Origin of the sequence: Paludibacillus litoralis (genome assembly GCF_037646705.1) — a bacterium.
GTDB classification, from domain to species: domain Bacteria; phylum Pseudomonadota; class Alphaproteobacteria; order Rhodobacterales; family Rhodobacteraceae; genus Pikeienuella; species Pikeienuella litoralis.
In genome coordinates this window covers 230,687-346,029 of record NZ_JBBHER010000002.1, presented here as the reverse complement: position 1 = coordinate 346,029, position 115,343 = coordinate 230,687, and the positions used below count along the sequence as shown (strand labels likewise).

General features: G+C 65.9%; 97 protein-coding genes, 2 tRNA genes and 1 pseudogene (2 of these 100 running past the window's edge). 44 read left to right on the top strand and 56 right to left on the bottom strand.

All coding sequences use genetic code 11. The features are described 5' to 3' along the window. The 4 genes in view from WG921_RS02620 to WG921_RS02605 are tightly spaced (at most 56 nt apart) and all read left to right on the top strand, a layout consistent with a single transcriptional unit that may run on beyond the window. Positions 1-1,106, top strand: the 3' portion of a protein-coding gene (locus WG921_RS02620; RefSeq protein WP_340107645.1) for a TRAP transporter large permease. Its footprint begins 181 nt before the window's first position; 1,106 of the gene's 1,287 nt are visible here — the last part of the coding sequence; the start codon falls outside the window, past its left edge; its stop codon occupies positions 1,104-1,106. 10 nt (positions 1,107-1,116) lie between these two features. Then, positions 1,117-1,638 carry a TRAP transporter small permease gene (locus tag WG921_RS02615; RefSeq protein ID WP_340107644.1) on the top strand — a complete coding sequence of 174 codons (522 nt, stop codon included), beginning with the start codon at positions 1,117-1,119 and terminating at the stop codon, positions 1,636-1,638. 2 nt (positions 1,639-1,640) lie between these two features. Continuing rightward, complete coding sequence (locus WG921_RS02610; protein WP_340107643.1) at positions 1,641-2,675, top strand: TRAP transporter substrate-binding protein; 1,035 nt, start codon at positions 1,641-1,643, stop codon at positions 2,673-2,675. A gap of 56 nt (positions 2,676-2,731) precedes the next feature. Further along, positions 2,732-3,628: an amidohydrolase family protein gene (locus WG921_RS02605; protein ID WP_340107642.1), complete on the top strand. Its 897-nt coding sequence runs from the start codon at positions 2,732-2,734 to the stop codon at positions 3,626-3,628. On the opposite strand, the gene WG921_RS02600 is transcribed toward WG921_RS02605, so the two are convergent. After that, on the bottom strand, positions 3,625-5,538 hold the full coding sequence (locus WG921_RS02600; RefSeq protein WP_340107641.1) for a TRAP transporter permease: 1,914 nt from the start codon (positions 5,536-5,538) through the stop codon (positions 3,625-3,627). The two genes, WG921_RS02605 and WG921_RS02600, sit on opposite strands and share 4 nt — an antisense overlap. A gap of 61 nt (positions 5,539-5,599) precedes the next feature. Then, entirely contained in the window at positions 5,600-6,613 is a 1,014-nt protein-coding gene (locus tag WG921_RS02595) for a TAXI family TRAP transporter solute-binding subunit (RefSeq protein ID WP_340107640.1), read from the bottom strand. Positions 6,614-6,766: 153 nt separating this feature from the next. Between WG921_RS02595 and WG921_RS02590 the strand changes: the two genes are divergently transcribed. Genes WG921_RS02590 through WG921_RS02580 form a run of 3 tightly spaced genes read left to right on the top strand, consistent with a single transcriptional unit; the run spans position 6,767 to position 9,631 of the window. Then, positions 6,767-7,657, top strand: coding sequence for an SMP-30/gluconolactonase/LRE family protein (locus tag WG921_RS02590; protein WP_340107639.1), 891 nt, complete (start codon positions 6,767-6,769; stop codon positions 7,655-7,657). Next, positions 7,657-8,886: an MFS transporter gene (locus WG921_RS02585; protein WP_340107638.1), complete on the top strand. Its 1,230-nt coding sequence runs from the start codon at positions 7,657-7,659 to the stop codon at positions 8,884-8,886. The genes WG921_RS02590 and WG921_RS02585 overlap by 1 nt, the downstream gene beginning before the upstream one ends. Beyond that, positions 8,876-9,631: an SDR family oxidoreductase gene (locus tag WG921_RS02580; RefSeq protein ID WP_340107637.1), complete on the top strand. Its 756-nt coding sequence runs from the start codon at positions 8,876-8,878 to the stop codon at positions 9,629-9,631. Before WG921_RS02585 ends, WG921_RS02580 begins: the two co-directional genes overlap by 11 nt. A 4-nt stretch (positions 9,632-9,635) precedes the next feature. Here WG921_RS02580 and WG921_RS02575 read toward each other — a convergent pair whose 3' ends face one another. After that, complete coding sequence (locus tag WG921_RS02575) at positions 9,636-10,403, bottom strand: SDR family NAD(P)-dependent oxidoreductase (protein ID WP_340107636.1); 768 nt, start codon at positions 10,401-10,403, stop codon at positions 9,636-9,638. A gap of 143 nt (positions 10,404-10,546) precedes the next feature. On the opposite strand from WG921_RS02575, the gene WG921_RS02570 reads away from it, so the two are divergent. The 5 genes from WG921_RS02570 to WG921_RS02550 all read left to right on the top strand — a co-directional run bounded on the left by WG921_RS02570 (position 10,547) and on the right by WG921_RS02550 (position 16,475). Further along, positions 10,547-11,584: a TRAP transporter substrate-binding protein gene (locus tag WG921_RS02570; RefSeq protein WP_340107635.1), complete on the top strand. Its 1,038-nt coding sequence runs from the start codon at positions 10,547-10,549 to the stop codon at positions 11,582-11,584. Between the two features lie 71 nt (positions 11,585-11,655). Next, positions 11,656-12,198 carry a TRAP transporter small permease gene (locus tag WG921_RS02565; protein ID WP_340107634.1) on the top strand — a complete coding sequence of 181 codons (543 nt, stop codon included), beginning with the start codon at positions 11,656-11,658 and terminating at the stop codon, positions 12,196-12,198. 10 nt (positions 12,199-12,208) lie between these two features. Next, a complete protein-coding gene (locus tag WG921_RS02560) occupies positions 12,209-13,474 on the top strand; it encodes a TRAP transporter large permease (RefSeq protein ID WP_340107633.1) in 1,266 nt (421 codons plus the stop codon). After that, complete coding sequence (locus WG921_RS02555; RefSeq protein ID WP_340107632.1) at positions 13,471-14,259, top strand: enoyl-CoA hydratase/isomerase family protein; 789 nt, start codon at positions 13,471-13,473, stop codon at positions 14,257-14,259. Before WG921_RS02560 ends, WG921_RS02555 begins: the two co-directional genes overlap by 4 nt. Next, positions 14,256-16,475, top strand: a complete 2,220-nt coding sequence (locus tag WG921_RS02550) for an acetate--CoA ligase family protein (protein WP_340107631.1) — start codon at positions 14,256-14,258, stop codon at positions 16,473-16,475. The genes WG921_RS02555 and WG921_RS02550 overlap by 4 nt, the downstream gene beginning before the upstream one ends. Positions 16,476-16,490: 15 nt before the next feature. On the opposite strand, the gene WG921_RS02545 is transcribed toward WG921_RS02550, so the two are convergent. From WG921_RS02545 to WG921_RS02535, 3 genes are all read right to left on the bottom strand, one after another. Next, entirely contained in the window at positions 16,491-17,216 is a 726-nt protein-coding gene (locus WG921_RS02545) for a GntR family transcriptional regulator (protein WP_340107630.1), read from the bottom strand. Positions 17,217-17,309: 93 nt separating this feature from the next. Then, positions 17,310-17,531 carry an acyl-CoA carboxylase biotin carboxyl carrier protein subunit gene (locus WG921_RS02540; protein WP_340107629.1) on the bottom strand — a complete coding sequence of 74 codons (222 nt, stop codon included), beginning with the start codon at positions 17,529-17,531 and terminating at the stop codon, positions 17,310-17,312. A gap of 33 nt (positions 17,532-17,564) precedes the next feature. Further along, complete coding sequence (locus WG921_RS02535) at positions 17,565-19,106, bottom strand: acyl-CoA carboxylase subunit beta (protein WP_340107628.1); 1,542 nt, start codon at positions 19,104-19,106, stop codon at positions 17,565-17,567. Positions 19,107-19,246: 140 nt separating this feature from the next. Here WG921_RS02535 and WG921_RS02530 point away from each other — a divergent pair, with 140 nt between their 5' ends. The 8 genes from WG921_RS02530 to WG921_RS02495 all read left to right on the top strand — a co-directional run bounded on the left by WG921_RS02530 (position 19,247) and on the right by WG921_RS02495 (position 28,595). After that, complete coding sequence (locus WG921_RS02530; RefSeq protein WP_340107627.1) at positions 19,247-20,803, top strand: acyl-CoA carboxylase subunit beta; 1,557 nt, start codon at positions 19,247-19,249, stop codon at positions 20,801-20,803. Positions 20,804-20,817: 14 nt separating this feature from the next. Next, the gene (locus WG921_RS02525; protein WP_340107626.1) at positions 20,818-22,176 is read left to right on the top strand and encodes an acetyl-CoA carboxylase biotin carboxylase subunit; all 1,359 of its coding nucleotides are present in this window, start codon (positions 20,818-20,820) and stop codon (positions 22,174-22,176) included. 45 nt (positions 22,177-22,221) lie between these two features. Then, positions 22,222-23,406: an ATP-grasp domain-containing protein gene (locus tag WG921_RS02520; RefSeq protein ID WP_340107625.1), complete on the top strand. Its 1,185-nt coding sequence runs from the start codon at positions 22,222-22,224 to the stop codon at positions 23,404-23,406. Next, on the top strand, positions 23,403-24,293 hold the full coding sequence (locus WG921_RS02515; protein WP_340107624.1) for a succinate--CoA ligase subunit alpha: 891 nt from the start codon (positions 23,403-23,405) through the stop codon (positions 24,291-24,293). Before WG921_RS02520 ends, WG921_RS02515 begins: the two co-directional genes overlap by 4 nt. Positions 24,294-24,747: 454 nt before the next feature. Continuing rightward, positions 24,748-25,878 carry an MraY family glycosyltransferase gene (locus WG921_RS02510; RefSeq protein WP_340107623.1) on the top strand — a complete coding sequence of 377 codons (1,131 nt, stop codon included), beginning with the start codon at positions 24,748-24,750 and terminating at the stop codon, positions 25,876-25,878. After that, entirely contained in the window at positions 25,875-26,708 is an 834-nt protein-coding gene (locus WG921_RS02505; RefSeq protein ID WP_340107622.1) for a glycosyltransferase family 2 protein, read from the top strand. The genes WG921_RS02510 and WG921_RS02505 overlap by 4 nt, the downstream gene beginning before the upstream one ends. A gap of 16 nt (positions 26,709-26,724) precedes the next feature. Continuing rightward, the gene (locus tag WG921_RS02500) at positions 26,725-28,020 is read left to right on the top strand and encodes a hypothetical protein (RefSeq protein WP_340107621.1); all 1,296 of its coding nucleotides are present in this window, start codon (positions 26,725-26,727) and stop codon (positions 28,018-28,020) included. After that, positions 28,020-28,595 (top strand): LbetaH domain-containing protein, encoded by a 576-nt coding sequence (locus tag WG921_RS02495; RefSeq protein ID WP_340107620.1) that lies wholly within the window; start codon positions 28,020-28,022, stop codon positions 28,593-28,595. Before WG921_RS02500 ends, WG921_RS02495 begins: the two co-directional genes overlap by 1 nt. Here the strand turns inward: WG921_RS02495 and WG921_RS02490 are convergent, their stop codons facing one another. Genes WG921_RS02490 through WG921_RS02480 form a run of 3 tightly spaced genes read right to left on the bottom strand, consistent with a single transcriptional unit; the run spans position 28,596 to position 32,298 of the window. After that, on the bottom strand, positions 28,596-29,789 hold the full coding sequence (locus tag WG921_RS02490; RefSeq protein ID WP_340107619.1) for a glycosyltransferase: 1,194 nt from the start codon (positions 29,787-29,789) through the stop codon (positions 28,596-28,598). Next, the gene (locus WG921_RS02485) at positions 29,786-31,051 is read right to left on the bottom strand and encodes a glycosyltransferase family 4 protein (protein ID WP_340107618.1); all 1,266 of its coding nucleotides are present in this window, start codon (positions 31,049-31,051) and stop codon (positions 29,786-29,788) included. The genes WG921_RS02490 and WG921_RS02485 overlap by 4 nt, the downstream gene beginning before the upstream one ends. Beyond that, a complete protein-coding gene (locus WG921_RS02480) occupies positions 31,048-32,298 on the bottom strand; it encodes a glycosyltransferase family 4 protein (RefSeq protein ID WP_340107617.1) in 1,251 nt (416 codons plus the stop codon). The genes WG921_RS02485 and WG921_RS02480 overlap by 4 nt, the downstream gene beginning before the upstream one ends. 261 nt (positions 32,299-32,559) lie before the next feature. Here WG921_RS02480 and gmd point away from each other — a divergent pair, with 261 nt between their 5' ends. Then, positions 32,560-33,633, top strand: coding sequence for a GDP-mannose 4,6-dehydratase (gene gmd / locus WG921_RS02475; RefSeq protein WP_340107616.1), 1,074 nt, complete (start codon positions 32,560-32,562; stop codon positions 33,631-33,633). After that, the gene (locus WG921_RS02470; RefSeq protein WP_340107615.1) at positions 33,620-34,624 is read left to right on the top strand and encodes a GDP-L-fucose synthase family protein; all 1,005 of its coding nucleotides are present in this window, start codon (positions 33,620-33,622) and stop codon (positions 34,622-34,624) included. Before gmd ends, WG921_RS02470 begins: the two co-directional genes overlap by 14 nt. Here the strand turns inward: WG921_RS02470 and WG921_RS02465 are convergent. The 7 genes from WG921_RS02465 to WG921_RS02435 form a co-directional block, all read right to left on the bottom strand. Next, on the bottom strand, positions 34,605-35,867 hold the full coding sequence (locus tag WG921_RS02465) for a polysaccharide biosynthesis/export family protein (protein ID WP_340107614.1): 1,263 nt from the start codon (positions 35,865-35,867) through the stop codon (positions 34,605-34,607). The genes WG921_RS02470 and WG921_RS02465 overlap by 20 nt on opposite strands. A gap of 4 nt (positions 35,868-35,871) precedes the next feature. Continuing rightward, positions 35,872-37,953, bottom strand: coding sequence for a GumC family protein (locus tag WG921_RS02460; RefSeq protein WP_340107613.1), 2,082 nt, complete (start codon positions 37,951-37,953; stop codon positions 35,872-35,874). Between the two features lie 131 nt (positions 37,954-38,084). Next, positions 38,085-38,840, bottom strand: a complete 756-nt coding sequence (locus WG921_RS02455; RefSeq protein WP_340107612.1) for a response regulator transcription factor — start codon at positions 38,838-38,840, stop codon at positions 38,085-38,087. Between the two features lie 475 nt (positions 38,841-39,315). Beyond that, complete coding sequence (locus WG921_RS02450; RefSeq protein WP_340107611.1) at positions 39,316-40,026, bottom strand: Crp/Fnr family transcriptional regulator; 711 nt, start codon at positions 40,024-40,026, stop codon at positions 39,316-39,318. A gap of 287 nt (positions 40,027-40,313) precedes the next feature. Further along, positions 40,314-41,672, bottom strand: coding sequence for an apiosidase-like domain-containing protein (locus tag WG921_RS02445; RefSeq protein ID WP_340107610.1), 1,359 nt, complete (start codon positions 41,670-41,672; stop codon positions 40,314-40,316). Next, complete coding sequence (locus tag WG921_RS02440) at positions 41,669-43,060, bottom strand: glutamate-1-semialdehyde 2,1-aminomutase (RefSeq protein WP_340107609.1); 1,392 nt, start codon at positions 43,058-43,060, stop codon at positions 41,669-41,671. The genes WG921_RS02445 and WG921_RS02440 overlap by 4 nt, the downstream gene beginning before the upstream one ends. Before the next feature lie 12 nt (positions 43,061-43,072). Further along, the gene (locus tag WG921_RS02435; RefSeq protein ID WP_340107608.1) at positions 43,073-44,290 is read right to left on the bottom strand and encodes a glycosyltransferase family 4 protein; all 1,218 of its coding nucleotides are present in this window, start codon (positions 44,288-44,290) and stop codon (positions 43,073-43,075) included. 265 nt (positions 44,291-44,555) lie between these two features. Here WG921_RS02435 and WG921_RS02430 point away from each other — a divergent pair, with 265 nt between their 5' ends. After that, positions 44,556-45,755, top strand: a complete 1,200-nt coding sequence (locus WG921_RS02430) for a polysaccharide pyruvyl transferase family protein (protein WP_340107607.1) — start codon at positions 44,556-44,558, stop codon at positions 45,753-45,755. On the opposite strand, the gene WG921_RS02425 is transcribed toward WG921_RS02430, so the two are convergent. Both WG921_RS02425 and WG921_RS02420 read right to left on the bottom strand, forming a co-directional pair. Continuing rightward, on the bottom strand, positions 45,736-46,716 hold the full coding sequence (locus WG921_RS02425; protein WP_340107606.1) for a glycosyltransferase family A protein: 981 nt from the start codon (positions 46,714-46,716) through the stop codon (positions 45,736-45,738). The genes WG921_RS02430 and WG921_RS02425 overlap by 20 nt on opposite strands. Next, on the bottom strand, positions 46,713-48,203 hold the full coding sequence (locus WG921_RS02420; RefSeq protein WP_340107605.1) for an oligosaccharide flippase family protein: 1,491 nt from the start codon (positions 48,201-48,203) through the stop codon (positions 46,713-46,715). The genes WG921_RS02425 and WG921_RS02420 overlap by 4 nt, the downstream gene beginning before the upstream one ends. Positions 48,204-48,576: 373 nt before the next feature. On the opposite strand from WG921_RS02420, the gene WG921_RS02415 reads away from it, so the two are divergent. Continuing rightward, positions 48,577-49,629: an NAD-dependent epimerase/dehydratase family protein gene (locus WG921_RS02415; protein WP_340107604.1), complete on the top strand. Its 1,053-nt coding sequence runs from the start codon at positions 48,577-48,579 to the stop codon at positions 49,627-49,629. Position 49,630: 1 nt separating this feature from the next. Next, positions 49,631-51,025, top strand: coding sequence for a DUF4910 domain-containing protein (locus WG921_RS02410; RefSeq protein ID WP_340107603.1), 1,395 nt, complete (start codon positions 49,631-49,633; stop codon positions 51,023-51,025). On the opposite strand, the gene rfbC is transcribed toward WG921_RS02410, so the two are convergent. Next, on the bottom strand, positions 50,964-51,515 hold the full coding sequence (rfbC, locus tag WG921_RS02405; RefSeq protein ID WP_340107602.1) for a dTDP-4-dehydrorhamnose 3,5-epimerase: 552 nt from the start codon (positions 51,513-51,515) through the stop codon (positions 50,964-50,966). The genes WG921_RS02410 and rfbC overlap by 62 nt on opposite strands. Positions 51,516-51,771: 256 nt before the next feature. Between rfbC and WG921_RS02400 the strand changes: the two genes are divergently transcribed. From WG921_RS02400 to WG921_RS02390, 3 genes are read left to right on the top strand one after another with little or no spacing between them, the layout of a single operon-like run. Further along, positions 51,772-53,061: a class I SAM-dependent methyltransferase gene (locus WG921_RS02400; protein ID WP_340107601.1), complete on the top strand. Its 1,290-nt coding sequence runs from the start codon at positions 51,772-51,774 to the stop codon at positions 53,059-53,061. Next, positions 53,058-53,873: a sugar phosphate nucleotidyltransferase gene (locus tag WG921_RS02395; protein ID WP_340107600.1), complete on the top strand. Its 816-nt coding sequence runs from the start codon at positions 53,058-53,060 to the stop codon at positions 53,871-53,873. Before WG921_RS02400 ends, WG921_RS02395 begins: the two co-directional genes overlap by 4 nt. Next, positions 53,870-54,523: a PIG-L deacetylase family protein gene (locus tag WG921_RS02390; protein WP_340107599.1), complete on the top strand. Its 654-nt coding sequence runs from the start codon at positions 53,870-53,872 to the stop codon at positions 54,521-54,523. The genes WG921_RS02395 and WG921_RS02390 overlap by 4 nt, the downstream gene beginning before the upstream one ends. 103 nt (positions 54,524-54,626) lie before the next feature. On the opposite strand, the gene WG921_RS02385 is transcribed toward WG921_RS02390, so the two are convergent. The 3 genes from WG921_RS02385 to WG921_RS02375 form a co-directional block, all read right to left on the bottom strand. Next, complete coding sequence (locus WG921_RS02385; RefSeq protein WP_340107598.1) at positions 54,627-56,021, bottom strand: bifunctional enoyl-CoA hydratase/phosphate acetyltransferase; 1,395 nt, start codon at positions 56,019-56,021, stop codon at positions 54,627-54,629. A 215-nt stretch (positions 56,022-56,236) separates the two neighbouring features. Further along, the gene (gene fabI / locus WG921_RS02380; protein ID WP_413788554.1) at positions 56,237-56,995 is read right to left on the bottom strand and encodes an enoyl-ACP reductase FabI; all 759 of its coding nucleotides are present in this window, start codon (positions 56,993-56,995) and stop codon (positions 56,237-56,239) included. A gap of 35 nt (positions 56,996-57,030) precedes the next feature. Beyond that, positions 57,031-58,863, bottom strand: a complete 1,833-nt coding sequence (locus WG921_RS02375) for a PHA/PHB synthase family protein (RefSeq protein WP_340107596.1) — start codon at positions 58,861-58,863, stop codon at positions 57,031-57,033. 268 nt (positions 58,864-59,131) lie between these two features. Between WG921_RS02375 and WG921_RS02370 the strand changes: the two genes are divergently transcribed. Genes WG921_RS02370 through WG921_RS02360 form a run of 3 tightly spaced genes read left to right on the top strand, consistent with a single transcriptional unit; the run spans position 59,132 to position 63,967 of the window. Continuing rightward, positions 59,132-60,115, top strand: a complete 984-nt coding sequence (locus tag WG921_RS02370) for an HlyD family secretion protein (protein ID WP_340107595.1) — start codon at positions 59,132-59,134, stop codon at positions 60,113-60,115. Next, complete coding sequence (gene rbbA, locus WG921_RS02365; protein ID WP_340107594.1) at positions 60,112-62,838, top strand: ribosome-associated ATPase/putative transporter RbbA; 2,727 nt, start codon at positions 60,112-60,114, stop codon at positions 62,836-62,838. The genes WG921_RS02370 and rbbA overlap by 4 nt, the downstream gene beginning before the upstream one ends. A 1-nt stretch (position 62,839) precedes the next feature. Then, complete coding sequence (locus tag WG921_RS02360; protein ID WP_340107593.1) at positions 62,840-63,967, top strand: ABC transporter permease; 1,128 nt, start codon at positions 62,840-62,842, stop codon at positions 63,965-63,967. Between the two features lie 58 nt (positions 63,968-64,025). Here the strand turns inward: WG921_RS02360 and WG921_RS02355 are convergent, their stop codons facing one another. Then, positions 64,026-64,706 carry a spermidine synthase gene (locus WG921_RS02355; RefSeq protein ID WP_340107592.1) on the bottom strand — a complete coding sequence of 227 codons (681 nt, stop codon included), beginning with the start codon at positions 64,704-64,706 and terminating at the stop codon, positions 64,026-64,028. 300 nt (positions 64,707-65,006) lie between these two features. Between WG921_RS02355 and WG921_RS02350 the strand changes: the two genes are divergently transcribed. After that, a complete protein-coding gene (locus WG921_RS02350; protein ID WP_340107591.1) occupies positions 65,007-66,050 on the top strand; it encodes a glycoside hydrolase family 88 protein in 1,044 nt (347 codons plus the stop codon). A 136-nt stretch (positions 66,051-66,186) separates the two neighbouring features. Here the strand turns inward: WG921_RS02350 and WG921_RS02345 are convergent, their stop codons facing one another. The 11 genes from WG921_RS02345 to WG921_RS02295 all read right to left on the bottom strand — a co-directional run bounded on the left by WG921_RS02345 (position 66,187) and on the right by WG921_RS02295 (position 78,894). Beyond that, on the bottom strand, positions 66,187-66,918 hold the full coding sequence (locus WG921_RS02345) for a TetR/AcrR family transcriptional regulator (protein WP_340107590.1): 732 nt from the start codon (positions 66,916-66,918) through the stop codon (positions 66,187-66,189). Positions 66,919-67,182: 264 nt separating this feature from the next. Then, positions 67,183-68,853 carry an AMP-binding protein gene (locus tag WG921_RS02340; protein WP_340107589.1) on the bottom strand — a complete coding sequence of 557 codons (1,671 nt, stop codon included), beginning with the start codon at positions 68,851-68,853 and terminating at the stop codon, positions 67,183-67,185. A gap of 35 nt (positions 68,854-68,888) precedes the next feature. Next, positions 68,889-70,049 carry an ABC transporter substrate-binding protein gene (locus WG921_RS02335; RefSeq protein WP_340107588.1) on the bottom strand — a complete coding sequence of 387 codons (1,161 nt, stop codon included), beginning with the start codon at positions 70,047-70,049 and terminating at the stop codon, positions 68,889-68,891. A gap of 4 nt (positions 70,050-70,053) precedes the next feature. Continuing rightward, positions 70,054-71,301 carry a CaiB/BaiF CoA transferase family protein gene (locus WG921_RS02330; RefSeq protein ID WP_340107587.1) on the bottom strand — a complete coding sequence of 416 codons (1,248 nt, stop codon included), beginning with the start codon at positions 71,299-71,301 and terminating at the stop codon, positions 70,054-70,056. Beyond that, a complete protein-coding gene (locus WG921_RS02325; RefSeq protein WP_340107586.1) occupies positions 71,291-72,412 on the bottom strand; it encodes an acyl-CoA dehydrogenase family protein in 1,122 nt (373 codons plus the stop codon). Before WG921_RS02325 ends, WG921_RS02330 begins: the two co-directional genes overlap by 11 nt. 14 nt (positions 72,413-72,426) lie before the next feature. Further along, on the bottom strand, positions 72,427-73,608 hold the full coding sequence (locus WG921_RS02320) for a CaiB/BaiF CoA transferase family protein (protein ID WP_340107585.1): 1,182 nt from the start codon (positions 73,606-73,608) through the stop codon (positions 72,427-72,429). A 4-nt stretch (positions 73,609-73,612) separates the two neighbouring features. Then, on the bottom strand, positions 73,613-74,428 hold the full coding sequence (locus WG921_RS02315) for an ABC transporter ATP-binding protein (protein ID WP_340107584.1): 816 nt from the start codon (positions 74,426-74,428) through the stop codon (positions 73,613-73,615). Positions 74,429-74,439: 11 nt separating this feature from the next. Beyond that, entirely contained in the window at positions 74,440-75,201 is a 762-nt protein-coding gene (locus tag WG921_RS02310) for an ABC transporter ATP-binding protein (protein ID WP_340107583.1), read from the bottom strand. Then, positions 75,198-76,187, bottom strand: coding sequence for a branched-chain amino acid ABC transporter permease (locus WG921_RS02305; protein WP_340108000.1), 990 nt, complete (start codon positions 76,185-76,187; stop codon positions 75,198-75,200). Before WG921_RS02305 ends, WG921_RS02310 begins: the two co-directional genes overlap by 4 nt. A gap of 2 nt (positions 76,188-76,189) precedes the next feature. Beyond that, positions 76,190-77,056: a branched-chain amino acid ABC transporter permease gene (locus WG921_RS02300; protein ID WP_340107582.1), complete on the bottom strand. Its 867-nt coding sequence runs from the start codon at positions 77,054-77,056 to the stop codon at positions 76,190-76,192. Positions 77,057-77,436: 380 nt separating this feature from the next. Continuing rightward, on the bottom strand, positions 77,437-78,894 hold the full coding sequence (locus WG921_RS02295) for an FAD-dependent oxidoreductase (protein WP_340107581.1): 1,458 nt from the start codon (positions 78,892-78,894) through the stop codon (positions 77,437-77,439). 150 nt (positions 78,895-79,044) lie between these two features. Here WG921_RS02295 and WG921_RS02290 point away from each other — a divergent pair, with 150 nt between their 5' ends. Continuing rightward, positions 79,045-79,995 carry a LysR family transcriptional regulator gene (locus WG921_RS02290; RefSeq protein ID WP_340107580.1) on the top strand — a complete coding sequence of 317 codons (951 nt, stop codon included), beginning with the start codon at positions 79,045-79,047 and terminating at the stop codon, positions 79,993-79,995. Between the two features lie 22 nt (positions 79,996-80,017). Here the strand turns inward: WG921_RS02290 and WG921_RS02285 are convergent, their stop codons facing one another. From WG921_RS02285 to WG921_RS02250, 8 genes are all read right to left on the bottom strand, one after another. Continuing rightward, on the bottom strand, positions 80,018-80,689 hold the full coding sequence (locus tag WG921_RS02285) for a TetR/AcrR family transcriptional regulator (protein ID WP_340107579.1): 672 nt from the start codon (positions 80,687-80,689) through the stop codon (positions 80,018-80,020). Between the two features lie 516 nt (positions 80,690-81,205). Then, entirely contained in the window at positions 81,206-82,192 is a 987-nt protein-coding gene (locus WG921_RS02280; RefSeq protein ID WP_340107578.1) for an ABC transporter ATP-binding protein, read from the bottom strand. Beyond that, positions 82,185-83,198, bottom strand: a complete 1,014-nt coding sequence (locus WG921_RS02275; protein WP_340107577.1) for an ABC transporter ATP-binding protein — start codon at positions 83,196-83,198, stop codon at positions 82,185-82,187. Before WG921_RS02275 ends, WG921_RS02280 begins: the two co-directional genes overlap by 8 nt. Beyond that, complete coding sequence (locus WG921_RS02270; protein ID WP_340107576.1) at positions 83,195-84,079, bottom strand: ABC transporter permease; 885 nt, start codon at positions 84,077-84,079, stop codon at positions 83,195-83,197. The genes WG921_RS02275 and WG921_RS02270 overlap by 4 nt, the downstream gene beginning before the upstream one ends. Beyond that, positions 84,072-85,016 (bottom strand): ABC transporter permease, encoded by a 945-nt coding sequence (locus tag WG921_RS02265; RefSeq protein ID WP_340107575.1) that lies wholly within the window; start codon positions 85,014-85,016, stop codon positions 84,072-84,074. The genes WG921_RS02270 and WG921_RS02265 overlap by 8 nt, the downstream gene beginning before the upstream one ends. Before the next feature lie 29 nt (positions 85,017-85,045). Next, positions 85,046-86,620 (bottom strand): ABC transporter substrate-binding protein, encoded by a 1,575-nt coding sequence (locus WG921_RS02260; protein WP_340107574.1) that lies wholly within the window; start codon positions 86,618-86,620, stop codon positions 85,046-85,048. A 121-nt stretch (positions 86,621-86,741) separates the two neighbouring features. Beyond that, positions 86,742-87,689, bottom strand: a complete 948-nt coding sequence (locus tag WG921_RS02255) for a 2-hydroxyacid dehydrogenase (RefSeq protein ID WP_340107573.1) — start codon at positions 87,687-87,689, stop codon at positions 86,742-86,744. Positions 87,690-87,722: 33 nt separating this feature from the next. Further along, the gene (locus WG921_RS02250; RefSeq protein ID WP_340107572.1) at positions 87,723-89,219 is read right to left on the bottom strand and encodes a M81 family metallopeptidase; all 1,497 of its coding nucleotides are present in this window, start codon (positions 89,217-89,219) and stop codon (positions 87,723-87,725) included. A 227-nt stretch (positions 89,220-89,446) separates the two neighbouring features. Here WG921_RS02250 and WG921_RS02245 point away from each other — a divergent pair, with 227 nt between their 5' ends. The 3 genes from WG921_RS02245 to WG921_RS02235 are packed head-to-tail and all read left to right on the top strand — an operon-like array spanning position 89,447 to position 93,428. Further along, entirely contained in the window at positions 89,447-90,199 is a 753-nt protein-coding gene (locus WG921_RS02245) for a GntR family transcriptional regulator (RefSeq protein ID WP_340107571.1), read from the top strand. Between the two features lie 58 nt (positions 90,200-90,257). Continuing rightward, positions 90,258-91,454: a mandelate racemase/muconate lactonizing enzyme family protein gene (locus tag WG921_RS02240; protein WP_340107570.1), complete on the top strand. Its 1,197-nt coding sequence runs from the start codon at positions 90,258-90,260 to the stop codon at positions 91,452-91,454. 15 nt (positions 91,455-91,469) lie between these two features. Then, positions 91,470-93,428 (top strand): alpha/beta hydrolase domain-containing protein, encoded by a 1,959-nt coding sequence (locus tag WG921_RS02235; protein ID WP_340107569.1) that lies wholly within the window; start codon positions 91,470-91,472, stop codon positions 93,426-93,428. A gap of 72 nt (positions 93,429-93,500) precedes the next feature. Here the strand turns inward: WG921_RS02235 and WG921_RS02230 are convergent, their stop codons facing one another. From WG921_RS02230 to WG921_RS02220, 4 genes and pseudogenes are all read right to left on the bottom strand, one after another. Next, positions 93,501-94,202 (bottom strand): HpcH/HpaI aldolase family protein, encoded by a 702-nt coding sequence (locus tag WG921_RS02230; protein WP_340107568.1) that lies wholly within the window; start codon positions 94,200-94,202, stop codon positions 93,501-93,503. Between the two features lie 130 nt (positions 94,203-94,332). Next, positions 94,333-94,443 (bottom strand): annotated as a pseudogene (locus WG921_RS17910) (IS6 family transposase); the annotation flags it as partial. Positions 94,444-94,604: 161 nt separating this feature from the next. Next, positions 94,605-94,694 (bottom strand) — tRNA-Ser (locus WG921_RS02225). A gap of 291 nt (positions 94,695-94,985) precedes the next feature. Then, the gene (locus WG921_RS02220) at positions 94,986-95,261 is read right to left on the bottom strand and encodes a hypothetical protein (RefSeq protein ID WP_340107567.1); all 276 of its coding nucleotides are present in this window, start codon (positions 95,259-95,261) and stop codon (positions 94,986-94,988) included. Positions 95,262-95,578: 317 nt separating this feature from the next. Here WG921_RS02220 and WG921_RS02215 point away from each other — a divergent pair. Both WG921_RS02215 and WG921_RS02210 read left to right on the top strand, forming a co-directional pair. Beyond that, positions 95,579-95,669: transfer RNA gene (locus WG921_RS02215), tRNA-Ser, on the top strand. 91 nt (positions 95,670-95,760) lie between these two features. Beyond that, positions 95,761-97,191 carry a site-specific integrase gene (locus WG921_RS02210; RefSeq protein ID WP_340107566.1) on the top strand — a complete coding sequence of 477 codons (1,431 nt, stop codon included), beginning with the start codon at positions 95,761-95,763 and terminating at the stop codon, positions 97,189-97,191. A gap of 181 nt (positions 97,192-97,372) precedes the next feature. Here the strand turns inward: WG921_RS02210 and WG921_RS02205 are convergent, their stop codons facing one another. The 5 genes from WG921_RS02205 to WG921_RS02185 form a co-directional block, all read right to left on the bottom strand. Then, positions 97,373-98,647, bottom strand: a complete 1,275-nt coding sequence (locus tag WG921_RS02205; RefSeq protein WP_340107565.1) for a hypothetical protein — start codon at positions 98,645-98,647, stop codon at positions 97,373-97,375. Between the two features lie 53 nt (positions 98,648-98,700). After that, entirely contained in the window at positions 98,701-99,021 is a 321-nt protein-coding gene (locus WG921_RS02200; protein ID WP_340107564.1) for a hypothetical protein, read from the bottom strand. A gap of 977 nt (positions 99,022-99,998) precedes the next feature. After that, entirely contained in the window at positions 99,999-101,624 is a 1,626-nt protein-coding gene (locus tag WG921_RS02195; RefSeq protein ID WP_340107563.1) for a non-canonical purine NTP pyrophosphatase, read from the bottom strand. Further along, positions 101,621-102,589, bottom strand: a complete 969-nt coding sequence (locus WG921_RS02190; protein WP_340107562.1) for a beta-ribofuranosylaminobenzene 5'-phosphate synthase family protein — start codon at positions 102,587-102,589, stop codon at positions 101,621-101,623. The genes WG921_RS02195 and WG921_RS02190 overlap by 4 nt, the downstream gene beginning before the upstream one ends. Positions 102,590-102,614: 25 nt before the next feature. Further along, positions 102,615-103,367, bottom strand: coding sequence for a hypothetical protein (locus WG921_RS02185; RefSeq protein WP_340107561.1), 753 nt, complete (start codon positions 103,365-103,367; stop codon positions 102,615-102,617). Between the two features lie 349 nt (positions 103,368-103,716). Here WG921_RS02185 and WG921_RS02180 point away from each other — a divergent pair, with 349 nt between their 5' ends. Then, the gene (locus WG921_RS02180; protein WP_340107560.1) at positions 103,717-104,262 is read left to right on the top strand and encodes a recombinase family protein; all 546 of its coding nucleotides are present in this window, start codon (positions 103,717-103,719) and stop codon (positions 104,260-104,262) included. Positions 104,263-105,091: 829 nt separating this feature from the next. On the opposite strand, the gene WG921_RS02175 is transcribed toward WG921_RS02180, so the two are convergent. From WG921_RS02175 to WG921_RS02165, 3 genes are read right to left on the bottom strand one after another with little or no spacing between them, the layout of a single operon-like run. Next, positions 105,092-106,267, bottom strand: a complete 1,176-nt coding sequence (locus WG921_RS02175) for an NAD(P)/FAD-dependent oxidoreductase (protein WP_340107559.1) — start codon at positions 106,265-106,267, stop codon at positions 105,092-105,094. Positions 106,268-106,275: 8 nt separating this feature from the next. After that, entirely contained in the window at positions 106,276-106,878 is a 603-nt protein-coding gene (locus WG921_RS02170; protein ID WP_340107558.1) for a glutathione S-transferase family protein, read from the bottom strand. Positions 106,879-106,926: 48 nt separating this feature from the next. Continuing rightward, complete coding sequence (locus tag WG921_RS02165; protein ID WP_340107557.1) at positions 106,927-107,874, bottom strand: NAD-dependent epimerase/dehydratase family protein; 948 nt, start codon at positions 107,872-107,874, stop codon at positions 106,927-106,929. A 12-nt stretch (positions 107,875-107,886) separates the two neighbouring features. On the opposite strand from WG921_RS02165, the gene WG921_RS02160 reads away from it, so the two are divergent. Next, entirely contained in the window at positions 107,887-108,807 is a 921-nt protein-coding gene (locus WG921_RS02160) for a sugar phosphate isomerase/epimerase family protein (protein WP_340107556.1), read from the top strand. Between the two features lie 81 nt (positions 108,808-108,888). Here WG921_RS02160 and WG921_RS02155 read toward each other — a convergent pair whose 3' ends face one another. Both WG921_RS02155 and WG921_RS02150 read right to left on the bottom strand, forming a co-directional pair. Continuing rightward, a complete protein-coding gene (locus tag WG921_RS02155) occupies positions 108,889-109,650 on the bottom strand; it encodes a sulfite exporter TauE/SafE family protein (RefSeq protein ID WP_340107555.1) in 762 nt (253 codons plus the stop codon). An 11-nt stretch (positions 109,651-109,661) separates the two neighbouring features. Next, positions 109,662-110,549 (bottom strand): SDR family NAD(P)-dependent oxidoreductase, encoded by an 888-nt coding sequence (locus WG921_RS02150; RefSeq protein ID WP_340107554.1) that lies wholly within the window; start codon positions 110,547-110,549, stop codon positions 109,662-109,664. Positions 110,550-110,578: 29 nt separating this feature from the next. Between WG921_RS02150 and WG921_RS02145 the strand changes: the two genes are divergently transcribed. The 4 genes from WG921_RS02145 to WG921_RS02130 form a co-directional block, all read left to right on the top strand. Then, positions 110,579-112,339 carry a thiamine pyrophosphate-binding protein gene (locus WG921_RS02145; protein WP_340107553.1) on the top strand — a complete coding sequence of 587 codons (1,761 nt, stop codon included), beginning with the start codon at positions 110,579-110,581 and terminating at the stop codon, positions 112,337-112,339. 137 nt (positions 112,340-112,476) lie between these two features. After that, complete coding sequence (locus WG921_RS02140; protein WP_340107552.1) at positions 112,477-113,688, top strand: TRAP transporter substrate-binding protein; 1,212 nt, start codon at positions 112,477-112,479, stop codon at positions 113,686-113,688. A 123-nt stretch (positions 113,689-113,811) separates the two neighbouring features. Continuing rightward, complete coding sequence (locus WG921_RS02135) at positions 113,812-114,339, top strand: TRAP transporter small permease (RefSeq protein WP_340107551.1); 528 nt, start codon at positions 113,812-113,814, stop codon at positions 114,337-114,339. 3 nt (positions 114,340-114,342) lie between these two features. Beyond that, positions 114,343-115,343: the 5' portion of a TRAP transporter large permease gene (locus WG921_RS02130; RefSeq protein ID WP_340107550.1), read on the top strand. The gene runs 271 nt beyond the window's last position; the window shows 1,001 of its 1,272 coding nt (coding positions 1-1,001); it begins with the start codon at positions 114,343-114,345; the stop codon falls past the right edge of the window.

Below are 115,343 nucleotides of genomic sequence, written 5' to 3'. Positions count from 1 at the left end.
TCTTCATGCTGACTGGCGAGCTGATGAACAGCTCCACCGTGACCGACCGGATCCTGCGGCTGAGCGGCGCCATCGTCGGGCGGATGCGCGGCGGCCTCGCGCAGGTGAACGTGGTCGCGAGCATGTTCTTCGCCGGCATGAACGGCTCCGCCGTGGCCGACACCGCGACGATCGGGACCATCATGATCCCCGAGATGAAGCGGCGCGGCTACAGCGCCGAGTTCTCGGCCGCGATCACCGCCATCGGCTCCACCATCGGCGGCATCATTCCGCCGAGCATCGCAATGATCATCCTGGCGAGCGGGGCCAATCTTTCGGTCGGCGCCCTCTTTGCGGGCGGCGTGGTTCCGGGGCTGCTGATCGGGATTCTGCTGATGGCGGCGTGCTGGGTCATCGCGGCGCTGCGCGACTATGAGCGGGGCGATCAGCCCTTTTCGATCGGCGGCGTGTTCAGGGCGTTCCGGAGCGCGGCCTTCGCGCTGATGATCCCGGTCGTGCTGGTCGCGGGCATTTTCGGCGGCTGGTTCAGCTCGGTCGAAGCGGGGGCGATCACCGCCGCGGTGGCGCTGATCGTCGGCGCGGTCGTCTATCGCTCGCTCAGTCTGCGCGAGATCTTCGCGGCCTTCGACCGGACGCTGAAGCTCAGCGCCTCGGTCTTCATCATCATCGCGGCGGCGGGCCCGTTCTCCTGGCTGCTGGCGCGGATCGGAACGCTGGCGGAGCTCGACCAATGGCTCGGCGGGATGGCGGGGTCGCCGATCCTGTTCGCGGCGGCGCTCGTGGCGCTGATCCTCGTCGCGGGGATGTTCATGGACGCCACCGCGAACATCATCGTGCTCGGCCCGATGCTGGTGGCGAACTGCGTCGCCGCCGGGTTCGAGCCGGTGCAGGCGGCGATCGTCGTCGTCGTCGGGTTCCTGCTCGGCATCGTCACGCCGCCGGTCGGGGTCTGCTATTTCACCGCGAGCGCGATCGCGGGCGCGAAGCTGGGGCGGGTCGCGGTGGCGCTGCTGCCGTTCCTCGCCATCGAACTCTTCGTGCTCGCGCTCATCCTCGCGCTCTCTCCGCTCACGCTCGCGCTGCCGCGGGCGCTGGGCCTGCTGTGAGGAGCGCGCGATGAGGGCGGCCCGGCTTCTCGATCTTCTGCTGACGCGGGGGCTTTCCATCGTCTGCGGGCTTCTGCTGGCGGCGATGGTCGTCTTCACCATCTACACGGTGGTGATGCGGACGGTGTTCATGGCCCCGCCGTTCTGGGGCGACACGCTGACGCTCTTCGCGAATATCTGGCTGGTGATGCTGGCCTTCGCGATGGCGGTCCGGGCGGAGACGACCTTCGCCATCGAATCGATCTACGCGCTGATGCCCGAGCGCGTCGCGAACGCGGCGCGGCTGCTCTGGCTGGTTCTGTTCGCCGCCGCCGGCGCGATCATGGCGATCTGGGGCTACGAGGCCGCGGACCGGATCATGGGCACCTATTGGGAGCTCGGCAATCTGCCGAAATCCTATCCGATGATGATCCTGCCGATCGCAGGCGCGCTGGTGTTTCTGGCGTCGGCCCTGACCATCGCCGAGCGTCTCGGGCTGGTCGGGCGCGGCGCCCGCTCGAACGACGAGACTCAACCAAAAAGGGAGGACTGAACATGACCGTCCGTATGATCTCCATCGCCGCCGCGCTCGGCGTCGCGCTCGCCGGCGCGGCCTCGGCGCAAGAGAAGATCACGCTCCAGCTCGGCACCGCCGGGCAGCCGAGCTGGTCGCTCGGCAAGGTCGTCAACGAGGTGCTGAAGCCGAAGATCGAGGAATATTCGGAGGGCCGGATCGAGGTCGTCGTCCACGCCGGCGGCTCGCTTTGCAGCGAACAGGCCTGCGTCGAGCAGATGGGCCTCGGCCAGATCGACATGGCCACGGTCTCCAGCGGCAATGTCGGCGCCTTCGGGACCACGTTCGACATCATCAACCTGCCGTTCCTGTTCCGCGATCAGGACGCGGCGAGCGCGATGCTGAACGGCTGGCTGGCGGAGGAGCTGGCGGACCGGGCCAAGGCCGAAATGAACATGCACATGATCGCGCTGATCCCGGTCGGCGGATTCCGCAATCTGGTGAACACCGAGCGCGAGGCGCGCGTCCCCGCCGATCTCAACGGCATGAAGATCCGCGTCACCAAGAGCCCGACCGAGTTCAACCTGGTGAAGGCCTGGGGCGCGGCGCCGATCCCCTATGACTGGGCGTCGCTCTATGAGGGGTTGCAGTCGGGCGTCGTGCAGGGGATGTATCTGCAGGACACCTTCACCGCCGCCGGCAAGTTCTACGAGGTGGTGACCAATATCACCGAAGTCGCCGCCGCCTGGAGCGCGCATCCGATCCTGATGACCGAGGAGCGCTATCAGGCCCTGCCCGACTGGGCGCGCGCGGCGATCGACAAGGCCGGCGCGGACGTGCAGCGCGCGGCCTTCGACTACGACGTCGCCTGGCAGAGCTCCGCCGTGACGGCGATGGAGGGCAAGGTCGCGGTCTACCGGCCGACCGAGGCCGAGATGGACCTGTGGCGGGCGGGCGCGCGCGACGCCTGGGTCGCGGTCAAGGGCGCCTACGATCCGGCGCTGGCGCGGCGCATTCTGAGCGAGCAGAAGCTCGACACGCTGATCGGCGACCTCGAAGCGGCGGGCGCGCTCTGAGCGCGCGCGGGGGCCGCGGCGCCCCCGCCCGTTCCGCACTGAAAGGAGTCGGACGTATGATTCCCTTTGTCGATTCGCATCACCATCTCTGGGACGTCGAGCGCAACCATTACCCCTGGCTGAAGGACGTCGATCACGACCGGGGCTGGGGCGACTGGTCCGCGCTCCGCAAGTCCTATCTCGCCGCCGATCTGCTGGCCGACGCGGAGGGGCTGCCGCTGGTGAAATCGGTGCATGTGCAGGCGAATTTCGACCCCTCCGACCCGGTGGGCGAGACCCGCTGGCTGCACGAGGTCGCGGAGGACCCCGCGTCGCGCGGCCTGCCGCATGGCGTCGTCGCCTTCGCGGACCTCTCGGCGCCGGACGTGGACCGGGTCCTGGACGCGCATCAGGAATTTCCGCGGATGCGGGGCGTCCGGCAGGTGTTGAACCGCCACCCGGACCCGAAGCTGAACCGGGCGCCGGCGGATTATCTGGCCGATCCCGGCTGGCGGCTCGCGGCCGGCCGGCTGGCGAAGCGCGGGCTTTCCTTCGACGCGCAGGTCTATCATCACCAGATGGAGGCTCTGTTCGACCTGGCGCGGCGCAACCCGGATCTGGTCATCGTGCTCGACCATATCGGGATGCCGGCGGAGCGCGACGCGGAGAACGTCGCGGCGTGGCGCGAGGGGATATCGCGGCTTTCCGACGCGCCCAACGTCAACGTCAAGCTGAGCGGCTTCGGCATGGTCGACCTGAACTGGACCGTGGAGAGCCTTCGCCCCTTCGTCCTGCATTGCATCGAGCAGTTCGGCCCGGAGCGGGCGATGTTCGGGTCCAACTTCCCGGTGGACCGGCTGATGAGCGCCTATCGGCGGCTCTGGCGGGCCTATAACGCGCTGGTCGCCGATTTCTCGGACGACGAGCGGCGGATGCTGTTCTCGGCGACGGCGGAGCGGGTCTACCGGATCTAGCCCCCCGCGCCGGCGGCCCGCCGGCGCGCGATCTGCGTCAGCGTCGGCGCCGCGGCGAGCGCCAGCGCGCCGAGCGTCCAGACCGGACCGAAGCCGGTGATCGCGGCGAGCATCGCGGCGGCGGCGGCGGCGAGGGCCGCGCGCTCCCAGGCTTTCGTCCGCACGAGCCAGAATCCCTGGGTCGCGGCGGCGAGAAGGATGGCGGCGGCCGCGGCCGAAAGCCCGGCTTCGAGGGCGTGGCCGGCCGTGTCCCCCCGCATCAGGAGCGCGCTGTTGTAGACCAGCAGGAACGGCAGGATGTAGAGCATGACGCAGAGCCGCGTCGCCTCCCATGCGGTGCGGAAATAGGGCGCGCCGGAGATCGCGCTGGCGGCGAGCGCGGCGGCCGCGACCGGCGGCGTCACGGCGGACATCACCGCGAAATAGAGGATGAAGAAATTCGCGGTGAAGAGATCGACGCCGCTCTCGACCACGATCGGCCCGGCGATGGCGCTGACCAGGATATAGGCGCCGACGGTGGGAATTCCGGCGCCGAGCAGGATGCACATCCCCGCCGTCAGCACGAGCGCGAGCAGCATCGAGCCGCCCGAGAGAAGATCGATCGCGGAGCCGAGCGGCACCGCGGCGCCGGTGGCGGTGACGGATTCGGCGAGAAGGCCGATGGCGCCGATGATGACCGCGATGCTGGCGCCCATCTTCGCGCCCTCGGCCATGCCGTCGAGAAGTTTCGCGGTGAAGGCGCGCAGCTCCCGCGCCAGGGCGGTGAGCGGGCGCGCGGGGCGCGAGAGCGCGAGATCGATCGGGATCATCGCGAACCGGGTCGCGGCGAGAGTGACGATGGCCCAGAACCCGGCGAAGGAGACCGAGTAGAGATTGACGAGGAAATAGACCAGCACGCCGGTCGGAATGACGAAGACCGGCAGGAAGCGCATCAGGACGCGGAGATCGGGCGCGACCTCCTGGCGGACGATGCCGAGCCGGCGCGACTTGAAATAGACGCTGGCGAGAAGCGCGAGATAGAAGAGCAGCGCCGGGATGACCGCGGCGGCGGCGACTTCGAGATAGGTGACCGAGAGCACCGCGGCCATGATGAAGGCGACGGAGCCCATCACCGGCGGCACCAGCTGCCCGCCGGTGGAGGCCGCGGCCTCGATCGCGCCGGCGGTGGCGGCGCCGTAGCCCTCGCGCTTCATGATCGGAATCGTGTAGGAGCCGGTGATCGCCACATTGGCGACGGCGGCGCCGGTCACCGTGCCCATCAGGCTGGAGCTGATGACGGCGCTGAGCCCGGCCCCGCCGGGGAAGGCGCGGCTCACGGCCTTGCCGATCTCGACGAAGGCGCGGTTGCCGTCCAGCGATTGCAGAAGCCCGCCGAACACCATGAAGAGAAAGATGAAATTGGCGGAGATCGCCATGAACTGGCCGTAGAGCCCGCTATAGAGCCCGATGGAGAGATTGGAGACCACGGTGTCGAAGGGAATGCGGCTGCCGGCGGCCGAGGTCGGCAGCATGTAGCCCCAGAAATTATAGGCGACGGCGATGAGCGCGATCAGCGGCAGGGCGAGGCCCCAGCGCTGGCGCGCGGCCTCCAGCACCGCGAACATCAGCCCGAGGCCGACCCAGACGTCGAGACGGCCCGGAAAGCCCTGGTTGAGGATCAGCGTATCGTAATTGATCTGGACGTAGAGCGCGCAGCAGAGCGCCAGCAGCGCGACCAGCAGGAGCCAGAGGCGGCGGAGCCGGCTCCCGGTCTCCAGCGCGGCGCCGAGCAGCACGAGCAGAAGCGCGACGCCGAGATGGGTGTTCTGCACCAACACCGAGGGCTGGAGCGGCGTCTGCGTGGCGGTGAGCTGATAGATCGTCATCGCCAGCGCGAGCGCGGTCAGAAAGCGGGCCGCTATGGAACGCATGCCATCCTCTTTTCGGGAGCGGAGCCGCCGCGCCGGAGCGCGGCGGCGAGCTGACGGCGGATTACTTGATCAGGCCGGCGTCCTGATAGGCGCGAAGGGCGCCGGGATGGAGCTTCTCCTCGATCCCGTAGGGCAGGAAGGCCGGGGTGAAGAGCACGCCGAGCCCGCCGGCGGCGTTGATCTCCTTCAGATGCGCCAGGGTCTTGCTGACGAACTCGTAGGCCATGTCCTCCGGGAAGGTCGCGTCGACGGCGACGAAATCGGGGTTGGCGTAGAGCATCACGTCGCCGTCCTGGATCGGCAGCGTCTCATCCGGAACGGTGAGGATGTGATAGGGCACGCCCCGCTCGTCATGGGTCTTGCGCAGGCCCGCCTCGGTCCAGGGGACGATGTGGAAGCCCCTGCCCGACTGTTCGAGATTGAGGACGCCGGGCACGACGCCGACCTTGTTGTCGGCGGCGTTGTACCAGCTCAGCGTCAGGCCGACGTCGATGGTGCCGTCGAGAAGCCCCGAGAAGATGTCGGCGAAGGAGAGATACTGGAGCGACACCTCGTCGAAGACGCCGAGCGCCTTCAGCGTCTCTTCCGCCATCACGGTCGCGGTGCCGGCCTTCGGGCCGAGCGCGACGGTGCGGCCCTTGAGATCGGCCGGGGTCTTGATGTCGTCATCGGCGGTCACCAGCATCCAGATCGGCCAGGTCGCGTTCATCAGCGCCCGGATCTGGAGATCGCCGAGCCCGTCCTGAAACGGCGGCTGGTTGTTGGCGGCGAGCCAGGGGCTGACCGGATCGCAGTTGAAGATCAGGTTCGTTCGGTCCTCGGCCCCGATCGCGTAGCGCAGGTTGTAGATATAGCCCTGCGTCGGCTGCGGCTTGGTGCGGAGCGTCTCCGAATTCTGCTCCAGAATCCGGGCGATGCCGAGCGACCATTCATATTCGCCGATTCCCGCGGGCGCGGTGAGATGATCGACGACAGACATCTCGGCCGCGGCGCCGGCCGCGACGGACGCGGACATGCTCGCGGCCAGCGCAAGCCGCGCGATGGGCCGTCCCATGGTTTTGAACATCGATAGCATTCGATTCCTCCTCTGTGTCGTCCGCCGCCGCCTCTCGCCTGGGCGGTTTCCAGCAAACGCGGTTGACATAGTCATTGCCGACAATCTTAACTTTGTTTCACACACGCCGGAGAGTCCAGCAACTTCCTGCGTAAAATGGAACGGAGGACCGCGATGCGCCCGATCGACTACACCCTGTCGCTCGACCGGATCGACCATGTCGGCCAGGGGCTCAGCCGCCCGGAATGCATTCTGGCGCAGAAGGACGGAACGCTCTGGATCTCGGACGACAAGAGCGGCGTGCTGAAGCTCGCCCCCGACGGGGCCCAGGAGCGGATCGGCGCCCTCGGCGGCGCGCCGAACGGAATCGCGATGGACAGGGACGGCTCCTTCGTCGTCGCGAATATCGACGCGGGCTCGCTCCAGCGCCTTCAGCGCGACGGGACCAGCGAGACGCTGCTCGACCGGCTCGACGGCCAGCCGCTCGGCGCGGTCAATTTCGCGCTGTTCGACAGCAAGTGGCGGCTCTGGGTCTCGGTCTCCACCCGGACGGAGCCGCGCAGGCAGGCGATCGATACGCCGCGCCCGGACGGCTACGTGATGCTGATCGACGCCGCCGGCGCGCGAATCGTCGCCGACGGGTTCCATTTCACCAACGAGGTCAGGCTCAGCCTGGACGAGAGCGTGCTCTATGTCGCGGAGACGGCGCTCGGCCGGGTCTCCGCCTTCGATATCGGCGGCGACGGCGCGCTCTCGAATCGGCGCGTCCATGGCCCGGACGGGTTCTGGCCCGGCGCGCTGATCGACGGGATCGCGGTGGACGCGGCCGGCGCGCTCTGGATCACCGAGATCACGCGCAACGCGCTGATCGTGCTGCCGCCGGAGGGCGAGCCGATCGTCGCGGTCGAGGGGCCGGACGAGGGGCCGACATGGTTTCCGACCTCGGTGACCTTCGGCGGGGCGGACCTGAAGGACGCCTATATCGGCTCGTTGAAGATGGACCGGCTGGCGCGGTTCCGATCCCCCGTCGCCGGGCCGCCCCCGCCGCATTGGCTGATCGGCTGATGGCCGGCGCCGGCAAGCTTACGCCGGTCTGGGGGGTAGGGTTCGTTCTCGCCTATCAGTCGGCGATCGTCGGCATGGGCCAGACGGCGCCGGTGCTCGCGCCCCTCGCCGCGGGTGAGATCGGCGTCGACGCCGCCAATGTCGGGTATTTCACCGCCATCGTCTTCGGGGTGGCGCTGTTCTCCTCCAACGGGGTTTCGGGATTGATGGCGCGGCTCGGCTCGTTCAAGGGCTCGGCGCTGTCGCTCGTGACGGCCGCGCTCGGCGTCGCCTGCGTCGCGCTCGCGGAATCGGTCTGGGGGGTGGTGTTCGGCGCGGTGCTGATCGGGGTCGCCTACGGGCCGGTGAACCCGCTCGGCTCGCGCATCCTGATGCGGATCGCGCCGGCGCGGCGGCGCAACCTGCTCTTCTCGATCAAGCAGTCCAGCGTCTCCATCGGCGGCGCGGCGGCGGGCGCGGTCCTCCCCGCGATCGCGCTCGGCTTCGGCTGGCGCGCGGCGGTGGCGGCGACCGGGCTCTTCGCGGTGACGGTGGCGGTTCTGGCGTTTCCGACGCGCTCCGCGCTCGGCGACGACGCGGAGCCGAGCGCGTCGATCCGCTTCGTCGGCCCGCTGAGGATCGCCGCGGCGGTGATCGCGCAGCCGGAGCTCAGGAGCGTGGCGGCGGCGGCGTTCTCCTTCTCGATGATGCAGTTCGGATTCATGTCGATCTATGTGACCCTGCTCTGGAGCTGGCTCGACCTCGCGCCGGCGATGGCCGCGGCGATGCTTTCGATCAGCCTCGTCGCCAGCATCGCCGGGCGGATCTTCTGGGGGTGGCGGGCGGATGGCGGGAACCCGCCGCTGATCCTCCTCGGCCTCGCCTGGTGCGGCGCGGCCTCGCTGATGCTGATGCTGCTGATGTCGCCGGAATGGCCGCTGCTCGCGACCGCGCTGTTCAGCGCCGTCCTCGGCTTCGGGGCGATGAGCTGGAGCGGGGTTCTTCTGTCGGAGGTGGCGCGGATCGGCGTCGCCCGCGACAGCGCGACCGGGACGCTCAAGGCGACGTCGGCGACGATGGTCTTCGCCTATCTTGGCGGCCTTCTCGGCCCGGCGATGCTGAGTCTGTCGGCGGCGGTCTTCGGCGGCTACGGCGCCGGCGTCGCGATCATCGCCGCCTTCATGGCCGCGACCGGGATCGCGCTCGCCCCGAATGTGAGAAAAACCAAGGAGATGAGAGATGACGGCTGAACGGACCATGCTGATCACCGGCGCATCGCGCGGGATCGGGGCGGCGACGGCGCGGATGGCGGCGCGCGCGGGCTGGGCGGTCGGCGTCAATTACCGCAGCGAGCGGGAGGCGGCGGAGGCGCTCGTCGCCGAGATCGAGGCGGCGGGCGGGACGGCCGCGGCGCTTCCTGCGGATCTGAGCTCGGAGGCGGAGGTCATGGCGCTGTTCGAGGCGGCGGACCGGCTGCTGCCGCCGCTCGGCTGCCTCGTGAACAACGCCGGACGCACGGCGCCGAGACCGATGCGGCTCTCGGAGGTGAGCTGGGAGGAGATCGCGACGCTCTTCGCGGTCAACGTCACCGGCGCGATGATCGCGAGCCGGGAGGCGGCGGCGCGGATGTCGACGCGCGCGGGCGGCGGCGGCGGCGCGATCGTCAACGTCTCCTCGCTGGCGGCGAAACACGGGGCGGCGGCGCTCTATGTCCATTACGCCGCCTCCAAGGGCGCGCTCGACACGTTCACATGGGGCCTCGCGCGGGAGCTGGCGGGGGAAGGCGTGCGGGTGAACGGCGTGCGGCCCGGCATGATCGACACCGAGATCCACGTCCGGGCGGGGATGCCGGACCGGGTCGAGAAACGCGGGCCGCGCCTGCCGATGGGCCGCGCCGGGACCCCGGACGAGGTCGCGGCCGCGATTCTCTGGCTGGCGTCGGACGCCGCGTCCTATGTGACGGGCTCGATCCTCGACGTGGGCGGCGGGGCCTGAGCCGTCAGCCCTCCCGCGCGATGATGCGCGGGCCGAAACCCTGCCGGCGCGGCATCAGCTCCAGCTCCGTGACGTCGACATGGGCGGGCATGGAGGTGGCGAAGACCACCGCCTCGGCCACGTCCTCGGGCTGGAGCGGCTTGTAGCCGGCGCAGGCGGCGCGGGCCCTCTCCTCGTCTCCCGCCCAGCGGACGGACCAGAACTCGGTCTCCCCGGCGCCGGGCGCGATGTAGCTGCAGCGGATCGGCGTTTCGATCAGGTCGGTCTTGAGGTTCTTGGAATACTGCAGAACGAAGGCCTTGGTGGCGCCGTAGACCGCGCTTCCGGGGCCGTTCGCGCGCCCGGCCACCGAGCCGATATTGACGATGTGCCCGCGCCCGCGCGCGAGCATCCCCGGCAGGGCGGCGTGGGTGCAGTAGAGCAGGCCGCTGATATTGGTCGCGATCATCGTCTCCACGTCGCTGAGCGCGGCGTCCTGCGCCTTGCCGCGGTCGACGCCGAGCCCGGCGTTGTTCACGAGGATGGAGACCGCCTTGAAGGCGTCGGGAAGGGACGCGAACGCCTCGAAGACGCCGTCGCGGTCGCGCACGTCGAGGCGCAGCGGCAGGATGGCGCCGCCATATTCGCCGGCCAGCGCCTCCAGCGGCGCGAGCCGCCGGCCGGCGGCGACGACGCGCGCCCCGGCCTTCGCGTAGCGCCGCGCGATCGCGGCGCCGAAGCCCGAACCGGCGCCTGTGACGCAGACGACATCGCCCGCCAGATCATCGACCATGGACCGTTCCCTTTTTTCCTGCAGACGCGACAAGAAGGTTGACGCGAGTGAATCCAGAATGTCAACATTCACAGCCATAACGCCGGTCGAAACGATTCATCAGAGATCGCCGCCCGCGCAGATCGCGATACGGAGGAAATCGCATGTTTCAACACTTCAGCCGCCTTTCCGCCGTCGCCGCAGGCGCGGCGGCGCTCGCCGCGGCGACATTCGGCGCGACGCAACCCGCCAGCGCAGAGGAGATCGTGGCGCGGCTCAGCTATCACTGGGCGCCGGCGCATCAGAGCGCGATCTTCGCCGAGGAGTTCGCGAAGCGCGTGAACGAGCGCGGCGCGGGCAAGATCCGGATCGACACCTTTCCGTCCGGCCAGCTTTTCGGCATCCGCGAAATCATGGGCGCGCTCTCCTCGGGCGCGGTGGAGCTTGGCGGCGTCGTCGGCGTGGTCAGCTTTCCGCCGGTCGACAAGAACTACAATGTCGAGGCGCTGCCGGGAACGTTCAAGAGCTTTGAACAGCTTCGGCGCTTCTTCAATGACGACGAGACCGGCAACAAGATCTGGACCGGCCTTCTCAAGCGGACCCGGACCCAGCTCATCGGCTACAACCCGACCGGCCCCTACATGACCTTCTCGGCCGCGCGCCCGCTGACCACGCCGGAGGCGTTCAAGGACCTGAAGGCGCGCTATCTCGCCGGGATCGAACGGCCGCGCTGGAGCGCCCTCGGCGCGGACGCGGTCTCGATGCCGACGCGGGAGGTCTACACCGCGCTGCAGAACGGCATGATCGACACGCTGAACACCGTGCCTTCGGCGATCAAGGCCTATAGCTGGTGGGAGTATCTGAAATACGGGCAGCTGCCGTTCCTCTTCCACGCCGACGCGTTCACCCTGGCGAATCAGACCTGGTATGACCAGCTTCCCGACGACGTGAAGCAGATCCTTCAGGAGGTCGGCGCCGAAATCTCCGCCGAATCGACAAAGTCGATCATGGAGTTCTCGACCCAAGTCCTCGAGGAGTTCGAGGCGCGCGGCGGCCAGGTCGACACGCTCACGGACGAGCAGCTCGCGGCCTTCACCGAGATCGACGAAGGGAAGGTGATCCCCGAGCTTGGCGACTTCGTCGACGCGGACGTGATCGCGGCGGCGAAAGCCTTCGTCGCGAAAGACGCCGCGAAGGACTGAGCAAAGGCCGACCGATCCCGCCCGGCCGCGCGCCGGGCGGGACTGCGCTCCGCACCGACCTGGAGTCCTGAATGACCCTCCTCCTCTCGCGCCTGATCCGCTTCAACACGGTGCTCGAACGCCTCGCCATCGCCGTCGGCGCGCTGCTCGTCGCGCTGATGGTGTTGATCGTGTTCGGCGGCGCGGTGACGCGCTACATCACCGGAACCGGCTTCGGATTCGTCGTCGAACTGCCGCCGATCCTGATGCCCTGGCTCGTGTTTCCGCTGGCCGGGGTGCTGATGCGCGGCGGCGCGCATATCTCGGTGGATTTCCTGCCCGACAAGCTCGGCTCCGGCGGCCGGCGCGCGCTCAAGGCGGTGATCTCGCTGATCGCGATCGCGGCCGGCGCGACCTTCGTCGTCGCGGGGTGGGACGCCACCAGCCTGTTTCGCATGATCGGGCAGGTGACCGAAATGGAGTGGGAATTCCCGATCTGGTACATCTACCTCTCGTTTCCGGTCGGCTTCACGATCCTGATCAGCTTCGCGGTCGAGAACCTGCTGCGCGCAGTGACCGGCTACGACGAACCCGGCGGGGCGGCCCTGGCGGGCGTCCACGCGGTCACAGAGTGAGGGCGCGCTGATGGTCGCAATCGCAATCGGCTCGTCGCTTCTTCTTCTTTTCCTCGCGGTTCCGATCTTTCTGGTCTTCGGCGTCGGCTCGTCGCTGGTCGCCATCGCCGGGCTGAACCTCCCCTGGTCGACGCTGATCCAGATCTCCTTCGGCGCCGTCACCAAACATGTGCTGCTGGCGATCCCGCTGTTCATCTTCACCGGGCTCATCATGCTGCGCGCCGGCGTCGCCCGCCGGCTGGTCGACCTCGCGCTGGCGCTGGTCGGGCACTGGCCCGGCGGGCTCGGCATCGCGATGGTGATGACGATGGGCTTCTTCGCCGCCTTCTGCGGCTCGATCCTGGCGGCGATCACCGCGGTCGGCACGATCATGATGCCGGAGATGATCAAGAAGGGGTATTCGCGCCCGTTCACCGTCACGCTCGCGGCGGCGGCGGGGCTGCTGGAGGCGCTGATTCCGCCCTCGAACGCGGCGATCATCTATTCGGCGCTCACCGGGGTTCCGGTCTCTCACGCGTTCGCGGCGGGGGTGCTGCCCGGCTTCGTGCTGATGTTCGTGCTCATCTTCCTCGTGCTCTGGCGCTGCCGCCACATGACGCGGGAGGCGCGGGTTTCGGGCGCGGGGCGCTGGCGGGCCTTCGTCGCGGCGATCCCCGGCCTGATGACGCCCTTCATCATTCTCGGCGGCATCTATGGCGGATTGCTGACGCCCTCCGAATCCGCCGCCGTCGCCTCGGTCTGGGCGATCTTCGTCGGCTTCGCCATCCATCGGGAGCTGACGTTCGCCGCGATCTGGAGCGCGCTCCGCGCCACGGCGGTGACCACGTCGGTGATCTTCTCGATCATCGCGACCGCCACCTTCCTGTCGATCGTGCTGACCTACACCCAGGCGCCGCAGCACATGACCGATTATTTCGTGAATTTCGGCGCGAACGGGATCACCTTCCTGCTGATCGTCGGCGTCATCGTCCTGATCCTCGGCACCTTCATCGAGATCATCCCGAACTTCTATCTCACGGTGCCGATCTTCATGGCGGTGGCGACCACGCTCGGCGTGCCGCTGGAGCATCTCTACATCGTCTTCACCGCCTTCGCCGGGCTCGGCCTGCTGACGCCGCCGGTCTGCGTCGGGCTCTACACGGCGGCGGGGGTGATCAACCTTTCGGCGGACAAGGCGTTCAAGGAGCTGCCGCTCTTCCTCATCGTCGGCATCCTCTACGGAGTTCTGATGATCTTCATTCCCGCGCTCTCCACCTGGCTGCCCTCGCTGCTATGAGCGCGGGCCGCTTCAGGTGGGAGAGCCGGGGCGCCGGCGTGGTTCTGGTCACGTTCGACCGGCCGGAGGCGATGAACGCCTTCGACACGAAGGCGGCGGAGGACATGCTGGCGCTGTTCGGCCATGAGCTGCGGCGGCGCGACGACGTCCGCTGCGTGGTGCTGACCGGCGCGGGCGAGCGGGCCTTCAGCGTCGGCGCGGATCTCAAGGAGCGCCGCGGCATGAGCGACGATGTCTGGCGGCGCCAGCACGCGCTCTTTCGCGACGCGTTCGAGACGCTCTGGCGCTTTCCCTGGCCGGTGATCGCGGCGGTGCGGGGCCATGCGCTCGGCGGCGGATGCGAGCTCGCGCTCGCCTGCGATTTCATCTACGCGGCCGAGGACGCGTCCTTCGGCCTGCCCGAGATCACGCTCGGCATCATGCCCGGCGCGGGGGGCACGCAGCTTCTGCCGCGCGCGGTCGGGCTGCGGCGCGCGCGCGAACTGGTGCTGAGCGGGGGGCGGTTCGGCGCGGCGGAGGCGCTGGAATGGGGCCTCGTGAACCGCGTCTCGCCGGCCGCCGAGGTGGTGGACGAGGCGCTGGCGGCCGCTTCGCGGATCGCGCGCAACGCCCCGCTCTCCATCCAGGGCGCGAAACGCGCGATGGACCGGGGCGTCGAGACCGGGCTTGAAACCGGGCTCGCGCTCGAAGTGTCGATCCATCAGCGGCTTTCGGCCAGCGAGGATCGGCGCGAAGGCGTCGACGCATTCAACGAGAAACGTAAACCGGAATGGCGATTCAGATGAACCAGGACTTGAGCGGCGCGGACTGGCGCCGACCGGCGCGCGAAGCGGCGGAGGCCGCGCGGCGGACGGGCGCGAAGGCGCTTTCGGAGATGGCGGCGAAGGCGGCGCTCTCGGCCTATGGCGTCGGGACGCCGCGCGGCGTGCGGCTGGCGCGCCCCGAGGACGCGACCGCCGCGGCGCTCGCCGGGCTGACGCCGCCGCTGGTCGCGAAGATCCTGACGCGCGAGGGGGCGCACAAGAGCGATTTCGGCGGCGTCAGGCTGAATCTCAAGGACGCGGCCGAGGTCGCCGGGGCGCTCTCGGCGATCGAGGCCGCCGCGGCGAAGGCCGGGGTCGAGGCGGACGGGTTCCTCGTCGAGGAGCAGGCCGCGCCGGGCGTCGAGCTCGTTCTCGGCGGCGTCGCCGATCCGCGCTTCGGCCCCTGCGTCATGGTCGGGCTCGGCGGCGTCTTCGTCGAGATCTTCGAGGATGTCGCCTTCCGCGCCTGCCCGATCGACGAGACGGAGGCGCGCGCCATGCTGGCGGAGCTGAAGGCGGCGCCGATCCTGACCGGCGCGCGCGGGCGCGCGGGCGTCGACATGGAGGCGCTGGTCGCGGCGCTGGTCGCCTTCGGCGGGCCGCAGGGCGTGATGATGGCGCTCGACGGGGAGGCGGCGGAGATCGACGTCAACCCGCTGATCGCCGGCCCTTCGGGCGTGGTCGCCGCCGACGCGCGCATCCTGTTGACGGCGGAGGCGGCGGCGGCGACGGAGCCCGCGCCGGCGCTGGACCGGGAGGCGACGCGGGCCGCGTTCCGCCCGCTCTTCCGGCCCGAAAGCATCGCCATTCTCGGCGCGTCCTCATCGGGCGGCGGCTTCGGCAACGAGGTGATCAGCCACAGCCTCGCCTTCGGCTACAAGGGGAGCGTCACGCCGATTCATCCGAAGGCGGCGGAGGTCCAGGGGCTGAAGACCGCGCCGTCGCTGGCCGCGCTCGATCAGCCGGTCGATTTCGCCTATGTCGCCATCGGCGCCGACGCGGCGCTGGAGGCGCTCGGCGCCGCGCCGGGCAAGGCGCGCTTCGTGCAGGTCATGTCCTCCGGCTTCGGCGAAAGCGAGGACGGCGCCGACAAGGAGCGCCGCCTGCTGGAGACGGCGCGGGCCGGCGGGTTCCGGCTGATCGGGCCGAACTGCCTCGGCGTGCATTCGCCGCGCGGCGGGCTGACCTTCGTCGGCGGGGCCGATCCGACGCCGGGCGGCGTCGGGGTGATCTCCCAATCGGGCGGGCTGGCGGTGGATGTGATCCTCCGGGGCGGCGCGCGGGGGCTGAAATTCTCCGCCGTCACCACGCTCGGCAACAGCGTGGACCTGACGCCGGCCGACCTTCTGGAGCATCATTTCACCGACCCCGAGACCGAGGTGATCGGGCTTTACCTCGAGGATGTGCGCGACGGGCGCCGCTTCGTCCAGCGCCTGAAGGAGCATGGCGGCGAGAAGCCGGTGGTGATGCTGGTCGGCGGGCGGACGGAGGCCGGCGGGCGGGCCGCCGCCTCCCATACCGGCGCGCTGGCGGCGGACGCGCGGCTCTGGGCCGGGATCGAACGGCAGACCGGCGCGGTCGTCGTCGACACGCTGGACGAGTTCCTGAACGCGCTTCTGCTCATGCAGGCGCGCGGCGCCGGCGGGCGGCGCCCGACGCGCCGGGTCGCGCTCTTCGGCAATGGCGGCGGATCGAGCGTGCTGGCGGCGGACGCCTTCGCGCGCGAGGGGCTGGAGACGCCGCGCTTCTCCGCGCCGACGCTGGCGCGGCTCGAGGCGCTCGGCCTGCCGCCGGGCACCGGGCTCGCCAATCCGGTGGACACGCCGGCGGGGACGCTCCGCCACCGCGACGGCGCCGTCGCGGGCGAGATCCTCGACATCCTGATCGGCGAAGAGGCGCTGGACGCGATCGTCCTCCACGTCAACCTGCCGGTCTTCACCACGTCCATCAACCAGCGCGTCGACGTGATCGGCGGGCTGGTGCGGGAGGCGGCGCGGATCGGCGCCAAGGGCGCCGGCGCGCCGCGGATCGTTCTGGCGCTGCGCTCGGACGGGACCGAGGCGACCGACGCGCGCCGGCGGACCGACCGGCTGACGGCGCTCGCGGCGGGCATTCCGGTCTTCGACGAGTTGCCGGAGGCGGCGAAGGCGCTCGGCGCGCTCGCGCGGTGGGAGGCGGCGGCGGCGAAGAAGACGTGAGGGAGGCGGGCGCGATCAGCCCCTCGCGCCCAACTCCGCCTCCTTGCGCAGGAGCTTCACGGCCATGTCCTTGGAGCGGTTGACGAGGGTCTGCGTCGCCTTCTCGGCGCCGTCGGCGTCGCCCGCCTCGATACGCTCGATGAGCCGGGTCCAGTTCCGGATCGATTGCGCGCGCCGCTCGGTCGTCGACAGGCCGAGCCGGGAGTATCGCATCGTCTGATACAGCAGCGAAAAGATGATCTCGGCGAGCCGCTCGCTCCCGGTTCCGGCGCAGAGCTTGAGATTGAGATCCTGCACCTCGGCCAGATAGGCGGCGGCGACGGCCTCGCTGTCGTCGAGTTCGAGCAGCGCCTGCAGTTCGCCGAGCTGTTCGCGGAGCTCCGCGATCAGCCGCTTGTCGCCCTTGAGCGCGGCGCGGCGCCCCGCGAGGCCGAGCAGCGTCGCCCGGATCTCGAACACGTCCTCGACTTCCTCGATGGTGAGCTTGGTGACGATCGCGCCGCGCCGGGGCTGGATGCTGACCAGGCCCTTCTTTTCGAGGATGCGGAGCGCTTCGCGCACCGGGCCGCGGCTGACCTGAAAGCGTTCGGAGACCGCGACCTCATGGATGCGGTCTCCGGGTTCGTATTCGTCCTGAACGATCGACTCCGCGAGTTTCAAGGCGATCTGCTCCGAAAGCGAGAGCGCCTCTCCGCCGCCGTCTCCGGCCGCGGAGCGCGCCGCCCCAAGCAGCTTCGGCATTCGCGAATCCATCCGAGCCATTCTATTCCTTCCAATTCCCGTTCAGGAAGGTCCCTGTCCGGTCAGGCGAATGGAGGACTAATCAATTTTTATTCAGGTTTCCAGAGTAGCGACAACTTGACCTTCATTGACGTTCGCCCCCTCGTCGACGTGGAACGCCTTTATACGCCCGGATTCCGGCGCGAGCACTGGAATCTCCATCTTCATCGACTCGAGTATCATTATCACATCGTCCTCGGCCACTTCGTCGCCGATCCCGGTTTCGATCTTCCAGACCGTGCCGGTGATTTCCGATTCCACCTTGATTTCCGCCATGTTTCACTCCCGATTCAAGATTGCGTTTAAGGGTCAGAACGTCGTCGGCCAGCTCGCGAGCTTGCGTTGCGAGAGGCCTTTCTCCATTGCGCGCGAATGGACTTCAAGCATCCTGAGCAGCCAGCTCCGGGTCTCTCTCGGGTCCAGCACCGACTGCGCGGAATAGATCGCGGCGAGGTCGTAGGCCGAGGTCTCGCGGCCGATCTCCGCCTTCAGCTCCTCGAATTTCTGCGGATCGCTCTCGGCGGTGACGCCGTAAACGACGTTGACGCCGATATTCGGATCCATGAAGCCGACATCCGAGGTGAACCAGGCCGCCATCTCGTCCGAGTTTCGCGAACCGCCCATGTTGAGATAGGCCTGCCCGTAGGACTTGCGGGTGACGATGGAGAGCTTCGGCACCGTGCACATCTGCAGCGCGCTCATGAAGTTCATGATCTTGCCGGGCGCCTTGCGCTTCTCGCCTTCGATCCCGATCAGGAAGCCCGGCGTGTCGGTCAGGATCACGATCGGAATGTTGAAGCTGTCGCAGAGCACGAGGAAGCTGGTGATCTTGTCGCAGCCGTCCGGGTCGAGCGCGCCGGCCTTGAAGAGCGGGTTGGAGGCGACGAAGCCGACCACCTTGCCGTTCATCCGCGCCAGCGCCGTCGTGGCGACGCGGCCGAATTTCGGCTTCAGCTCGAAGACGCTGCCCGGATCGGCGACGGCCTTGATCAGCTTGCGGACGTCATAGACCTTCTGGCGCTCCGTCGGGACGATATCGAGGATCTTGTCCGGCGACGGCAGCGTCGCGGGATCGGGCGCTTCGGTCTCGGGCGGGCGCTCGCCGGCGTGGCTCGGAAGATAGGAGAGGAAGGTCTTGACGAGGTCCAGCGCCTCCTCGTCGGAGTCGACGGCGTAATCGACGATGCCGGTCTTCTCGGTGTGGAGCTTCCAGCCGCCGAGCTCCTCGGGGTCCACCGCCTCGCGAATCGCGATCGAGGTGACGCGCGGCGAGGAGACGGCGAGGCAGGCGCCCTTCCGCATCACCACGAAGTCGGAGAGCATCGTGTACCAGGTGCCGGTGCCGAAGCTCGGGCCGAGGCAGGCGGCGACGTAAGGCGTGCGCCGGTCGCGGATGAACTGGGTCGGATCCTGCCCCAGCGAGCCGGTTCCCTGCGCGCCCATCGTGTCTGGGATGCGGGCGCCGGAGGTCTCGTTCAGGAAGATGATCGGCATGCCGTTCTGCGTCGCGGTGCGACGGATATGGCCCATCTTCTTGACGTTGTTGAGGCTGGAGGACGCGCCGAGCGTGGTGATGTCGCAGGAGACGATCGCGGCGGGGCGCCCGTCGATCCGGCCGAAGCCGCAGACCTTGCCGTCGGCCGGGCTGCGATCGCGCGCTTCGGGCCTGTGCGAGGTGGCGAACATGCCCGTCTCGGAGAAACTGCCCGGGTCGAACAGGCGATCCACCCGCTCGCGGGCGTCGAGAAGACCCGCTTCCTTGCGCTTCTTCAGCTTTTCGGACCCGCCCATCTCAAGGATTCGCGCCTTGCGGGCCTCATGGTCTTCGATCAACCGCTTGTAATCGGACATCCTTCACCTTCGATCGCTCTTTGGGCTTGCCAGACCATCAACTCCAAAAGTATTCGTAATGTCAACATTCGGTGTTAGGGTGCCCCGGCGTCGGGAGAAACCCGCCCCGGCAAGGAACAGATTACAAGGAGACGTCGCCGATGAGCTGGAAGCCAGAAGTTGATCAGATCGAGCGCCGGAACGAGATGGCGCGCGCGCTTGGCGGCAAGGAAGCGGTGGATCGCCAGCACGCCTCCGGACGGCTCACGGTCCGCGAGCGGATCGCGCTGATCGCCGACGAAGGCTCCTTCCGCGAGATCGGCGCGATGAGCGGCAAGGCGACCTATGACGAGAATCACAATCTCGTGTCGGTGCGCCCCGCCAACGCGGTGATCGGCACCGCGAAGATCGGCGGGCGCAAGGTGGCCATCGACGGCGACGACTACACGATCCGGGGCGGCTCCTCCGAGGCGACGATCTCGGAGAAATGGATCTACGCCGAGAATTACGCGCTGGAGATGCGGATGCCGCTGATCCGGCTGGTGGAGAGCGCGGGCGGCTCGGTCCGGCTCGTCGAGCAGCAGGGCTCGACCAAGATTCCGGGCTATCCGACATGGCTGATGGCCTCGACGCTCGGCTATATCCCGGTCGTCGCGCTGGCGCTCGGCCCCTGCGCCGGGCTCGGCGCGCTGAAGGCGGCCTGCGCGCATTTCTCGATCATGGTGAAGGGCACCTCGCAGGTCTTCGCGGGCGGCCCGCCGGTGGTCGAGCGCGGCATGGGGATCAAGGTCCACAAGGAGGATCTCGGCGGCTCCGAGATCCACACCCGCGCCAGCGGCGTGATCAACAACGAGGCGAAGGACGAGGAGGAGGCGCTTTCGCTCGCGCGGCGGTTCCTCTCCTACATGCCGTCCAGCGTCTTCGAGACGCCGCCGGTGATCGAGTGCGACGACCCGGTGGACCGCGCGGAGGAGGAGCTTCTGTCGATCATCCCGCGCGAGCGGCGGCGGGTCTACAAGATGCGGCGGCTCATCGAGCTGGTGGTCGACAAGGGGTCGGTGCTGGAGACCGCGCCGCGCTTCGGGCGCTCGATCATCACCTGCTTCGCCCGCCTCGGCGGACGCCCCGTCGGCGTGATCGCCAACGATCCGATGCATTACGGCGGCGGCCTGACCCGCGCGGCGGCGGAGAAGATGGAATCCTTCATCGACATCTGCGACACGTTCCATCTTCCGATCGTCAACTTCGTCGACCAGCCCGGCACGATCGTCGGGCCGGAGGCCGAGAAGATGGGGACGGTGAAAGGCTCGGTCCGCGTCGTCTCCGCCATCGAGCAGAGCCGCGTGCCGTGGTGCGCCATCGTCGTGCGCCGGCTCTACGGGCTGGCGGGCACCGCCTATGGCCGCCTGCAGGGGATCAACCTGCATTACGCGTGGCCGTCGGCGCGCTGGGGCTCGATCCCGATCAGCGGCGGCGTCGAGGCGGCCTACAAGGCGGAGCTGGCGGCGCTGTCGGACGAGGAGCGTCAGGCGCGGCTGGAGGAGCTCGAGGCGTATTACGACCATCTCGAATCGCCGTTCCTGACCGCCGAGCGCTTCAAGGTCCCGGACATCATCGACCCGCGCCGGACGCGGGCGATGCTGAACGACTGGCTCGACGACGCCTGGCGCATTCTGCCCGAGCAGGTCGGCGTCAAGGGCCGCACCATCCGCCTCTGATCCGGGAACATCGCATGAAAAAGATACTGATCGCCAATCGCGGCGAAATCGCCTGCCGCATCGGCCGCGCCGCGCATGGGCTGGGGCTGAAGACCGTGGCCGTCCATTCGGACGCGGACACCGACTCGCTCCATGTCGCGGAGGCGGACGAGGCCGTCCATATCGGCCCCGCCCCCGCGGCGCAGAGCTACCTGCGCGCCGACGCCATCCTCGAGGCCGCCGCGGCGACCGGGGCGGACGCGATCCATCCCGGCTACGGCTTTCTCGCCGAGAGCGCGGCCTTCGCGAAGCGGGTCGGGGACGCCGGGCTGATCTGGATCGGGCCGAGCCCCAAATCCATCGACGACATGGGCGACAAGGAGCGCGCCCGCGCCCTCGCCCGCGCCGCCGGCGTGCCGGTGCTGCCGGGCTCCGACCGGTTCGGGCCGGACGACGCCGGAAAGCTGGAGGACGCGGCGGCGGCGGTCGGCTATCCGCTGCTCGTCAAGGCCTCGGCCGGCGGCGGCGGCATCGGCATGCGCCGGGTGGACGGGCCGGACAAACTGGCGAAGACCGTGGAGTCGACGCAGGAGATGGCGGCGCGGAGCTTCGGCGACGGCGCGGTCTATCTGGAGCGCTTCGTGCCCCGCGCCCGCCATGTCGAGATCCAGGTCTTCGGCCTCGGCGACGGGCGCGCGTTCCATCTTTTCGAGCGCGACTGCTCGACGCAGCGCCGGTTCCAGAAGGTGATCGAGGAGAGCCCGGCCCCCGGCCTCGCCCCCGAGATCACCGCCCGGATGGCGGAATGCGCCCGCGCGCTGGCCGCGGCCGAGCGCTACAGCGGCGCCGGCACGGTGGAGTTCATCGTCGATGCGGACTCCGGGGAGTTCTATTTCCTGGAGATGAACACCCGCATCCAGGTGGAGCATCCGGTCACCGAGATGATCTGCGGGGTCGATCTCGTCGGCATGCAGATCCGCCACGCGGCGGGCGAAGACCTCGAGGCGGAGCTGAGCGCGGTGACGCGCCGGGGCGTCGCGGTCGAGTGCCGGCTCTACGCCGAGAACCCGAAGAAGATGTTCCTCCCGGCGCCGGGCGCGCTCGACGTGTTCGAGACGCCGGCGGACATGGAGGGGGTCCGGATCGACACCGGCGTGCGCCAGGGCGCGGCGATCACGCCCTATTACGACCCGATGATCGCCAAGATCTCGGCCTGGGGCGAGGATCGCGCCGCGGCGCTCGACCGCGCGGCGGCGGCGCTCCGCGCGACGCGGATCGAGGGGCTGGTGACCAATCGCGATTTCCTGATCGCGGTGCTCGACGACGGCGAGTTCCGGCGCGGCGAGGTCTGGACCGGCTATGTCGACGCGCGGCGCAAGGACCTCACGGCCTGAACGGGCCCGCGTCTCGCGGCGGGGGAAAGTGACGATGGAGCGGACATGAAACTGACCGAAGATCTGGCCAAGGCGCTGCTGAAGGAGCGCGGGCTTCCCGTACCCGAGGGCTCCGCCGCGGCGAGCGCGGAAGAAGCGGCGGCGGCGGCGCGGGCTCTCGGCGGCGAGGTCGCGGTCAAGGCGCTGATCCCCACCGGGAGGCGCGGCAAGGCCGGGCTCGTGCGCCTGACCGAGACCGCCGAAGAGGCGGCGGAGGCCGCCGGCGCGATGATCGGCGCGGAGGCGATGGGCGGGAAGATCGCCCGGGTTTATGTGGAGCGGCGCGCCGAGATCGCGCGGGAGTTCTATCTCAGCTTCGCCTTCGGGGATCGGACGCCGCGGCTCGTCATCTCCTGCGAGGGGGGCGTCGATATCGAGTCGGTCCACGCCGAGCGCCCCGAGCGCGTGGTGGTGAAGGAGATCGATCCTCTCCGCGGGCTGAAACCCTGGGACGCGATCGACTGCTGGATCGAGGCCGGATTGAGCGGGCGCGAGCTCGCGGCCGTCGGCCGGCTGACCGCCGAGCTTTACGAGGCCTTCGTCGCGCTCGACGCGGTGATGATGGAGATCAACCCGCTGACGCTCGACGCCAAGGGCGCGCCCTCACTGGTCGGCGCGATGATGGAGATCGACGATTTCGCCCTTCATCGCCAGCGCGGCGTCGCGGCGGACGGGCGGCCCGAGCCCTCCGCGAACCCGCGCGAGGCCGCGGTCGAGGCGGCGAACCGCGCCTATCCCGGCGCCAATTCGCGCTACACCGAACTCGACGGCGACATCGGCCTTCTGGTCGCCGGCGGCGGCGCCGGGCTGTTGCAGCACGACATGATCGTCGCCATGGGCGGGCGGCCCGCGAACCACTCGGACGTCAGCCCGGCGCCCGGCACCGAGAAGATGGAGGCGGTGCTGGACGGGGTCTTCACCAATCCGCGGTCGCGGGGGCTTCTGATCGGCTACAACTACCTCCAGATGGCGCCCTGCGATCAGGTGGCGAAGGCGCTCAAGATCTCGGTCGAGCGCAATGGAATCGACGCGCGCCGCTTCCCCATCGTGCTGCGCCTGTTCGGGCCGGCGGAAGCGGAGGCGCGCGAGATCGTCGCGACGATCCCCGGCGCATATTACCTGCCGGCGGGGGCGTCGCTGGAGGATGGATGCCGCGCGGTGGTGAACGCGGTGCGGGAGGCGACGCGATGAGCATTTTGATCGACGAGACGACACGGGTCGTCGTGCAGGGAATCACCGGGAATCAGGGGCGGTTCGACACGAAGCTCTGCCTCGATTACGGCGTGAAGATCGTCGCTGGGGTCACGCCCGGGCGCGGCGGCGAGGATGTCTACGGGGTTCCCGTGTTCGACACGGTGCGCCGCGCGGTCGCGGAGACCGGGGCGGACGCCGCCGTGCTCTACGTTCCGGCGGGCGGCGTGCGGGACGCGGTGTTCGAAGCGGTCGACGCCGGGTGCAAGGTGTTGCTCGCGACGACCGAGAACCTGCCCCGGCACGACGCCGCTCAGGCGGTGGCGGCGGCGCGCGCGGCCGACGCATGGCTGGTCGGCTTCAACACCAATGGCGTGATCTCGCCCGGGAAATGCAAGATCGGCGGCATCGGCGGCGCCGACCCGGACGCGATCTACCGGCGCGGGCGGATCGGCGTCGTCTCGCGCTCGGGCGGCATGTCGGCGGAGATCTCCTGGGCGCTGACCCGGGCCGGATTGGGCGTCTCGACCGCGGTGTCGATGGGCGGCGACCGCACCACGGGCCGCTCGATGCGCGAATATCTCGGCCTGTTCGAGGCGGACCCCGAGACCGACGCGATGATCGTCTATGGCGAGCCCGGCACCGATAACGAGGCCGAGGTCGCCGAAGCGATCAGGAGCGGCGCGATCCGCAAGCCGGTGCTGGCGCTGATCGCCGGGGCGTTCCAGGAGAACTATCCGGCGGGCCGCAGCTTCGGCCATGTCGCGGCGATGATCGCCGGAGAGGCCGACACCGCGACCGCCAAGCGCCGCCTGCTGAAGGAGGCCGGCGCGCATGTGATCTCATCGCTCGACGAAGCGCCGAAGATCATCGCCGACGTGACCTGAGAGACCTGACGTAAGAGATGCGCCCGGTCTTCGCCCGTCGGCGCATCGGAAGGCGGCCCGGCGCGGCGCCGCCTTCAGCGCGGCGTCCGCTTTGCGCCGCGCGCGCGGCGGGATTTTCCCCGCCCGCAGGATCGGCCTCGCCCCCCTCCCCGTCTCCCCGCCCCGCCCTCTTCGCGCCCCTGGCCGGGAGGACTGGCTGATCGGGTGAGGCGGGGCCTCCGCGATCACCCATTCTGACGAGCGCGGCGCCCGATTGGATGAGCCGCGCCGCGCATGGCGGATGCGCGCGGCCATCGCTCCACGCCAATCGCACGAATTGATGGGCGCCGACTCTCACGGCGCCGGGCCAGTCTCGCCCTGTCGGCGCGGATCTCCTGGGCCCGCCGGCGATCTGAAGCGAGGCGCGCCCGCCGGGCGACGAAGCTGGCGATCGGTTCCGCGACGATGGGGGATCATGAATATTCAGCTGACCATCCTTCTGAATGTCTTTCTCGTCACCGTGGTCGCGATTCAGCTTCTTCGGCCGCTCGCGCCGCGCTTCGGCCTTCTCGACGCGCCGGGGGCGATCAAGCTCCACGACGTGACGACGCCGAGTTGCGGCGGGCTGGCGATCGCGGCGGCGCTGGCCGTCGCGGCGGCCCTCGGCTCGATCGCCTCTCCGCCGGTCGCCTGCGCCTGGGTGGCGGCCATCGCCGCCCTCGGCGCGCTGGACGACCGGCGCGCCCTGTCGCCGCGGGTCCGGCTCGGGGCGCAGTTCGCGGCGGCCGCGGCGCTGATGCTCTCGACCCGCTACGCGCTCCCGAATCTGGGAGAGTTCTCCACGAACGCCGGATGGGCCGTTCTGGCCTCCGGCGCGGCGATCAGCCTCCTTTTCACGGTCGGAGTCGTCAACAGCTTCAATCTCATCGACGGCGTCGACGGATTGGCCGGCGCCGTGACGCTGGCGGGATTGTTCTGGCTCGTCGAGATCGCCCGCGTCACGGGCGACGCCGGCGTCGCCAGCGACGCGGAGGTCGCGATGGCCGCGACCGCGGGGTTCCTGGTCTTCAATCTCCGCCATCCCTGGCGCGCCCGCGCGGCGGTGTTCCTCGGCGACGCCGGCAGCACGGCGCTCGGCGCGACCTTCGCCTGCCTGATCCTCGCCCTCGCCTCCCGCCCGGGCGGGGCGCATCTGCCCGCTCTGATCTGGCTCGTCGCGGCGCCGTTGATCGACATGGGCAGCCTTGTGGTGCGCCGGATCGCCGCGCATCGCAGCCCCTTCGCGGGAGACCGGCGCCACCTTCATCATCTTCTGCTGGATTTCGGGCTCTCCCCCGCCCTGACGACCGCTCTGATCGCGGCGGCGTCCTGCGTCTGCGGCGCCGTCGGATATCTCGGCGTCCTCTACGGCGCCTCCGCGGCGGCGATGATCGCGGCGCTTGGCGCGCCGATCGCGGCCCATTGCCTGGTCGTGCGCGCCGCCCGGCCCGAGACCCGCGCGCGGCTTTCCGCGCGTCTCGCGCAGATCGGGGCGGCGCGGCTCCATGGCGCGAATCCGGCTTCGCGCGACGAAGGCGCGTTGACGCCCCAGAGGAACCGGCCATGAGCATCTCGACGCTGATCATGACTCTGAACGAGGAGGAGAATCTCGGCCGGTGCCTCGAGTCCCTCAAGTGGTGCGACGATATCGTGGTGCTTGACTCCTACAGCGCCGACCGCACCGTCGAGATCGCCCGCGCCGCCGGCGCGCGCGTGGTCCAGCGCGCCTATGACACCGAATTTCAGCAGCGGATGTATGGCCTGAAGGAGATCGAGTTCCGGCATCCCTGGGTCTACACGCCCGACGCGGACGAAGTGACGCCGGACGATCTTCGCGAGGAGATGCTGGCGCTCGCGGCCGATCCGACCCGCCGGGAGGCGATGTTTCAGGCGCGCTACAAGAACATGTTCATGGGCCGCTGGATTCGGCGCAGCTCGCTCTATCCGACATGGATCACGCGCATGGTCCGGCCCGACCTCGTGCGTTATGAACGGATGATCCACGCCCGCTGCGTGAGCGACCGGCCCACCGGCCGCCTGAAGGCGCATTTCATTCACTACAGCTTCAACAAGGGGCTGAGCGCCTGGTACGACAAGCATAACCGCTATTCCTCGGTGGAGGCGAAGCTGGCGCTGGAACGGGGGCGGCGCCCGCGGATCGCGTGGGCGGGCCTCGTCTCGCGCGATCAGGCGGACCGGCGCGCCTGCGTCAAGGCGATCGCCGCGCGGCTGCCGTTCCGCCCGACCCTGCGCTTCGTCTACATGTATCTGCTGCGCGGCGGATTTCTCGACGGATGGGCCGGCTACACCTATTGCCGGATGATCGCGAGCTACGAGTTGATGATCGAGATCAAGACGGCGGAGCGCCGCCGGCGGGGCCAGGGGCTTCCGATATGATCCGCGCCGGGGCCGCATGAAGGAGACCCTGACAGCCGTTCTTCTGACGATGGCCGCGAGCTGCCTGCTCTGGGGGCTCGCCAACCCGCGGAACGCCTACAAGTTCCCGTTTCTCGCCGGCCTGATCGTCTTCGCATTCGTGTTGCCCCAACTCCCCGGCCTCATCGATGCGCCGTTCCTGCCGGATGGCGGCTACGCGAAGACGGTGCTGATGACCTGCCTCTGCCTCGCCTGCGCGGTGCTTGGCTGGCGCGCGACGGGCGCGCCGTTCGCGGTTCTGCGGGTGCGGTTCAACGAGCGGCGGCTGAACGAGGTGGCGACCGGCTTCGCGCTTGTCGGGGCGTATTTCTACTACACGCTGTCGCAGCTTCCCGGCGAGCAGACCGTCGGCGTCCAGATCTCCGGCGCGCAGGTCGTCTATCTGTTTTTCGGCCGGCTGCTGACCTACAGCCTCGCCATCGCCAGCCTCTGTTTCGCAAGGCGCCCGAGCCGATGGATGCTTGCGGTCATCCTGTTCGATCTCGTCTTCTATTTCGACAGGATCGTGGTGACCGGCAAGCGCGCCGAGACCGCCGAACTCTGGCTGATCTTCGCGCTGGCGTTCTGGTTCCAGCGCCGCTGGACGATTCCGCGCGGCCTTCTGGTGATGGGGTTCGTCGCCGCGCTGGTCGGATCCACGAGCATGTCTGACTACAGAAAGGTGACGCGCGCGCACAGCGGGTTCGTCTTGAGCGAGATCTCGGAGATCGACGCCGGGAGCAATTTCGAAGAGCTGTTGAAGAATGGCGGCCCGGAGGTGCGAAACGCGATCCTGCTGATCAGCGACACCGACAAGACCGCCCGCTTCGACTACGGCGCCTTTCACTGGAACCAGGTGATCTGGAATTATCTGCCGTCCAGCCTGACCGGCGCGGCGTTCAAGCAGTCGCTGATGCTCGAGACGCCGAAGGCCCCGCGCGACTTCAACCCGCTCACCGGGACGACGATGACCGGAATGGTCGATGCGTTCAGGTCGTTCTGGTATCTCGGCGCCGCGAAGTTCTTCCTTCTCGCCTATGTCCTGCGGCGGCTCTGGAACTCGGCGATGGAGGGGCAGGCGCTCGGTCAGTTTCTCTACATGCTGAGCGCGATCCCGGCGATGCACGCGTTCTCGCATGCGACCGACTGGGTGGTGTCCGTCTGGATTCACATGATGTTCTTCTGCATCCCCGTCTTCGCGTATGCGCGGGTTCGATCGCCTGCGCCGGCGTTCGGGACGACGGGAGGATGCGCGAACGCCGCGAATGAGACCGACGCGGGAAAGGAAGCGTGATGGACTCCCGGTTTGCCCAGACGAACGATATCGCCGCGCCATTGCCGATCGCCGGCGGCCCGACATTCGCCTTCCGCCACCGGGTCAAGCGGGCGCTCTGGCGGCTGGTCTGGGCGACGCTCGCGGCATGGACGCCGCCGTCATGGATGCCGCTGCGGCGCCTGGCGTTGACGGCGTTCGGCGCCCGGATCCATCCGGCCGCGATGGTTCGGGGAGGCGCGCGGATCTGGTGGCCCGGGCATCTCCGGATGGGCGCGCACGCCTCGATCGGCCCCGACGTCATCTGCTACAATGTCGCGCCGATCACCCTGGGCGACCGTGCGATCGTCTCTCAAAGGGCGCATCTCTGCGCCGCGGGGCATGATGTCGATGATCCGGATTTCCCGCTCCGGCCGAAGCCGATCGTGATCGGCGAAGACGCCTGGATCGCCGCGGAGGCCTATGTGGGGCCCGGCGTGAGCGTGGGCGCCGGCGCGGTGCTCGGAGCGCGGGGCGTCGCCGTCGCCGCGCTCGACCCGTGGACGATTTACGGCGGGAACCCGGCGCGGGCGATCAGAAAACGCCGCATGCGCTGATCACCGCGCCACATGCGCCGCCGTGGCCGGCGCCGTGGCCGCGAACTCGTCGTAGGCGCGCAACATCTCGGCCGCGATCGCGGGCCAGGTGTAATGTTCGGAGACCAGACGGCGCCCCGCCGCGCCCATCGCCGCGGCGCCTGCGGGGTCGTCGACGATCTCCGCCAGGGCGCCGGCGAAGGCTTCGACCGAGAGCGGCAGAACCCGCCCCGCGGCGGCGCCCGCGACCTCGGGAAAATGGCACCCCTCCGAGATCAGGACCGGCGCGCCGCAGGCGAGCGCTTCGATGATCGCGATGCTGAAGCCCTCCTGCCGGCTCGGAAGGCAGAAACAGGCGCAATCGGCCAGCGCCTCGAACTTCCGGGCGCCAAAGACCGGCCCGAGAAGATGAACCCGCGAATCGAGATCCGCGGCGGCGATCCGGGCGCGGAAGTCGCGCTCCGCGCCCCCGTCCGGCCCTATGACGACCAGATCGACATCCGGATGACGTTTTGCGAACGCGATGAACGCCGCGGCCAGAATGTCGAGGCCCTTCTTCGGGTGGAGTCGCGAGAGGAACAGGATGAAAGGGCGGTCGCCGAGGGTCGGGAGCGTCGCCCTGAACCGCCCGGGGACCGCATGCGCCGCGATCTCGCCGAGGTCCACGCCGTTCGCGATCGTCACCAGCGACGGATTCAGGCCCAGCGGCGCGATCAGGGCGCGCTCGTCGGCGTTCAGCATGTGCAGGAAGCGGGCGCCGCGCAGCATTCCGCGATGAGTCGTGTGGAGGGCGAGACGCTTTTTCAGCCGCTTCTGGGCGAGGCTCCACGGGTCGAGCATGCCGTGCGCCGTCAGGCAATAGGGCTTGCCGAGACGCCGGGCGATGCGCGCGGCCTGAAGCAGCACCGGCTCCCAGACCCCCTGCAGATGTACGAAGTCGGAGCGGGCGATCAGCGGGCCAAGCGCCGAGGAGGCCGCAAGCGCGAACGGTCGCCCGGCGCGGCTCTCTCGCGGCAACGGGTGGAGCGCGAGCCGCGTGGAATCCGGCGTCGCGGCGAGCTCCTCGGCGACGCGGGCCTCGGCGGCGGCGCTGACATAGCTTGCGATCGTGACATCGGCGCCCAGGCTGCGCTGCGCCGCCGCATGATGGATGAGGCTGCACTGCGGGCCTCCCCGCTCCGGGTCGATCGACTCGATGACATGGAGAACCCTCATCCGGCCGCCTCCGCGCCGCGCGGGCGGCGCCGAACGCCGGCCCTGGGCGGCGGCAGCGCCGCGAGGAGCCGCTCGCCATAGCGCTCGACGCTGAACTCCAGCGCCCGGCGCCGCGCCCGCGCGCTCATCGCCCGCGCGAGACCAGGGTCCGCCGCCAGCAGGCGCAGTTTCTCGATGATGGCCGCCGCGTCGCTCGGCGGCGTGACGAACCCCTCAACGCCGTCGCGGACGATGCTTCCGGCGCTCGATGTCACGATCGCAGGCAGGCCGGCCGCCAGGGCCTCGTAGACGACGGTCGCCGACCCCTCGCACACCGATGGGAGAAGAAAGACGTCCGCCCAGTCATATTGCCCGCGCATCTCGCTTCGGGGAACGACGCCCGGAACATCAGCCACGCTGTCGAGCCGCTGGAGCGGCGCCGCCGGAACGGCGCGCGGCCCCACGAGACGAAAGGAAGCCACGCCGCGGAGCGCCTCCGCCGCGGCGAGGACATAGGGCGAGCCCTTCCGCAGACCGACCGCCCCCGCCGTCAGAACCCGCAAGGGCCCCGTCCCAGGCGCGCGCCGAGGGGGCGCGCCGCCGGGGTCGACCCCGTATGGCACGACGACGCATTTTTCGATCGGCCCGCCGCAGGAACGCACGCTTTCACGCACGAACTCCGAGGGGCAGACGATGAGATCCGCCAACGCCCATTCGGCGCGCTCGCGCGCGGCGAACGCCTCGGCGAAGCGGGTCGAGTCGGCAAGCCCCGCGCTCCAGTCCGGGAAGCGCGCCTTCTCGCCGTTCACCAGCTCGTCGAGCACCTCGCGGGGGGCGTTCATCTGCTCCACCGCCACCCAGAGCCCCTGCCGTTTCGCCGCCTCGATCTGTTCGAGCCCGTCGCCCGCGAATGTGTAGAGCCCCGACGCCCCCGCATATCCACGCCGCGCGACGAGCATCGAAAACCGCCGCCCGGCCCAGAGCGCATGGCGGGTGACGGCGGCGGCGTCGCGATTGCGGAGCCGGATCAGCGCCGAGCGCAGCCCGAAGCCCGGAAAGGTGACGATCCGGTCCTTCGGAACGCCATCTGGAACCCGGCCGGCGAGCCGGGCGAGCGCAGGGACGGCGGCGCTGAAAGGAAGCTTCCCGAAATGGCTGGTCCACCCATCGGCGGCGCAGATATCGGTGTAGAACCGGGAAAGCCGGTCAGCCGAAGCGAGAATCCGCGGCACCGCATAGTGCATCCGCGCGCCGAGCTGACTGACGACGACATCCGCGCTCATGGCTCCGACCTCGCGCGCGGCGGCGCGCCGGCGCCGTCCGCCAGCATCGCGATCAGGGCGCGCCACTCCGCGAGCCCCCTGCCGCCGCGATATTCCGCCAGGAACAGGCGCCGCGCGCGGCGGCCCATCTCCTCTCGGAGCGCCGCATCGTCGCGCAGGGTTCGGATATGGGCGACGAGGCCGGCGGCGTCGCCGATCTCCACGCTCGCGCCGCATTTCGCCGCATCCGCGACCCGGGCGACCTCGCCGCGCCGGGCGCCGATGAACAGCGTCGGCCGGCCGGCGGCGAGAACGCCGTAGAACTTGCTCGGCACGATGCAGGATTCGAGCGCTGGCAACAGCGACACGATATGGACGTCGGCGGCGCACATGCTCTGGCTCAGAACCTCGCGCGGTTGCAGCGGCTTGAAGACGATGTTGTCCAGCCCCCGCCGCGCCGCCTCGGCTTCGACCCAGCCCCGGCGCGCGCCGTCGCCGATCAGGAGAAAGGTGATGTTCCGCTCCTCCGCCAGCGCGTCCGCCGCGTCGATCAGCGTGGCGAAGTCATGGGCGCGGCCGAAATTCCCCGAATACCCGACGACCAGCTCCTCCCCGAACCCCCACGCGCGCCGAAGCGGATTGTCCGCGCGCGCGATGGGCGCGATCTCGGTCTCGTCCGACCAGTGCCGAACCACGGCGAGGCGCGCGGCGTCGCAGCCCTGCGCCGCCAGCCGATCCCGCATCGCCCCGATCGGGCAGACGATGAGCGCCGCCGCGCGCAACGACGCGTCCCGAAGCGCGAGCGCGACGCGCGCGCCGGGCCCGCGCCGACGGACGAGCCCAAGCTCGACCGCGACCTCGGGAAAGAGATCCATGACCCAATTCACCATTCTTCCCCCGCGCAGCGCGATCGCCGGGGCGGCGCTCACGCTGTGAAGCGGCGGATCGGTGCAGACGACGCAAATATCGCCGCGCCGCGTGGCCAGAAGGAGCCGAAACGCCGTCAGGACATGAAACGCCAGATCGTCGACGAGGCGCCCGAACAGATTGTTGCGATCGAAGCCGGTGGACGGCACGCGGACCACATCCACCCCCTCGACGCGCTCGCGCGCCGGGGACGGCGCGGGCCCGCCGTCCCGGCGGCTCCGGCCGCAAAGCGCGGCGACCTCGTGGCCTTCCGCCGCGAGCATGAACGCGAGATTGGACACCATGCGGCTGGTGGCGGACTGGTCCGGGTGAAAGTAACGATTGACGAAAACGATCTTCATCGTCGGACCTTCCGCTCTCCGCCTGCCTGGCTGGCGACCGAGTCCGGCGCCTGCTCACGGCCCAGTTGGCGCCATCGGCGCCGCGGCCGCCGATCGGCAATTCGGCGCCCCCCTCATCCGATCGGTCTATCGCGCGTTCAAATGGAGAGAGTCCGCGCCGCCGGAGTTCGCGCCATGTTTCCCCTGCGTTTCGATGGCGGGCGCGGGCGGCGATTCGCTGCGCGGGAGGGCCATGAACCGGCGCCGCGGGAGGGGCGAGGCATGTGCGGAAAGACGGCGTTGATCATCGGCGTGACCGGCCAGGACGGCGCGTATCTGAGCGAGCTTCTGCTTCAGCGCGGCTACATCGTGCACGGGCTCAAGCGCAGGTCGTCGTCTTTCAACACCGGCAGGATCGATCATCTCTACCAGGACCCGCGAAAGACGGCGACGCGCTTCTTCCTGCATTTTGGCGACCTGACCGACGCCACCAACCTGGTCCGCCTCATCCAGGAGATACAACCCGACGAGATCTACAATCTCGGCGCGCAAAGCCATGTGCAGGTCAGCTTCGAGACCCCGGAATACACCGCGAATGTCGGCGCGCTCGGAACGCTGCGCGTGCTCGAGGCCATCCGCATCCTCAAGATCGGGGACAAATGCCGGTTCTATCAGGCGTCGACGTCGGAGCTCTTCGGCGACAGCGTCAGCGAGCCGCAGAGCGAAACCACGCCGTTCCGGCCGCGCAGCCCCTACGCCGCCGCGAAGATCTACGCCTATTGGATCACGGTCAATTACCGCGAAGCCTACGGCATGCATGCGTCGAACGGCATCCTTTTCAATCATGAGAGCCCGCTGCGCGGCGAGACCTTCGTCACCCGCAAGATCACCCGCGCCGCCGCCGCGATCACCTGCGGCTTCCAGACCCATCTGAGGCTCGGAAATCTGAGCGCCCGGCGGGATTGGGGCCACGCCCGCGACTATGTCGACGGCATGTGGCGCATCCTGCAGCAGGACGAGCCGGAGGACTACGTTCTTGCGACCGGCGAGTGCCACACGGTCCGCGAATTCGTCGAGCTGTCCTTCGACATCGCCGGCCGGCCCGTCGAATGGGAGGGAACCGGCCTCGACGAGGTCGGCCGGTGCAAACGCTCGGGCGATCCGATCATCGTCGTGGACCCGAGTTATTTCCGGCCGGCGGAGGTCGATTTCCTCCATGGCCGCGCGGACAAGGCGCGCGACAGGCTCGGCTGGCGCCCGAAAGTGTCGTTCGACGAACTTGTCGCTGAAATGGTCGAGGCGGACCTCTCGTCCGCGCGGCACGCGTTGAGAGGAAATATTCATGCCGAATGGTGACATCGCGCCGACGCCCCGCCCGCTCGCGGGCAAACGGGTATGGATCGCCGGCCATCGCGGCCTGGTCGGCTCCGCGATCGCGCGGCGCCTGCGGCGCGGCGGCTGCGAGCCGATCACGGCGGAACGACGCGCGCTGGATCTCCTGCGTCAGGCGCAGGTCGAGGACTGGATGCGCAGACACCGGCCCGAGGTGATCTTCATCGCGGCGGGCAAGGTCGGCGGGATCATGGCCAACAGCGCCGCGCCGGCCGATTTCCTTTACGAAAACCTGATGATCAACGCCAACATCATCGCCGCCGCGCATGACTGCGACGTCGAGAAAGTAATCGTCCTCGGATCGAGCTGCATCTACCCGCGCGACGCGGCGCAGCCGATGGCGGAATCCGCGTTGCTCACCGGACCTTTCGAGCCGACCAACGAAGGCTATGCGGTCGCCAAGGTCGCCGCGCTCAAGCTCGCGCAGTTCTTCAGCCGCCAGCATGGCCGCCGGTTCATCGGCCTCATGCCCACCAATCTCTACGGACCCAACGACAATTTCGACGCGGAGACCTCGCATGTGATGCCGGCGCTGGTCCGGCGGTTCGCCGAAGCGGCCCGCGCCGGAGACAGGACGGTCACGATCTGGGGCAGCGGCGCGCCGCTGCGGGAATTCCTGCATGTCGACGATCTCGCGGAAGCCTGCGTCTTCCTGGCGGAGACCTATGAGGGCGAGGAGCTGATGAATATCGGCTCGGGCGAAGAAATCTCGATCGGCGATCTCGCGCGCATGATCGCCGATGTGGCCGGTTTCGACGGCGAGATTGTCTTCGACCGCTCGAAACCGGACGGCGCGCCGCGCAAGAGGATCGACGCGTCACGCCTCTGGGCGCTCGGCTGGCGGCCGCGCATTCCGCTCAAACAGGGCGTGAGCGACCTGCACGCGCACTGGCTCTCCCGCGCCGAGCACGCGCCCGGACGCGACGCGCCTCGCCTCACTGCGCCCGCTGGCTGAGGCTGGCCGCGGGCCGCCGCGCGACCCGAAGGACGTCTCCGGGCTCCAGAGGAGCGCTTTCCGATACGGTCCGCTCCACCAGCCCGTCATCGCCCGAGCGAAGGACGCTCAGCTCCGGCTCGGGTGGGCGCGCGGCGGCGCGCGCCGGATCGGGCGCCGCGGCATAGGTCGCGAGGGACTTCCGGACGGCGTCGAGCGCCAGCCGCAACGAGGCGACCTTGAGCTCCGTCTGCCGCAATCCGTCGCCCGCGGCGCTCCGGAACGCCGCCGCCGCCGCGTTCCTTCGCCGCTCGACGTCGAGGCGGCCCTGCCGGGCCCGCGCGAGGGCGGCCTGAAGGTCGAGCGCGTCGCGGCGCGTCGCGGATTGCGTCCGCTGGATGTCCCGAAGCCGCGCCGGCGTGGAGAGCCCGCGCTCGACAAGCTGCTTGGCCGCCCGCACGTCTTCCGCAAGAAGCCTCAGCTCGTCATCGTGGAGAGCGATGCTCTCTTCAAGCAACTTGATCTCGTTTCCGTAACTCTCGCCCTGCGCCGCCAGTCCGCGATCCTCGGAGAGGCGGGCTTCGCGGCGAAGCTCGAACAGGCGACGCTCATTCTCGACGATGAACTCCGCGTCCGCATGCGCGACGACCGCCGGCGGCGGCGTGTCGACGGAGAACGCCCCGGAGCCGATCTCGGCCCTGAACCGGGTCATCGCCACCTCGTCGCCGAACAGCCGCAGCGACAGATCGGCGAAATCCCGCTCCGCCGTGATGATCGCCAGGCCGCCATCCCGCTCGGGGCGGATCTCGCGCAGCGGCCCGCCGGACATCGCGAGAAGCTGCAGCGCGGTCATCCCCGGCCGGAAGACGTACTCGCCGCTGTTCTGAACATCGCCGACGATGAAGACCGGGGCGTAGGCGGCGATGCTGACGGCGAGCGTGGGGCTTGGCAGATAGGCGCCGAGCCGCTCCGCGAGAGCGGCGCGCAGTTCGGCGATGCTCCGCCCGACCGCGTCCACGTCCCCCGCCAGAGGATGGGTCAGCGTCCCGTCGATATTGACCGCATATTCGCCTGACTGATCGGGCGCGCCATAGATCGAGATCGCGATGCGATCGCCCTGATGGACATGGTAGATCTTCTCTTCGGCGCCCGCGCTCCCGATCAGAAGACAGAGCGCGGCCAGGGCCATGCCGATCGCCGGAGCCCGCGTGGAGCCGTGGATTCGGCGGCGCGCCGCCGCCGCAAGCCGGTTTGAACATCGCATCGCGTCAGACCTCCCTCGCCTGGCCGGGGTCGCGCTGCGTGAACCGATACTGCCGGCAGCCGCGATCCAGGCGGGCGAACACGACCCCGACGCGCCGCATCGGGATGACCGTCGCCAACTGCCCGAGCGCGAAGCGGACCTCGGACATGCGCGACCGGGGCCAGCGCACCACATGGATGGCGAGATCCGCGATGGCCGCGAGATGCGTCACCTCGGGATGGTCGCCCATGGCCGGACTATCGAGGATGACGACGTCGTAGCGCGCGCGCGCCTCCTTGATCAGCGTCTTGAGCCGGCGGCCGGTGAAAGCGAAGGGCCTCGGCGCGTCGGCGTCCGCGAGCGACAGGACATCGCAGCCCCAGGGCGCCCGCTGGAGGGTCTCGGGCGAGAGCGCCGCCTCGTCGGGCGCCGCCCCGGCGCGCCCGGCCTGAGCGGCGAGGCCGAGACGCGGCGGAATCTGCGGCCTCCGCGCGTCGCAATCGATCAAGAGCGCGCGCGCCCCCGACGCCGCGAGGGCCTGCGCGAGCCCGATCGCCACGGTGGTCTTTCCGTCGCCCTTCGCGACCGAGGTGACGACGACGACGGAGCACGATCCGTCCTCGAGCGGCAACAGGGAGTTCATCTGGATCAGGGCCAGCGCCGCCCCCCACGCCGACCTGAGATCGAGCGCGGCGGCGCCGGCCCGGCGCGCCTTCGCCGCGGAGAGCCGGGGCAGGAACCCGAATATCGCCGCTCCGGTTTCGGCGGCGACGCCTTCCGGGCTCGCCTTGCGCGCTTCGAGCGCGCTGCGGCCCAGCGCGCCGGTTCCGCCGACCGCGGCGCCGATGACGAAGCCGGCGATCAGCCATTTCGCCAGTCTTCCGCCGCCATCGGGCGTTCCCGGCTCGGCGGCCGAGATCAACCGCGCGTCCGGAACCGCGATGCCTTGCTGCTCGATCGTCTCCTTGTAGCGCGACAGGAAGCTCTCGTAGATCGTGCTGGAGGCCTCCACTTCACGGTCGAGCTGCGCCACCTCGATCACGGCGCTGGCGTTCCGCTCCAACGCCTCGCGCATCTTTTCGATCTCCGCCTCAAGGATCGCCTTCTTGCGCTCCTGCACGACGATCTCCTGGGCGAGGCGCCCGAGAATTCTCTGGAATTCTTCCTCGATCTGTTCATCGACGGCGCCGAGCCCCAGTTCGATCTCCGACAGATCCCGGCTCTTCAAGGCGCCCTGTTCGACAAGATTGGCCCGCTCGCGCTCCAGTCTGGATTTCTCCGCCTCCAGGGCCTGGATCTGCGGAGAGTCGACGCTGGTGCCCGCGGCGGGCGTGGCGTCTCTCGCGGTGTCGAGGCGCGCGCTCGCCTCTGCGATCGCCGCCCGGACCGACGCAAGTTCAGAGCTGAGATCGGCGAGCCGCTGCACCAGCAGCGACTTTTCCCCATCCGGGCTCAGCCCGGCCGCCCGCCGACGCGATTGACGTCTCCGTTCCGTCTCCTCGAGCTGGGCGCGGAGACTTTCGACCCGGGGACCCAGAAAATCGCGCGCGCGGGCGGCCGCGTCGTCATAGATTGCGACCTGCTTCTCCAGATACGCGTCCGCGAAGGCGTTGGCGGCCTCAGCCGCGAACACCGGGTCGGGCGAGACGTATTCGATGAAGATCGTGTAGGATCTGCCGTCGTTGGAGACCCGCAGACCCGCCAGAAGATCGTCGAGACTGGCGCGTGGATCCCGCGCCGCCGGCGCGGCTTCCGGCGGCCTCTCGTCGAGCGATCGCGCCGCCGCGATGGAGGCGCCGACCATGTCGACGACAGATCGGACCAGCAGGACCACCGGATTGATTTTCCGGGACGGCTCCACCAGATCGACGCCGCGATCCGCGAGAAGGCTCATGACATGCGCGGCGGTGTTTCGCGAAGAAATGATGTCCAGCTCGGTCTTCACGACCGGATTCTCCTTCGGCAGTTGCGAGACGAACGACTCGCCCGGCAACACCTGCCGATGGCGCACGTCCATCACGAGAACCGCCTGCGACATGTATTGATCTGGAACGTAGCCATATGTCGCGACCGAGAGAAACACGCCGAGCGCAATGGGAATAACCACGGTGTATTTCCATCGCCAGGCCCAGCGAAGCACCCTGGACACGCCATCCTCAGCCCCGCCAGATGACTGTACTATCATAACACCCCCCCCAATAGACCGATACATTCACGCCATATACATACGAATACCCCTCAATTACTGTCTTCAAGTTCGTGAAGCTTGAAGGCCGCTTCGGTCCTGTTGCTCGCCTTCAGGCGCTTCATTATTGTTCGAATGTGAACCTTCACCGTGCTTTCACACATGCCCAACTCATAGGCGATCAGCTTGTTCGCCTTGCCCCGGCGCAGCGCGTCCGCCACCGCGGCCTGGCGCTTGGTGAACAGGGCGCCGCCGGCGGTCCGATCATCGGCGGCGGCCTTCAGTTGCTCCCGCATGGCGAAAATGCTCGGCGCGGGCAGGAAGACGCCGCCATTCGCCGCAAGCCTGGTCGCGCCGATCATCACCGCCATGCTGACGCTCGCCGGAATGTAGCCTCGGGCGCCGTATTCCACCGCGTCCAGCATATCCCCGAGGTCTTCGGACACCGCCAGCACGATCACGGGCGTCGGGCCGGCCAGCCGAATGAGCTTGGTCAGGTCCGCGCGCACGTCCGCATCGGCGATCCTCCGGCCGCCGATGTTGAGAAGCGCCACCCGCGCATTCTCATCGAGCCGCGCGGACTCTCTCCACTCGTCCACGGATGCGAACGTCTCGACGAGCGTGTCCGGCTCATACGCTCTGACCGAGACTTCAAAGCATTCCCGCTCGAACGTGCGCGGCTCGATCAACTCCATCGTCAACGCGTCGCTGGATTTTTCCTGCCCGGCCGAGCGGTTGAATTCGCGCGTCTTCCTCTTCCCAGGCTCCGCCGTCAGCACATGAAAGCGCCCATTTTCCGAACCGTCCATTTTCAACCCCCAAATACCCGGATTGCGTGAGTTAAATTCTTCAAACGAGACAAGAATCTCCTCGCCTCTTGATCGTTTCGAGCGATCCGCCAATACGTCGCGCTCTATATTGGGCGCGCCGTCATCCACCCCGACGCCGCGGAACAGATACGATTCAGCCGGCTCCCGCGCGCAGACGCGGCTCCACCTGAACCTGCGTGGACCGGGCGCGGCCGGACATGTGGAAACACGCACGCCCACACCGTCGACACCAAGAAAACAGGGCGACCCAGAGCGCGTATGTGGCGAATCGCCATTTGCACTATTCGATAGTACAAATCGCCATTAACTATTCATTAACTCAAATTAGCCAAACTGATTAATTTCGCGTTATACAACTATGAATAGATAGATCAATTTGGATTGCACCCACACGAATACTCTAGTGGACTTGAATCGTATATGGAGCCCCGCCCGCCATTGGCGGCCGCCGATCCTATTCGAGGTAGGTCTGGTTGAATCCGGCGAAACTGGCCAGTTTCTCGACATCGTCGATTTCAACAAGGTGGCGCTGGAACCTGACCAGCCCGAGCTCTCGCAACAAACGGAGGATGCGGTTCAAATGTATCCCGCTCATGCCGAGCGCGTCCGCGAGCAGCATCTGCGTCAGCGGACATTTGAACCGCGTCCTGGTCCCGAGACCAAGCCGCTGAAGCCGCACGCCGAGCTCAAGGAGCAGATGCGCCGTGCGCGCCCTCGGATCCCGGCGCCCGACATTGACGAGATGCTCCGCAAGGACTCTGGCGTCCTCCGTCATCGACCAGAGCAGCGCCGCGGCGACCCGCGGCGAACTCTGGCGCAAGACGACGTCGATCGGGGCCTGGAGTTTGCAGATTTCGACATAGGTGAGCGGCATGAGGTCAAGCCCCGCGTCGCCGCCGACATCGCCGCGCGCGTTGAGAAGGTCGCCCGGCACGCGAAAGTCTATGATCTGGCTCTTGCCGTTGGCGAGGGTTCTCGACGACGCCACCCACCCCCGGAGGAGAACGAATGTCGAGTTTCCCGCGGGGCTCTCCCGCGTGATCGACGTCCCGGCCTCGAAGGTGCGCGGCCGGCCGAGAAATTCGCCCAGAGCCTCCTTCTCCGCGCCCGTCAACTCTCCGACCGCCCCAAGTTTCTTAAAAAAGACGTTGTATTCGAATGACATCCCCGCCCCCAACAAAAGTGTATACTTAAACTGGTATGCGCATAGTCACATGGCCAATTTCACCTATCACTTATTTATACACGATCGAATTTGGCTTAAGTAGCCGTTAATTCGGCTATGCGTTTACAGAATATGAGGGTCTCCATCTACGCCGCCCCGCCCTTCCCCCGCCGCGGGCGATCAAGCTATTGATGCGATTGGAATAGTAATTTCAGATTGAATGGCGCATGGCCCCGCCTGACTGGCTGCGCGCGCCCCGACTTCGTTCACCTTTTCGTGAACCGGCGCTACCGGGCGACGACCGTTCCGTCGCCGCAGGCGGCCAGAAGCAGGATCCAGTCGCGAAAGACGCCGAAGCTCCGCGGCTGCGGCGGCCTGGCGACGAGATCCTCGCCATGAACGACGGGCGCCTCGGAGGCCGGGCGTCTGACGCCGTCGCGCGGGTCGTACCACGTCGCGCAGATCGCCCCCCCGGCGAGCGCGCCGGTCCTGACGCGGACGGCGCCGCCCCTTGGCGCATACGCCACCCCGAAACCGCCGTCGCGCGCGATCGCGCATTTCAGCCCGCCGAGCTTCGCCCGCCATCCGCAGAGCGCGTCGTCGGCGTCGTCCTCCAGCGTCCACCAGGCGAGCGGCTCGAAGAACGCCCGCATGTCGCTCACGCCTACGGACCCGGCGCCGGACAGCGCGCCCTTCCAGCCGCGCGGCGCGTCAAAAAGCCCTCCGCTGCTGAAATGCCAAATGGGATTGTTGCCGAACACATAGCCCGCCGCGCCGGCCATGATCGCGCCATAGGCCGCCTCTCGGAGCGTCTGTTCGGTCGTCCCGTGTTCGTTCTCGTAAAGGCTTTCGATCAGGATCACGGGAAGATCGAACCGGTCCCTCTTTTGCCGCGCGACCGCTTCGAAGACGTCGTCATAGGTGTAGGCGGTGTCGAGATCGAGCCACGGCGCGTCGGCCCAGGCGGCGGCGGTGACGGTGTCCCGCCGCGAATGCACGGTCTGCAGCGCGCCGGGGTCGGCTGCGCGGATCCCCTCCGCGATGGCTGACACGAGCGCCGGGTCGGGCGCATCCGCATCGCCCCCCTGAGTCCAGATGATGTTCTTCAGCCCGCCGAAGCGGCGCCCGAGATAGAGGCCGTAGGCGCGCAGCCGCTCCGGCCCGGCCGCCCGCATTTCGGCGTACCACCCCTGCCCGCCGCCGCCGACGCCGACATAGGCGGGCGTGAGGAACACGGCGACCCCCATGGATTCAGCGCGGCGCAGCACCCATTCGACATGATCGAAATAGGCCGCGTTCGGCTCATCGAAGGCGGCGCCGACGAAGGGCCGCTCGCCATAGGCGTTCGCGGGCGGGTTCGAGCTGAACCGGTGTTCGATGATATTGACCAGGAGCGCGTTGAACCCGCGCGCTTTCCGATCCTCCAGGTACATCTCGGCGTCCTCCTTTCGGAGTTGCGCCATGAGCGACCACGCGGCGTCGCCGACGATCAGAAAGGGGCGGCCCTCGCCGTCCAGAAGATGGCCCCGGTCCGGCGAAACCGAGAGCGGAAACGTGGCCGCGGGCCAGGCCCGGGCGCCGCCCGACGCAAGGAGGATCCCGATCATCGCGACCGCCATGAACAGGCGCGCGCCGGTCCGCGTCACTGCGCCGCCAGATGCGAAGCGGCCGCGCCGTTATAGCTGCGATAGACGACCTGGGACGCGCGCCCCACGAGATGCGCGCCGGCCCCGTCTTCGAGCGCGCGCCGATAGACGCCGAGGGCTCCGTCGAACGCCTCCACCGTGGCGGCGACATCCTCCGCCCGATGGCTGTAGCTGACCACCAGCGACGGCGCGAGCACGCCGCGCCGGATCGTCTCCTGCAACAGAAGCGAACGAAACGCCTGCGACGGAGCGCCTGACGCGTCGAGCGTCTGATAGGCGAGGCAGCAGTCGCGCCCGGTCAGACGCACGTGGTTCCGCAGGCCCCGCCGCGCGATCACGGCGTCAATCCCCGCGCGGAGCGCGGCGCCGATGTCATGCAAATGCGCGATCACCGGCTCATCGCGATAGACCCGCATGGTTTCCGTCGCCGCGGCCAGCGCATGGGTTTCCGCCCCATGCGTCGTGGAAAGCAGGAACACGCGCCGACGGTCCGTATGCTCCAGCCCGCCAAGGCGCATGAACTCCCGCTTTCCGCAGAGCGCCGACACCGAGAAGCCGTTGCCCATCGCCTTGCCGAATGTCGCGAGGTCCGGCTCGATCCCGTAGGTCTGCTGGCCGCCGCCGCGGCTCCAGCGGAACCCGGTGATCATCTCGTCGAGAATGAACAGCGCCCCGTCGCGATGCGCGAGCTCCCGCAAGGCGGCGAGGTAGCCGGGCGCCGGATCGGCCCCGCGCGAGGGCTCGAGGATGACCGCCGCGATCCGGCCGCCATGCCGCGCGAAGAGCGCGCGCGCGTCCTCCAGATCATCGTAGCGAAAGCCGACCGTCAGATCGCGAACGGCTTTCGGCACGCCGGCGTCCATCGGCGTGGTTCCGATGAACCAGTCGTCGGTCGAGAAAAACGGATGATCGGCGCAGATCGCGATGAGGTCCCGGCCGGTATAGGCGCGGGCGAGGCGGACGGCGGCCGACGTGGCGTCCGACCCATCCTTGCAGAATTTCACCATCTCCGCCGCGGGGACGGAGTCGAGGAACATCTCGGCGCACTCCGTCTCGAAAGGCGTCGGACGGGTGAAGTTGCAGCCGAAATCGAGCGCGCGCCGAGCGGCCTCGACGACGGACGGGTGACAGTGCCCGAGGCCGACCGCGCGATTGCCCATGCCGTATTCGATATATTCGGCGCCATCGACATCCCAGACGCGGCAGCCGCGCCCGCGGCGAATGAACCCGGGCGCGAGCACGGGATACTGGTCGTCGCCCTTCGCATAGGTATGCGCGCCGCCCGGGATCATCGCATGCGCGCGCGCCCGCAACGCGCCCGAGGCGGCGAAGCGCCCGGCCTCCGGCGCCGCTGGCGCCGCCGCTCCCGCATCAAAATGCTTCCGCATGACGATCGCCCCCTACACGTTGACGCCCGGCCTCATCCGCTCCCGCGCGACGCGCAGCGCATTCTTGAGCCGGCGCGGCATATGGGTCCGCAAACCGGCGCGCAGCCCGCCGGGCAGCCGCCAATCGCCGATGGGAACCGGCGGCCTGACGGCCGGGCGCGCCGCGACGAGGTCATGGATCACGCGGGCGTATTCGTCGCCAAGGCGGTCGATGGAATAGATGGCCCGCGCCTTCGCTTGCGCGGCGGCGGCCAGCCGGCCCGTGAACGCCCGGTCGGCGCGCAGCGCGGCGAGCCGGCGCGCGGCGCCGCGCCAATCGCCAACGGGAAAGAGCAGCCCCTCGCGCCCATCCTCGACGATCACATCGGTTACGCCCCGGATCCGCGACGCGACCGGCACGCAGCCCATCGCCATCGCTTCGGCGAGCACGACGCCGAATCCCTCATAGCGCGACGGCATGATCAGCGCGTCATGCCGCGCCATGAGCGCGAGCGCCTCAGCCGCCGGAACCGCGCCGACCAGCCGCGCGCGCGCGCCGAATGGGGCGAGACGCCGGCGAAGGCGCCCGAGATCCGGGCCGTCGCCGACCACCGTCAATCTCACATCCTCGGGCGACGCGCCGAGAATCCGCGGCAGCCAGAACACGCCCTTTGACTGGTCCTCGATCCGGCCGAGAAAGAGCGCGTCCAGCCCCGTCCGCGCCGCGTCCCTGCGGAGAGGCGCGTCGCCGGCCCGCACGGCGCCGGCGTTCTGAACCGCCACCGTGCGCGCCGGAGGGAAGCCGCCGCCGGAGACAAGATCCGCGCGGATCCGGGGGCTGACGCAGATCGTGGCGTGGACATGATCGCGGATCGCCCGCGCGGCCGCATAGGTGCCCGGCGTGATGTTGTGAACGATCATGATCCTGAGCAGGCTGGACGGAAGGAACCGGACGAGGTTCGTCGCCGCCCGATCGCCGAGCACGTTGACGAAGACCCCGTCGAAGCCCCCGGCCTCCAGGGCCGCCTTCATGTCCCTCGCCTCCGCCGCCTCGTCGCGCGGCGCGCGGCGCGCGATCGGCGCGCCCCACGCCAGATCCGCCGACCAGCGGGGATCGGCGAGGCGCGACGGCTCCACCGCCGCCATCCAGACGAGATCTACGCCGCGCCCGCGCAGCGCCTCGCGAAGCTGCAGGTAGACCGAATAGGTCCCGCCCGTGTGGGGCCTGACGAAGAACGCGAATTTCATCATGCCGTTCGTCACCTCCGACCCCCGCCGCGACCGACCGGGCGAGGGCGCGGGTTCATATTGATCGGCGCGAAGGGCCGCCGGGACTCAGCCATCAGGCGGCGGCGCCCGACAAAAGGCGGAGGGCGCCCGACCATTCGCGCTACGCCCTCCCCCATGCGCGCCCCGCGGCCGCCTATCCGCCGCGTCGCGTTTCGCACGCCGCCCGCGCACCCTGACGCGCTCACGGCCGATCCGTCGTCGAGCGAAGCGATGGGCGGGCGGCGCGATGAGCGAAACCGAGGACTTCAAGATCGGCCTTCTCGGCCAATTCGGTTCCGGAAATATCGGAAACGACGGGTCGCTTCAGGCGATGCGGGACTTTCTGTTGGAGGCCGCCCCCGGCGCGACCCTGCTTTGCATCTGCTCCGGCCCCGAACAGGTTGCGCGCAGCCTCAAGCTTGCGTCGACAAGCATCTCCGTCGCCGACCCGGACGACGGCGCCCGGCGCTTCGCCGCCGGTCTGCGCCGGAAGTTCGCCAATTTGCGTTACGCGTTCGCGACGGCCCGCCGACTCGATCTGATCGTGATTCCGGGAACGGGAATCCTCGACGATTTCAAGGAGCGCCCATTCGGCTGGCCCTATTGTCTCTTGCGCTGGTGCGCGGCGGCGCGTTTCGCGGGAACGCCGGTCGCCTTCGTCAGCGTCGGCGCGGGGCCGGCGACCAACTGGCTGAGCCGCCGCTTTTTTCTGCTCGCCGCGCGCTGCGCCCGCTATCGAACATACCGCGACGCGGCCTCGATCGAATTCATGCGGCGGCTCGGCTGCCCGGCGAATGACGGGCATGTTCCCGATCTCGCGTTTCGACTGCCCGCGCCGGCGGCGCCGCCGCGCCCGGCCTCCGCCAGGTTCTGCGTCGGCCTCGGCGTGATGGCGTATTCCGGCTGGGCCAAGAATGGCCGTGAGGAGGCGCGCATCGGCGCGACCTACACCGCGAAGATCGTGGAGCTGACGCGGCGGCTCGTCCGCGACGGGATCGACGTGCGGCTCCTGATCGGCGGCGCCGAAGACGAGGCGGTGGTTCGCATCGTCCTCGCCGCCTGTGAAAGCGTGACGAAGCCCGTCGGCGCCGGCGCCGTCATCGCCAACGCGATCGGCTCGCTCGACGATCTGATGCGGGAGATCGGCGAAACCGACATGGTGGTGGCCAGCCGCTATCATAACATCGTCTGCGCGCTGAAGATGGCGCGCCCGGCGATCTCGCTCAGCTACGCGCCGAAGAACGACGCGTTGCTCGCCGCCGCCGCGCTTTCCGGTTTCCGGCACCACGTCGAATTCTTCGACGTCGACGCGGTGACCCGCCAGATCGAGGCGATCCGCCGGAATCCTCTCGCCTGGACCGCGGGCATAGGGCGGGCGCTGGAGGAATACCGCCGGGCGCAGGCGAGGCAGGACGGCGCGCTGGCGCTCAGGTTCCTCCCAACGTGAGATGCGCCGCGCGCGCGCCGCCGCCGGCCCTGCGCCTCTCGGCGAGCCGGCGCAGCGCGTAGCCGAACGGCGGGAGAGCCGCGCGCGGGAATCCCCGCAGCCGCGCCGAGTAACGCAGCAGGGCGCGCGCGCCGCCCTCGCCCCGCGCGAGAGTCGTCAGCGCGGAACAGAAGGCGCGCTCGCCGAGCGTCGACAGCGCGGCCGCGAGCAGCGCGTCAGCGTCCGGGCGGCCCGCTCCCTCGTTCCGGAAGAAACAGCGGAACGCCGCCTCGAACTCCATGTTCCAGCGCAGGATGTCGGCCACCGAAGCGGACTGGGAGCCGGCATGGACCGCAACCTCGGCCTGATACGCGTCGGTCGCGGCGACGCCGCCCTTCAAGGTGAAGCGGAGCCACATCTCGAGATCGTCGGTGTGGGGCAACTCGGCCCGGTAGTGGCCGACCTCCTTCTGGATGGCGGTGCGGACGATCGCCGTCGGGCCGCCGATGTCGTTCCGCGCCAGCGCGCAGAGGCGCCGGAGCGCGCGATCGCCGTCGAGCGTCCGCCATTCGCCCTCCGCCTCCCGGCCGAGCGGCGCGCGCCCGGCCGCCGGCCTCAACCGCGTCCGGCCGCATGTCAGATGCACGTCGGGCCGCGCGTCGAGCACCGCCCCCGCCCGGCGGAGCGCGCCAGGGGTGATCCGATCGTCCGCGCAGAGGATCAGGAAATAGTCGGACGCGGCCCAGTCCACCGCTTCATTGAAGGAAGCGTGCGGGCCGAGATTGCGCGGGCGGATCCGCGCCTCGACGCGCGGATCCGCATCGGCGATCTCCCGCGCGATGCGGGCGCTGTCGTCGGTGGACGCATTGTCGATGATCAGGATCCGGAGCGCGTCCACATCCTGGCTCGCGACGCTGGCGACGCATGTGCGGAGATAGCGGCCGTAATTGTAGTTTGGAATCGCGACATCGAAGCTGCTCATCGCCGCGCCCCCGCCCGTAGCGGCGCGGCGCCGCTCGCCCCCCCCCGCCGATCGAGGAGCCGGGCGAGGAGATGGGCGAGGATCGCCGTCACCTCGTCGCGCAGCGGATGGCGAGATCCCCAAAGCCCGGCCAGCCAGCCGGGCGCGGCGAGCGCGCCGCACAGAACCGCCTGAAGCGGCGTCATGTCGAGCCCGCTTTCGGAGAGCCCGACGAAGAGACAGGGCGGCGCGAGAGCCGAGACGAGCACCGCCGCGTTGCGCGCCGCCTCCGACGCCAGGTCGCCCCACGCGAACCCCAGCCGCCGGCGCGCGATCCGCAGGGAGAGCCATGCGTAGAAGGGGATCGAGATGAACTGGCTCGCGGCCAGCGCCGTCAGGCTCACGAAACTCGCCCCCACCATGACCGCCGCGCCGAAGCCGCGCCCGTAGAGGCTCGTGAGAAACGCGTCGCGGTTCGCGCCGAGGGCGAAAAGCGTCGGCGTCGTGACGATCATCGGCGTCCAGAACATCGCGGCGAGCGCAAGCAGCCGAACGAGCGGGACGACAGGATCCCACCCCGGCCCAAGCGCAAACGAGACGATCGGATCAGCGAGCAGCGCGACCAGCGCGAGCGCCGGGCAATAGACCGCGGCGATGTAGGTGAGCGCCCGCAGATACGCCGCCTTCAGATCGCCCCCCTCCCGGACGCGCGCCGCAAGGGCCGGGAAAGCGAATGAGAATATCGCCGACATCATGAACCGGTCCGGAATCCCGCACAGCAGGTTCGACCGGGTGTAGATCCCGACCGCCGCATGCGACATCGTCCGCCCCAGCACGAGCTGAGGCAGCGCCTCATAGACGCGGGAGATCACCGTCACGGCGCCCTTGCCGCCGCCGAATGAGAGCATGGCCCGCCATGACGCGACCGATGGGCGGGTCGGAAGGCGCACCGGCGCCCAGACGACGGAGAGCCCCGCCTTGGTCGCGGCGCCGGCGGCCTGCCCCCAGGCGATGCTCATGAGGCCGAACCCGGCGCCGGCGAGAAATATCGTCACGCTCGCGGTCGCAACCGACGCCGCGACGTTGATGCGGGCCAGAACCGAGAACGCCATCTCCCGGCGCAAGAGCGCCTGCGTCGGCGCCGAGACGGCGTCGGCGAGGCCGACAAGGCACATCACCTCCAGAAACAGCGCGACGCCCGGCGCCGCATAGGCGGATTCGATCAGGCCCGACGCGCCGAAGAGACCGCCGGCGATGGCGGCGCTGAAGGCGGCCGCGATCGTGAACGCGGTGCCGATGTCGCGCCCGTCGATCGCGCGGCGCTGGATCAGAAATTCGGCGCTGGCGAACTCCTTCGCGGCGAAAGCGATGGTGGACACGCCAAGGCCGATGGCCGCGACGCCGATTTCGGCGGGCGTCAGCAGCCGCGAGACCGCGGCGATGCTCGCCAGACCGACGAGCGCCACCACGTATTGCTCGATATTCGCGAAGAAGAATGCCCGGCGCATCACGCCCGTCCTCCATCGATGCGCCGCCGCGCCCGCAGGCGCCAGACCTAGCAGGGTCCGGGCCAGCCGGGCCTGCGCCGTTCGGACGGGCCATCGGCCAAATGGCCGAGGGGAGGCGCCGTTGAGCGGCCGATCCGGATGCGGCCGCGAAAGCCGGCTTCGGCGCGCATCGCGCCCCGACGCGCGCGGCGGATGCGGCTCGACCTAAAGAGGTAGGCGGCCATTCGATTTGCGGGGTCCGCCGCCGCGCGGCTCCGGCTCATCTTCCCGACGGCCCGCCGCCCGGGATGGGGCGAGGGACGCCGCGCCATGGCGCGGACGCCGGTCGCGGCGCTCCGCGATGGCGGCGCAACAGCTCAGGGAGGTTCCGAAGATGCGTGTTCTTGTGACCGGAAGTCGGGGGTATATCGGCGCGATCATGACGCCGCTCCTCAGCCGCGCCGGGCATGACGTCGTCGGGCTGGACGTCGATCTCTACCGGGACTGCGGATATGCGCCGGGCGGCGCGCTTCCCGACACGCCCACCATCATGAAGGATGTCCGCGACGTCGTCAGGGCCGACCTGCAGGGCTTCGACGCGGTCATTCATCTCGCCGCGCTCTCCAACGACCCGCTCGGCGATCTCGACGAGAACGTCACCTACAGCATCAATCACCACGCCAGCGTAAGACTGGCCCAGGTGGCGAAGGCGGCCGGCGTCAAGCGGTTCCTCTTCGCGTCGTCCTGCAGCAACTACGGCCGCGCCGGCGACGGGATGGTGGACGAGGCCAGCGCGCTCAATCCGGTCACGGCCTACGGGCGCTCCAAGGTGGCGAGCGAACAGGGCGTCGCGCCACTCGCCGATGAGACCTTCTGCCCCACATTCCTCAGGCCGGCGACGGCCTATGGGCTTTCGCCGCGCCTGCGCTTCGACATCGTGCTGAACAATCTCGTCGCCTGGGCGGCGGCCGAGGGCGTGATCCTGCTCAAGTCGGACGGAAGCCCGCTCCGGCCCATCGTTCATATCGAGGATATCTCGCGCGCCTTCCTCGCCGTCCTGGAGGCGCCGGTCGACAAGGTCTGGCGCGAGGCGTTCAATGTCGGCTCGACGACGCAGAACTACAGGATCAGGGACATCGCCCGGATCGTGTCCGAGGTCGTGCCTGACTGCAGGGTCGAGTTCGCCCCCGACGCGGGGCCGGACACACGGTCCTATCGGGTCGATTTCGGCAAGCTGGCCCGCGTGCTGCCGGAGGCGCGGCCGCGCTGGAACGCGCGCATGGGCGCCGAAGAGCTCTACGCGGCCTATCATGGGGCCCCGCTCGACGTCGCGTCGTTCGAGGGGCCGCGATATCAACGCATCGGCTGCATCCGCAAGCAGATCGCGTCCGGCGTGATCGGCGGGGACCTCCGCTTCAGGGCCGCGGCCGCCGCCGCGGCCGGCTGACATGAAGCGCGCTCCGGCGGAGAACGAGCCAGGCGCCGCCGCCCCGTCTCTCGGGGCGCGGATCCACGCGCTCGCCGCGGAGCTCTATCCCATCTGCCGGAGCCTCGCCGGGCCCGGCGTGCGCGCGACGCTCGACATAATCGGACGGGAGATCGAGTTGAAGCGGGTGGAGACGCCGAGCGGCGCGCCGGCGCATGACTGGACGACGCCGCGGGAATGGCGCGTTCGCGAAGCCTGGATCCGCGACCCCTCGGGGCGCGTGGTCCTCGATTTCAGGGACAGCAACCTGCATGTCGTGAACTACAGCGCGCCCGTTCGCGGGCGGATATCGCTGGCGTCCCTGCGCCCGCATATCTTCACGCTGCCGGAGCAGCCGGACCTGATCCCTTACCGCACATCCTATTATGAGGAGCGCTGGGGCTTCTGCATGCGGCACGCGGATCTCGAACGGCTCCCCGCCAGGGGCGCTTACGAGATCTGCATAGATGCGGAGCATGTCGTCGGCGCGATGAGCCACGGCGAACATCTGATCCGCGGGCGGACCGACCGGGAGTTCGTCCTCACCACCCATATCTGCCACCCCTCGCTCGCGAACGACAATTGCTCCGGGATCGCGGTGCTGACCGAATTGGCGAAGACGCTCGCCAACCGCGATCTCCATTGGAGCTACCGCTTCATCTTCGCCCCGGCGACGATCGGCGCGCTGGCCTGGCTGGCGCGGAACGCCGCGATCGTCGACAGGATCGATCACGGGCTGGTGGTCTCCTGTCTCGGCGACGGCGGCGGGCCGAACTACAAACGCAGCCGCCGGGGCGACGCGCCGATCGACCGCGCCATGGCGCATGTGCTGGCGGGCGCGGGCCCCGCCGCCGCGGTGCGCGATTTCGCGCCCGAGGGTTACGATGAAAGGCAGTTCTGCTCCCCGGGATACGATCTGCCTTTCGGGCTGTTTCAGCGAAGCGTCCACGCCACCTTCCCCGAATACCACACCTCGGCCGACAATCCGGACTTCATCCGCCCCGAACACCTCGCCGCCTCGCATGACATGATCCTCGAAGCGATCGAGATCATCGAGGCGGACCACCGCCCGGTGAGCCTCTCGCCGATGGGCGAGCCGCAGCTCGGGCGGCGGGGGCTCTACGGCGCGATCGGAGGCGGCGCGCAGCCCGTCGATATCGACGCGATCCGTTGGGTGCTCAACTTCGCCGACGACCGCCATTCCCTTCTCGACATCGCCGCGCGCTCCGGCCTCCGTTTCCACGCGCTCGCCGCCGCCGCGGACCGGTTGCGCGGCGCCGGCCTTCTCGCCGAAAAGGCCAGGAAGCCTTCGCGCTTCAGGGGGCGTCGGCGGGCCCGCAGTCGCAAAGGAGGGGCCAGGAGCGGTCCTTCTCGTTGATCGCCGCGACAGGCGCCGGCCAGGCGATGGCGATGGCGGGATCATCGAACCGAACGCCGCGCGCGGAGCGCGGCGCGTAAGCCCGCGAAATCAGGTAATTCGTCACCGCATCGTCGGAGAGGGACTGGAACCCGTGCGCGAAGCCGGCCGGGATGTAGAGCTGCCGGCCATTCCGGGCGCTCAGCTCGAACGCCCGCCAGCGCCCATAGCTCGCGGAGCCGCTTCGGAGATCGACCGCGACATCCCAGATCGCGCCCGCGACGCAGGAGACGAGTTTGACCTCCCCGTCGGGGGGCCGCTGATAGTGCAGGCCGCGCAGCGTTCCCTTGCGATGCGACAGGGAGCGGCTGTGCTGAACGAAATCCGTCTCCAGCCCGCGCGCGGCGAACTCGCGGGCGCAAAAGGTTCTGGCGAACGCGCCGCGCTCATCGGTGAAGGGCTCCGGCTCCGTCACCCAGAGACCGGCTATGCCGGTTTCAATGAACCTCATGGCTCGCGTCCTCGCTCCGCGCCCGTCGCCTGACGAGAGGGAAGGATGGCCCTGCGGAGCGCGCGGCTTCAACGCCCTTCTCGGAGGAGCGCCGCCCTGGCCCAAGGGCGTAGAGCGCTTCATCCGAATGGTCAGGCCCCCCGCCGCATCGCCGGGTTCTGGCGCGCCCGCCCTCGCCCTACCGTGAGATGGAGGCGGCGCGTCACGATCGATCCTGCGCGGTCCCGGACATCGCCCGCATGGGGGGAGGACGATAATGAACGCCCACAAGGATCCAGGCCAATTCGCAGACGCGACGCAGGCGTCGCCCTGCCGGCTCTGCGGCGCCTCGCTCAGCCGCACCGTCGTCAATCTCGGCATGTCCCCGCCTTGCGAGAGCTTCCTGCCGCCCGAGCTCGTGGATGCGGCGGAGCGGTATCATCCGCTCCATGTCATGATCTGCGACGCGTGCCTGCTCGTGCAGCTTCGGGCCTATGTGGAGCCGGAGGAGATCTTCACCGAATACGCCTATTTCTCCTCCTATTCGACGAGCTGGGTCGAGCATGCGCGCCGGTTCGCGGTCATGGCGACGGAGCGCTTCCATCTCGGCCCGCAAAGCCTCGTCGTCGAGCTTGCGAGCAACGACGGATACCTTCTTCAGCATTTCGGCCCGCTTGGCGTGCCGGCGCTCGGCGTCGAGCCGGCCGCGAATGTCGCCGCCGCCGCGACGCGCCGGGGCGTTCCGACGCGTGTCGAGTTCTTCGGCGCCGCGCTGGCCGACCGCATGCGCGGCGAAGGCCTCGCGGCGGACCTGATCATCGGCAACAACGTGCTCGCGCAGGTTCCCGACCTGAACGATTTCGTGGAAGGGGCGTCACGGTTGCTGAAGCCCGACGGCGCCGCGACGTTCGAGTTCCCGCATGTGGGCCGATTGCTGGCGGGGAACCAGTTCGACACGATCTACCATGAGCATTATTCATACTTCTCCCTGCTGACGATCGAGCGCATCGCCGCGAAGCACGGGCTGTCCGTGTTCGACGTCGAGACGCTGACGACGCATGGCGGCTCGCTGCGCGTGTACCTCGCGAAGACAGGCGCGGGGCGCGCGCCGACGCCGGCGGTGGCCGCCCTTCGCGCGCTCGAACGTGAAGAGGGGCTCCATGACGTCGCCACCTATCAGGCGTTCGACGAAAGAGCCCGCCAGACCAAGCGCGCGCTCCTGAAGTTCCTGATCGCGGCGAAGGACGAGGGCAAACGCATCTGCGGCTATGGCGCGCCCGGCAAGGGAAACACCCTTCTCAACTACTGCGGAATCGGGCCGGACTTTCTCGACTTCACCGTCGACCGCAATCCTTACAAGATCGGGCGGTTCACCCCCGGGATGAGGGTTCCGATCCGCCCGGTGGAGGCCATCGACGCCGCGCGGCCGGATTACATCCTGATATTGCCGTGGAATCTCCGCGACGAGATCGTCGCGCAGATGCGCCATGTCGCGGATTGGGGCGGGCGCTTCATCGTTCCGATTCCCCGCGTTGAAATCATCACCCCGGAAGGAGATCCGCTATGAAGGTCGTCCTGTTCTGCGGCGGTCTCGGAACCCGGATTCGCGAGTATTCCGAGAACGTGCCGAAACCGATGATCCCGCTCGGCCAACAGCCGATCATCCGGCATCTCATGCAGTATTACGCCGATCGCGGCCACAATGATTTCGTGCTGTGCCTCGGCTACAAGGGCAACGTCATCAAGGACTTCTTCCTCCAGAGCCGGCCGCAGACCTTCACGGATTGCATCGTCTCGGCGGGCGGGGACAAGGTCGAGGTGCTGGGCGAGCCGGCGCTCGACTGGCGGATCGCGCTGATCGACACCGGCATATGGCGAAATATCGGGCAAAGGCTCTGGGCCGTCCGCAGCCAGGTGGAGAGGGAGCCGATGTTCCTCGCCAACTACAGCGACGGGCTGAGCGATCTCGATCTCGACGACATGATCGAGCGGTTCGAACAGAGCGGCAAGATCGCCTGTTTCCTCGCGGTGCGCCCGCCGCTCACCTACCACCTGGTGGACGCCGACGAGGATGGGCTCGTGCGGGAGTTCCGGTCGTCGAGCTCGTCCGATATCTGGATCAATGGCGGTTATTTCATATTCCGGCCCGAGATATTCGACTACATGCGCGACGGCGATGAACTGGTGCTCGAGCCGTTTACGCGGCTCATCGCCGAGGATCAGCTGCTCGCCTACAGATACGAGGGCTTCTGGCGCTCGATGGACACTCTGCGCGACTGGCAGGCGCTCCAGGATATGGTCGAGCGCGGCGAGACGCCGTGGCTCATGAAGAGCGACGGGACCTCGCGCCGCGAAGCGCTGAAGGTCGGACGCTCTTGAACCCGCTGGGTCTGTTCGGAGGCCGCGAACGCCTCTCGCTGCTCTGCGTCGGCGCGCATTCCGACGATATCGAGATCGGCGCCGGCGGTCTGATCCTCACGCTGATGCGCGCGGGCGTTCCGATCGACGTGCAATGGTGCGTTCTCAGCGCGGCGGGCGCGCGCGGCGAAGAGGCCCGGGCCTCCGCCGCCGATTTTCTCGAAGGCGCCGCCTCTCATCGCGTCGATTGCGGCGTATTCGAGGATTCCGTCTTTCCGAGCCAAAGCCGGGCGATCAAATCGTGGCTCATCGATGTGCGGCGGCGATTCTCGCCGGATGTGGTGTTGGTCCACACCCGCGACGACGCCCATCAGGATCATCGCGAACTCGCCGGGCTCGCGTGGAATCTGTTCCGCGACGAGGTCATCCTCGAATACGAAATTCCGAAATGGGACGGCGATCTCGGCCGGCCGAATGTCTACGCGGCGCTTGACGCGAAGGCGATGGACCGGAAGATCGAGCTGCTCACCCGGCATTTCGGCAGCCAGCGCTCCAAGGATTGGTTCGACGCGGAGACGTTCCGCGGAATCGCGCGGCTCCGCGGGATGGAATGCCGGGCGCCCGAGCGCTTCGCGGAGGCGTTCACCGCGCGAAAACTGCGGCTCGTCTGAGCGCCGCGCGGGTGTGAGGACTGGCGGGCCGGTGAAGCCGCCCGGCCCTCCGGGCGCGCCCAGGCGGCGGCGGAGAACGATCCGCCGCCGAGCCGGGAGCGGCCTACGGCGCGACGGCCCGGACGTGGTGGATGAAAAGCTGGGCCATCGCCGCCGAGGCCAGCCGCGACATCACGCCATCGGCCCGGCTGGTCAGCACGATCGGAACGCGCGCGCCAAGGACGATCCCCGCCGACTCGGCGCCCGCCAGATAGATCAATTGCTTGGCGACCATGTTGCCCGCCTCCAGATCAGGCACGACCAGGATATCGGCGTCGCCCGCCACTTCCGACACGATGCCCTTGGCCTCCGCCGCCGATTTCGACACGGCGTTGTCGAACGCCAGCGGGCCGTCCAGCGCGCCGCCGACGATCTGGCCGCGATCCCACATCTTGCAGAGCGCGGCGGCGTCGATGGTCGAGGGGATCTTCGGGTAGACCGTCTCCACCGCCGACAGGATCGCCACCTTGGGCCGTTCGATCCCGAGCGCCATCGCAAGCTCGATCGCGTTCTGGATAATGTCGCGCTTGGTGTCGAGGTCGGGGAAGATGTTGATCGCGGCGTCGGTGATGAAAAGCGGTTTGGGGTAATGCGGCACGTCGAGCGCGAAGACATGGCTCATCCGGCGCTCGGTGCGCAGGCCCGTCTCGCGATCGACGACCCGCTCCATCAGCTCGTCGGTATGAAGTTTCCCCTTCATCAGGCACTCGGCTTCGCCGCTTCGGACAAGCTCGACGGCGCGTGCGGCCGCCGCGTGGCTGTGGGGCGCGTCCACGATCTCGACGCCGTCGAGGCTGCGCCCCGCATCGCGCGCAGTCGCTTCGATCTTCGCGCGCGGGCCGACGAGGATCGGAACGATCAGGCCCTGGGACGCGGCTTCGAGCGCGCCCGTCAATGAGAGATCGTCGCAAGGGTGGACGACGGCGGTGCGCACCGGATCGAGCGCATGCGTCGCGGCGATCAGGTCGCGGTAACGCGCGCCATGTTCGTGAAGATGCACCTCGGGAAGGGCGACGCGCGGGCGGCGGACCTTCTCGGTCGGCGCGATGACCTCGGCCTGGCCCTTGATGACCGTCTCGCCATCCTGATTGACGCACAGACAGTCGAGGATCAGGCGATGGGTCTTGGCGTCCTTCGACGCGACGGTGACGTGGATCGTCACGGTGTCGCCCAGGCCGACCGGTCTGCGAAAGCTGAGGTTCTGGTTGAGGTAGATGGTGCCCGGTCCGGGCAGTTCGGTGCCCAGAACCGCCGAGATCAGCGCCCCGCCCCACATGCCATGCGCGATAACCTGGTGAAACATGTCGGAGCGCGCGTATTCCTCATCCACATGGGCGGGGTTCACGTCGCCCGACATCACTGCGAACAGCTCGATATCGTCGGCCTTCAAAGTGCGGGTCAGCTCGGCGCTGTCGCCAATTTCGATTTCGTCAAAGGTCTTGTTTTCAATATATTGCATTGGGCTGTCCTTTTCGTCGGGTCGAGAAGCGCGCCCTTTCAAACTCATGCCGGGCTTTTTGCGTCGTCGGTCTCTGTCTCTTCGGCCATGCCCCGGGAAGATCGCCGCCGGCGTGGGCGGGCGGCTTGTCATCGATCTTCGGGTCGACGTCGCCCCGGGGATGGGCGCCGGGCGTCCAGTCTAGCGTATTCCCGGGCGCGCTTCGCCCCCCACGTTCAGGCCATGACGTGGTAGCCGGCGTCGACATAGGAGATGTTGCCGGTCACGTTGCGCGCGGAATCGCTCGCCAGTCCTGCGGCCATGTTGCCGACATCCTCGATCGTCACCAGCCGGTGTTGCGGCGCGCGCGCGCGCGCTTCGTCGATCAGCGCGTCGAAATGCGCGATGCCCGAGGCGGCGCGCGTCATCAGCGGGCCCGGCGACATGGCGTTGACCCGAATCCCCTCCGGCCCCAGTTCGGCCGCCATGTATCTGACGGTCGATTCCAGGGCGGCTTTCACCGGCCCCATCACGTTGTAATGATCGACGACCTTTTCGGCGCCGTAATAGCTGACCGTCAGCAGGCATCCGCCATCCTTCATCAGCGGCCGCGCCCTGCGCGCCAGACCGATGAAGGAATGAACGGAGATGTCCATCGCCACGCCGAACCCCTCGCGCGAGCATTCGACGACGCCGCCCTGCAGGTCCTCCTTCGGGCAATACGCGACCGCGTGGAGCAAAAAGTCGAGTCGCCCCCATTTGGCGGCGATCGCCTCGAACACGGCGTCCATCTGCGTGTCGGAGGTGACGTCCAGCGGCATGAACAGAGCCGCGTTCAGGCCCGCGGCGACCGGCTCGACATACGGTTTCGCCTTGTCGTTGAGATATGTGACCGCAAGCTCCGCGCCTTCGCGCGCGAACGCCCGCGCGCAGCCGGCGGCGATGGAGTGCTCATTGGCGATCCCGACGACGAGACCGCGCTTTCCTTCAAGCAAACTCATGTGTCAGCTCCTCGTTGCGCTCGGCGCGCCTATTTCTGAAAGACATATGTTCCCGGCGCGTCGGCCAGAGCAGGCCCCATGGCGGGGGGAGCGACCGGCTCGCCGGACCTCTCGCCAAGCCACGAGACCCATTCGAGCCACCACGAGCCCTCTTTCTTCGGCGTTTGCGCCGCCCAGGTTTCGGGATCGATATAGCGGTCGTCATGCCTCGCCGTGGCGATCTGATAGCTGCGGCGCTTGTGGCCCGGTTCGGACACGATGCCGGCGTTGTGCCCGCCGCTGGTCAAGACGAATGTCAGTTCGGTGTCGAGATAGAGATGCATCTTGTAGACCGATCGCCAGGGCGCCACGTGGTCCTTGACGGTGCCCACGGAAAACACCGGAGCCCGGATGTCGGTCACCGAGATCGGACGCCCTCCGGCGATGAAGCGCCCTTCGGTCAGGTCGTTGTTCAGATAGAGCGACCGGAGGTATTCCGAATGCATCCGGAAGGGCATCCGCGTGCCGTCGGCGTTCCAGGCCAGAAGGTCGAACATCGCCGGCTCGTCGCCCATCAGGTAGCTGTGAAGGATCCGCGACCAGATGAGATCGGCGGATCTGATCATCTGAAAGGCGCCGGACATCTGGGTCGTGTCCAGATATCCCTGGTCCCACATCATGTCTTCGAGGAACGCGAGCTGGCTCTCGTTGATGAAAAGCTGCAATTCGCCCGGCTCGGTGAAATCGATCTGCGAGGCGAAGTAGCTGAGCGACGCGAACGGATCGCCGCCGTCGCGGCCGATGGTCGCCGCCGCAATTGAAAGCAGCGTGCCGCCAAGACAGTAACCGACGCCGTGAATCTTCTGATCCGGCGCAATGCTCTGGACCGCGCCGATCGCATCCATGACGCCCATCTTGCGGTAATCTTCCATCCCGAGGTCGCGGTCCTCAGCATCCGGATTGCGCCAGGAGATCATGAAGACGGTGTATCCCTGATCGACCAGGAACTTCACCATCGAGTTTTCCGGCGAGAGGTCGAGGATGTAGTATTTCATGATCCACGCAGGCGCGATCAGGATCGGCTCGGGGCGCACCTTTTCGGTGGTCGGCGCGTATTGAATGAGCTCGATCAGGTGGTTGCGGAAGACCACCTTGCCCGGGGTCGCGGCGACCGCGTCTCCGGGGCGGAACGCCTCCACCCCGGCGGGGGGCTCGCCGCCTTGCCAGCGCCGCAGATCGTCCAGCCACATCCTGAAGCCGCGAACGAGGTTCTGGCCGCCCTCATCGCGGGTCTTGGCCTGCAGCTCGGGATTGGTCGCGAGGAAGTTGGACGGCGAGACCATGTCGAGGATCTGCCGCGCGGCGAACTCCATGACGTTCTCATGCTGTTTGGTGACGCCGCGCACGCCGGTGGTCGCGTCGCACCACCATTGCTGGTTGAGAAGGAAGGACTGGTAGAAGAGGCTGTAGGGCCATTTCCGCCAGGCTTCGCCGCGAAATCGGCGGTCCTGGGGCAATGGCTCGATACATGGGGCGACTTCGGCGCCGGCGGCGGCGCAGGTCGCGGTGTGGTGCGCAAGCCGCAGCCACTTCTGAAACGCCTTTTCCGAGAGCTTGATCTGCTTGCCCGGAGAGGTCGCCAGATGGGCCAGCCAGTCCAGATAGGCCCCTGCGAGCGCTGCTGGAGAAAGGCCCATGGTGACTCTGGCCATTCTGGATTTCAGCGCGCGATCGAAAAACTCCGACACATCGGTATCCGGCCCCAGTCTCCCCACCGCCGCCTGTTTTGGCGAAGGCGGCGAGAGCGGAGCGTTTCCGTCCGGGCCGGCCCCATCGTTGAGGTCGTCGGGCGTATTGGCGGGTTTCGGCATCGCGTGGCCCATCGCTCGGACTCCTTCCGGCTGGTTTGCGCCTGTTTACCGGCGCCCGCCCAGGACTCAGCGAGCCTTGATCAAGCCACCCGGGCGAACCCCTGCGTAAACATTTCGGCGTTGAGAAAAGCTAGGCGCGGGAGCCAATCGCCGCATCCGACAATTTGACATATCGGTTATGCCCATGTTGCACTGCAACACGTCTTTACGCTGCACTGCAACAATGCTAGGATCGTGAACCCGATTTGTATCCGCTCGCCTTGGGATCTGGAGAAAGCCAATGCAATGGAAGCGTTATGGCGCAATCGCCGTCGCCCTCATCGCGCTATCGGGCGCCGCCTACGCGATCTGGTTGAGCAGCCAATCCGCAGACCTCCCTCCAGGCGTCGTCGGCTCAAACGGACGGATCGAGGCGGAGCGCATCGATGTCGCGGCCAAGCTGCCGGGGCGCATCGCCGAGGTGCGCGTTTCCGAAGGCCAGTGGGTCGAGGCGGGCGATCTCGTCGCGCGGCTGGACACGGCCGAGATCGACGCCGAGTTGCGTCAGGCCGAGGCCGCCGTCGCGCAGGCCGAGCAGCAGAAGATTCAGGCCGAGGCGCTGCTGAACCAGCGCGGCTCCGAACTGGAGTTCGCCATTTCAGAATTCGCCCGCGCCAAACAACTCGCCGCCAAGGGGCATGTGGCGCAGGAGCAGGTCGATCACGCGAAGACCGTTCTGACGACGGCCGAGGCCGGCGTGGCGGCGGCCAGGGCGGGCGTCGATCTGGCGAAGGCGACGATCGCCGCGGCCCAGGCGACGGTCGAGCGGATCCAGAGCGTCCGCGCCGACGCCGATCTCGTGGCGCCGCGCGCGGGCCGCGTCCAATACATCCTCGCGAAGGCCGGGGAGGTCGTGGGGGCCGGCGGCAAGGTCGTGACGCTGACCGACCTGACCGACATCTACATGACGATCTTCCTGCCTGCGCATGATGCGGGATTGCTCGCCATCGGGTCGGAGGCGCGCATCGTCCTTGATCCGATCCCGGAATACGTCATCCCCGCGACCGTCACCTTCGTCTCGAGCACGGCCCAGTTCACGCCGAAATCCGTCGAGACCGCCGACGAGCGCGATCGGCTGATGTTCCGGGTCAAGCTGACCATCCCCGAGGCGTTGCTGAAAGAATATCAGGAACAGGCCAAGGCGGGCGTCGCCGGGATGGGCTATGTGCGCACGGACAGCGCCGTTCCCTGGCCCGACACGCTTTCGGTGAAGCTGCCGAAATGACCTCCGCTCCGGTCGCCCGCCTGTCGTCGATCACGCACAGATATGGCGCCGCATGCGCCCTGTCCGACGTGACGCTGGATATCCCGGCGGGCTGCATGGCGGGGCTGATCGGCCCTGACGGCGTTGGAAAATCCACGCTGCTGGCGTTGATCTCGGGCGTGCGAAAACTGCAGAGCGGCGGCCTGACCGTGCTGGACGGCGACATCACCGACCGCGCGCATCTCAAGGCGTGCAATCATCGCATCGCCTACATGCCGCAGGGCCTCGGCCGGAACCTCTATCCAACGCTTTCGGTCGCGGAGAATCTCGACTTCTTCGGCCGGTTGTTCGGTCAGTCGGAGGCCGAGCGCCGCGCCCGCATCGACGACCTGCTGAAGGCCACCGGGCTCGATCCGTTCCCGGACCGGCCGGCGGGGAAGTTGTCGGGCGGGATGAAGCAGAAGCTCTCGCTCTGCTCGGCTCTGATCCACGATCCCGATCTGGTGATCCTCGACGAGCCGACGACCGGCGTCGATCCGCTGTCGCGCCGGCAGTTCTGGGATCTGATCGACCATATCCGCGCGGCGCGGCCGACGATGAGCGTGATCGTCGCCACCGCTTACATGGAGGAGGCGGAGCGGTTCGACTGGCTCGCCGCCATGAACGCGGGGAAGATCATCTCCACCGGGTCGCCGGCCGAGATACGGGCCGCCGCCGGCCAGCCGACGCTGGAGAGCGCTTTCATCGCGATGCTGCCGGAGGAGGACCGGCGGGGGCACCGCGCCGTCGTTGTGCCGCCGCGCCAGCCGGCGAGCGGTCCGCCCGCCATCGAGGCGCAGGGGCTCACTTGCCGGTTCGGCGATTTCACCGCCGTCGATCGGGTCGAGTTTCAGATCGAACCCGGCGAGATCTTCGGATTTCTCGGCTCCAACGGCTGCGGAAAAACCACGACGATGAAGATGCTGACCGGCTTGCAGAAGGCCACGGAAGGCGAGGCGTTGCTGTTCGGAGAGCCGCTGGACCCGGATGACATGGGCACAAGGCGGCGGGTCGGCTACATGTCGCAGGCCTTTTCGCTCTATGGGGAGCTGACGGTTCGCCAGAACCTTGAGCTGCACGCCCAGCTCTATCAGTTGCCGGTCGAGACGCGCGCCGACCGGGTCGCGGAGATGCTGACCACCTTCGATCTGGTCGCGGACGCCGACAAGCGGCCGGATGGCCTGCCGCTCGGCATCCGCCAGCGGCTTCAGCTCGCCGTCGCGGTGCTGCACCGGCCCGAGGTTCTCATTCTGGACGAGCCGACCTCGGGCGTCGACCCGGTCGCGCGGGACGGGTTCTGGCGGCGGCTGATCAATCTCTCACGCGATGACGGCGTGACCATTTTCGTCTCGACCCATTTCATGAACGAGGCGGAACGCTGCGATCGGATCTCGCTGATGCATGCGGGAAAGGTTCTGGCGATCGGAACGCCCGCCGAACTGGCCCGAAGCAAGGGCGCCGACAACCTCGAAGAGGCGTTTGTCGCCTATCTGCGCGAAGCGGCGGGCGGCGCGGGCGACGCCCCGGAGAGCCCCCCCGCGACCGCCCCGCAGGAGCGGCGGCGGGAGCCGCATCGCCCGTTCGACATCGCCCGGCTCTGGGCCTTCACACGCCGCGAGTCGATCGAGATTCTGCGCGATCCGATGCGGCTGGCCTTCGCGTTTCTGGGCCCGATCATCCTGATGCTGACCTTCGGCTACGGCATCTCCTTCGACGTGCAGAACCTGCCCTACGCGGTTTTCGACCGCGACCAGAGCGCCGAAAGCCGCGAGTTGCTCGAAAGCTTCGCCGGCTCGCGCTACTTCGCCGAAAGGCCGCCGGCGCAGAGCGTGGCCGAGCTGGACGCCCGCATGAAAAGCGCTGAGCTTGTCGTCGCCATCGAGGTGCCGCCCGGATTCGGAAAATCTCTGCTGAGCGGAGACCGGCCCGAAGTCAGGGTCGCCGTCGACGGCGCGATGCCGTTCCGGGCCGAGACGACCCGCGGCTATCTGCAAGGTCTGGCGGCGTCCTACATGTCCGACCAGGTCGAGCGCATCTACGGCCGCGTCATCGACCTGTCCGCCGCATCGGTCGAAACCCGCTTCCGCTATAACCAATCGTTCAAAAGCGTCTTCGCGATGATCCCTTCGGTCGTCATGCTGATGCTGGTCCTGATTCCCGCGATGATGGCGGCGATGGGGGTGGTGCGGGAAAAGGAAACCGGGTCGATCGCCAATTTTCGCTCGACGCCGGTGACGCGAACCGAGTTCATTCTGGGCAAGCAGCTGCCCTATGTCGTCATCGCCATGCTGAGCTTCGTCACGTTGGTCATCGTCTCCTACGGCGTTTTCGGCGTGCCGATCAAAGGCTCGGTCGCGGCGCTTTGCGTCGGCACGCTGCTTTACGTTCTGGCCACCACGGGCTTTGGCGTTCTGGTCTCGACCTTCACCCGAACGCAGGTCGCCGCGACCTTCGCCGCGGCCGTCATATCGATCATCCCCGCCGTCAACTTCTCCGGACTTCTGGTTCCGGTCTCGTCGCTGTCGGGCGGCGGACGGCTGATCGGCCTCGCCTTCCCGTCCGCCTGGTATCAGCAGATCAGCGTCGGCGCGTTCACCAAGAGCCTCGGGTTCCAGCAGCTCTGGCACAACCACGCCGCGCTCGCGGGTTTCGCCGCCCTGTTCATCGCGGTGTCGATCGCCGCCCTGAGCAAGCAGGAGAAATGACATGAGGCGGTGGCTGACCAATGTCTTCCGGCTCGGGCTCAAGGAGCTCAACAGCCTGCGCGCCGATCCGGTGCTGATCCTGCTCATCGTCTATGTGTTCAGCTTCGCGGTCTATTCCGTGGCGACCGGCGCCAAGCTCGAAGTCGTCGACGCGTCCGTCGCCTATGTCGATCAGGACCGCTCGGCGCTCACCGGGCGCATTCTGGGCGCGATCCTGCCGCCCGAATTCAATCCGCCGCAAGAGATAGAGGCGGATGAGATCGCGCCTGTCATGGACAGCGGCGAGTTCGTGTTCGTGCTCGCGTTTCCGCCCTCGTTCGAGGCCGACGTGCTGACCGGGAGGGCGCCCAGGATTCAGCTGAACGTCGACGCCACCGCCATGGCGCAGGCGGGCAATGGCGCGGTGTTCCTCCAACAGATCATCCGCGCCGAGATCGCCAAGTTCATTTCCGGCGAGGACGCGGCGGCGGAGCTGCCGATCGACCTGGTGGTCACGTCGAAATTCAATCCGAACCTCAATTCGGTCTGGTTTTCGTCCGTCATGCAGATCATCAACAACATCACCATCCTGTCTGTGCTCCTGACCGGCGCCGCGCTGATCCGGGAGCGCGAACATGGCACGATCGAGCATTTGCTGGTGATGCCGGTCAGCCCGTCCGAGATCATGGTCGCGAAGATCTGGGCCAACGGCCTCGCGACGGTCGTCGGCGCCGTCCTGTCGCTCTGGCTGGTCGTCGAGACCGTGCTTGCGGTTCCGGTCGCCGGGTCGGTCCCGCTTTTCGTGTTCGGCGCCGTGCTCTATCTCGCCTCGGTGACGGGGCTTGGCATCCTCCTGGCGACCTTCACCACGTCGATGCCGCAGTTCGGCCTGCTGGCGCTGCCGGTGCTGGTGATCATGAATCTCCTGTCCGGCAGCACGACGCCGATGGAGAGCATGCCCGTCTGGCTCCAGAACGTCATGCAGCTCGCGCCCTCGACCCATTTCGTCGCGTTTTCGCAGGCGATCCTCTATCGCGGCGCCGGGCTGAACATCGTCTGGCCCGACATGATCGTCATGGTCCTGCTCGGAGCCGTCTTCTTCTTCGTCGCGCTCAAACGGTTCAGGACGACCATGGCCACGGCGCACTAGACCAGCCGGAGCGATCCGGGAGACAGGCAGCCCGCCTTTCGAGCCAGAACAGCGCGCATCAACCCGCGATCGGGACCGCGAGCCAGATCGTGTGGCGCGCGCCGCGTTTCCCGTGCGCGGCGCGGATCTTCGGCGCGCCGGTTTCGAACCCGCAACGGGACAGCCGCCGCGAAAACCCGGAGTCGGGCGCGGCGGACCAGACGGCGAGGACGCCTCCGGGGGTCAGCGCCCGCCGCGCCGCTTGCAGGCCGGCGTCGCCATAGAGCGCGTCGTTGGCGGCGAAGGTCAGGCCGTCCGGGCCGTTGTCGACATCGAGGAGAATCGCGTCGAACGCGGCCGTCGCCCCGCGGATCACCGCGCCGACGTCGCCGGCTCTCACCTCGACCCTTGGATCGGCGAGGCAGGCGCCGAACAGGTCCGCCATATGCCCGCCCGCCCAGGCGATCAACTCGGGCACGATCTCCGACACGATCAGGCGCGCGTCGGGCCCGGCGGCGGCCTGCGCGGCGCGAAGGGTGAATCCCATGCCGAGCCCGCCGATCAGAATGCGAGGCGCCCGCCGCCCGGCCAGCCGATCCACAGCCAGCGTGGCCAGCGCTTCTTCCGAAGCCGCGCGCCGGCTGTTCATCAGCTCATTGCCATCGGGGAGGCGGATGGAAAACTCCCCTCCCCGGCGCAGAAGCCGGAGCGAGGCGCCGCCGGGCGCAGTCGCCGTCGCCAGATGTATCCACGGCAGCATCCAGGAGAACCCTTTGAGGAAGAGGAGCCCCCGCGTATCCGATCCATGGCCGCAGGTGAAGGATCGCCGTGAATTTAGAGCGTCCGGCGGGCGCCGCGGCGCCTGTCCGGTCCGCGACAGGGGCGGAGCGCGCCCGTCCGGTCGGGCGTCTCGGGCGGCCTGTTTCGACCGCCCGGGCGCGGTGGACGGCGCCGGCCGTTCAGGCTTGACATACATACCTACCCGTAGGAATGTTTCTAGAGGCGCGATGATGGATCGAATTCCGCAATCTGGCCCATTGTTGCAATAACAGGAGAAACTATGCTCGACGCTTCTCTGGATTCGAAGGCGATCCTCGATCGGGTGATGGAATACACCGTCACCAACCCTTATGAACGCGACTATTGGGAAAAAGCTCCCGCAATGACTGGCGTGCTGACCTGGGGTCGGGAAGAGCCGATCGCCGCCATTCGCAAATGGATGGACCGTTCGGTCGCGACCCAAAACTCCGACGGCTGCCTCAATTACAGCGAACGCCTCGATCTTCCCGCCGGGCACGTGTCGAGCTTCACGCCCACCGCGAGCCTGTCGTCCAGTCTCGGGTACCCGCTGCTGGCGTTTTATCACCGCACGAAAGACGAGCGCTACATGGAGGCGGCGCATCTGCAGATGGACGCGCTGATGCGCGCGCCGCGCACCCGCGAAGGCGGCATCTCGTCCCGCACGGAGACGCCGGAGCTCTGGATCGACTTCATCTACATGATGTGCCCGTTCCTGCTGCGCTACGGCGCCGTCACCGGCGAGCAGAGTTATATCGACGAGGCGTTCCGGCAGTTCGAGATCCATGTCAAACGGCTGGTTGACCCGCATGAGCATTTGCCGCGCCATGCATGGTGCGAAAAGCCCAATCATTTCCCGCAATCGACCTTGTGGGCCCGCGGCAACGGCTGGCTGATCGCGTGCAGCGTCGACATGCTCGCCAACGCGCCCGATCACGAACACGCCAGTCTTGTGAGGGACACCTGCGCGCGCGCCCTGACGGCGATGCGAAACCTGCAGGATCGTTCGGGGTATTTCCATCACACCCTGGACGACCCCTATTCCAAATGCGAAGCGTCCGCGACGCTCATGTACGCCTACGCCGCCGCCACCGCCGTTCGGCAGAACGTCGTCGACGCCGATTTCCTCGACAGCGCCGTAAAGGCTTATCGTGTGGTGGAGGGCTCCATTGGCGCGGATGGCGCCGTCCCGAAAGTCGCGGTGCCGCCCGGCGGCCCCGGCGTCGCGTTCGGAACGACCCTGTTCGGCCAGGGCTTCTATCTGCTTGCGGCGCACGCCCTTCGCGACAAACTCGGCCTCGCATAGGCCGCAGCGCGCCCCGAGGCGGGGATTGAACGCCCCGCCTCGCCCGGCCGGCGCGCCCCGCTCGATCGCCGCGGCGAGAGCGCCGGTCCCGATCCACCGCCTCCCAGATCGCCCGCGTTATCGGGCCGCCGCCGCGCTACGCCGCCTGGCGGCCCGGTTTGAGCGTGCTCAACATGACATGCCGAAGGGCCTGCACCAGCTCCTCGCCCTTTTTCAGGGTGCGCCCGCCCCGATACCATTCCAGCATCAGCCCGTCATGGGCGGCGACATAGAATGCGCCAAGCTGCCGAGGCGACAATGAACTGCGAAAGGCGCCGCTCGCCTGCCCTTCCGCCAGGATCTCCGACATCGCGCCGGACATCTCGTCATAGATCTTGCGCACCTTCCTGCCCATCCTGCTGCGGTTGTCCTTGAACTCGATCGACAGCAGCATCAGCAGGAACAGGTCATTCGGGCGCTGAATCGCCCATTTCGCCTGCGTATGAAGGAAATTCACCAGTTTTTCGCACGGATCCCCGGAATCGGGCTTGCCGCGCGGATAGCTCGCCTCGACCCGGTCGAGTATCTCCGCGAGCAGCTCCACCTTGCTGTCGAAGTAATAGTAGATCGCGCCTTTGGTCAGCCCGCCGCGCCGCGCGATCGCGTCGAGCGTCGTCGAGCGATACCCCTTCTCGACGAAGAGCGCCAAAGCCGCCTCGCAAATACGGTCGACCGGCGGCGGGGCGTCGTCGCGCGTCCACGATACGCGCGCGCCCCGCGATCTTTTCGCGCCGGTCTTCGCCGGATCGGGCGCGTCATCGTCTGTCGTCCCGCGTTTGGACACGAAGGAAAACAACTCTCCGGGTTTCTTGGGGTCTTTATCGGTCACTCTGCGGCCATTGTTGCTGTCGGGTGGGGTTCGCGCGCCGCCGACATCGCGCCAAGGCGTCGCCGCGGCGCATCATGCGCGCCCCCCTCGGCGACGCCTTGACGCCCGGAAGACGACCTCCCGCGCGGGTGATGGCGTCTCTGTCCTCACGCGCCATGTCGCGCGGCGTCGTCATCTCTGTCATCGGCCCGCCTCACGACCGCAGGCGCGGAGCCCGCGGCGCTTCGCTCGGGTCGGACTCGGCGGTCGGGCGGGTCGCCGCCGTCATGCGTCCGCCTTCGCCGCGCGCGTCGCGGCGATCAACTCGCGCAGGACGATCCCGGCGGCCTTGCGATCCCAGGTCTGCGGCGAGACCCCGCGCTCGCGCAGCTCCGCCTTCCTGATCTTGTTGGTCGGCGTGCGCGGCAGCTGATCGAGCGTCTCGATATAGCGCGGCACCATGTAGTGCGGCAGACATCCCGCCAGATGGGTCAGGACGGCTTCAGGCGCCGCCGTTCGCCCGGGGCGCGGCACCAGACAGAGCTTGATATCGTCATCGCCCGCGAATTCGGACGGCACGCCGACCGCCGCGCATTCGGCGACCGCCGGATGGGCCATCGCCGCGCTCTCGATGTCGTAGCTCGCGATATTCTCGGCGCGCCGCCTGATATGGTCGCCGCGCCGGTCGACGAAATAGCAATAGCCCTCGGCGTCGAGATACCCGATGTCGCCCGAATGGAACCAGAGATTCCGCCACGCCTCGACGGTCTTCTCCGGCATGCCGAGATAGCCGCTCATGAAGACGAAGGGGTGGCGCGGCCGCACCACGATCTCGCCGGGGGTTCCCACCTCGCATTCGATATCGGTGTCGGGATCGACGATCTTCAACTCCACCCATTTGTCGCTGACCCGGCCGCATGACCCGAGCCGCAACGGCTCGTCTATCGGCCGCCATGCGCCGATATTGACTTCGGTCATGCCCCAGACCTCGATCCCTCGAAGATGGAACCTCTCTTCGAAGGCCTCCGCGATCGCCTTGGGGAACGGCGCCGCCAGCAATCTCGTGACGGCGTGATCGGAGTCTTCGGCGCGCGGCGGCTCCGCGAAGATCATCTCGATCATCGGGCCATGGGCGAGGCCGACCGTCGCGCCGCAGGCGCGCACGCGGTCGACCCAGAGCGCGGCCTTGAAGGTGGTGTCGATCACGACCCGGCCCCCCGCCATCATCGTCGCGAACACGGCCATGAACCGTCCGGCCATATGGAACAGCGGATGAAAGCAGTAGAACACGTCATCCGGCCCGAGACGCAGCCCTTCGACCGATTGCCGCGCCAGCGCGCAGACCTGCGCATGCGGCATCATCACGCCCTTGGCCGGGCCGGTGGTGCCGGAGGTGTAGATGACCGAGGCGATGTCGCTCATCCGAACGGTCGGCAAGTCGAAATCGCCTTGCGCGCCGGCGGCGAGGAACGCGTCCAGCGCGACGATCTCGATCCGTTTGAAATCGGGGACGCTCGCCGGCGCCGGATCGGAGCCGACGCGGAACCAGACGATGCGCTCCAGCGCCGGAAGATTCGCCTCGCTCTCGCGCAGAACCGGCAGGAACCCCGCCTCCGCGATCAGGATCTTCGCATTCGCGGTATTGACCGCATGCTCCAGCACCCGCCCGCGATAGGCGGTGTTGATGGTGACGTCGACCACCCCGGCCAGGTTGGCGCCGAGCCAGGCGTGGATCGCGGTCAGGCAATTGGGCGCCATGACGACCGCCGTCTCGCCCATGGCGAGGCCGGCGGCGATGAACGCCCGCGCGAACGCGAGCGATCGTTGGTGACAGTCAGAGAAAGTCTCGCTCGCTTCGCCGATCATGTCTATCGCGACGCGCTCCGGCGTCGCCTGCGCCTGTTGGCGCAGGCATTCGCCGACCGTCTTCACGTCAGAATCGAACTCGATTTGCACTGGCTTTCCCTGTCGCTGAGGATCAATTCAGCCGATTATCGAGAGGTCGTGACGAATTTTCCATCCTGAATGATCCCCGTTTGCACAAGATCATGGCTCCAGCCGTCGTGGTCGTCCGGGCTGTAGCAAAGCGTGCCCGCGGAGTAGGTTTCCACGCCGCAGAGGTTCTCCAGCGCGTCCCGCATCGCCTTTCCGGTGATCTCGCCGCTGATGGACTTCGACGCCTCGACGATGGCCAGGAACGCGTTCGAGCCGATCACCTCGCCAAAGCCCTGCGGGGGCTTGCCGGCGGCGGTGAGAATGTCGCCGAGGGTCTGCATTTTCGGCGACGGATCGTCCCAGTTCGCGACGAGCGTCAGACGGATGCCGTTGCCGGCCTCGCCGCTGTTGTCGACAAAGGATTTCTGGCCGAGCCCGAGCGGCGCCCACATCGGCGCATCGAGACCGACCTGCCGCGCGGCGCGGACGAACGCGGCCCCCAGCGCCGGCGCCGAAGCCTGAATCAGAACGACCTCGGGATCGGCGTTGCGAATCTTTGAGGCCTGCGAGGTCAGATCAAGCGACTTCAGGGGCGCGGCCGCGCTTTCGACGATGGTCACTCCCTTTTCCTTCGCCAGCTCCTGCAGGAAGTCGGCGGTGTTCTTTCCGTAGGCGTCCTCCTGATAGAAGAGGCCGACCTTCGTGGCGCCGTCTTCGATCGCCCGCTCCAGCAGCACCCGCGTATTGGTCAGATCGCCGGTCAGTGAGCGAAACACCCACGGGAAGAAGCTGTTCTCCGGCGACGTCACCGCCAGCGTCGCGTTCGGCGCGACGATCGGCACCTCGTACCGCATCATCACCGGCCCCGCCGCCAGCGTGCCGCTGCCGGTGGTCGAGCCGACGATCGCCACGACATTGTCCTTCTGAATCAGCTTGGTGGCGCCGCGCGCCGCCTCGGTCGGGTTGGTGGCGTCGTCATACATGAAGAGTTCGATCATGCGGCCGTCGACGCCGCCCTCGTCGTTCATCTTCTTGGCGAGGATCTCGATGACGTCGCGCTCGGGAATTCCGAATGGCGCGGCCGGCCCGGACATGCTGAGCAGCAGCCCGATCCGCAACGGCTCCTTGGCCTCCGCGTGCGCGGGCGCGACCGCCGCGAATGACGCGGCGGCGATGGCCGCCGAGCCCAAGAATGTGGTGAGGCGATTGAGACTCATCTGTTCAACTCCCTGTTGAAGTGCGGTTGTTTTCGTCCGCCTCCAGCGACATGCCGAAAGCCCCGCCGGCCGCATGGCCGGCGATGTCCTCCTCCGAGAACCCTGCGTCCCGGAGGATGGCGTGCGTGTGTTGGCCGAGCCGCGGCGGGCCGCTGCGGATCGTGGCCGGCGTCCGTGACAGCGACAGCGGATTGGCGATGACCTCGACATCCGGCGCGTCGTCGATCGGCAGGGAGACGACCATGCCGTTGCGCCGGACCTGCGGGTGATCCACCGCCTCCGCCAGCGAAAGCAGCGGCGAACACAGGATATCCTGCGCGACGAGGCGCTCCATGCACTCCGCCGTGGTGAAGCGCGTGAATTCTTCGCGGATGAGATCGAAGATGACGGCCTTGTTCTCGAGCTGCCGCTCCGGCGTGTTCATGTCCTCACGCAGGCTGAGATCGGCGACGCCGAGCGCGTTGCAGAGCAGGCGCAGCGGGTTCGCGCGGAAGAACCCCAACACCGTCACCCAGCCGTCCGATGTCCGGAAGACATAGTTCAGGCCCTTGTCGATCCAGCGGGTCTCACAGCCGTACATGAGCTGGGACGCCGCCTCGAGGCTCTGTATCGCGATCGCGGCGTTCAGCAGGGAGGTGCTGACTTTCTGGCCCTTGCCGGAACGCTCGCGCTCCAGCAGGGCGAGGGTGATCCCCTGCGCCAGGACCATGCCGGCGGCGAAATCGATCACCGGCGTGTTGATCAGCGCCGGCGTGCCGTCCGGCAGCGCGTTGCCCATTGCGATCCCCGACAGGGACTGGATCGCCATGTCCTGCCCGGGATTCTGCGCGAGCGGCCCGGTCGGGCCGTAGCCGCTGGATTCCGCATAGACGAGACGCGGATTCGCGGCGCTGAGCCGCTCGAAACCGAGGCCGAGGCGCTCCATCACGCCGGGCCGGTAATTGTGCATCACGACATCGGCGCCGGCCGCGAGGCGCGAGACCACCGCGCGCCCCGCGTCCGTCTTCAGGTCCACGACGAGCGAGCGCTTGTTGCGGTTCACGGCGGCGAAATAGCTGCTCATCAGTCCATGCGCCGAGGCGTGGGCGTCATAGTTGCGCAGGATCTCGCCGGAGCCGGGCCGCTCGATCTTGATCACGGTCGCGCCGAAATCCCCCAGCACCTGCGCCGCCAGCGGCGCCTGATACACCTCGCTGAGATCGAGAACGGTCACGCCGTCCAGGATGCCTTTCGTCTTCATCTCAATCGCCATAGACGCTCTTGGCGATGATCATGCGTTGGATCTGATTGGTGCCTTCGTAGATCTGGGTGATCTTGGCGTCGCGCATCATGCGCTCGACCGGATAGTCCTCAAGATAGCCGTAGCCGCCATGCAGCTGCACGGCGTCCGTGGTGACGGACATCGCGGTGTCGCTGCAGAGCAGCTTCGCCATCGACGCCAGCGTGCGCCCCGTGGTGGGATCGGCCTCGATCGCCTCGACCGCGCGGTGCAGGAGGAGGCGCGAAGATTCGATCTTCACCGCCATGTCGGCGATCATGCCGCGCAGAAGCTGGAAGCGGGAGATCGACTGGCCGAACTGCTTGCGGTCCCGCGTGTAGCTCACCGCCTGATCGAGCGCGCCCTGCGCGATCCCCAGCGCCTGCGCCGCGATCAGCGGGCGGGAGATGGTGAGCGAGACCATCATGTGCTTGTAGCCCATGGTGGTGTCGCCCACCGCGCGGCTGGCGGGAATGCGGCAATTGTCGAAGATGACGTCCGCGGTCGGGCTGCCGCGCAGCCCCATCTTGGCTTCCAGCTTGCCGAACGAAATGCCCGGATCGTCGCGGTGAACCATGAAGATCCCGTAGGCCTTCTCGCCGGTGCGCGCGAGAACGAGATACCAGTCCGCCCATGTCGCGTTGGTGATGAAGCGCTTGACGCCGTTGATCACCCAGTCGTCGCCGTCGCGTTCCGCCTTCGTCTTGAGCGAGGGCAGATCGGACCCGCCCTGCGGCTCCGTCAGGCACCAGGCCGCAACCGTGTCGCCCGCCGCGAGGGACGGCACGATCTTTTCGATCAACTCGGGCGCGCCAAACCGCACCAGCGGATCGAGCGCCGCCCAGCCGGTCATCAGCGTCAGGCCCGACGTCCCGCAGACGCGCGCCATCTCCTCGACCGCGATCACCTGGGACATGAGATCGCCTTCCTGCCCGCCGAGCGATTCAGCGAAGGGCAGCGCCAGCAACCCGGCGTCGCGAAACGCCTCATAGGCCTTCAGCGGCGGCTTCCGGGTCTTGTCGACCTCCGCGGCGTGCGGCGCGACCTTTTCGACCGCCAGCCGACGCATCACCTCGCGAAACGCGTCGTAGTCCTGTCTGGTCATCTCTGACATTCTGGTTATCCCTTCACCTGAGGCGCATTGCGCAGAACCGGCGGCCACGACAGCCCGCCGATCGCGGCGGCGTCCTGCGGGGTGGCGGCGCTGATATCGTCTTCGTTCAATCCGAGATCGGCGAGAACCTCCGCGCTGTGATCACTGGTATCGAGCGGGCGGCTCATCGCGGGCGTTCGGCTCAACCGCGGGATCGCGGGCACGCGCGCGCTGGACGAGGTCGGATGACGATGCCTGTTATGCGGGTCGGCCCACACTTCATCGGGGTCGAGCACCGCCGCGACGCAGGCGTCGGTCTGCGCGAACAGCTCCGCCCAGTGCGCGCGCGGCTCCGACTTGAACGTTCGCGTGAGGACCCGCTCGATTTCAGGCCAGAGCGCCACATCCATGTGGTCGGGCGCGTCCCCGAGATCGAGCACCCGCCACAGCGTCTCGAAGAAGCCGCGCTCCAGCGCCCCCACCGACACCTGCCGGCCATCGGCGCAGAAATAGCAGCGGTAGAACGGCGCGTTGCCGACGATCAGCCCGTCGCCCCGCCCCGGCATGACTTCGGTCTTCCATGCGGGAAAATGCATCGCCATCATCGACATGCAGCCGTCGATCATCGCGGCGTCGACATGCTGGCCGCGCCCCGACCGGCGCGCTTCGAACAGCGCCGTCATGATGCCGAACGCCGCGAGCAGCCCGCCCGCGCCGAAATCCGCCAACAGATTGAGAGGCGGAGAGGAGACGTCCCCCGCCGGGCCGACCGCGCCGAGCACGCCGCTGGCGGCGAGGTAATTGATGTCGTGGCCCGCTTCCTGCGCGCGCGGGCCGTCCTGCCCGTATCCCGTCATCGAGCAGTAGACGAGCCGGGGATTGACCGCGCTCAGCTCCTCATAGCCCGCGCCGATCCGCGCGGCGACGCCGGGGCGAAACCCCTCGATGAGGACATCGGCGGTGGCGACGAGCCGCCGCAGCGCCTCGCGGCCCTTCTCCGATTTCAGATCGAGCGAGATGAAGGTCTTCCCGCGCGACAATTCCGGCACCGGAAGCCCGGCGCGCCCGCCGCCGACGACGATCACCTCGGCGCCATGGTCGGCCAGAAGCATCGTGCAGTACGGCCCCGGCGCGAGACGCGTCAGATCGATGATGCGAACGCCCGCGAGCGCTCCTTTCGGCGGCGTGGAGGTTTTATGGTCAACCAATTGTCTAACTCGCATGAAGGGCTGGGGTGTCGTCGTCGTCGATCTCGTTGCCGAGAAAGCTCGAAAGGATGGTGTCGTGCTGGTCGAGTTCGGCCCGCCCTCCGGTCATGACGATCGCGCCATCGACCAGCATCAGAAAGCGGCTGGCGATGGAGGCGGCGAACGCCACGTTCTGTTCGGCCACCGCCAGCGCCAGGCCGTCGGCGCGAAAATGCTCGAACGTCTCGCGCAGGATCTCATGGATGGCGGGCGCGAGCCCCTGCGTCGGCTCGTCGAGCAACAGGACCCTGGGCCGGCGCGCCGCCGCCATGCCGATGGCCAGCATCTGCTGCTCGCCGCCGCTCAGCATGCCCGCGGGCGTGCGCAGGCGCTCCTTGAGAATGGGGAACAGGCTGAAGACATGATCGAGCGCCGCGGCGCGGTCGCCTTTGATCATCCGCAATCCAAGCGCCAGATTCTCGTCGATCGACAGCGCCGGACAGATATTGCCGCGGATCTCGGGAACGAAGGCGACGCCCGCTTGGGCGCGCGCATGCGCAGGCATCTTTCCGATATCGACGCCGCCAAGCTCGATCGCGCCGCCGCCATGAACAAGGCCGCTCACGGCGCCGAGAAAGCTGCTTTTCCCCGCGCCATTCGGCCCGAGAATGGCGACGACCTCCCCGGCGCGCAGGGTCAGGGAGATCCCGTTGCAGACCTGGATACGGCCATACCGCGCGGTGACGTCGCGGCAGACCAGCGCGACCTCGCCGCCGGGCTCGGCCGCGCCCCCCGGGCGGGGACCCGGCCGATGAACTTCTGACGCAAGGCTCTTGGGCATGACGGAATCTTTCAATGGGTCCCCGTGCCGAGATAGGCGCTGATGAATTCAGGACGGCGGCTGACCTCTTGCGCCGTCCCGCGAAGCAGCACCTTGCCGCGATCGAAAACGATGAGGCGGTTCGCCAGCTTCTTGACCAGGCCGAAATTGTGCTCGACCAGCAGCACCCCGACATTGCGCGCGGCGACCTTGCGGACCTGCTGAATGAACACGTTCTGCTCGGCCTTGGAGAGCCCGGCGGCCGGCTCGTCGAGCAGGAGGAAGCGCGGTTCGGCCGCCATCGCCCGCGCGATATCGACCATGCGGATGAGGCCCATCGGCAATTCGCCGGTCTTCTGCTTGGCGACGCCCGACAGCTCCAGCCCTTCAAGGAGCTCATCGCGGCGGGCGCGGAGATCCTTCTCGCTTCGGCGGAGCGCGGCGGGGCGGAACAGGCCGCTGAACAGGCCGTTCTTCGATCCGGTGTGGAATCCGCACAGCACCGCATCCTCGACCGTCGCGGTCGGGTCGATCCGCGGCGTCTGGAAGGTCCGGGAGACCCCGCGGGAGATGCGCTGATGGGCCGGGACGCCCGCGAGGCTCTCGCCGTCGATCGACACGTCGCCGTTGCTGAGGGCGACAAAGCCGGTGATCGCGTTGAACAGGGTGCTCTTGCCGGATCCGTTCGGGCCGATCACCGCGAGGATTTCGCCGCGCTCCACCGTCACATCGACACCCTGGAGCGCCGCGATCCCTCCGAAGCGGACTTCGATGTTTTTGGCCTCGATCGTCATGACGGCTCTCCGGACGCCGCCGCGCCGGGCGCTGTTTGCGCGGCCGGCCCGCGCCCGCCCGCAAGAAGACGCGGCAGCCGACGCGCCATCTCGAAGAGGCCGAAGAGCCCATTCGGCGTCAGGATCAGAACGATGATCAGCGCGCCGCCGTAGAACATCCCCTGCACCTCCTGGGCCGGGATGAGCTCGAAGATCAGCGTGAGCAGCGTCGCGCCCAGCACCGGGCCGAGGATCGAGCGCGCGCCGCCCACCACCGCCATCAGAAGCACCGACAGCGACATCGCCGGCCCAAGCGAGTCCGGGCCGATATAGGAGATGTGATGCGCGTAGAGCCAGCCGCCGAGGCCGGCGATCGACGCCGACAACGCCAGCACGGCGCTGCGGATATGGGCGACATCGACGCCATCGGCGACGGCGCGGAACGAATCCGCCCGCACCGTCGCCGTCGCCCGGCCGAAGCCCGAATTCATCAGGTTGCCGAGCAGGACGACGACGAGAATTACAACGCCCCAGCTCAACACATGAAACGAGAACAGCGATGACGCGAAAGACATCGGCGGGACGCCGGAAATACCGATATAGCCCCCGGTGAAATCGCCGCCCTCGCGCAGCGCGATGTCGAAGGCCTGCCCGAAGACGAGCGTGGCGATGGCCAGCGCCAGCGGGCTCAGCCGCGTCACCACCCGCGCCAGCGGATAGGCGACCAGGGCCGGAAGCGTCAGAGCCAGAGCCAACCCCAAGATCGACGGCAGGCCGTAACGGGCGGTCACGATCGCCGTCGCGTACGCGCCTATTGACGCGAAGGCCGCTTGCGCCACCGACAGGATTCCGGCCTGCCCGTAGCTCACGCCGACCGAAATCGCCATCAGCGAATAGATTGCGATGACGATGGAGGTGTCGAGCCAGATCTTGCTGGAGCCGAGCGCCGCCGTGAAGATCGCGACGGCGACGAGGAGGCAGAGCGCGGGGCGCTGGCGGGCGAGCATGCTCACGCCCGACCTCCCGCCGGGGCGTCGCGGCTCACCCGCCCAAGCGTCAGCACCGCGAAGATGAACGCCAGCGGCACCAGACTGGCGACGCCGCCGCTCGCATATCCGGCGCTGATCGTTTCGACGACGCCGATGGCGAGGCCGCCGAAGAACCCCCGCAACGGGCCATGCAGACCGAACACGATCGCCGCGCCGAAACCGGCCAGCGTCAGATGCAGACCGGAGGCGAAATCCATGCCGGCGCTGTAGAGAACGAGGACCCCGGCGATGCCGGCGAGCGCGCCTGCGATCATGAAGGTCATGAACTGCAGCCTGCGCACCGGAATTCCGGCGAGCGCCGCGCCGCGCTCATTGTTGGCGCTGGCGCGCATGTCGCGGCCCCAGGCGGTGCGATACAGCAGCACATAGACCGCGCCGACGAGCGCGAGCCCGACCGCGACATTGACGCCGGCCTGCGGGCTGATGCGGATGCCCCAGAGGCTCCAGAAATGCATGAAGGGCTGGCGGATGAACGGGTCCTGCCCGAAGCCCGTCAGCACGAAGGATTCGATGAACAGCGCGAAGCCGAAGCTGGCGAGGACCAGCACAAGCGGATCGTTCTTCTGCGTCCTCCCCAGTATGAGCGAGATGCCGCCGACGATCGACGAGGCCAGAACCGCCACCATCACGCCCGCCATGATGGCGATCACGGGGCCGAGCGAATCCCCGAAGAGCATCGCGACCGCCCCGGCCAGAACCGCATAGCCGCCCACCGCGAGATCCACGGTGTCGGTCGCGATGAACAGAAGACTGATCGGAAAGGCGAGCAGGCCGTAGGTCACGCCAAGCAGCACGCCCCTCAGTCCAAATTCGATGAATTCGTACATGCAGACCCTCTCGCCATTCCGAACCGCGCTCTCGGTCGGCCGGGGCGCCTCTCCCCTTTCAGGGCGGCGCGCCTCGATAGAAACCTACCAGTCGGTATTTACATACTGCACAGTTAGTTTGTTCGGTCAAGCCTGGTCGCGTCGGGTTTCGGGCGTCGAAGCGGTTTTTGCGCGCGGACGGGTTTTGCGCGCGGATCACGCCGGCGGCGCCCGCGCCAGGACAGGCGGCGCATGTCGCGCTCCGGCGCGCGCCGGCGGCTCCTTCAAGGGCGCGAAGAGCGCGGAAGGGGCGGTTCCGAATGAAAATGCGCTCCATCCCGGGCGGGGCCGGGAGGAGCGCATTCCAATCGCCGGGGCGCGCTGGCGCCGCCGGCGCCCCTCTATTCCGCCGCGGCCCCGACAGCCGCCGCGCCCGCCGCCACATCGGGCGAGAGATACGCGCCCTGCTTCAGCAGCTCGCTCTGGATCAGGCGTGGATCAAGCTGGCGCGGATGCAGCCCCGAGCCCGCCGCCAGCGCGCCCGCCACCCCCGCAGCCTGCCCGGTCATCCAGCATTGCGGGATCTCGCGCAGGAAGGTGTGCGAGCTCGCGTCGCAGGCGACATGCCGCCCCGCGCCGAGCGCGCCCTCGAGCCCGACCGGCAACAGAGAGCCGTAGGGCACCGAGATGTTCTTCCACTTCGGCGCGAGCGAGGTCGAGACGCCGATCTCGTCATCCCACACCTTTCCCTCGTCCCATTGCCCGCGCGTCACCATGCGCTCCGCCGCAAAGCGGCGGCTGTGACGCACGCCGACCTGCGGCGCGCCCAGCAGCAGATACGCGTTCTCGAACCCCGGCGCATGCGCCCGATAGAACGCCAGATGGCCGACGGTGAGCTGGCGGGACTTGATCTCGACCTCGCTCAGATCCTCGACATTGACCGCGCTGTAGCCTGACAGGCGCGGCCCCATGAACAGGCCGATATCGGAACGCCACGAGAAAAACGGCTTCTCGAAATATTTCAGCTTCTCGCGGCCCCGCTTCATGAAGTCGGAAAAGCCAGCCTTGTCGGAGCGGCGGAAGTCCGTCCAACGCTCCATATCGACGCCGCCCAGCATGAACGCCGTGTTGATGCAGTGATGGATGTCGCCGGCGTCGATGTCCGAATCCGACGGGACGCCCGCGCGGAACAGCATGTCGGCGTCGCCCGTGGTGTCGATGACGACCTTGGCGAGAATGGCGTGGCGGCCTTCCTTGCTCTCGAAGATCGCGCCCTTCAGCGCGTTGTCCTCGACGATCGGCTCGACCGCGAGCGCGTGCAGCACCAGACGGACCTTGTTCTCCACCATCATCTCGAGCGACAGCGTCTTGAGCGCCTCGGGATCGATGGTGGGCGACCATGTCACGATGTTCTGGAACGCGGCGGAGCGATACGACCAGTAGTCGGCGGTCGCCCGATCCTTCGAGCCCCAGTCCGATCTTGGCGGCCCCATCACCGCCTCTTTCGGCAACCGGTCGAACAGATCCTGCGCGAAACCGGCGATCACCTGCCGCCCGCTCCAGTCCGACATCCGGTCGATCCAGATCACCAGCCCACCGGTGGAGAGCCCGCCGAGGTGGTTGTAGCGCTCCACCAAGGTCACATCCGCGCCGAGCCGCGCGGCCGCGACCGCCGCCGAAGCGCCGGCCGGGCCGCCGCCGATCACGAGCACGTCCGTTTCCGAGAAGACCGGCGTGTCGCGGGCGGCCTCGCGATGGGTTCGCGCCGGCCGCTCCCGGCGCGGGCGCCTGTCTCCGCCCTTGAAAATCTCCAGCTCCATGCCTTCGGACACAGCATTGATCGACGCATCGGACGACATCGGACTTCCTTCCCTTTCATTCGAACACGGCGCGCGGACGGGCCGCGCCGCGCGTGTTTCGAGCTTGAGCCAAGCGCGCCGGAAGGTTGACAGGCGGGAGTGCTTATTACCAATGTAAATTACAAAATCTCTATATGAGAAAAATGTATAATGATCTCCCTGAAGCAGATCCGCTATTTCGTCGCCGCCGCGGAGACGCAACAGATCTCCGCCGCCGCCGTCAGCCTCGGGATTTCGCAATCGGCGGTCACCGTGGCGATCAAGGGGCTGGAATCACAGCTCGGCGTGACGCTGATCCGCCGGCGCGTCGGCGGCGTCGCCCTGACGCAGGACGGCGTGAAATTCCTGCAGCACGCGCGCAACATCGAAGCCAGCATCGCCGATTCCATCCTGTCGATGAAAAACCGGGAATCCAGCGTCAAGGGGCGCATCCGCTTCGGCGTCACCTATACCGGGGTCGGGTATTTTCTGCTGCCGGCGCTCGCGCGGTTCCGCCGCGCCTATCCCGACATCACCATCGACCTGATCGAGATGGAGCGCCCCGCCCTTGAACAGGCGGTGCGGCGCGGCGCGGTCGATCTCGCGCTGATCATCGTCTCCAACCTGTCCGAGGCCCATCTCCTCAATGTCCAGATGCTGATGCGCTCCCCGCGCGTGTTGTGGCTGTCGAGCGCCCACCCCTTGAACAAGCGCTCCGAGATTTCGCTTCAGGATCTGCGATCCGAACCTTTCGTGCAGTTCACCTCCGACGAGGCGCCGGTCTCGGCGCGAAGATATCTCGCGGATATCGGCTTCGACCCGAATGTGATCCTGCGGACCACCTCGATGGAGGCGGTGCGCGGGATGGTCGCCACAGGCGGCGCGATCACGATCCTCGCGAGCCTGGTCTATCGGCCATGGTCGCTCGATGGCGGACGTGTCGAGATACGCAAGCTCAGCGAGCCTATCCCGACCCTCGATCTCGGCGTCGTCTGGAGCGCCGAACGCCCGATTTCGGAGGCGGAGCGCAAACTCGTCGATCACCTCAAGGCGGCCGGCGCCGGGCTCGATATCGGCGTCGAGCCCGGCGCCCCGCCGGGGAGATCGCCCGTCGCGCCCTGACGGCGCGGGCTGCTTTCCAGGCTTACGCCAGCGTGCGCAACAACGCCTCGCGATATATCCGCACCAGCTCGCCGCCGTCGATCTCCGTCCCGCGGCGATACCATTCGAGCATCATGCCGTCATGCGCCGCGACATAGAACGACGCGAAGGCCGGCGCGCTCAAACCCGTCTTGAACACGCCGCGCTCACGCCCTTCCAGCAGCAGGGACTCGATGAACTGGCGCATCCGCTGATAGATATCTTCAATCTTCTCCGAGAGTTCGCTCCCGCCCTTGGCGAACTCCACCGAGGACATCACCAGCAGCATGACCTCATGCGGATGAGCCTGCGCAAACTGCACCTGCGAATGGACGAAGGCCACCAGCTTGTCCGGAGGCGGCATGTCCTTCTTCGCGAGCGCCGTGAGAATGTCGTCGATATACCGCCCGGCGACGCTGTCGAGCATCTGCGACATCAGATGCTCCTTCTTCTCGATGTAAAAATATACGCCGCCCTTGGTCAGCCCCGCCCCCGCCGCGATATCGTTCACCGTGGTCGCGCGATAACCCTGCTCGACGAACAGCCGCAGCGCTGAATCATAGATGCGGCGCAAGCTGACCTCCCGCAATTCACGGTTGGTTTGCGGCCGTCTCTGGGCGGGCTTTCCGGCCGTCGACGCCGGCTTCCCCTGCAAGGTGTCGGCGGGGTCGGCCACTCTCCTTCCGGGGAACGCCTCGGCGCTTTCATCCGCCTTCGAAGACCGTTTCCGGGAGGTATCTGGTCGGCTTCTCTTGTCCATCGTCAGCATCACACACGAATGAGTGGTTCAAGGAAAAACATTGGCCGCACGGCGCGCCCATAATTGGATAGCCACTATTTACATCGGCGCCGCCCGCGGCAAGTCTCAACTTCCCCGGGCGTTTGTCTTCGGACAAGAACGGCGTGAGACGCCGCCACGACGCCCGTTTCCCGCCATCTGATGATCGGCGGAGGCGAGTTCTCTTCGGAACACCCCTGGCGCCGCTCCGTCGGCGCGCGCCTTCGAACGGCGGTTCCGTCTTCCCAATCGCCGGGTTTTCCGGCGGCGCCGACAGGCCTGACGGCGATCAAGGCGGGCCCGGGGCGCCGGTTGCGGTCAAGCGCAAAAATGGGTTTTGTTCGACCGCGCGCCGGTCGAGCGGCCAGGGGCGGATTTCACATTCGAACGCCGGACGCGTCCTTCATGGCCGCGTCAACAATCGCTGCGCTTCACGAGATGGCACGCGACCGAATGGGAGCCGCTGATCTGCGCGAGAGGCGGCTCATCGACTCGGCACCGGTCGAAGGCCAACGGACAGCGGGTGTGAAAACGGCAGCCTTTCGGCGGGTTGACCGGGCTTGGCACGTCGCCTTGGAGCGGCACCCTGCGCCTGGACGTTCCGGGGCGCGACACCGGAACCGAGGCCAAAAGCGCCTGCGTGTAAGGATGAAGAGGATCGTCGAATAAGGCGGCGCGCTCCGCAATCTCCACGATTTTCCCAAGGTACATGACGGCGATGCGGTTGGATATCTGCCGCACCACGGCCAGATCGTGGGCGATGAATAGATAGGTCAGATTGAATTCGCGTTGCAGCCGCAACATGAGGTTGAGAACCTGCGCCTGAACAGAAACGTCAAGAGCCGAGACCGGCTCGTCGCATACGATGAATTTGGGGTTGAGCGCCAATGCGCGCGCGATCCCGATACGTTGGCGCTGACCGCCGGAGAACTCGTGCGGATAGCGTGTCGCGTGGTGATCCGCGAGACCGACGATATCAAGGAGCTCCGCCACGCGCTTGCGGCGCGCAACCCGGTCGACGCCGCCGGCGATGTCAATCGGCTCGGAGATGATGCGCTCGACCGTCATGCGCGGGTTGAGCGAGCCATAGGGGTCCTGGAAGATGAACTGGGAACGCCGCCGATGCGCGCGCGGCGCGCGCCCGTCCACGGTGTCCACATCCCCATCGTTGAAACGGACGGAGCCGGAGGTTGGCGGCATGAGGCCGACGATCAGCCGGCCGGTCGTCGACTTGCCGCAGCCGGATTCGCCGACCAGCCCCAGCGTCTCTCCATGAGCGATGTCGAAACTGACGCCATCGACAGCGCGAAGAAGCGGCGTGCGGCCAAAAGCGCGCCGGCGCCCGACCTGGAAATGCTTGCGGAGCTCGTCAACCTTGAGCAGAGGCGTATCGTCAGTCATCGCGAGGCACCGAATAGTCCGTATGGCGGATGCACGCCGCAGACTGGCCCGGCCGCAGCTCCATCAGCGGCGGCACCTGTTCGGCGCACCGCCCGCGGGCGTAAACGCATCGTGGATTGAACCGGCACCCGGCCGGCAAGGCGTGCGGCGGCGGCACCTGGCCTTCGATGGTCGGCAAGAAATCGACGTCACGATCTATGGGCGGCATGCTCCGTATCAGGCCTTCGGTGTAGGGGTGAAGAGGTTCGGCGAAGGCCCGATCGACGCGCGCCTCTTCGACGATCTTGCCGGCGTACATCACGATTAGCCGCTCCGCGAATTCGGCGACGACGCCGAGATCATGCGTGATGAAGATGATCGCCATGCCGAATTCGCGCTGGATGTCGCTGAGCAGATCCAGGATCTGCGCCTGAACCGTCACGTCGAGGGCCGTTGTCGGCTCGTCGGCGATCAAAAGTTGCGGCTCGCCCGCGAGCGCCATGGCGATCATGGCGCGCTGACGCATGCCGCCGGAGAGTTCGTGAGGGTAGCGGTCGAGGCATTGCCGGGGCGATGGAATGTTGACCAGGGAAAGCAATTCGGCGGCCCGGCTCTGCGCTCGGGCGCCTCGCAGGCCGCAGTGGAGCGCCAGAACCTCGCAGATCTGGTAGCCGATCGTGAACACCGGGTTCAACGACGACATGGGCTCCTGAAAAATCATGGCGATGCGCCCGCCGCGGATTCCGCGCAGGGCGCCGCGGCTCAAGGACATGATGTCCGTTCCCTCCAGCAAGACCTGACCGCTGCGGATCCGGCCCGGCGGGCGGGGAATGAGTTGAAGGATGGACAGAGCGGTGATCGTCTTGCCGCTACCCGACTCGCCGACGATGGCCAGCCGCTCGCCCTTCGCGACGTCGAAGCTTACATCGTCCACTGCGGTGACCACGCCCATTCCGGTGCGGAACTCGGTGACCAGGTTGCGAACGGACAAGAGAGGCGCCGGCGCGCTTCGCAGGATCTCGGTCATGACGTTTTCAACTTCGGGTCGAGAACGTCACGCAACCCATCGCCGAAGAGGTTGAGACCCAGCACCGTGAAGGCGATGATGAGGCCAGGAAACGTCGTGATCCAGGGAGCGTCGACGACGTAGTCGCGCCCCTCCGCGAGAATGTTTCCCCAACTCGGGGTCGGCGGCGGCGGCCCCACTCCGAGGAAACTCAGCGCGGCTTCCGCCAGCACCGCGTAGGCGAATACGAATGTCAGGTCGATGATCAGCGGCGCCATGCTGTTTGGCAGGATATGGCGAAATATGATGCGCAGATGGCTGGCCCCCGCCAGGCGCGCCGCCTCGACATATTCCGCGTCACGCACCATCAGCACGGACGCCCGCACGATTCGGGCGGTGCGAGGCGCGTATGCGATCGACAGGGCGATGACCACATTCGCCGCGCCGCTGCCAAGCGCCGCCGCGATGGCGATGGCGAGCATCAGCGACGGAAACGCCATCAACGCGTCCATCAAACGCATCAGAATGCTGTCGATGCGCCGAAAATAGCCCGACAGCGTGCCGACCAAAGTGCCGAGGACCCCCGTGCAGAGCACCACCCAGAGCCCGAGCGAGAGCGACAGACCGGCGCCGTAGACGACGCGGACGAACACATCCCGCCCATAATGGTCCGTCCCGAAGAAAAACTGTTCCGAAGGCGGGCTGAACCTGTGCCGCACATTCAGCGTAAGCGGACTATCGGACATCAGAAACGGAGCGATGATCGCAATCGCCGTCATGAGTATCGTCATCGCCGCGCCGATCACGAACCCCTTGTGCGACAGCATGTGACGGACAAAAGCCAGACGTCGGTTTGATGCGGCGCGCGCGGCGAAGTCGGCTTTGGCGGCGACGTCACTCATTTTTCACCCGCGGATCGAGGTAGGTGTAGAGAAGGTCCACCGCAAGATTGACCAGCACCATCAGGACGGCGACCATCAGAAGAGAACCCTGAATAACGGGATAGTCACGACGCAATATTCCCTGCACGACGAGCTGACCAAGGCCCGGCAATGAGAACACCTGCTCGATCACGACGGTTCCTGACAGGGCGACATTGATGATAACGCCGATGACCGTGACGATCGGAATCATGACGTTGGACAGCGCGTGCCGGCCGACGACGCGCCACTCCGCCACCCCTTTGGCGCGCGCTGTGCGCACATAGTCCTGATGAAGCACCTCCAGCGTGGTCGCCCGCGTCATCCGGGCGAGCAGGGCGATCTGGAAGACCGCCAGCGAGATCGCGGGCAAAGTCAGCGATTTGATATAGCCCACGATACTTTCGCTGGGTGGAACGTAGCCGCCGGAAGGGAGCCAGCCGAGATGCACGGAGAACAACAGCACCGCCATGATGGCGAGCCAGAAAGTCGGCAGCGAAACCCCGATGAGCGCGAAGCCCATGACTGAGGTGTCAAGCCAGCCGTTGTGGTTGTAGGCGGCGATCAGCCCGGCCAACACGCCGATCGGAACCGTCAGAAGCAGCGAGAAAATGGTCAGAGAGATCGTGACCGGCAGGCGCTCGACAATCGCTTGCGACACGCCGCGGCCGAGCATATAGGACCGCCCCAGGTCGCCCTGCAGCGCATTCGAGTACCATATGACGAGTTGCTCATAGAGCGGGCGGTCGAGCCCGAGGGTCGCCCGTATCGATGCGATCTGATCGGACGTGGCGTTCGGCCCGGCGATCACATAGGCGGAATCCCCCGGAATGATGTGGATCAGCCCGAAGGCGACAAGACTGACCAGCAGCAGCACAGGCGCAACGCTGGCCAGCCTTCGGGCCACATAGGTCCACATGATGCCCGCCTCTCGTTAAGTCGCGCCGGTCACGTCTTCCAGATGTCCCACAGCCTGATGCTGTCGAACGTCTTGAAGTTCTGCACCGCCATCGAACTCGCCTGCTTCGAGCTGCGGTCGCCCATCTTGAGCTGGTAAACCTGCGAGTTGATGCGGAATTCGATGTCCCGCCACGCCTGCTTTCGCCCCTCCAGGTCCGTGGCGCTGAGCAGGCGATCCCACGCCGCCTCCATCTCCGTATCTTCCTCGTAGAACGACCAGTTGTTCTTGCCAGAGACGAGGCGCTGGTACTGGAAGGGCCCGAGCAAGGGCTGGATCGCGTAGGCCGTGCTGAACATGTTGTGAGTCGTCGGATCCGCCCGCTGCGCATTCGCGCCCGGCCAGTCGAGGACGTTGAGCTTCACATTCATGCCGATCGACTTGAGCTGCTCCGACATCACCACCGCGACCTCTTCAAGCGATGCGATATCCGAACTGGTCAGGATGACGAGCTCCTCGCCATTATAGCCCGCTTCCTTCAAGAGAGCGCGGGCGCCCTCAACGTCGTTGGCGTTGTAGACGAGATTCTCGGCGTCGGCCGGATAGAACTCGCTCGTAGGATAAACGAAGGACGGATTGAGCCGGAAGGCCCCGTCGGTGGCGATCGTCATGATGTCGTCGACATTCAATACGCGCTGGATCGCCTGACGGACGAGGAGTTTGTCGGTTGGCGGGCGCTGTATGTTGACCGGGACGACATTGATGCCGCGCGTCATGTGGTCGAAGACGCGATAGCTCCCCTCGGAATCGAGGCGAAGAGCCGCCTGCACCGGCACATCGTCGATAATGTCGAACGCGCCGCTCTGCAGGCCGGCGATACGGCTGCTCGCCTCGGACGCGACGCGAAACGAGATTTCGTCGAAATACGCGGTGCGGCGGCCGCCATAGCCGTCGCGGCCCTCGAAGGCCGTGTTGGGCGCGTAATCGTCGAAACGCTCTCCGGTGAGGCGGGTGACTCCGTCCCACTCGACAAAGCGATACGGGCCGGTCGAGATTGGATCGACGTTGTTGGCCTCTTTTCCGCATTCCTCCAGCGGGATGATCGTCATCGGCGAGGCTGGCGACTTGATCAGCTCGATCCAGCTCGGCATCGACTTCTTGAGCTCGACCACCAGCGTGCGAGAGTCCGGCGTGGTGATGCGGTCGACATTCGCGAGGCGGACCTTCTCGGGGCTCACGCGGGCGTATCGCTCGAGCGACGCCTTCGCGTCGGCGGACGTCATCTCCTTGCCGTTATGGAACGGGACGCCGCCGCGAAGGCGGAAGGTGTAGACCCGCGAGTCTTCCGAAACCTTGAGATCTTCGGCGAGTTGAAGCTGCGGCGAGCCGCGCTCGTCAATGGTGACGAGGGTTTCGCACATGTGCATCAAGACGTTGCGGGCGGCCTGGGAGCGCGAGAAATGCGGATCGACAGTTTCCGTGGCCGCACTCATGGCGACGACGGCTTGGCCGCCGACGACCGGCGCGCCTGACTGCGCCTTGAGTGAAAACGGATGGGCCAGCGCCCCCACCGTAATGCTTGCCGAACCGTATTTCAGAACTCCACGTCGCGTCAGCTTGGTCATGACCTGCACTCCCCTGTTGGTGCGGATTTACGTCACGAATGTTACCGATTTTCGGTGCGAGATAGTATTATCGTATACAACAAATTGCATGAGTCAACAAGATTGCCCCGCAGCGTTGAAGCTAGCCGTCTGAGGTGATATCGACCGGCGTCACCAAGGGCTCTCCCCTGAAATGCGCCCTGAGATTAGCCTTCACCAATTCACATGCGGCGCGCCAGGTCTGATGGGTGCCCCCGCCCCGATGCGGCGTGAGAACCACATTTTCGAGCGAGGCCAGCTCGGGCGGAACGTGCGGCTCATTCTCGAAAACATCGAGACCAGCCGCCATGATCCGCCCTTGCGCGAGAGCCTGCGTCAGCGCCTGCTGGTCGATGATCGAGCCGCGGGCGATATTGACGACGACCCCCGTCGGCCCGAGCGCCTCCAGCACAGCCTGATTGACGATATGGCGGGTCTCGGCGCCGCCGGGACAGGCGACGATGAGAAAGTCCGACGATTGCGCAAGTTCGAGAAGCGTAGCGCAATACGTATGCGGCGAGCCGCGGACAGGGCTGCGGTTATGGTAACTCACGGGCATATCGAAGCCTGCGGCGCGCTTCGCGACCTCAACGCCGATCCGCCCCATGCCCAGGATGCCGAGGCGGCGGCCAAACACGCGCGGCACCAGTGGGAATTCCTCCGTGGGCCACCGTCCGGCGCGAATGAAGCGGTCGGCGGCCGCGACGCTTCGGGCGGCGGCGAGAAGCAGCGCGAACGCCATGTCGGCGACGCAACCGTCAGTCACCGACGGCGTGTTGGTGAGCGGGATTCCGCGCTCGCGCAGCGCGCCGACATCAATCTTCTCATATCCGGCGGCGCCGCTGGCGACGAGGCGCAGGGCCGGCAACGCGTCGATCATCCTGCGCCCGACGATGCTTGAGCTGGTCAGCGCCTCGACACGCTTCGCCAGGTCGGGCGAAACATGCGCCGGATCGTCGTCCGGCGCGCGATGCACCGTGAATTCCTCCTCAAGACTGCGGAAATACCATTCGGGCCGCTTGCCAACGACGAGGATATCGGGTTTCGACATTGATACCACCTTCCATGGGGGGCCTTATCGGCGTCAGCCGCCGCGGGAGAAATGCGTCGGCTCAGGCGTAAAGGTGAAACCGTCGTCGAGCGGGTACATCGGCCGGGCGCAGATCGTGTGACCGAGGCTGCGAAGATCCGCCGAGGTCGCGCCCGGCGCGTCGACGTTGAAATTTCGCTCGACCCAGGCGTCATACATCCGATGCTCGGTGTGCGGAGATTTCACGACGACCAGATCGAACTCTCGCGGATTGAGGCCATTTGCGAAGTAGAGCGCGCGATCGAACAGGCTGACGGTGCGCGAGATAACGACGACGGTGACCGACCCGAAGCACAGCACGGCGGTTGGCCCGGCGTCGAGCTCCATCCGCATCGTTTCGAGGCGAAACTTGCCGTCGGAGAGGAGTTTCACGGTGGCGCGGATCGGCATGGGCTCGAACCGATCCGGGTCGAGGCCGCCGCCGATCGTGGTGTCGATGACCGCCCCGACGCCGGCCTCATGCGCCATCGCCGCGGCGTCGGCGTCGACAATCTGAGCGAGCACGCGCTTCTCGTAACCGGCGTCGCGCAGCGCGCGCAGGATCGCGTTGGAATCGCCGCTGGCGCCGGAAGAGGTGGCGTCGGCGGCGTCCGTGAACACGGCGGTCCCATCGATCGCGCGCACCTGAGCGATCGCCCGGTCCATCCCGATGAGTTTGCCCTGCATGCGAAAGCGCAGGCTCCAGAATTCCTCGGCCAGCTGGGCGGCAGCGCGGTCGATATCCGGCCTTTCGCCGTCGGTCACGGCGATGACCTGGCTGCAGAGCTCGGGCACGTCGGTGAACGGATTGCCGATCATGACGCCCGCCGCGAGCACGCCGCCTTCGCGCTCCATCCGCTTACATTCCCCGATCAACTCACCATAGCATCCGGTTCGCGTAATGAGTTCGTCGCCCCGGACAAGAGCCGGGATAACGACTCGGGTGATCACCGGCCGAATTGACGGGTTGTCCATAAGGTGAAGCAGAAGCTCGGCCGCCCTGCGTCCGGTATCGGCGAAATCGACGTGGGGGTAGGTGTGGTAAATCGCCAACCCGTCAATCTGACGCAACATGCGCTCGGTGAGAACGCCATGAAGATCCAGGGAGATAACGATCGGCGTGTCAGGGCCGCTCATCGCCCGAATTTCCTGGAGGAGGAAGCCTTCCGGATCAAGTTCGCCTATTGCGCCCATAGCGCCGTGCAGCGACACATAGATGGCGTCCACCCCTTCGATCCGTTCTCTGATCGCGGCCAGAATCTCGGTTGAAAGCGCGCGCCAACCCTCCGCCGACAATATTCCGGCGCTGCTTGCGCGCGCCGAGATCGACGGAATGACTTCGACGTCAGCGCGGGCCTCGAACGTCGCGAGCGCGCCGCCTATCGCCCTGTTCAGCGTGCGCTGACGGTAGACGTCCGCACCGCGATCGATTGCGAAGTTGGCGTATCCGGATTCGACCGGGTTGAACGAGGATATTTCCTGCATGCATTCCGCGATAAGCACTCTACGCACGGGCACCTCCATTCCTCGTTCGGACACCGCATAGCTCGTCCACGCGCCGGGGAGGCGTCGTGTTGCCTTTAGCGCGTATGAGTGTATGATCGTATACGAAATTGAGTCGAGTCAAGCCCTCGCTGTTTTGCGCCCTACTGACGACTGGCGAAGTGTTGGCTGGAGTAAGGTTGGTGACAGGGATTACCCGTATCGCGTGAAAAGCGCGCTATTAGGAACGGCGTGAAATGAGCAGACGGACATTTCAAGAACGAGACAGATTCAGCGGGCAGGCCGACTCCAGCACCGGATGGCAACCGCTGCGCCCTGAAACCCTGGTCGACAAGGTGATCCAGACAGTGATTGAGGGGGCGGCGCGGGGAATCATACTCCCCGGCGACCGGATCGTCGAAGTTGAGGTCGCCCAGAAACTCGGAATCAGCCGGGTTCCAATTCGCGAGGCGCTACGCATCCTCGAGAGCCAGGGCCTGGTCGTCAATGAGCCCTACAAGGGGATTCGCCTGACGCCGGTGACGCGGAAGCGCATTGACGATCTCATCGAGGCCAGAATCTCGCTGGAGACGTCGGCGATTGAGCGCGCGATATCGAGCGGGCGCAACGGCGCCAAAGACGCTCAGCTCCTCCTGACCATCGTAAATGAGATGGAGCTGATGAGCGTGCGTGGCGATTCCTATGGAATTGGCAACGCGGACACCAATTTTCATCGCGTGCTCGTCAGCCTCAGCGGCAACGACGTGCTCAGCCAACTTTGGGAGATGCTTTCGCGGCAGCTCACCATCATTTTCGGCCTGTCGACGCTCGCCAAGCCGATGCCTGAGATCGTTGGAGAGCACCGGCGGCTTGTCGACGAGTTCAGATCCGGAAACATGTCGGCGATCGCCAAGGAAATCGACGAACATATTCGCGCGCAAAATCAGGCGATAGATTTCGTCGCTCTCATCGAAAAACGCAAAGCGGAACGGGACGCCGCGCAAAAGTGAACTTTCAATGGCCGAGGCGCGAGCAGTGTTCGCTCCGACTGCAGTAAGGAACTCCAGAATGTGTCGAAATCAACCCTCCCGCGCCGAAACTGCGCCGACGGCGGCGATCCCCAAGGTCTCGATCCGCGAGATCCGTGTGTTGCCTTTGGTCGGAGAGAGCCCCAAGGGCGGTTGGTCAATCGAAATACGGCCTGAAGATTCCGTACATGCGATCGTGGCGGTGCATACTGACGCCGGGATTACCGGCTATGGCAGCGTCTTCACCAACGGGCGCCTGGTGGAGGCCGCGATTGACGTGCTGAAGCCTCTCTTCGAAGGCGAGAACGCTCTCGAGCCGGAACGCGTGAGCGAAAAGCTGCACCAGAACACCTTCTGGATGGGGCGAGGCGGCACCCTGACGCACGCGATTAGCGGCATCGATATCGCGCTGTGGGATATCCTTGGCAAGGTGGTGGGCATGCCGGTCGGCCGTCTGCTGGGCGGTTGCTACAGGGAGCGTGTGCGCCCCTATTGCTCGTTGTTGATGGACGAGCCGTCGCGAATGACCGACGTGATCGCGCCGCACCGGGCTCTGGGCTTCCGGGCGTTCAAGATCGGCTGGGGGCCATTCGGCCGAACGGGCGAGGCGGCGCATGATGAAGCGATCATCGCAGCCGCGCGCGAGGCCGCCGGCGATGACGCCCTTCTTATGGTCGACGCCGGGGCGAGCGACGCATTCTGGCCAAATGGCCTCAAATGGGCGCTGCGCACCGCCAAGATGCTCGACGATTACGACGTGGCGTGGTTCGAGGAGCCATTGCGGCCCGACGCTATCGACGATTTCTGCGAACTGAGACGCGCGAGCCCTATCGCCATTGCCGGCGGAGAGGTGCTGACCCGTCGCCAGACTTTCTTGCCGTGGCTCACACGTGGCGCTTTCGATATCGTGCAGCCGGACGTCACAAAGGTCGGCGGGCTCAGCGAGCAGCGGCGCATCGCCTGGACGGCTTCGGAATTCGGGGTGAAGTATCTCGGCCATGGCTGGAACACCGCTATCGGCCTCGCCGCCGACCTGCATATGGCGGCGGCGACGCCTGACACCGATCTGGTGGAGTATATCGCCGACAGCGCCTACCTGGACGGGATCCTGAAAGTCCCCTTCTCTCTCGACGAGGACGGTTGTCTCAAAATCCCCGATGGGCCCGGGTTGGGGGTCGAACTCGATCCGGACAGCATGGGCAGGTATACGCCCGACGTCGCTCGTCTTTTCAACTGATCCGGAGGAGGCGGGATGAAACGCGAGCGCGTCGAACTCACGATCCTGGAAGAGTGTGACTTCGCGGACGGGCGCGGCTTCGGCGCCGCCGGGGCCTATGCGGTGGTGCGGGGCCGAGCCAGACTGGGCGTCAATCCGGACTCGGTCCCAAGCGGCGCGATCGTCGACCTGGAACTCGCTGAGCGCGATTCCGAAGGGCTCATTTGGATTGCGACGGATTTCGAGATCTTGCGCCCTCGCGATCAAACCAAGTCCAATCGCCGGCTGTTTCTCGATTACGGCAATCGAGGCAACAAGCGGTGCCTTCAGTTCTTCAATGACGCGCCTCACACCAACCGCCCCCGCAGCCTCTCGGACGCGGGGAACGGGTTTCTCATGAGGCGTGGCTACACGGTGGTCTGGCTGGGCTGGCAAGGCGATCTCGTTCCCGGCGACGATCGGATGCTGCTCGATCTGCCGGTCGCTCGTCGCGACGGCCGCGCGATCACCGGCGCCGTGCGAAGCGAGTTTGTCGTGGAACATCCGGGAACGCGCGTGCACCCTCTCAGCGGCCGCATCAACACACGCAGTCACCCGGCGGTCTCTCTGGACACGACCTCGGCCCGGTTGACCAAGCGGCGCTATCCGACGTCGGAGCCGATCCTGATACCGTCCTCCGCGTGGGCGTTCGCCCGCGAAGAGCAGGGTTTCGGTCTCGACAATCAGGGCGGCGAAATGGCCGTCACGCCAAGCGACGTTCACATCCGGCTGGAGGAGGGCTTCGAGCCGGGCTGGATTTACGAATTGGAGTATGAGGGGCGCGATCCACTGGTGCTCGGGCTTGGCCATGTCGCGGTGCGCAACCTCACGAGCTTTTTGCGCTACGCCGACACGGACGACCTGGGCGCGGCCAACCCGCTGGGCGAAGGCGCGATCGAAAAATGCTACGCATACGGCCGTTCGCAGACGGGGCGCTGCATCCGCGATTTCATCTATCACGGCTTCAACGCCGATAGCGCGGGACGGCGGGTGTTCGACGGCGTGATATGCCATGTAGCCGGCGCCGGACGAATGAATATGGATCGGTTCGCCAATCTGACCTATGGCGGAAGCACCCAATATGAGGATCGCAACACCGACACGGATCGGTTCCCGTTCGCATACGCCCCCACCAGAGACCCGGCGAGCGGCCGGGAGGACGCGATCCTCAAACGCCCCGACACCGACCCGCTGGTGATCCATACTCAGAGTTCGACCGAATACTGGCAGCGCCGCGGTTCACTGACGCACACGGACGCCGCAGGAAACACGCTCCCTGAGGTCGATGGCGCGCGCATCTATCTATGGTCCGGCAGTCAGCACTATTCTGATCCCGCCTTGCCCCGGGCCCGCCGCGGGATCGGGGAGAATTTCGAGAACGTGGTCCAGACCTCGTTCCTGTTCCGCGCGCATCTGGTGGCGCTGGACCGTTGGGCGAGCCTCGGCGAGGCGCCGCCGCCAAGCCGCATCCCGCGACGTGAGGACGGCACGCTCGGCTCGCTGGACGAATGGCGCGAGGCCTTCCCCGAGATTCCGGGAGTAATCCGGCCTACGGCGTTCAACGATATGCGGCCGGACTCGGAATTCCGCGCCCTCGTCCCGCTAACCGACCCGGACGGCAACGAGATCGCGGGGATACGGCCGCCAATGGTCGAGGCGCCGCTCGGCACTTACACTGGCTGGAACATTCGGTCGCGAGCTCATGGTCACGGGGCGCTCGTAAGCCTTGCGGGAAGCTATGTGCCGTTTCCCGAATGCCCCGAGACTGCGCGGATGACCAGCGATCCCCGCCGTCCCATCGCACTGCGCTTCGCCTCCGCGAGCGACTACGCCGCCAGCATCGAGGCGGCCGCGCGCGCGCTCGTCCAGCTCGGCTTCATGTTGGAGGAAGACGTCGAACAGCAGATCGCCTTGGCGAACGACTGGGGCCGTCCTCGGCACGTTTTCCTCAGTTAGAGCATTTTCGCACCGACCTCAGTCGTTCGGCGCCGCCCGGGGCGGCGCGCTCCGCTCCGAACCCGGGCGCGATCAGCCGAGAAGCTGCTTCGCGCCCGCCACAAGTATCTCATTCACCCAGGCGACGCTCATGAAGTCATCGCGGACCGGCTTCCCGGCCGCGCGGATTTTCCTTGAAGCCTCGGTTGCGGCGTCCACGACCTCCTTGCGCTGCGGTTCGCCCGGGAATCCCAGATCTTGTGCGAGGTCGTTCATGCCGAAAGAGACGTAGTCGACCCCCGGCAGCGCCGCGATCTCGCCCGCGTCTTCGAGCCCGCCGCGGCTCTCGATCATGATCCCTACCGAGACCGCGCTGTTGCACGCGGCCAGATGCGCGAGCCGGTCGGTGATGCCGAAACCGAAATGCGGCCGGCCGGCGCCGAAGGAGCGCTTCCCGAGCGGCGCGAAATAGGCCGCATCGACGACCGCCTGAGCCTCGGCGACGCTGTCGACATGGGGCGTCACGATCCCGTTGACGCCGCGGTCGAGAAGCCTTGTGATCGTCGCCGCGTCGCAGCTTGGCGCTCGTGCGACCACTGTGAGCCCGCAAAGTTCGCTGGTCCGGCAACAGGCTTCGATGTCGCGCATCTCGAATGGACCATGTTCGCAGTCGAGAAAGACGAAATCGATTCCGACGGTCGCCAACACCTCGATCAGCGTCGGCTCCGCGATCGTCAGCTGCACCCCCCTGACCTTTTTTCCCCCCTCGGCGGCGAGCTTCACGGCGTTTCGCATGATGTTTTCCCTGTTCTGATTGCGCGGACTCTGGCGCTTGGCTGCCTTTTACAGACAGCGTTATACGAAATGTGGAGCATATTGTCAGACGAAACGCACGAGTCTTCGTTCGGACGAGTCCCGCGCACGCTCAAGTCGCGCCGAGACGCCGCCACTCCGCAAGAGCGGCCGCGCGGTCGCCCCTGAAGTCGTCTCGTCGGCGGAGCCGGCGCTCCAGATTGAAATGGGTATGGACTGATGAGGAACGAACGGCGGGGAAGATCGGCCGCCAAGCGCCGGAACAAGGCCGCGTCTCGCTCAGACTTGCGGCGCAAATTGCGAAGCAAAATCAGTCAGCGCCTTGGCGGCATTTGGCGTTATCATCCCTTCGCAGCGGATCAGATCGGCCCTCGGGCCGGTTGATGGCGGAGAGACAGGGATTCGAACCCTGGAGACGGTTTCCCGCCTACACACTTTCCAGGCGTGCGCCTTCGACCACTCGGCCACCTCTCCGTCGGGAGATTGTCTATACGCATCGCGCCCGCCGACGCAAGACGCTGCGACGTCTCGCGTTCTTTCCCTCGCTTACGAAACATGCGCGGCCTTCGCGGACTCCGCTTGAGAACTCGTTCAGTGGGCGCTCCCGCATAGGAGAATGCCACCAGGTGCGCCGTGGTTCATGACCTCGGAGACGTCGACGCGAGCCTCGCAATCACAAACGGGGCCGCGCCATCATGTGGCCGGGCGAAAGCGCGCCCGACGACCTGAAGGCGGAGCTCACCTTGACGCCGAGGGCATTGTTCATCAGCCTTCTTCTGTCGCAGGCGCCGTCAGGGATGCTCGCCGGAGCCATCGTCGGCGCCTCTCGGCGATATCCCATACTGTCTGCGCCGCATCGGCGGGGAGGTTCAGCGCCATCTCCGCCAGCACCGCGCCGCCACCCTCGACCGGGTGGAGCTTGAGACCGGTGCGGCGACTGTCAGGGACGAGATCAGCCAGCGGCACATACAGCGCAATAGCCAGCTTCGACATGTGCGCCGCGGCAGGCGGGTTGCGCACGGCCTTCTCGATGCCATTCATTCGGATGCGTAATTGTAGGACTACGAAACATCCGAATTCGGGATATGATCCGCCCCGCACCAAGACGTATTCAGCGACTATGGCGCTTGCGTCATTTGGCGATGAATTCAAGAATCTTCGGCCGGTCCAACCCCTCGCCATGCATTCGCGGATGATCGTGGCGGATCGTAGCCACATGAACCGGCAAGCTCGGATTTAGCGCGCGAGAGCACCCAAACGGCGCGTAGGACGCTCTCAAAAACCAAGCTGGCCCCGCGCGCGGCCTCATGAAATCTTTCCCTTGAAATCCGGTGCTTATCGATGCTTTAAGCGTCCTCGGAGATGTGGCCGAGTGGTCGAAGGCGCTCCCCTGCTAAGGGAGTAGGGCTCAAAAGGCTCTCGAGGGTTCGAATCCCTTCGTCTCCGCCACCCCGCCTAACTATCTGCTATTTATATGAAATCCCGAAAGTTGCCACCAAGCGCGTTGTCCACTTTGGACCACAAAACGCATGGTGAAGATGTGCGCTATCTCGTTCAACCAAGAGGCCCCGGCAAAGGTTACGTCTTCCGCATGAAGACGCCCCCCGAGTTGATCGGGCGCGAGAACCCCAAAACCGGCAAGCCCTTCGGCAGAGAAATCAAACTGGGGCTCGGAACGCGCCATCTTCCCGAGGCGCAAAAGAAGCGGGACATCATCCTTGGCGAGATACGCAGCCGCGTCGCCATTGCGAATGGCGCTGAGGATTTCTCTCTGGAGAGCGCGGCGATCATGAGGCGGGAGATCGTGAAGGATGAAGAGAAACCGCCCCACCCGGCAGATATGACTGGCGACCCTTCCGCGCCGGTGGATGAAACCGTTGGCTATGCGGTCGGTTTGCGCGGCATCGTCGTCGACAAAATTGAAAGCGCCGGCAATCGTCCGCGCTCCAAGCGACCAAGCAAAAAGAAACTTGAAACATACGCGAAGGTGGCGCTGGGAGACGGGTATGCGCTTTCAGACGCGCTGGAGCTTTATCTTGAGAACCGCGCGGAGAATAACGCGGCGGGATACAAACCGCTTTCGCAATCGACCGTGAAGGACGTTAGAACCGCCGTCCGATACCTGTCCGAATTCATGGACGGGTACGTCGAGCTTGAAGATGTCACGCCGGATGTCGCTCAGGACTTCCGGTTCAATTATCTCCCGAATCTCACATCAGCCCACGCAAAAGACGGTCTATCCTCCGGAACGATCAACAAGCACATCACGATGCTGAGCGGCGTCTGGAAATGGGCGCGGGAGCGGCGCTTAATCAAGGGCGTCAATCCGTGGTCGTTCGAAAGCGGCGTTCCGAAAGCCAAACGCAGCCCGGATGATCGCCGCGCAGCGTTCTCGCCAGAGCAGGTCCAGAAGATTTGCGCCGCATTCCCTCAGGGTGACCGCTTGGGAGACGCGTTTCGGCTGGCTCTGGTGACGGGTTGCCGGTCGGATGAAGTGGCGAAGTTGCTTGTCTCGGATGTGGACGAGGATGTCGCCGGGTTCGTTATCCGCGTGGGCAAAACGGAGAACGCACGGAGATATATTCCTCTTATCGGCGTCGCCCGACAACTGATGCGCCAGCGACTGACCAGCAGAGTGGAGGATGGCCGTGTTTTCCCTGATTGGCCGATCAGACCCTCCACAGGAAAAGTATCGGCGCTCCCGCAAGCTTTCACACGCGAGCGCCGAAGAGTGCTCGGCAGAGCCACAGACAAACGGCTGTCTTTTCATAGCACCCGGCACACTTGGCGTACCGTCGCTCGGAACACGCCGGGGATCATCGAGAGCATCGTCCTGCAGCTTGGAGGCTGGGCCAAGGAAGGCGGTGCGAGTTCGATATACGACCACGGCGCGGTCAGGGAACGTCTGACCGAAACGCAGGAGGCGATAGGCGCGGAGATGGAGCGCCAAGGCTATCTCGAACGCTTCTGATTGGTTGGACGGTGGGCGGGTCCATTTCTTACGGGCCCGCCATATGGTTAACCTGATGGTTGGTTTAACTTCCCCCCCCCCTTCCTCCCTCCCCCTCATAGATTCTCCTCAATCAGTTCATTTTTTTGGCTGCACATATGGCGGGGGCGGAACTGGGAGGGCAAGCGGGGTTGGTGGCCTGTCATCCCCTCACATCGACGATCCCCTCGCTTCCAACATGCCGTCTGAACGCGTCCTTCATGATATCGATCGCCACAAACTCCTCATCCTCGGGCACGATAACCGCGTCATGGATTGGCAGGGCGACGACGCCGACCGATTTCAGTCGCAGCATCACGTCCACCATGATCTCGCTCTCGATGTGTTGGAGATGATGCCCAGCGCCTGAATAGAAGAACCCCGAGAGAGCCGGATGGGCGTCTTCAATCAGTCTCGTCACATTCTCGATCCGAAACTCAGGTGCAAACAGCGAGCGGGTCCCCTTGGGAAATTTACCTAGCGGCTTTGTCGAGAAGAACATGGCGTTCATGACCCGCTTCACCCCATTCCGATGGTCTTCAAGGCCGGGGATGAGGTAGGCGTCTTCGGTGCAGTCGGCTGCACCTGCAAGCCCGTATGCGATCCGAGGGTTCATTTGACCGTAGTCAATCTCAACGCAGAATGTGCCGTTGATCCGGATACGAGGCCGTTCTTCCTTTCGCATGTTCTGCCAAAATCCGCCGTAGAGGCGACCGCCATTGTCGAAGCTTTGGTTCGTAAAGATGCGCCTGAGGCCGCGCCGGCCAATATCAGGGTCGACCTCAGAATGTTGCGCTAGCCGGATGTCGGCGTTGTCGAGCCAAGAGTTGAGAGCATCGACCTGCGTCCGCCTCCTTATGGTTGTGGACGTGTCCTCGTACTCAACCATATCGGCCTTACTGAAATAGTCGTCGGGATTCTTTCCGCTTTTCAGAATGATCGTCTCGCGCGGCAGGTTTATGCCGATGTCGGAAAGTTCGATCCATCGACGTCCGACTTCTTGGCGCAACCGGGACCCCGGCCAGATCACTGACGCACGGCCCGCGTTTCCGTATCGCCGTCCGCCCCTGTCCTCAGCGAGGTAATCCAAAGAGGCGAGCGCGTCGACGATTACAGGAAACTGCTTGCCAAGGATGGACGAGCGATATCGGGAGTTACGGCCTAGCTGACCTTTGGAGCGGCAGATCGCGATACCCCGCTCTGGCTCCGTCAGGGCCTGATAGCAAAGATCGCAGATGATGGCCTCGACGGCGTTCTCCCAGCGAACCTGATCGGCGGCTTTTCTCCGGCGCTTTCGCGATCCATTGCGCTGCTGGTATTCGGCCAGGCCAACCAGCGCCGCCTCTATGAAACCCTTCATCCGTTCCGATGCGGCGATGCGCTCTTCGTTGAAGGGTCTGTCACGCAGGGCTTCGCCCGCTTCGACGTTGTCGAACATGGTTTGTCCTTTTCAATGTGTCTGGATTTGGTGGTCCGGTCGCCCGGACAGGTTCAGGCGATGCGGAGCGCCCGGAATTCGCGGTAATGCTCGGGGAGAGCTTCGAGAACCGCGCGTTGGGGAGGCCCGACCATGCCGGCTCGCTCACAGGCTGCGAGGATCAGCCCGGAGCGGGTCGCGGCAAAGCTCAGGCTCTCCCATCTTGGGCGGCCGTCCCTCCTTCCGCCGTAGCGTTGGATGATCCATTGATCGTCTGTCGCCGCGCATATGATCCGCCATCTGGCGTTCAAGCGAAGGAGAAGGCCGCGATAGTGGTCGTCGCGCTCATTCTCTGAAATCGGCGCGGCTGGGGTGCTGTCGGTTAGGTATGTCATGATTGGCTTTCTTCTGGCACCAAGAACCACGGCTGGAGCCGGCGCCAGCCGCTCGCGCATGTTGGGCCGCAATCAGGCGAGACCAGCCCCAGCCGCGCCAGTTGGGCGCTGCTGTTAGTTCATTGGTGGGTGTTGGGGGCCGCTTTCGAACGTCCGTCATGCGGAGCTCAAAACAGGAGCGGCTTGTTCTCATAGCTCAGGTGGTCCCTAATGGGGGGGTCGCGCACCTTTCAGACGTCCGAAACGCTTGCGGCGCTCCAAAATACGGCTATAGGGGTTCGCTAATGCGCAGACTAACGGATTGCGAAACAACTAAAGTCTCAACGAACTGCCGCTTACAGCGCCACCAGCAAACCTCTGAAGCGATGAAAGTATAAAGTTCGGAAGCAATGAAACGGCGTCGGCGGACGCTCTCAGCGATTATTCGCTAAGGTGGCTCACAATTCGCCCCCCGGCGGAGAAGATGATCTAACGCTGGTGCAGTAGAAACCTTTTCACCGCGCGGCGTTATCAATCCCAGCAACTAACCTACGTTATTTAGATATAGAATATAGATCTCGATACGATTGCCGTCGTGAGTGTACACCCATTCTCTATCGCATCTTACAAGATTGAGAAGCCATGACTTGCCGATGTAGTTGACTACCGCGTGCTGTGGCTTGCGACGTTTCTCCGAACCCTAAAGCTTGGCTGACAAAATGAGGCTCCCAGCCTAAAGTCTGCCTCCGGCATCTGCGATGCAACCCCACTCGAGCCATTTTAGCGCCCTAGAGAATAGTAGTGGACAGTACGTAGTGTTGCAGAGCCTGTCTCCGTAACTTCATCCAGTCTTTGACTTCGGCAATTGCCGCGCCCCAGTTGACGGGAGTAATTTTAAGAACACGTCATTAATGTCTGCCTGTATCACTCGCAAGTCGTCGGGGGTCAGATGCTCGCTCGCGCATCCGCGGTCCTTCAAAGGAATGAAAGGGAGGTGCTTACCGCAATCGAGGTGGTGGGCTGTATTCCTTGCTCACGTTGAGCAATGTCAACAGGCGCTCACCTCGACCATTTATCCGATAGTTTAGTAACTCCTCGCCCTTGTCAAAGCGGTCGACAAATAGTGGAATGTTCTTGAAGGCACGATTGGTGTTGTATCTCCAAACCATCGAGCCAAGATCTTCTGTCTCGGCTGATATCTCTTCGCAGCTGGCGAATTCCGATAACCTTGAGAGTGCAATCAAGCAGCGATGCAGCTCAGATAGGGCGCTGTATGATCTACCCCCCTCTTTTCGTCGATAGACCAGCGCATCTCGAACCGTCGAATTAACCTTGTCATAGTACCTAGGAAGGTCGCTTTCGTTGAGGATTGATGCATCCGCAAATTCATCTGCCAGCTGTAGCAGCCCAAAACTTAGTTGATCTCGGTCAAGTTCATCAAATTGCTTAGGGGTTTTGACATCCCTGTCGCGACCTCTCCTGATGTGACGTTCAAAGCGAATGCGTCGATCAGCTCTTACCATAATTGTACGAACATTTACATAAGTTTCATGTATCAGAGCAATCTCCTCTATTGTGCGTAAACCGCTAATCACAATTAGTGGAGATGCGTCTCCTGATAATTGATCAATTATCTGCTTAGCGACTATATCTTGACCAAACCTTTCCAAGAAATCATTCGCTGATTTTGATGATGTAATTTCTATGCCGCGATCCTTTGCCATTTCTCTCAGCTGCTCACTCGCCTCGAAGAACGCTGCACCGAAATTACTCTGAACGAATTCGCTCGCCGTAGTTTTTCCGGCACATTTATGCCCAACTATACAAACAACAGTGGGCGCCTCTTCATCTTCCGGATCAAAAATATGCGGAAGATACGGCTCAACGTGGTCTATTGTTCTTGAATTGCTCTCCCGAGTAAAAAAGTTGCTTGGGAGGTTAGCTGCGGCATTGAGTGGCCTAAGAAAACTCAGCAGCTTTTCCAGTGCCTCTCCGCGAAAGTCGTACTCTAACGAATCTTCAAAGGACATTGCTCCAAGAGGAATGGTCGCCCCGTCGGGAATAAGCCATCCGTTGAACGTATTGGGTGTAAGCCAAGGGTGTTGCAAATTTGTTTCAAATTCCGGAGGGCGATCAGCAATTACCCCACTTGTTTCCCCGTGAAATATAAATGTCTCTTCCAAATTTGGGATATGTAGTGCGGCGTCCGATTTTACGATTGCTTGGCGGTTATTGCCTTTAGATTTGAGTATCGTATCAAGCTCATCAAATGTAATCTCTGCGAACCACTCCTTTGCCCGAAGGCCCGGATAGTCATTTTCGTTGCTAAGAGCATCTATCCGAATGGACGTGTCTTCAACGAAAAATACGGATCTAACCAAAAATTGATTTCGAACTTGCGAAATGGCCCTCCTAAGTAATTCTCCCTTATTCAGAGAGTAATCTTCCTCATACGGCTCTCTATTTGCTCGAAAATGACTTAAAGTATAGCCCTTGCTTTGAAATAAGAGCCTAGCTTGCAGAAGTTTTTCTAGATTAGATGTGTAGAAATATACCTTTAATTTGCGTAGATGAGTGGCGCTTCCGAGAACGCTTCTTCGGATATTGGGTCTTTCATCACTCATAGAATCGACACCAGTCGGCCGCGAGATGCTATCGTTGGATTAAAAATATGAGCTGAGTGGGCCGACGCAACAATTTCAAAATAATCCTTTGCCTCCCTGTCATCTACGTCAACAATCGAGTAAATGAGTGGGCCAAAACTACTCAATCCGCTGGCAATGTTTTTTTCTACCAACGCCCCGTACATCTGGCGAACATCTTGTGACTGATATTTCAACTCGAGCATTTTGAAGCCGGATAGATGTACACGCCTCAGTGAGGTTGCGAGAGCCACCAAGTCTGCGGACGCTACCGCTGGGATCACTCCGTGATGTATGGAGGCTATTGCTCTTAGCGCATCTAGTTCTTCTAAAGGCGTGTGTTCTTCAAAAAACTCAACTTCCTTTTGGCCGTATACGTGATTGCCATTCGGAATAGCCAAGAGAACCTCCCAATAATCAGGAAACTCAACGCGCGGTCCAAAAATAGGCCCCACCCATGGCGAAGATACCGAGGAGGGTAACAACTCTTCTGGCACTACCCCAGGCCTGCCAAAGTCATAGGCAAGGCCTCCGTGAAAGTATGTCTGAATGCCCACTCCGGAGGTCCCCCCCCGCCCTGAAAGCTCGATAATTTGGCGTTCGTTCCAGTTCGATTGTGAGAGCAATCCGACGGCCTCAACAATCCCGAGAGCAAGGGCAGTGTGGCTGCCGAACCCGGAGTGTGCGGGAAGATGCGAGACCACTTCGATATCCAATGTGTCTACGTTAACGAAAGCTTTTAAACGTTTAATGAGAGCGATCACCTCGCCTTCCTGCTCAGTTGCTTTCCCGTGAAGACCCACTTGGCCGTGACCGGTAGTGCATGAAACCTCCAGATGGGGTGCGTCGATCCCCAAACCAATTCCGCCATTCCCATATACAGAAGCTGGGCGTAGATCGCACAGTGCGAAGTGAAGGCGGGATGGTATACGGATTTCGATTTTCATGTCGGGCAACAGCGACCATTATGCGTCATGGGGGTGGGGCTGAATGGTTATCCCATATCTGGGAGAAGTGGTTGTCGAGGGCCTTGAACATGAACCCTCCCTTGCGAACGGTCATGGTAAATGTATTTCGACTCTGCTCTGCCAAGAGGTAGGGGCCCCAGAATATCTCTTCGTCAATAATCATGATATTTACGGATGGGATTGAGTTCATAAGGCGAAGTTCAAAGTGATCTTTGTTAATATCTTCATTCTCTTTGATAGATTTGATAAGTCTCTGAACGTCCGATCTTGTTTTTCCTGCTTCGCGGCCTTCCTCTTTATCCCGCATGTCAGCGTAGCTCGATTCCTTGGTAGGGGCGTCTGGGTTAATGGCGACTATCCGGACTTTTGCCTGCCGTGACCATCTTGCAAATTCATTCGAGAAATCCTCAAGCATGCTTCCGAGGCCATACCCTACTACATCTATTCTTTTCGCTTGCGCGAGTCTCGCATCATATTCGCCCTTAATTCGTACAGATCGATGACGAAAGATGCCGTCCAATCCAGCATCGCTCAGGGCCTGCAGTCGTGACCGCGTCGTATCTAAGAGCGCGACGTACAAAAAAAGAAATATGCCAACAACACCTGCGGCCATTATGGACACGCCAAGGCCGGTGGATATTTCTGAACCGAGAGCGTTGGTCGTGTAGTCGATGTTTATGACAAGAATTCCAATTAGGACTAAAATCACATGAAGCAAAGCCCATGTGATGGTCGTTGCATTGAGATATTTTCTCATCATCTCTCTTCTGTCGAAATTGTAAATTGCCTCACGGCCAGTTATCAGAGCTTGCTCATCGGGTGTCAAAGGGCATGTCCGCTTGGACGCCTTCGCACCCGCGGTGGGCCATCAACGAATCAGCACCTCAGAATGCGCTTAGGTAACCAACGCCACCGCCGGTGCTTCCGCATGAAGGTCTCTCTTCAGCGCAGCATCAGGCTGTCCCGATTGTGCCGGGTATCCCCTTTAGGGTATAGCCCAGCGGTACAATCGCGCGGAGCACAAATTATGTTCCATTAGGGTTGAATTGTGATTTACGGAACATATCTTCCGGAAAGTCTAGAGCCTAATGGAACAGGAGACGCCGATGGCGAGATATGGATACGCACGGGTATCGACGGAGGACCAGAGCCTTGAGGTTCAGAAGGAAGCTCTCAAGGCGGCAGGCTGCGAAATCATCCGCGCTGAGAAGGTGAGCGGCACAAGCCGCACAGGGCGAAATGAACTCGCCACCCTCCTCGACTTCATTAGAGAGGGCGACACGCTGGTCATAACACGCATCGACCGCCTCGCCCGTTCGATTGCGGACCTCTTTGAGATCGTCAAGGCGCTGGAGGCGAAGGGTGCTGCGCTGGAGGCCATAGAGCAGCCCATAGATACGGCTGACGCCGCCGGAAAGGCATTCCTTGGGATGCTGGGCGTCTTCGCGGAGTTCGAGACAGCCGTACGCAAAGAGCGCCAGATGGAGGGCATCGCAAAAGCAAAAGCGGAAGGCCGGTACAAAGGGCGCAAACCGAGCGTAGATAAGGAAGCCGTCAGAAAGCTGCACCGCGAGGGCGTCTCGCCAACTCAGATCGCAAGAGACCTCAAGGTGGGTCGGACCTCGGTGTACCGGGCGCTGTCGAACGGCTGACCGAAATACAGCCTATGTGCGAGAGCGGGCATGATCTGCCTGCCCTTGCCCACCGCGCCTTCATGAGGCGAAGAAAGAGGACCACACACTCCGTAGCATCGCGCATCCCCCGCAAAATGGAGGGCCGGGCATGGGGGGAGTTCGAATTCCCTGCGATGTATCAAACCCACTCAGATTTTTCTGTGAGAACTAACGAGGATGATTGCGAGCAGCCCTAGCGTCAATAAGACAGAAAATCGGCCCAGCGAGGTTGACAGGAAGAAGTCGATTTGATGTGGTCCATACAGGACAGCGCAGAAAGTGGACAACAATTCGAGATATTCTCATTTAAAATCAGATGATTAGAGATTTGGTTGGAGTATCCCTTCGTCTCCGCCACCCCCCCCTCACAGCTGCCTCTGTTTGGCCCGCGGGCGGCGCTTCGGTTCAATACATGATGGCGATCCTGAAGCTTGCGCGCGTTTCCCTGCTATTTGCCGATCAGGGAATTGATCCCGCCTGAGCAGGGAGCGAGGCGGACGGCACAAGGAGACCCGGCTGCGGGGCCTGGCGCCGCCGTCGGGCGTCTGCTGGATCGCCACCCTGTCGATCGCCCCGGCCCGCGCGTCCCCGTCAAGCGGGCGCCCCATCTTCATCAGCCGCTTGAGCGGTCAGGCCCTGCCGCTGGCGGCCTTCGGGAATCGCGCGCTGGATGTCGGGTGTGAGAAAAGCGGGGCGGGGCCGCCGGCGCCGGCGGGAGGAGGACGGCGCCGCGCATTCATCTCCGCCGCAGCGGCGCGGAAAGCCGCGGCATCCTTTCGGCCGGCCAGCGGCGGACTATCCGGCCGCTTTACTGGTGGATTGTTGAACCGGCGCTCTCGCCTGCCGGTCCGGCGGCCGGCGCGAAGGGGGATGGCGCGCCCTGGACCATCTGGGCGACTTCGCTGGCGATCGCGAGAGACGAAGTGACGCCGGGGCTTTCGACGCCGAAGAGGTTGATCAGGCCATTCAGCCCGTTCAGGTCCGGGCCTTGCAACAGCCAGTTGGCGGGTGGCTCGCCAGGGCCGTTGAGGCGCGGGCGCACACCTGCATATTCGGCGATCAGCGCGTCGGCCCGGACATTCGGCCAATAGCGCCGGATCGCCTCCGCCACCGCAGCGGCCCGGCTCTGGTCGAGCTTGTAGTCGACGGCGTCGATCCATTCTTCGTCCGGCCCGAACTTCCCCTGGCCGCCGAGATCCAGTGTAAATATCCCGCCGTTCCGCCATGAGGGCTGAGAAGGGACGACAAGCCGGGAGAACGGCCGCGCCCCGTGATATTTGAAAAAGGTCCCTTTCGCGAAATGAACCTTGGGCAGCGCTGATTCCGGCAAGCCGCGAATCTTCCGCGCGACTTCGGCCGACCATGGGCCAGCGGCGTTGACGAACGTGCGGCACCGCAGATCAATTCGTTCACCAGAATGGCCGACGACGGTGATCTTGAACCCGCCCGCCACCGGCTCGACATCTGTGACCTCGGAGCGAAAGGCGACGAGCGCGCCCGCCGCCTCCGCGTCCCCCAGAAAGGCCAGCATGAGATTGTGGGTGTCCATGATGCCGGTCGATGGCGAGAGGATGGCGGAATGACAGGCGATCTCGGGCTCCAGGCGCAGAACTTCTTCGCCCTCCAGCCATTCGAGATCGTCGCAGTCATTCTCCAGTCCGAGCTCGAAAACGCCGGCCAGCCAATCGCGATCCGTCTCGGAATTCGCCAGGATGAGCTTGCCGGTGCGTTCGGTCCTGACGCCCCGCGCAGCGCAATAGGCGTAGGTCATATCGCGCCCGCGCCGGCAGAGAGCGGCCTGTGGGCTTCCGGGCCGGTGAAAGACGCCCGAATGAACGACCTCGTTGTTGCGTGAACTGGTCTCCATCCCGAACGAGGCGTTGCGCTCGACCACGAGAACATCCTGGCCGTCCATCGCCAACTCGCGGGCGATTGCGAGACCGACGGCGCCGGCGCCGACTACGATAACATCAACCGAGTCCACGGTGGCGCTCAATCGTGAGGGATGGTGGATTGGGCTGACGGACGAGACTCGAATGTGGCGAACCACGCCTCGAGTTTCGGCCGCCCGGGTCGCCAGTTCTCGTCGGCGAAGCGAAAATCCAGATGCGCCAGGGCGCAGAAATAGGCGATGTGTCCGATCGTCGGTTGTTCTGGAAGCTGCGCCGCGTCCGCCTCCATGGCGTCAAGGCAGCGGTTCACCGAGAGAACCTGCCGGGCGATCCAGGCGTCCGATCTTTCGCCATTGGGGCGCCGGCTCTCGAGGCGCCGTGCGATCATCGCATCGAGAAGCGCGTCTCCGAGCGCCTGTCGCTGCAGCGCGCGCCATCGCTCGGTCCCGGCGGCGGGGAAAACAGCGTGGCCCTGGCCGAGGCTGTCGAGATATTCGCAGATCACCGGCGAATCGTAGAGCACAAGGCCGTCATCCAGAACGAGGGCCGGGACCTTGCCGGCCGGATTGACCGCCGCCGCCGGGTTTTCGTCGCCCCAGGGGTTGCTGACGGTCAGCTCGATCCGGCCGTTTACGCCGACTTCACGCGCAGTCATCAGCACTTTTCTCGCGAAGGGTGAGTTGGTCGTATAGTGGAGTCTCATCGGTCGGTCGCTCCTTAAGTAATGCGCGGCATTCAATGGCTGGCGTCGTTAGCCGGGGGCCCGGGCGCGCCAATCTTCGATATAGGCTTCGAAGCCGCGTCGGAGATCGAAGCGCGGCGCGAACCCCAACGCTTCATGCGCACGGCTCATGTCGAGGGCGCCCTTTACGGGGGCTCTGAGTGTCGATGTGAACATGTAAGGTCCGGGCTTCGCGGAGATGTCCGCTCCGGGAATCATCTCCCGAATCAGCTCGACCATTTCACCGAGCGTCGTGGCGGCGCCGCTAGCCAGGTTGTAGACGTCATATTTGTGCGATTTTTCATCAAGCGCCGCGAGGACGCCCGCGACGACATCATCCATATAGGTGAAGTCGATCGCCGCGTCGGCCCCGAACGACAGATGGCAGGCTCGCCCCTGAAGCGCCGCGTCGAGAAACGTGGTTGGCGGTCTCGGGCGCGGCAGCCCGACCCCATAGACCCATGACGTTCGCATGTTGATGCATTCGAGATCGTGGAGATCCCGATAGACCCGCCCCGTCTGCTCCACCGCCAGCTTGCTGATGCCATAGGGCATGTTCGGCCGGGTCGGATGGTCTTCATTGATCTTCGGGTGTTCGAAATCACCGTAGACTTCTTCGGAACTCATATGGACGACTCGACGCACGCCGCAAAGGCGCATCGCCTCGAAGATATTGATGCTGCCTTGCAGATTCACGCGGAAGACGTTCCCGGGGCTCGCGATCGAAAAAAGAACGCCAACGATTGCGGCGCAGTGAATGATCGCGTCGGGCCGATGCTCCTGAAAGGCCGCGATGACGGGCGCGAGATCGGTGATGTCGCCTTCAACAAGGTGGACTCTCCGGTTTTCGACGGCGAGGCGCTTCGCCTCGGCCGGAAAGGCGAAATCGAATGCGATGGCCTGATCGCCGCGGTCCGCCAGAGCGCGCGCGATCTTCCGGCCGATGAATCCGCCGCCACCGGTAATCAAGACTTTCACGTTCGCCCCCTCATGCCGCGATGCCGTCTCGGGAGAGAGTATATTGACGTTGCCGTAATGACAACTACTATCAGGGCGCGGCAGGCGGCCGCGTTCCGGGCCATGGGGGAAATCGAGCCGATGCCTTATCCGATTGTCATCAATAACTTCCCGTTTATCTGGCGCTACGACGTCGAGGCGTGCCTCGACCACCTCGTCGCGCAGGGATACCGGCGTATCGAGCTGCTTCTCACGGCTCCATATTGCTGGCCAAGGAGCCTCAAGAAAGACGTTCGCGGACGAATCTCCGAGCGTGTGCGTTCAGGTGAGATCGAGATCGTCGCGCTCAACCCGGGCGGCTTTGACAACAATCTGGCCAGCCCTGCGGAGGAGGTTCGCGCTCTGGCCGGCGGAATACTCGCCGAAGTCGTCGATCTCGCTGCGGATTGGCGCGCGAAAGGCATCGTCATGTCCCCGGGCGCAGGCCGTCCGCTTTTGCCGCCGCCGATCACGATGCTCGAAGGCTGGAGCCGCGCCGGCATCGAGACGCTTTTGGCCAGGACCGAGCAATCGGGCGTTAGTCTGTTGCTGGAGAACATCCCCTACAGCTTCTGGCCCAAGGCCGACCAGATCGCCGGACTGATCGAAGCGATTGACCACCCCAACCTCGGGGCGGTGTACGATGTCCCGAACGCCGTGTTCGCGGGCGAATCGCCGGACCACGGCTTTGAGCGGCTGAAACAGCATTTGCGGCTTGTCCACTTTTCGGACACCCCTCTTTCGTCCTGGAAGCATGACCGGATCGGCGCCGGGGTTGTGCGCTTCGACGAGGCGCTGCAAGCCATGCGGCGCATCGGCTATGAAGGCGATCTTGTGTTGGAGATCATAGACGCGGATGGCGATGCGGCTATCGCCGAAAGCGTCGCCGCCATACGGCGCCTCGACCCGGACTGACGTTCGGGGAGGAATGGGCGGCTGGACCGGATCGACGCGTTCGCCGACCGGCGGCGCGATCCGCATTGACGGGAGGTCCGGTCAGCTCAGCGCCCGCGCGAGATTCGCGGTGAAGAGACCCAGAACCGCCAGCATCAGCCCGGAGAGAGCGACCTTTTGAAAGAACCGGTCGCCAGCCACCCGGAATGCGTACGACCCCGCCACGCCGCCGAGCAAGAATACCGGAGTCAACACGGCCGCGCCTTGCAGCGCCTCACGCGTGAGCAGGCCAAAATACGCGGTCGAGAAGAGCGCGATCGTCAACGAGATCGAGGAAACCGTGATAATGCTTGCGCGTTTCGTCGCGGGAGAGGCGCCGCCGGCAAGGATATAGAGAACAAGCGGCGGCCCGCCGACCCCGCCGAAGCCGGTGAAAAAGCCCAGAAGCCCGCCTGCGACGGCATGCCCGGCCGAACTGTGGCGCAGCGGCAGGCGCGCGCCAGCGACGATCATGGCGGTCATCGCCAGTATGGCGCCGCTGATCGCGATATTGCTCAAGGTCGGATCAAGGCCGACGAGCAGCGCGTGCCCCACCGGAATGGCCATGGCGGCGCACGGGCTCATGATCAGCATCATCCTGCGGTCCGCGCGCTTCAGCGCGGCTGGCAACAGGAGCATCGTTGCGACGCCTTCGAGCATGGTCGCGATTGCGACCGCAACAGTCGGGCCAATCGAGAGACTAAGCGCCGGAACGATGAGCAAGGCGGAGCCGAACCCCGCGAAGCCCCGCAGGAGGCCGGCGCAGGCGACAACAGCCGCCAGCAGCCCCGCACTGGCGTGAGTGTCGCCAAGAACGACGAACATCCGCAAGCCTCTCAGATTGTCTTTTCGGGGCCGATCCTGGGTTTGATGATCCCGGCGCCGACATAGCCCCCGTCAATCGAGAGGGTGTGGGCGGTAATATAGCCTGCTTCATCAGAGGCGAGGAAAAGTGCGCCGAACACCATCTCCTCGATCTGGCCATACCGTCCAAGCGGCACGTCGGCCAGCAACGCGCGCCGGATCTCGGGCGGTTGCCATGCGGTCATCGGCGTCTCGGTCGGCCCCGGGGCGATCGTATTGACGGTGATTCCCGTTTCGGCGAGCTCAATAGCGAGGGTCTCGGCAAAGTTGATCACCCCGGCCTTGGACGCGGCGTAAGCGCCGCGATGCGCGGCGCCGCGAAACCCTACATTCGACGAGATCAGCACGATGCGCCCGAAACGATTCGGGATCATCCGTTGCGCCGCCGCTCGCGCGATCAGGAAACTTCCGGTGAGGTTCACATCCACGATCCGGCGCCAATCCTCTGCGGACATGTCGAGAATCGGCGTCAGTTGATTGACCGCCGCGCAATGCACCAGCACGTGAGGCGCCCCGAACCGCGCTTCGGCGGCGGAAAGCGCCGAGTCGATCTCCGCTTCGCTGGCCACATCAAGGACGCAGGCTTGCGCTTCTCCGCCGCGTGAGGCGATGTCGGCGACGGTCGCCGCAACGGACTCCGCATCGATATCGCAGGCCCAGACCTTTGCGCCCTCAGCGGCGAAACCCAACGCCATCCCTCGCCCGATGCCGCCACCGGCCCCCGTGACGAGCACTGTCTTGCCGGAAAATCGCACCTTCGACTCCATCCATCCGCGAGGGAAATCCCGCTCGCGGACGGACATTATCATATTTGTAGTTGCAATAGCTACGACGATGTGGATGCTGTTTGAAGCGAACAAGAAACACACTGCGAACGGGAGGTCGACGGATGAAGGGTGGAGAGTTCATTGTCGATTTTTTGATTCGGGAGAAAGTGCCCTACGTCTTCGGCGTATGCGGACATGGCAATGTCGGCCTCCTGGATGCGATGTATGATCGTGCGGACGAATTGCCGTTGATCTCTCCAAGGCACGAACAGGCCGCCGGCCATATGGCCGACGCCTATTACCGGGTCGCGCATCAGCCCGCCGCAACGCTCGCATCGATCGGGCCGGGCTCCGTCAACATGCTGATGCCGCTTGCGAATGCGCTGAGCGATTCGTCCGCGATCCTGTCATTGACCGCGAGCGCGCCCACCGTGCAGGCGAACCGTTCCCCGTTCCAGGAAATCGCGCGGCACAATCAGTCGGATTTCGCCCAGAGCGTCCGGTCTTTCGTGAAGCGCGGCTATCAGCCCCAGAGGATTGAAAGCCTGCCGCTCGTGATGCGCCAGGCGCTGACCCTGACCACGCAAGGCAGGCCCGGGCCGGTGAACGTGGATATCCCGTTCGATCTGTTTCAGGAGAGCGCCGACCTCGCCTATGAGCCGACGCAAGGCGCGAGCATTCAGAGCCGCGTCGGCGCGGCGCCTTCGGTCGTCGCAAAGGTGGCGGACCTCCTGCTCGCCGCCGAGAGGCCGCTCATTTACACCGGGAACGGCGTCGTTCTTTCCGAGGCGGGGCCTGAACTGACCGAACTTGTCCGGCGACTGCGGACGCCGGTCGTGAGCCTTCCGAACGGCATGGGCGCGCTGGACATGCGGAGCGAGTATTCGCTCGGCTTTGTCGGCCGGAACGGCAGTTACCCGGCGAATGAGGCGGCCCGGCGATGCGATGTGCTTCTCGATCTTGGCGCGCGCTTCGATGACCGCTCGGCTTCGTCATGGATCCCCGGATATTCCTGGAACATTCCGCCGACCAAGCTCATCCAGGTCGATATAGACGCCATGGAGATCGGCCGTAATTATCCTGTCGAGCTGGGTGTCGTCGCCGATGTGAAGACATTTCTCGCGCAGCTCCTGCTGGAGCTCGACCGCCGCGCCATCACGATTCGCCACGAGGAATGGCTGGGCGACATCGCGGAATGGCGGCGCCGGTGGGAGGAGCATGTTCGCCCGAAATTCGACATCTCCTCGACCCCGCTTCGACCGGAGCAGGTCGTCAAGGAACTGCGCGCGGTCTTGCCGGATGACGGGATCCTGATCCCGGACGTCGGCGCGCATCACAACTGGTTCATGCAGTTCTGGGAGGCGAGGCAGCCCGGCACGTTCCTCAATTCCTATGGCTTCGGCGCGATGGGCTTCAGCGTCTGCGGAGTTCTCGGGGCGAAGCTGGCCGCGAAAGACAGACCCTGCATCTCGGTCTGCGGCGACGGCGGCTTCACGATGACGCCTTACGTCCTCGCCACCGCGGTGGAGTACGACATTCCGGCGATCTGGGTCGTCTGGAACAATTTCGGCTGGGTTTCGATCCGCGACATTCAGGTCGGCATGTTCGAAGGGCGCGAGATTGGAACGCTCTTCTATCGGGACGGCGAACGCTACAATCCGGATTTCGCGCTCATGGCGAAATCATATGGCGTCGACGCCATCACCGTTCGGCACGCCGACGAGCTTGGTCCTGCGCTCGAACATGCGCTGGCGCTCGGGAAACCGTGCCTGATCGACGTCCACGTCGATGGGGACGTTCGCCCGCCCTCAACCGGGGCCTGGCAATTGCCGCCCACGCCCTACCGGGAGCCGAGTTTCGGCAAGCGCTACCGGCCGGAGTGAACGGAGCATGCGAAGCGAAGGCGAGGTCGCGCGGCGGAGTTCGGATCATCGAGAGAGAAGAACTCCTGACGGCTGCTGACAGGGGGCGAACGCAGATCCTGTGAAATAAACGAAAAGCAAAACAAAGGGAGGTAAGAATGAAGAAACTCGCAGAATCAGGGCGCACAGACACCCGACGCGAATTCATGCGTCTCGCCGCGCGCTTTGGCGGCTCGGCGGCGGCGCTCGCATGGGTGACGGCGCCAGCAGGCGCATTGCTTTTCAGTGCGACCGAAGCGCTCGCGCAGAGCGAGGCGGAAAAGAAGGACAAGGCCGATCACGTGATGCTCACCGGCATCACCGAGGCGCCTGGACGCTGGCCGAACGGCCCGCTTTCCACCGAGCAATCGAACCTGACCGGCGTCATCGAATGGAAAAAGAACATCGAGGCCGCCACGGACGGTAAGGTCTATGTCGAGCTTCAATACGGCGGCGTGCTCGGGAACCAGGTCGATATGCCTCGCAAGTTGCAACAGGCGACATTGCAGGCGGCGCATGGCTCGACGCAGAACGCCGCGGCTTCCGCTTCGGTCTGGAATGTCATCGATTTCCCCTACCATGTCGGGTCGATCGAGAATTTCTGGCGCCTGACCTTTTCACGCGAATGGAACGATATCTTCCGGGCGAAATCGGAGAAGCAGGGCCTGATCGCGACAGCTTTCTTCCCGCAGATCCGATGGGTGCAGCTGCGCCGCGGCCTCGACCGGGAGGTCCGTCGTCCAGAAGACATGGACGGGCTCAAGATCCGCGTGACCGGCTCGAAACTCGAACAGGTTGCGTTCGATATCCTGCCGGCCAATCCGACGCCGGTGAACTGGGGCGAGACCTACAACGCGCTGAAGGAAGGCGCCGTCGACGGTCTGCACGTCGCGCCCGGCCCGGTGGCGGACGTGAACATCTCGGAGGTGATCGGACAACTCGTCAACACGGAGTTCATGTACAACTCCGACGCGATGTTCATTTCAGCCCGCTGGTTCAGGCAACTTCCCGAGGCGATTCAGGAAGGCATTCTCGAGGGCTCCTATCAGACCCAGGTCTTCCAGCATGACGCGTATGAGCCGTATCTGCGTGACCAATGGGGCATCAGGCCGGATTCGCCGAAGGACACGATCTGGGGAAAGCTCGATCCGAATTTCGTCTTCCTCAGCGATGACGAGCGGGACGCCTGGCGCGACTTCCTTTCCTTCGAGAGGAACAAGGACGTGCTTGACCCGCTCGTCGAGAAGTTCGGCCGAAAAGAATACGAGGCGACAGGCCGGATCGCCCAGGAGAGCGGCCCCGTCGAGATGCGGCGGTGGTGGCGATCCTGACGGATCTGGGCCGGGAGCGCTTCGCTCCCGGCCTCCTCCGCCGGCGGGGGCGACAGACGAGAGCCTGCCGATCGCAGCCCCAGGCGACCACCCGGTCGCGGATGACGTAGTGATGCCAGCGCCATGAAATTCAAATTCCCCAAATGGGCACTATGGCTCGACAAAAACTTTGAGTATTATTTCAATTTTATACTGTACTCATATTTGACATTCATAATCGTCATTGAGGTGTTCCGGAGATACGTGCTTGGCGCCTCGACGTCTTATGGCGAAGAGACCGCCCGTTACGCGTTTATCTGGCTTGCGTATCTGGCGGCGGCGCGCGGCGTCAAAAGCAGAAGCCACCTGTCGATTGACATAATCAGGATATTCACCGGCAGGAAGGGCAACTTCATACTCTTCATGCTGAATGACGCTCTGTTCTTCACCCTCGCGATCATTGTCATTGTGACAGGCACGAGATTCATGATCACCACCATCGAATTCGAGCAGTATTTTACTGGAATCCAGATTCCTTACTGGGTCGCCGTGGCGTCTATCCCGATCGGATGGGGAGTGATCGCGCTGCGGGTCGTTCAGCGCAGCATTCTTACAATCCAGGCGTATCGGCGCGGCGAAATGATCGAACCCGGCTTCATCGGAGGAAACTAGGTCATGGACGCTAGTGTGGCATTGGCGCTCGGGGGCATGGCGGTCTTTCTCCTGCTCGGGGTGGAGATTGTGGTTTGCCTTGGGTTGGGCGCCGTCTTTCTTGTTCTGACCCAGAAGAATTTCACCATCGACAATATCGGCATCGCGACATTTTCGGAGATCAACCTCTTCCCGCTGCTCGCCATGCCGCTCTATATATTGACCGGCGATCTGATCGGACATTCCGGGATCGCGAAGCGACTGATAGATTTCTCTCGCGCATTGATCGGCTGGGCGCATGGCGGCCTCGCGCTGACGCTCCTGATCGCCTGCGGGTTCTTCGCCGCGATCAGCGGCTCGAACGCCGCTACGGTGGCGGCGATGGGCCGGATGATGCTGGATCCGATGGAGCGAGACGGCTACCCGCGGGACTATTCGGCCGCTGTGGCCGCCTGCGGCGGAACGGTCGGCATCATCATCCCGCCAAGCATCGTCTTCGTGCTCTACGGGGTCGCGTCGGGCACCTCGATCGGCGATCTCTTTATCGCCGGCATCATCCCCGGCATCCTGATGATCGGCACCATGGGCGTCATTGCGACCATAACCTGCCGGCGCCGCGGCATCGGCAAGAGGATCCCGTTCAGCGGACGTGAACTGCTGCGGACCGGGCTGCGCGCGAATCTCGCATTCGGAGCCACCGCGATCATTCTCGGCGGGATCTATGGCGGCATTTTCACGCCAACGGAGGCTGCGGCCGTCGCCGCCGCCTACTGCCTCGTTGTCGGCCTATTCGTGACGCGTGAGCTCAAGGTCAGGGATCTGCCCCGCATCGTGAACGTAAGCGCCGACATCACCGGCCTTATCGCGCCGATCATCGCGCTCGCCGTGGCGCTGTCGCAGATATTGGCGGTGCTCAATCTGCCGCGCGCAGGCGTTGAAGCGCTGCTCCTGCTTTCTTCGGACCCGACAGTCCTGATGTTGGTGATGATCCTCATCCTGCTCGTCGCCGGCATGCTCATGGAGAC

Coding starts and splice junctions, on each gene's coding strand:
- gmd (WP_340107616.1), top strand. CDS start 32,560: ATGTGCGGAAAGACGGCGTTGATCATCGGCGTGACCGGCCAGGACGGC.
- WG921_RS02355 (WP_340107592.1), bottom strand. CDS start 64,706: ATGCTGCCGTGGATACATCTGGCGACGGCGACTGCGCCCGGCGGCGCC.
- WG921_RS02375 (WP_340107596.1), bottom strand. CDS start 58,863: ATGGGCCACGCGATGCCGAAACCCGCCAATACGCCCGACGACCTCAAC.
- WG921_RS02260 (WP_340107574.1), bottom strand. CDS start 86,620: ATGACCAAGCTGACGCGACGTGGAGTTCTGAAATACGGTTCGGCAAGC.
- WG921_RS02200 (WP_340107564.1), bottom strand. CDS start 99,021: ATGACATACCTAACCGACAGCACCCCAGCCGCGCCGATTTCAGAGAAT.
- WG921_RS02395 (WP_340107600.1), top strand. CDS start 53,058: ATGAAGGTCGTCCTGTTCTGCGGCGGTCTCGGAACCCGGATTCGCGAG.
- WG921_RS02520 (WP_340107625.1), top strand. CDS start 22,222: ATGAAACTGACCGAAGATCTGGCCAAGGCGCTGCTGAAGGAGCGCGGG.
- WG921_RS02610 (WP_340107643.1), top strand. CDS start 1,641: ATGACCGTCCGTATGATCTCCATCGCCGCCGCGCTCGGCGTCGCGCTC.
- WG921_RS02600 (WP_340107641.1), bottom strand. CDS start 5,538: ATGCGTTCCATAGCGGCCCGCTTTCTGACCGCGCTCGCGCTGGCGATG.
- WG921_RS02495 (WP_340107620.1), top strand. CDS start 28,020: ATGGACTCCCGGTTTGCCCAGACGAACGATATCGCCGCGCCATTGCCG.
- WG921_RS02180 (WP_340107560.1), top strand. CDS start 103,717: ATGGCGAGATATGGATACGCACGGGTATCGACGGAGGACCAGAGCCTT.
- WG921_RS02525 (WP_340107626.1), top strand. CDS start 20,818: ATGAAAAAGATACTGATCGCCAATCGCGGCGAAATCGCCTGCCGCATC.
- WG921_RS02535 (WP_340107628.1), bottom strand. CDS start 19,106: ATGTCCGATTACAAGCGGTTGATCGAAGACCATGAGGCCCGCAAGGCG.
- WG921_RS02370 (WP_340107595.1), top strand. CDS start 59,132: ATGCAATGGAAGCGTTATGGCGCAATCGCCGTCGCCCTCATCGCGCTA.
- WG921_RS02490 (WP_340107619.1), bottom strand. CDS start 29,789: ATGAGGGTTCTCCATGTCATCGAGTCGATCGACCCGGAGCGGGGAGGC.
- WG921_RS02315 (WP_340107584.1), bottom strand. CDS start 74,428: ATGCCCAAGAGCCTTGCGTCAGAAGTTCATCGGCCGGGTCCCCGCCCG.
- WG921_RS02605 (WP_340107642.1), top strand. CDS start 2,732: ATGATTCCCTTTGTCGATTCGCATCACCATCTCTGGGACGTCGAGCGC.
- WG921_RS02580 (WP_340107637.1), top strand. CDS start 8,876: ATGACGGCTGAACGGACCATGCTGATCACCGGCGCATCGCGCGGGATC.
- WG921_RS02185 (WP_340107561.1), bottom strand. CDS start 103,367: ATGAGAAAATATCTCAATGCAACGACCATCACATGGGCTTTGCTTCAT.
- WG921_RS02550 (WP_340107631.1), top strand. CDS start 14,256: ATGAACCAGGACTTGAGCGGCGCGGACTGGCGCCGACCGGCGCGCGAA.
- WG921_RS02430 (WP_340107607.1), top strand. CDS start 44,556: ATGAGCGAAACCGAGGACTTCAAGATCGGCCTTCTCGGCCAATTCGGT.
- WG921_RS02480 (WP_340107617.1), bottom strand. CDS start 32,298: ATGAAGATCGTTTTCGTCAATCGTTACTTTCACCCGGACCAGTCCGCC.
- WG921_RS02530 (WP_340107627.1), top strand. CDS start 19,247: ATGAGCTGGAAGCCAGAAGTTGATCAGATCGAGCGCCGGAACGAGATG.
- WG921_RS02235 (WP_340107569.1), top strand. CDS start 91,470: ATGAAACGCGAGCGCGTCGAACTCACGATCCTGGAAGAGTGTGACTTC.
- WG921_RS02205 (WP_340107565.1), bottom strand. CDS start 98,647: ATGTTCGACAACGTCGAAGCGGGCGAAGCCCTGCGTGACAGACCCTTC.
- WG921_RS02575 (WP_340107636.1), bottom strand. CDS start 10,403: ATGGTCGATGATCTGGCGGGCGATGTCGTCTGCGTCACAGGCGCCGGT.
- WG921_RS02170 (WP_340107558.1), bottom strand. CDS start 106,878: ATGAGACTCCACTATACGACCAACTCACCCTTCGCGAGAAAAGTGCTG.
- WG921_RS02140 (WP_340107552.1), top strand. CDS start 112,477: ATGAAGAAACTCGCAGAATCAGGGCGCACAGACACCCGACGCGAATTC.
- WG921_RS02385 (WP_340107598.1), bottom strand. CDS start 56,021: ATGCAATATATTGAAAACAAGACCTTTGACGAAATCGAAATTGGCGAC.
- WG921_RS02275 (WP_340107577.1), bottom strand. CDS start 83,198: ATGACCGAGATCCTGCGAAGCGCGCCGGCGCCTCTCTTGTCCGTTCGC.
- WG921_RS02240 (WP_340107570.1), top strand. CDS start 90,258: ATGTGTCGAAATCAACCCTCCCGCGCCGAAACTGCGCCGACGGCGGCG.
- WG921_RS02485 (WP_340107618.1), bottom strand. CDS start 31,051: ATGAGCGCGGATGTCGTCGTCAGTCAGCTCGGCGCGCGGATGCACTAT.
- WG921_RS02245 (WP_340107571.1), top strand. CDS start 89,447: ATGAGCAGACGGACATTTCAAGAACGAGACAGATTCAGCGGGCAGGCC.
- WG921_RS02515 (WP_340107624.1), top strand. CDS start 23,403: ATGAGCATTTTGATCGACGAGACGACACGGGTCGTCGTGCAGGGAATC.
- WG921_RS02330 (WP_340107587.1), bottom strand. CDS start 71,301: ATGGCGATTGAGATGAAGACGAAAGGCATCCTGGACGGCGTGACCGTT.
- WG921_RS02230 (WP_340107568.1), bottom strand. CDS start 94,202: ATGCGAAACGCCGTGAAGCTCGCCGCCGAGGGGGGAAAAAAGGTCAGG.
- WG921_RS02195 (WP_340107563.1), bottom strand. CDS start 101,624: ATGAGTGATGAAAGACCCAATATCCGAAGAAGCGTTCTCGGAAGCGCC.
- WG921_RS02545 (WP_340107630.1), bottom strand. CDS start 17,216: ATGCCGAAGCTGCTTGGGGCGGCGCGCTCCGCGGCCGGAGACGGCGGC.
- WG921_RS02540 (WP_340107629.1), bottom strand. CDS start 17,531: ATGGCGGAAATCAAGGTGGAATCGGAAATCACCGGCACGGTCTGGAAG.
- WG921_RS02555 (WP_340107632.1), top strand. CDS start 13,471: ATGAGCGCGGGCCGCTTCAGGTGGGAGAGCCGGGGCGCCGGCGTGGTT.
- WG921_RS02570 (WP_340107635.1), top strand. CDS start 10,547: ATGTTTCAACACTTCAGCCGCCTTTCCGCCGTCGCCGCAGGCGCGGCG.
- WG921_RS02560 (WP_340107633.1), top strand. CDS start 12,209: ATGGTCGCAATCGCAATCGGCTCGTCGCTTCTTCTTCTTTTCCTCGCG.
- WG921_RS02290 (WP_340107580.1), top strand. CDS start 79,045: ATGATCTCCCTGAAGCAGATCCGCTATTTCGTCGCCGCCGCGGAGACG.
- WG921_RS02295 (WP_340107581.1), bottom strand. CDS start 78,894: ATGTCGTCCGATGCGTCGATCAATGCTGTGTCCGAAGGCATGGAGCTG.
- WG921_RS02500 (WP_340107621.1), top strand. CDS start 26,725: ATGAAGGAGACCCTGACAGCCGTTCTTCTGACGATGGCCGCGAGCTGC.
- WG921_RS02220 (WP_340107567.1), bottom strand. CDS start 95,261: ATGAATGGCATCGAGAAGGCCGTGCGCAACCCGCCTGCCGCGGCGCAC.
- WG921_RS02615 (WP_340107644.1), top strand. CDS start 1,117: ATGAGGGCGGCCCGGCTTCTCGATCTTCTGCTGACGCGGGGGCTTTCC.
- WG921_RS02425 (WP_340107606.1), bottom strand. CDS start 46,716: ATGAGCAGCTTCGATGTCGCGATTCCAAACTACAATTACGGCCGCTAT.
- WG921_RS02595 (WP_340107640.1), bottom strand. CDS start 6,613: ATGCTATCGATGTTCAAAACCATGGGACGGCCCATCGCGCGGCTTGCG.
- WG921_RS02360 (WP_340107593.1), top strand. CDS start 62,840: ATGAGGCGGTGGCTGACCAATGTCTTCCGGCTCGGGCTCAAGGAGCTC.
- WG921_RS02410 (WP_340107603.1), top strand. CDS start 49,631: ATGAAGCGCGCTCCGGCGGAGAACGAGCCAGGCGCCGCCGCCCCGTCT.
- WG921_RS02190 (WP_340107562.1), bottom strand. CDS start 102,589: ATGAAAATCGAAATCCGTATACCATCCCGCCTTCACTTCGCACTGTGC.
- WG921_RS02450 (WP_340107611.1), bottom strand. CDS start 40,026: ATGTCATTCGAATACAACGTCTTTTTTAAGAAACTTGGGGCGGTCGGA.
- WG921_RS02350 (WP_340107591.1), top strand. CDS start 65,007: ATGCTCGACGCTTCTCTGGATTCGAAGGCGATCCTCGATCGGGTGATG.
- WG921_RS02400 (WP_340107601.1), top strand. CDS start 51,772: ATGAACGCCCACAAGGATCCAGGCCAATTCGCAGACGCGACGCAGGCG.
- WG921_RS02470 (WP_340107615.1), top strand. CDS start 33,620: ATGCCGAATGGTGACATCGCGCCGACGCCCCGCCCGCTCGCGGGCAAA.
- rbbA (WP_340107594.1), top strand. CDS start 60,112: ATGACCTCCGCTCCGGTCGCCCGCCTGTCGTCGATCACGCACAGATAT.
- WG921_RS02565 (WP_340107634.1), top strand. CDS start 11,656: ATGACCCTCCTCCTCTCGCGCCTGATCCGCTTCAACACGGTGCTCGAA.
- WG921_RS02585 (WP_340107638.1), top strand. CDS start 7,657: ATGGCCGGCGCCGGCAAGCTTACGCCGGTCTGGGGGGTAGGGTTCGTT.
- WG921_RS02590 (WP_340107639.1), top strand. CDS start 6,767: ATGCGCCCGATCGACTACACCCTGTCGCTCGACCGGATCGACCATGTC.
- WG921_RS02280 (WP_340107578.1), bottom strand. CDS start 82,192: ATGACTGACGATACGCCTCTGCTCAAGGTTGACGAGCTCCGCAAGCAT.
- WG921_RS02335 (WP_340107588.1), bottom strand. CDS start 70,049: ATGAGTCTCAATCGCCTCACCACATTCTTGGGCTCGGCGGCCATCGCC.
- WG921_RS02465 (WP_340107614.1), bottom strand. CDS start 35,867: ATGCGATGTTCAAACCGGCTTGCGGCGGCGGCGCGCCGCCGAATCCAC.
- WG921_RS02455 (WP_340107612.1), bottom strand. CDS start 38,840: ATGGACGGTTCGGAAAATGGGCGCTTTCATGTGCTGACGGCGGAGCCT.
- WG921_RS02135 (WP_340107551.1), top strand. CDS start 113,812: ATGAAATTCAAATTCCCCAAATGGGCACTATGGCTCGACAAAAACTTT.
- WG921_RS02510 (WP_340107623.1), top strand. CDS start 24,748: ATGAATATTCAGCTGACCATCCTTCTGAATGTCTTTCTCGTCACCGTG.
- WG921_RS02305 (WP_340108000.1), bottom strand. CDS start 76,187: ATGCTCGCCCGCCAGCGCCCCGCGCTCTGCCTCCTCGTCGCCGTCGCG.
- WG921_RS02160 (WP_340107556.1), top strand. CDS start 107,887: ATGCCGCGATGCCGTCTCGGGAGAGAGTATATTGACGTTGCCGTAATG.
- WG921_RS02420 (WP_340107605.1), bottom strand. CDS start 48,203: ATGCGCCGGGCATTCTTCTTCGCGAATATCGAGCAATACGTGGTGGCG.
- WG921_RS02300 (WP_340107582.1), bottom strand. CDS start 77,056: ATGTACGAATTCATCGAATTTGGACTGAGGGGCGTGCTGCTTGGCGTG.
- WG921_RS02440 (WP_340107609.1), bottom strand. CDS start 43,060: ATGCGGAAGCATTTTGATGCGGGAGCGGCGGCGCCAGCGGCGCCGGAG.
- WG921_RS02145 (WP_340107553.1), top strand. CDS start 110,579: ATGAAGGGTGGAGAGTTCATTGTCGATTTTTTGATTCGGGAGAAAGTG.
- WG921_RS02270 (WP_340107576.1), bottom strand. CDS start 84,079: ATGAGTGACGTCGCCGCCAAAGCCGACTTCGCCGCGCGCGCCGCATCA.
- WG921_RS02155 (WP_340107555.1), bottom strand. CDS start 109,650: ATGTTCGTCGTTCTTGGCGACACTCACGCCAGTGCGGGGCTGCTGGCG.
- WG921_RS02255 (WP_340107573.1), bottom strand. CDS start 87,689: ATGTCGAAACCCGATATCCTCGTCGTTGGCAAGCGGCCCGAATGGTAT.
- WG921_RS02415 (WP_340107604.1), top strand. CDS start 48,577: ATGCGTGTTCTTGTGACCGGAAGTCGGGGGTATATCGGCGCGATCATG.
- WG921_RS02325 (WP_340107586.1), bottom strand. CDS start 72,412: ATGACCAGACAGGACTACGACGCGTTTCGCGAGGTGATGCGTCGGCTG.
- WG921_RS02435 (WP_340107608.1), bottom strand. CDS start 44,290: ATGATGAAATTCGCGTTCTTCGTCAGGCCCCACACGGGCGGGACCTAT.
- WG921_RS02310 (WP_340107583.1), bottom strand. CDS start 75,201: ATGACGATCGAGGCCAAAAACATCGAAGTCCGCTTCGGAGGGATCGCG.
- WG921_RS02265 (WP_340107575.1), bottom strand. CDS start 85,016: ATGTGGACCTATGTGGCCCGAAGGCTGGCCAGCGTTGCGCCTGTGCTG.
- WG921_RS02505 (WP_340107622.1), top strand. CDS start 25,875: ATGAGCATCTCGACGCTGATCATGACTCTGAACGAGGAGGAGAATCTC.
- rfbC (WP_340107602.1), bottom strand. CDS start 51,515: ATGAGGTTCATTGAAACCGGCATAGCCGGTCTCTGGGTGACGGAGCCG.